The organism is Brevibacterium epidermidis NBRC 14811, assembly GCF_001570805.1.
Lineage (GTDB): Bacteria > Actinomycetota > Actinomycetes > Actinomycetales > Brevibacteriaceae > Brevibacterium > Brevibacterium epidermidis.
Genome location: NZ_BCSJ01000003.1, coordinates 115,344 through 229,222, shown reverse-complemented (window position 1 = coordinate 229,222; position 113,879 = coordinate 115,344). Strand labels below are relative to the sequence as shown.

The following is a 113,879-nucleotide window of genomic DNA, read 5'->3' as shown; positions in this document are numbered from 1 at the left end:
TCGCGACGAGTTCGGCATCACACCAATAGTGCGCGCCCTGTCCGGGACTGTGGCACGGATTGCTGTGAGCTCGTGTATGCGTTCAAGAGCATCAATCAGCAGCCAGAGCTCGACGGGATCAGGCTCTGATGGTGATGATCGAGGATGCCTATGAGGCGAACTATTCCTACTACGGCTACGGGCAGCAGTTGATATGGAAGGCGATCAACCGGGAGTACACTGACCAGTACAGGCATGTTGCTGGCTGCACGGCGAAGCGGTTGATGCGACAGTCGGGCATCGACGGGTTCCAGCGGGAGCGTCCGAAGACGGTCTCAGCTAGGACTGAGGAGTGCCCGGATGATCGCGTCGAACATCAGTTCGCGGCACCGGCACCGAACTGCTTGTGGGTCGCTGACATCACGTATGTGCCAACGCAGGCTGGGTAAGTGCACACGACGTTCATCCTTGATGTTTTCCATCGCGAGATCGTCGGTTGGCAGGTGACGAACCATATGCGGGAGTCGCTGGCCAGGGACGCTCCGCCAATGGCGCTAGTGGCGAAGTATCGGGCTGGCGAAGCTGTGTCCGGGCTAGTCCACCATCGCGATCGTGGCATTCAAATCCGATCGACTCGCTACGTAGAGACCCTGGCGGAATCAGAGATCGTCGCGTCGGTGGGGTCGCGCGGGGACTCGTACGATAACGCTATGGCCGAAGCTCTGATCTCGGCCTACAAAGCCGAGTTCGTCGACCGGAAAGTGCAGTGGAGGTTGATCGAGACGATAGCTGAAACGCCGAAATAGGTGGCTTGATACAACCAGCCACGATTGTATTCAGCGCTGAGCCGCCGCCCGCCGTCCGAGGTCCGTTCGGAGTGGATCAACCAGTCCGTGGATGAGGTTACGTCTGCTTAAGAAACCGAGGTAAGGAGCCCGTACGAAACCCGGGTTTTGACAATAATCCTTGACCTCGACCGAAGCCGATTGGCCAGGTTGAAGTTGTCGCTCTCGGACGATGATCACCCGGGGCGCTCGTTGCATTCGAGGGCCAGGTGCAGTGTGGTGGTTCGGGTCAGGTCACGGCGTTAGTCGTCGTTCCCGGCGATTGGGACCGAGGGCTTGGAGCACTCCAGATCCGATGTTCCCTCTGACGCGGACGACGGGATGCTTGTCTATCGGGGCAGCGTTGGCTTTGAAGGTGATGACTGCGATCCGGCTGCGATCGAGCTCGGAAATGTCGACACCCCAGCTGTCAGGTACAACGATCTTCAGTGTGCCAGTGCGTGCGGAGACGCGGATGTCGATGCTTGTTAGGCCAGTGATGACATCGAGGAAGTTGAGTTCAAGCAGTCTGCCAGCCGGCTTGCAATGCAGGTACGGTGACACCAGCCATCTCCCTCGTCGGATAAGGCCGTTCCACGGTGCGCGGAGGACCTCTCTGTTGTCAGGAGACCAGCCGTAGCCAGAACCCGCCGATCTCTGGGTTCCTGTGGCGCCAGTCAGTATTTGGGTCGAGGGCAACTCGGTGCCAAGCCCCGCTAGCGGGCGATCGAGATCGATAGGGAATCGAGCGGCTTCGACCAGTTCCATGCGTTCTTCGAGTTCGACGATCGTGATACGGCCGTCACCAGCAGCAGCCCGGAGGGTCTCTATTGCGTGATCGCGTTCATTGTCCCCGATTAGAACGGTACGGGATGGGTCATCAGACTGGTCATTTTCGGCCGACATCCTTGTCGCTCCTCTGCTGTGCGGTCTTTTGTTACTGGCCTTGCCAGATTCGACTGGCCACGTTCTTTACGGTACTGGACTGACAGGAAATGATTTCAGTCTAGTTCGTAAAGTTGCGGCTATCGACATTTTGTGTCGTAAACCCGAGAACGAATACGAAGCCCACCCATCATTTGCGGCCCTCAAGTTCCCGAGACGAGTACTCGTAGAATCGCGTCTGCAACTATTGATGAACCCCTGAAAGATGCAATCTCCGATAAAGACCCAGATTGACTGGGGCGAAGACGCTGGGCCGCTGGGGTTTCTTCACGGGCACGTCCTGGTTTTTAGCGGATTTTGTCTTTATGGCACATGCATAAGAGGAGTTCTGTTCTCCGACTTATCGATATAGACGATCAATATACCCGAAGAAATCGGTTGGACGGCATGGTTTACGGGCGACAGAATTGAATTTCAATGCGCCAAGAAAGGTCAGAGTATGAGCACATATGAAGTTCGCGCTATAAGAGCGCAAGTGTGGGTATCGGCCGATGAATCGCAGCGAAACCGGAGGCCAGCGGCCCGTGGCCCAGCTGACAACGTGACGACTGCAGTCTATTTGACCATGCAAGGAGCCAGCTATGAGTGAAATGCCCGTGAAGCGGTCGCCGGATGCAACCAGACCCGCAGACACTTTGACGATGACTCTCTTCCATGCGGCACTGCGCCGAGATCTCGAACGAGCCCGATTCCTGCTAGAGAACCCGCATTGGTTGAGTCCGCGGCGTGCACGCAGGCTCGGTCGGATGCTGTTGTGGGATATGGGTGAGTTGCGCCGGCACCATGAGGGAGAAGACCACTATCTGTGGCCCCTGCTGCTCGAGCGCTCACCGGAAAGCTCTGAACTGCTCAATGCTATGGAAAATGAGCACCTGGCAATCGATGAACCGCTTGCGGAACTTGAGGTTGCTGCCCGCGGTCTTGTCGCCGCACGCAATGGGCCACAGCAGGTTCTTGCCGCCCTCGATGTGCTGGAAGGTCCGTTGCGGACGCACCTCGAGCACGAGGAAGCCGACGGGATGGACATTGTGACCCGTGTGCTCAACCATCAAGAATGGAAGGAGTTCGAACAGCGTGCATGGGCTGCAGGTTATACACCCCTCGAAGCGCTACGGTTCCTCGCCTGGATATGCGATGGAGTCGATTGGAGCCCTTCTGTGTTGCGGCGGACTCGTATGCCCGTTCCGTTCTGGCGTGTACTGTCCGGCCCCCTTTCGTCTATCGCAGCGGTGCCGGGTGCGAGTGTCTGGGCGGGCACTCCGGCTGCTCGGATCAGGAGCCGGGTGACCCCGAGATGAGCAGGAGTCCCGACTCGGCTCAATGGTTTCCAATCCCCTCGATGAGACGGGTGACGAGGATTTCTGTAGCCGGGGCGTGGAGGTCGGGACCGGTGACGAGACCGACGTCGACCTGGGGTTCAATGCCGTGCTCACCCACGAGTGGTACGCCCCGACCTTGTGCGAACGAGTCAGGTAGTACAAGCCAACCAATGCTTCGAGCGTACAGCTCCTCGGCGATGGCAGGGGTCGCGACCTGGGCGACGATGTTCAGTGAGATTCCAGCCCGCCGAGCCTCCGTCTCCAGTGCTTGTCGAACACCGACCCCGCCATCGAGGACGATCAGGCGGGCTTCATGCAGCTTTGAAAAGGAGATCGCGGACTCCCCATTCTGCGGTGGCGAGTCACCGACCACGATAAGTGAATCATGGAGCAGCCGTTCCCATCGCAGGGATGTGGTGCCGAACCGGACCACCAGGGCAATGTCCAAAGAGCCGTCAGCGATGGCGCGTTCGAGGGCATCGCTTGACTGCGAAGTGATGACGAGATCAATGCCGGGGAAGTCACTGGCGAAGTCTGCCAGGATTCTGCTCAGCCCAGGAACTGTGGCCTCGGCGATGATGCCGAGCCGTATCCGTCCATGGCGGACTCCTGCCAAGTCGTCGACGACCTGGCGTATCGCGTCTAATGACGACAGAGCGGTCCGAGCTGCAGGTAGGACGGCAGCTCCCACCGGAGACAGGCTCACCCTCCGCGTGCTGCGCAGGAGAAGACGATGGCCCAGCGCTGTCTCGAGTTCCTTGATGCGCGAACTGATAGTCGATTGGGCCGTACCGATTCTATCGGCGGCGGCGCTGAACGATTCCTCCTCAGCGACGAGGATGAATGCTTCGAGCTTGGACATGTCCATGTGAACGTACCTTTCGTGAAATGAAGGTGACTTTGTGATGCAACTTGGCCCCCGAGCTTCTGACGCCCGCGCGAGCAGGGGCGGATCACCATGGCCAGCCCTCCCACAGTTCGTACCGCGACTGGGAGCTGGGATGTCCGTTCAGCCTTGCAGGAGGAATGGCGGACCATATGATCGCTGGGCCGGCGCGCCGATGGGCCGAGGATCTACTGCCGCACTTGCGGTCTGCGCGCCTTGACCGTGTCGTGTATTCCTTCACCGTTTTCGGTGCGATGGTTGCGGCCCAGTCCGTCGGGGTGTCTTTTGGTGTCCTTATTCCAAATATCTATCCCATGCCCACGCCAAGCCAGCCACCGATGGGAATGGTGTTGTCGCCTTCGCAGACCTTCGTCGGACGGGGAAGGGACCGCCTACTGGGCGAGATCGGCACTCGGATGCTTGCGCACTATGTGATGCCTCGGTTGAATGCCCTGCGCCGGGATCTTGACCTGCCGCAATTGCGCAATGCGTGGCAGCAGGTCCACGGAGCTCGGCGTGAGCTGGTTCTGAGTTCCCATGCATTCGACATTGCGAACAACTGTGATTCTACTGTGCGGTACGTGGATCCGATGCTTGATGACCCGGGCTGGGCACATTCGCACCACTCTGTCGAACCTCGGGGCGAGGGTCCTCTGATCCTGGTCGCGATGTCGTCGGCAGAGCAGGGGCAGTTGGGGGTTCTGCAGAACGTCATCGAAACGTTGTCCATTCTGCCCGTTTGCGCCGTCGTGACGACCGGGCTCAGCATCGACCTCTGCGATCTGAGCGGTGGCGCCCGTGTGGAGATCGTTCGGGCCGCCCCGCACCACGACTTGATGACGCACACCGGTTTGGTCATCACCCACGGCGGGCACGGCACTGTCATGAAATCCCTGACTGCTGGGCTGCCGATGGTGATCCTCCCGCAGGGGCGTGACCAGGCAGACAACGCGGTTCTTGTGTCCTTACGTGGAGCAGGGATCACGCTTCCACGAGATGCACCCGCCGGGCAGATCACCCACGCTGTGGTTGAGGCGCTGAAATTGCCGGGATACTCGAAGGCAGCCCGTATGCTGGGGGAGGCGATTCGGCACGAGGTGGCCGGCAGCAATCTGGTCTCCGAGTTGGAGCCTTCGTATGGTGACACGGTCAACGCCTGAATCTTCATCGATGGCGTGTGCCTTGAGTAGCCCGCAATGCATCAAGCGGCGGCTGCGGTCTGCAGAGGCATGACAGTAGACAACGCAGCAGGTTCGTCTCGTTGAGCCCGGCCGTCAATGAGAAGCCCCAGACGATGGCAAAGTGCAAGAATCCGGTACTCACTCGTTTTCATTGCGAGTCACGACGGATCGGTTGTGATCATGAGCTGGCCGTTGGCTGGTAGGTCATGTGTGTGCGTTTCAATCAGGTCGGTCTCCCCATCTGTAGGTAAGAATTCGGCGTGCTGGAATCCCATGGGAAGTCCGTGGGCCAACCAGAGGGATTGACGGTCCATGAGTTGGGCATGAACATGAGGTTCTGTGCTGTTCCCCGAGTTGCCGCAGTCGGCGATGTGATCTCCAGCCTTGACTCGATCGCCCACCTGTATTCGAAGAGACCCTCTGCGTACGTGGGCTACGACGGCGAACGTCCCGTCGTCTGCACGGATCGTGACGTGGTTGCCGAAGATCCAGTGGGGGCCACCGATTGTTCTCACGCTCTGCTCGATGGCGAGGTAGATATGGGAGAGCGGACTTGTCCGGCTCCGGTGGTCTCTCTGCCAATCGGTCGCATTGGCGACTACCCCATCGACCATGGCGAGTACGGGTAGCCCATGACCCGGGAACTGATGGGCTGGGAGCATGCCGGTCGTCGTGGGGTAGTCTACGGCGACCTGGCTCTCCTCGGGCCACGCGACGAGGTCGATGGCGTGAGACTGTCCGAACATGCGCAGTCCATGGCTGGGAACCTTCGTTGCGGGGCTGTTCGCCGCCAGCCATCGGCCTCTGACAGGTGGGTGCAGAATGCGTAGCTGGGTTGGATGGCGGGGCCGGCCGAAGGCGCAAACAGCCAGAAAGATCGCTGCTAGCGTCAGTGCGGCATACGACGCATCGGTCAGTACGGACAGCAATGGTTGCGGGGTCGGGAGAAATGCTGCCGCGGCTGTGATCAACATAATGGCGACCACGGCGTAGGCGAGTACGATTCGGACTCTGAACATCCAGTCCCGTAGTGCGGTCACAGAAGACTGGGGGCTGTTGTTGACGCTCGTCATGTCGACACTCCTTTCGTCAGGATAGTTCCGATGGCGGTGCCCAGAAGAGTGGGGTCTTCGACGTGAGCCAGGTGTCCCTGCCCGGGTAAAACCGTGACCGATGCCTGTGGGATGCGCTCCGATACACGGTCGAAGACAGGACCATAAGGTTCGACCGCATGTGAACGTTCGCCGACGATCAGCGCCGCAGCCACGCTCTCCCATTTCTTACTGGGCGTGAAATTGTTGAGCGCGGCGAGTTCCGCAGCGAGGGGAATGGCCAGTTTTCGCAGGTGTGACCACTCGGACTGATCCTTCATTGCTTCCACAATCTCGGGTTCTAGCCCGCTGATGTCGCGGTTGATGACGACAACCCGTTCATTGAGATCGGCTTCTTCCAGCATCGACACGGCACCCTTAGCGAACGGAGGAAGCACAGGGTCGTAGGTAACCACTGATCCAACGCGCGTCCTGGGCGGCATTTTCGAGTGAGATCGTCCCTCCCCGTGGCTCCACCCCACGAGGTGCACCGGCTGTTCAAGATGATCGATCCAAGCTCGCAGATCACCGATCTCGGTGTGCAGGCTGTAGTCGGCACCCTGCGCGTCGCTGTGGCCACGGCCTCGACGGACGATGATCCACGCCGGGGCCTGCGTAGTTCATCGCCTGCGCTACCGCAGCGAAATCGTGCGAGTCGGCCATGGCCCCAGGCGCGACCATTTCCGGAGGCCCGGACCCCTGTTGCCATAGGGCGTGCAGTTGTATGTTTTCGCGCTCGATGAGTGCTGATTTGAAGTCATGGTTCGTGATTGTCATATGTAATCCTCATCTGAATCGGCGTCGTCGTTGACCCGAAATCGCTTACCGGTACCTTCATCGAATTGCCCACACCGCGAGTCGATGGCAAAACAAAAGTATAGTAAAAACTGTACTTTACCAAAAGAGAGTTCGACAGCGTCGTCGTCGATGTTGCCGTCCTCCGGTACTGTCACCGCCGTGCATGGGCAGTGAATCCGCGTTGAAGGGCCGACTGGGCAGCAGTTGACACGGCGGCGTCGAGCGGAATAGAGATCGTGGGTCAGTGCTCGAGGAATTGGAACCGAAGCAACCGTCGATGCCCTACTTGCAAAGTTCTGGGACCTGGTCGGCGAGCCTCGTCGAGTTGCGGACTGGAGCCCACAGATCGTTTCGACGGAATTTTGCGACGATGCGGAGGCCGCATCACTTGGCGTCCGCCTCGTCGACAGCAACCACGACTACGGAATGACATAGTCAACATCTGCGAAGATCGTGCGGTTCGTGCCCTGCTGCGAAATGACATTTCAGGTCGACGAAAACTGGCTGGTGTAGTCATTCACTCTGAAGTCGGTGGACGGGGAGAAGGCCCGGGTGGTCCACCGCCGCGATTCTCCAGAAGGAATCTCGGACCGGGCATATGTAATGACCGAAAAGTACAAGGACGGAACCGCCGCGTTCACGCGCAGCATGAGGAACCGGATGGTCCAGACTCTGCTGCGGATCAAGATGGCCACGGAGCAGGAGAGCTTACAAGCGATTCGTCCCTTGTGAGCGGGTCCCCGCTGTCTCCACACATCACGCCTGGTTCTCGAGGTACCTGAGTGTAGAGATGCCGCGGAAGTATTCGCCGTCGTCGGAGACCACCGCGCTGTCACGTACAACCCTACGGACTTCGTCAGTGGCCTTCAGGAGGCGAACAAGCTCATCTAGATGTGGCTTCACCGCTGGGTGGCTCACGATTACGGGTACTGGTGCGTGCGGGAGACGCGGACGGGGCGGATCATGGGCTACTGCGGGATGAATAGAATGCATATCAATGGCTGGCCGGCACGCAGCCTGATAGCTCGGTTCCATCCGGACGTGTGGGGGTTGGAGTATGTGACCGAAGCGGTCATGGCGGCGCTGATATGTGCCGGCACTCACTCAGGGGACGGGTCGGTTGTAGCTCGGACGCGACCAGTGAACCTGGCCTCGCGAACCGTGGCGCTCAAGCTGTGCCTTCGACGCGACCCGGGCAGGGATGAGCGCGGGATCGACGAGTATTCAGTGACCGTTCGACGTGACGATCGCTGCTCGAGGCGGAGAAGCGCGATTGAAGGTGAAATCAAACTTTCGCGTAGATGCTCACTGTTTTCGCGAATGTAACCGAGGGGTCTTGTGCCGGAAGGAGTCAGTCGCTATCGTATGTAAAGTACAAGAAGTACTTTACAACTGAAGGTTTGACAATCATGACTCGCATCGCAATCATCGTCGGCAGCACCCGCGTACACCGTCGTGGCCGAATGGTGGCCGACTGGGTATACGAGCACGGACGAGCGAAAGCGCCGGACGGAGTGCACTTCGACATCGTCGATCTGGTCGACTTCGCCCTCCCGGTCCTAGACGAGCCTGCACCCGCAGCGTGGGGTGTGTACGAACATTCCTATTCGCGGCAGTGGGCTGAGACCATCGATTCATACGATGGGTACGTCTTCGTTCTTTCCGAGTACAACCACGGGGTACCGGGTCCGTTGAAGAATGCCATCGACTATCTGTACAACGAATGGATCAACAAATCGGCCGGATTCGTCAGCTACGGAATGCAAGGTGGCGTGCGCGCAGTTGAACAAATGCGTATGATCGCCGCCGAGCTGGGACTTGCCGATGTTGGCGAACAGGTCGTGCTGTCGACGTCTACGGACTTCGACTACACAGGCTGGGACGAGTCCGACCCTGCGACGACAGGAGCATTCGCCCCGGCGCAACGACAGCTGGCCGACCTGACTGCCACGTTGCATGCGGTGGTGACCTGGGCTGAAGCGATGATCACCGTGCGGCAGAAACTGCTAGCGGCATGAACACGCGAACATCATCTTGGGCCGTGCCTGTTATTCTCCTCGGCGGAGTGCTCCTGCCGTTGGCGATGTCCGGGGCCAGTGTTGCAGTGCCGGCCATCGGTGATGACCTGGAATCCGCAGGTTCTGCGGCGTCATGGGTAGTCACCGGGTACTTTCTCGCAGCTTCATCGCTCATGCTGGTCACAGGTTCCCTGGGGGACAACCTCGGGCGGCGACGAACTTATCGCTTGGGCGTTGTCATCTACGTTCTCGGCGGGGCAATTGCCGCTTTTGCACCGACCATCTCTATTCTCCTCGTGGGGAGAGTGCTGAGTGGAATGGGGGCCGCGGCAGTGATGGCTGGTGGAGCGGCAACTGCTGCAGCGGCATTCAACGGTCCTGCAAGAAGTCGAATGTTCGCCGCGATCGGGACAGCGGCCGCAATCGGACTTGCGGCGGGTCCCGTCGTATCGGGAGGACTGGTCGAAGCCCTCGGATGGCGGGGCGCATTCATGGCGTTCGCTCTGGCGGGGCTGGTCGTGTTCGGCGGATCATTCGCCTTGCCCGAATCTCACGGGGACGAATCGGTACGGATTGATTGGATCGGTGCCGCGTTGGTCGTTGCCGGCCTCTGCTCCTTTATGCTCGCGATAGCGGGGGCTCCGAGTCGCGGCTGGGCGAATCCGATCACTCTTGGAGCCGGCATGCTTGCGCTTGTGTCCTTCGCATTACTTCGTTTTCATGTTCGCAAAGTCCCTTCTCCCATCATCGATTTCTCGCTTCTGCGCGACCCGAACTTTTTGGGCTGGTTGATCGCGTTGGCGACAGTGTCGTTCGGCTACGCCGGGCTGCTCGCCCACTTGCCCAGCTACCTGCAAAGTGTCTTCGCATACTCTCCGTCACAGTCGGGGCTGATGTTGTTGACTCCAGTCGTCCCTATGGTGCTGCTGCCGATGCTGGTGGGGCAGCTGAGCACCAAGGTGCCGGCGAGACTGATGATCGGACCGGCCCTGTTCGCCATCGCTGCCGGTAATGCATGGCTCGGGTTTGCGGTGTCTCTCGATTCCTCCGCATCAGACCTGATCCTTCCTCTGGTGCTCATCGGTCTCGGCCTGGGGACGGCCACAGGCATCGTGGACGCGCAAGCCATGAACCACGCTGAGCCGGAGAAGCACGGGCAAGCAGCCGGCTTGATTAACACAGTTCGAGGAGCTTCGACAACTCTCATTATGGCCCTGTTCGGGTCTGCGATCGTGGGGCTCATCGGGCTGAGTACCGGCGATCCGCAACTTGCGGGCAGGCTCGCGACGGGTGCCGACATCGGCGGCGATACGGTACTCGCGGGTGCAATAAGCTTCGGCTGGACTTTTGCTCAGTGGGGTCTCGCGGTTGTCTGCGCAATGGGCGCAATCATGGTCATGCTCCTTCTCAGGCGGCCAGAACGCAGCGGCTATAAGAGCGTGTCTGAATGGAGCGAGGTAAAATAGGTGCTTTACACTGCATCAAGTGCATCACTAGCAATGAGAGGTAATTGATGATTTCGACATCGAGCACGTCAGGCCCGGCCGGAAAATCAACGAGCCGCCTGCGCCCTGAGAAGCGCGCTGCAATTATGGAAGGCGGTCGGAAAGTGCTGGCCCAGCATGGGATCGAACGAGCAAGTATCGACGCTATCGCCGCTGCGTCCAAGGTGTCCACGAGAACGATCTACAAGCATTTCACGGATAAATCGACGCTGTGCACAGAAATCATTGCCGAATCTGCAGCTCGCGTGGCCGAGGATATTACTGGACTCATTGAGAAGTACTTATTGGGTGTAACCAGTGCTGATGACCGAGAATCGGCATTGACCAACTTCGCAACGGCGTGGCTTCTATCGGACGCACCATCAGAAGATCACCGCATACTTATGGATCAGATGCATGGTATAGCGTTCCATGAGGAGCCTGCCCTCGTCGAAACGTGGTACCGCGCAGGACCCGGGTTGGTCCTCGATACTTTGGCTGCGGCATTCACTACCTGGGGCGAGCGTGGACTTCTTCTCGTCCAGCGATCCGACATTGCTGCAGCGCACTTTGCTCAGCTCGTGTCCGCGCGCCCCAACATTGTCGCCAGTTCGAAAATCAGTGCACGAGAGCGGACAACCTGGGTCAGTGCTGGCGTCGAAGTGTTCCTTCGGGCGTATCGCGCATAGGATTCTCGTTCGCCGCTAGGGGCGGCAGCAACATAGGCACGGCAATTAGCGGCTTCCATGGCTTGCCGTTGGGGACCGTATCGATATGGAACCAGTGATGCCAACTTAGGCCAGACGCATGGCACCGTGGCCCAGACGAATAACTCTACTTCTCCGGTGTTGTTCGGCGTCTTCGGGAAAAGTAGAGAGGTGACGTGATACATGGAAACCAAACGCCGACAAATACTGCGCGTAGGCTTCTTTGCGGACGGGGTATTCAAAGCGATAGTTGCCCTTGCAATGCTAGTGCTATATGAGCCGTTGACAGAAAACCAAGGTGTTCCTGGGTGGCTCTTTCTTTTGACAGTGGTGGCGGTGGTGAGCAGTGCGGTGGCCGAGATCGCGTATGCCGTCAGAAACGGGGCAGGAAGGCTCACAAAACACCTTCTGGCGTACGACGCCGGCTGGATCCTCGTGACCATCGGCGCACTTCTATTGGCACTCAGATTCGGCGTACCAGGCTGGACACTATGGTTTGGTTATCAGCTGGTTGCATCGCCGATTGTCGCCATGGTGTTCTTTCGTGGTGCGCGGTTCGCCTCACATCCCGCTTAGTTGTGCGGGTTTACTCAACTCAGGTGAGACTCTGGCTGTGCAATAGCTCTGAGATAAGTGGTCAGCGGTTGATATCCCAGACGGAGTTGTCGCCGCTTCCTGGGAGCCTTGAAACCTTCTCTTTCAGAGCTTGTGCGGCACGTTCAGTTTCTGTGAAAGACTCGACTTACTTCCACGCACTCAACGCGTCGATCGTACGCGTGGGAACTCCAACTTTTCTGAATCAGTAGAGCGCAAGTCTATGCAGAGCGGGAATTCGTAGATCTGCGACAAGTGGAGTCTCGCCAAGTTTGGGACCACGGGACTGGTGATTGGCCGCAGCTGCGTGTACAGCTCTGCAGCTGGAACCAACACCGAAACGTCGATCGGGCCGGCAACATAAGTTGCCGGCCCGATCAATGCCTATTCGTGGGCTGAGGAACTCTCTCAGTTGTGCACGCGGATGAGGTGCTCGTTGGTGAAGGCCTGGAACGCCCACTGAGCGTTCTCGCGGCCGTAGCCGGAGCGGTTGATGCCGCCGAAGGGGTATTCCGGTCCGGACTCCATGTGGGCGTTGATGAGCGTCATGCCGGCGTTGATCTTCTTGCCGAACTCCTGACCCTTCTCGAGGTCGTCGGTCCACACCGAGGACATGAGACCGTATTCGGTGTCATTGGCCAGACGCAGCGCGTCCTCTTCGTCCTTGGCGCGGTAGATCATCACGGCCGGTCCGAAGAGCTCGTTGCAGCCGAGGTCCGAACGCGGGTCGATGTCGGTGAGCACGGCCGGGGACATGAACCAGCCCGGACGGTCGAGTTTCTTGCCGCCGGTGAGCAGGGTCGCGCCATCGGCGACGGCCTTGTCGATCATCTCGACGATCTCGTCGCGAGCGCCTTCGGAGGATACGGGCCCCATGCCGACCTCGGGGTCGTCGAAGTCCGAGACCTTGATGGCTTCGGTGGCCTTGACGGCCTCGGCGACGAATTCGTCGTAGAGCTCATCGACGACGATCATGCGCTTGGGCGAGGTGCAGACCTGTCCCGCATTCGCCAGGCGCAGGCCGACGAGCTTCTGCGCCACGGACGCTACATCCTTCGAGTCGAGGACGACGGCCGGGTCGTTGCCGCCGAGCTCGAGCACGGCGCGCTTGTAGTACTTCGCGGCGATCGCGGCCACGGAGGCGCCGGCACCCTCGGAGCCGGTGAGCGAGAAGCCCTTGACGCGGAAGTCCTTGAGGACCTCTTCGGCGTGCGAAGAGTCGAGGTAGATGTTCTGGTAGACGCCCTTCGGCAGTCCCGCTTCGGTGAGGAGATCCTCGAAGTACTGCGAGGACTTCGGGCAGATCGAGGCCTGCTTCATGATGATCGAGTTGCCGACCATGAGGTTCGGCAACACAAAGCGGGCGATCTGGTTGTAGGGGAAGTTCCAGGGCATGATGCCCAGCAGCACGCCCAGCGGCTGGTGCTCGACATAGCTGGAAGCCGCACCGGCGGCGGCCAGGTGGGTGGGAGCCAGGTGGGTGGCGGCGTTGTCGGCCATCCAGCGGGCGGTGCGGGCGACCTTGTCGACCTCGCCGAGTCCCTGCTTCTTGATCTTGCCCATCTCACGACCGATGATGTCGGTCATCTCTTCGCCGTTCTCATCGACGAGATCGGCGAACTTGCGCAGGATCGCCGCGCGTTCGCGAAGCGGGGTCTCCTTCCACGCCAGATGTGCCTCATGGGCACGATCGATGTACGCGGGGATCTCTTCTTTCGGAACCGAGGCGAACTCTTCTTCGACCTCGCCGGTGTTGGCATTGGTGACAGCGAACTTGCTCATGGAACGTCCTTTCACGGGTTGACGATCTGTGCCCTGTAACAAACTACAGTCTCCCGACATTCCGCGACACTTGAGTCCATCCCTGGGATTGGGAATCGGGAATAGGATTCGGGCATGGAGAGAGTGACTGGAATCGGCGGATACTTCCTGCGGGCGGCCGACCCCGAGGCGATGACGACGTGGTACCGAGACGTACTCGGGGTCGACTTCGGCGATCACGGACTGTGGCAGCAGCCGGCGGGACCGACCGTGATCGGGCTCTTCGAAGCCGACACCGACTACTTCGGGACGCGGCCGGAAGGCCAGGATCGGCAGCAGACGATGCTGAATTTCCGTGTCGCCGACCTCGACGCGATGATCGCGCAGCTCCGCGTTGCCGGCGCCGAGGTGGATGACCAGACCCAGCAGATGGACGGAATCGGACGCTTCGGCTGGGTGACCGATCCCGAAGGGAATCGGATCGAGCTGTGGGAGCCGGAAGAACAGGGGTGACCATCGGGTGAGCCCGTCCGTGGACGGATTGAACTGGGGTGGCGTGGACGTCGGATGGGCTGGGTTGGGCGGCCGCCTCGGCGGTGGCGGGTTCCCGGCGATCACCGACGAGCCGGCGCGTGACCGCGAACGACAAGACCGCGGCGATGACGCACATGGCCGCCCCGCCCCACCAGGCATAGGTGTACTCACCGAAGGCGTCACGGACGACACCCGCGGCGAAGGCTGCGCCGGCGGCCCCGATCTGATGGGCGGCGAAGACCCACCCGAAGACGATGGTGCCGTTGTCCCCGAAGATCTCCCGACACAGCGCGGCCGTCGGCGGGACCGTCGCCACCCAGTCGAGCCCGTGGACGACGATGAAGAGGATCATACTCGGGTGCACGGTGTCCGAGAGCAGCCAGGGCAGGAGCAGCAGGCCGACTCCGCGATCGTGGCGACCGGAGGCAGGAAGATCAGCTGGCCAGTGGCCGATCCTGCCGTGAGGATGCCCATGACCAGCCCACGGTGGGCGAGGAACCAGCGATCGGCGATCGTGGCAGCGAAGACGAGGGCCATCGAACCGGTGCCCAGCCCGATGAGCACTCCCCAGAAGATGAGCAGCTGCCAGGACGCGGTCATGAGCACGCTCCCGCCCGCGCCGAGGGCGACCAGCGCCAGCGCTGCAGCGACGACCTGGCGGATGCCGAAGCGGTCCATGAGCGCCGCGGCGAAAGGTGCGGTGAGCCCGTAGAGCAGCAGGTTCACGCTCACAGCCAGGGACATGCTGCTCATCGACCACCCGAAGTCCGCATGGAGCGGGACCATGAGGGCACCGGGAGCGGCACGGAACCCGGCGGCGGCGAGCAGGGCGATGAAGGCGACGGCAGCGACCCACCAGGCGGGGTGGATCCGGCGGTGTCTCCGCTGCCCAGTGAAGCGGTCGCTCGATGTGCTCGGCGATCCGTGGGTGCTGCTCATCGCCCGCGACGTCCTCCACGGAAAGGGACGATTCGATCAGCTGCGTGAGAATCTCGGAATCTCCGAAGCCGTCCTCAGCCGTCGGCTGTCAGGAATGCTCGAAGCCGGGCTCTTGACGAAGGTCGACTACGCCGATGGGGCCCGGATCCGCCAAGGCTATGCGGCCACCGAGGCCGCCGCGGATCTGCTTCCGATCCTCCAGCAGCTGTCGCTGTGGGCCGAGAAGCACACGGACCTTTCCGACGGCGGCGGTCACATGAGCCTCATCCACGAAGCCTGCGGACACGAAACGACTCAGGGTGAAGTGTGCAGCGCCTGCGGTGAGCCTCTGGTCCCCGAACAGATGACCTGGGTCAAACCGTGGATCGACAGAAGGGAGCGGCTGAAGGGACTCTCAACTGACCCCTGCCCGGACTGGGTGAAGCGGACGTTCTGCTGGGACTGTACGGGCCGCTGGGACTAGCAGGCCGCCTCGGCGAGGATGGATACTGATTGCGGTGTCCACGAGCGTTCGACGCGGATCGCCACGGCCACCACGACGAGCGCAGCGAGTGCGAGGACGATGGCGGCGACAACCGTGGCGGGGAAGCCGAAGCCGGCGGCGATGACCCAGGCACCGACGGCCGGGCCGAGTGCATTGCCGACGTTGAAGGCCGAGGTGTTGACGCTCGCGGCCAGGGTCGGCGCCTGAGTCGCGATCTGGAAGACGCGGGCATTGAGTGCCCCGGCGATGGAGAAGCCGCTGGCGCCGACGAGGACGATCATGACGCCTGCGAGGATCGCATGGTCGGCGACCAGCCAGAGGGCACCGAGGCTGAGTGCCAGGGCCGTGAGGCTGCCGACGATATTGCCGAAGATGTTCCGATCGGCCAAGCGCCCGCCGATGATGACACCGACGAATGCACCCACGCCGAATGCCGCGAGCACCGCGGGAACGAGGTCCGCGGACAGACCTGCGACCTGCGTGAGCAGGGGTGAGAAATAGGAGAAGGACGCAAACACTGATGCCTGGAACAACGCCGTCGTGCCGAGGGCCAACCAGATTCGGGGACCCTTGAACGCGGCGACCTCGGCACGCAGTAGGGTTCGCAGTCGGGGAGCCGCCTCGGTGGAGGTGTGCGATCCTGCTTCGCCAGGGCCGGTTTCGTCCGGGTCGGTGGGCTTCGCGTCCGACCGTGTCGTCACGGCGATGAGGACGGCGGCCAGTGCGGTGACGAGGGCAACCGCCCAGAAGGTCGAACGCCACCCGAACTGGGTGCCGATCCACGTTCCCATCGGCACCCCGACGAGGTTGGCCACGGTGAGTCCGCCGACGAGGCTCGCGAGTGCTCGGCCCTGCACGGCTGCGGGAGAGATGGCCGAGGTGTGGACGGCGGCGACGGCCCAGAATCCGCCGCAGGCGAAGGCCGACAGCACCCGGGAGGCCATGAGCAGCCCGTAGCTCGGTGACAGTGCTGCAAGGATGTGGAGGGCGGAGAAGCCGATGATCATGACGATCATCGTCGCCCGCCTGGGCAGGGTCAGCGTCAGCAGCGTCATGGCCGGTGCCCCGACGATCATGCCGACGGCGAAACCGGTGATGAGCAGGCCTGCCTGCGGGATCGTCACGTCCAGATCGGCGCTCAGGGGCTCGAGGATTCCGGCGATCATGAACTCGCTGGTGCCGAGGCAGAAGATCACGGCGGCCAGCAGGTAGACCTGACCGGGGACGCGGGGTTTGGGAGCCGCCGAGGTGGCTGACTGGGTCATCGGGCAGTGCTGCCTTCCATGTGGGGACCGAGAGCGTAGACGGAACGGTCCGGTCTCCCGCCTTATTCCGTCAGATCAGGAGTAACAGATCAGGAGCTGAGGATGCAGAACTCATTGCCCTCGGGGTCGGCGAGGACGACCCAGGGTTCGTCCCCGGTCTGACCCACATCGACACGGCGTGCTCCGAGAGCGAGGAGGCGGGCCACCTCGGCGTCCTGATCATCGGGCCGGAAGTCGAGGTGGAGTCTGTTCTTCACGACCTTCTCTTCCCGGTCGATGACGATCTGCTCCCATTCCAATGACATGGCCTCACTTTTCGACGGGAGGGTCGTCAGGCTCCGACGTCGCCGAGGTGGTGCCGGACTTCGTGGAGTCCGTAGAGGGTGAGAGAGGCGACGGTGAAGGCGTGACCGTCGGAGCGGAAACCGCGACGATCCCATTCCTCCCCGCTGAGCTTGGACAGGAGGCCGGCATAGGACTCGGCGGCCGCACGCAGGGCGGGGGCCACCTCGGCGGGATCGGCGTGAGCGTAATCGGATTCGACAGCGACCGCATCGCCGTCGAAGTTGTCCAAGGTCGGTTCGGTCTCGGCAAGCATGCGCTCGGTGCGGCGGCGGAACTCGTCGAGGACATCGCGCATATGGGAGGCGTATTCGACGTCAGACCACCGGTCCGGACTGCGCCGTTCGGTGGCGTCATCCCTGGTCAGAACCGTCTGCCAGGTAGCGGCCGCCTCGGCGAGGGTGGCGGGGACTACGGTCGGGTCCTCGGTGCCGGTGAACCCGCATTCGGAGCAGCCTCCGGCGAGGACATCGGTCCAGTCACGCGTATCCGGGGCGATCTCGCTCATTTGCTGTCCTTGCTGCTCGTCTTGCTGCTTGACTTGGTGCTGGTCTTCTTGCCGCCCGACTTTTTGCCGTCATTGAGGATCTCGGCGAGCACCGTGGCCTGGCTGATGTCATCGCGCTTGGCCGCGGTGAGCAGGGTCAGAGTCCCCTTCTGCGCGAGTTCGCGCAGGTCGTCGAGGGCTTTGGCGGCGTCATCGCCCTTGAGTTCCTCGCGGAAGCGGCGGGCGAACTCGTCGAATTTCTCCGGGTCGTGGGAATACCACTTGCGCAGCTCGGTCGAGGGCGCGACGTCCTTGACCCATTCGTCGAGTTCGGCTTTGTCCTTGCTCACTCCGCGCGGCCAGACCCGATCGACGAGGACTCGGGCCCCATCGGACTTCTGTGCTTCGTCGTAGATGCGGCGGACCTGGACTGTGTGTGCGCTGCTCTTGGCGGAGCTCTTCTTCTCGGACATCGGCTGATGCTCCTTTCGCTCGCTTCTCTTCGAGTCTACGACGCGAACACATCTGCTGTGCCTTTCGACCACCGGCGGAGGCAGCGGTACGCACACCATGGCCAATCGTGCCTGGTGAAGCGTAGACTCCAAGACGTAGGTGACCTTGGCATCCCGAGGTGCACCGCGCCGAATCCGCGAGCGGAGGAGATGATGCAGTGACCGTCTGGCAACGGGCCTTCCCCGATGGGAAGAGTCCGCAGAGGGTGCTGGTTCCGCCATCTCCGTATGCGATCTTCCTCGTCCTCACCGTCCGCCCCGGCTTCGAGAGCACGGCCAAGGACTTCCTGTCCGAAATCGCAGGACTCACCCGAACAGTCGGCTTCCGCTCCCGCGAAGACGATCTCAGCTGTGTCACGGGCATCGGCGCCGATCTCTGGGACCGCATGTTCACCGCGCCCCGCCCCTCGGACCTCCACCCCTTCATCGAACAGCGCGGAGACGTCCACACAGCACCGTCCACCCCGGGTGACCTGCTGTTCCACATCCGCGCTCGCCGCATGGACATGTGCTTCGAACTCGCCCGACTCATCGGCGACGCGCTGGATGGGGCGGTCGACGTCGCCGACGAAGTCCACGGCTTCCGCTACTTCGACGAACGCGACATTCTCGGCTTCGTCGACGGCACGGAGAACCCCGAGGATCAGGGCGCCGTCGATGCAGTGTTCCTCCATCCTGATGATGTGGCCGAGGATTCCGCTCTCGACTCTGCCGAGGCGGGACCCGATGTCGCTGCCGCCGCTGCTGGAGCAGGAGCCGTTCCGGGCAATGGCGCCCCCGGCTATCCGGGCAGCACCTACGTCATCGTTCAGAAATACACGCATGACATGTCCGGCTGGGACGAGCTCAGCGTCGAAGAGCAGGAGGCGGCCTTCGGGCGGCACAAACTCTCCGACGTCGAATTCGCCGAGGAGGACAAGGCCCCGAACTCGCACCTCGTGCTCAATTCGATCGAGGACGAGGACGGCAACGACCGTGAGATCGTGCGTGACAATATGGTCTTCGGATCCGTCGGCGCCGAGGAGTACGGCACCTACTTCATCGCCTACGCCGCCGACGTGACGACGACCGAGCAGATGCTTGAGAACATGTTCATCGGCGACCCGGTGGGCACCTACGACCGGATCCTCGACTTCTCCACTGCGGTCACCGGCGGACTGTTCTTCGTCCCCTCCCAGGACTTCCTCGACGATCCCGACGGGGAACTCACCGAGGCGGGACTCGGGATCGGTGGAGCCGCCTCGGCGAAGGTCGATGGTCCGGACATCGATAACGGATCCGACGTCGATCCGGCCGGCGGCGATGACTCAGCAGACGCAGACCCCTCAGCACCCACGGACGGCAGCCTGGGAATCGGCAGCCTGAACAGGAGACGACAGTGAACAACCTCTATCGCGAACTAGCTCCCATCACCGGCCCGGCCTGGGCGGAGATCGAGGAGGAGGCCAGGCGCACCTTCAAGCGCAATATCGCCGGTCGGCGCATCGTCGACGTCGAGGGACCGAGCGGCTTCGAGACCTCCTCGGTGACCACGGGACATATCCGTCACGTGCAGTCGTATTCCTCGGGTCTGCACATTCGGCAGCGCATCGTGCAGGAATTTGTCGAACTGCGCGCCCCGTTCACGGTCACACGTGAGGCCATCGACGATGTTGCGCGCGGCTCCGGCGATTCGGACTGGCAGCCGGTCAAGGATGCCGCGACGACGATGGCCCTGGCCGAGGACCGGGTCATCCTCCACGGACTCGACTCCGCGGGCATCGGCGGCATCGTCCCGAACTCGTCGAACGTCGCCGTCACCCTGCCCGATTCGGTCGAGGACTATGCGGACGCGGTGGCGCAGGCGCTGTCGAGCCTGCGCACGGCCGGAGTCGACGGGCCCTACAGCCTTCTGCTGTCTGAGGCCGAGTACACGAAGGTCTCCGAATCGACCGACCATGGCTTCCCGGTCCGCGATCACCTCTCCCGTCAGCTCGGCGCTGGGGAGATCGTCTGGGCGCCGGCGCTCGAGGGTGCCCTGCTCGTGTCCACCCGCGGCGGCGACTACGAACTCCACCTGGGCCAGGATCTGTCGATCGGCTACAGAGGCCACGACGGTGAGACCGTCGACCTGTACCTGCAGGAGACCTTCGGCTTCCTCGCACTCACCGACGAATCCAGCGTTCCCCTGCACCCCTGAGCCTGCACCCCTGAGCGGGGTGCGGTGAACTGCTGCGCCCGCGGAGTCGCGGCGCAGCCCCCAGGTCGCGCTGCACAGCAGAGGGCTGTAGTTGCCTAGGCATCGTTGTGTTCGCTGAATCATCGGGTTCTGTACGGATGCACATCGGGTTCTGATCCAGTCATCGAGTCATATTGCGATCACTGGATCAGAAGTCGATGACTCCCCACGAGGTGGCCTACCGGCGGGCCGCCTCGCTGAGGTTGCTCAGCACGAGGGTGCGCACCTGCCGGTCGATGTAGGTGTCGAGGTCGAGCCCGATCCGCTGGAAGTACCAGTGCTTGAGCGCCCACATGTGCGCCGTCGCCATAAGGTCGTGGCCCAAGGTCTGCGCATTGACATCACGCAGGTCTCCCGCTTCGACGGCCGCGGTGACGACGTCGACGAGCGGCTGCAGGGTCTCGAGCTCCTGGTCCTGGATCGATTTCAGCCCGTGCTTCGACAGTGCCCTGGAAACCTGATAGGTGAGCACGACCGCGTGCCTCTGCTCGTCGACGACGCGGCAGAACTCGGAGAACGCAGCGATGACCTTGTCCACGGGGCCACCCGCCTCGGCGATGGCGGAGGGGACCCGCAGCCGGAACTCCTCGAGGACGCGGGTGATCGCGGCGAGCACGATCTGCTCCTTGTCGGAGAAGTACTTGTACAGCAGTCCGACACTGACCCCACAGGACTTCGCAATCGCCTGCATGGACACCGAATGGGTGCCTTTCTCCTGCATCAGGCGCACGGCGGCATCGACGATCTGCCGCTCCCGGAACTCCGCACGGGCGCCCCGGACGATCGCGTTGAGGTCTTCGGATTCAGCTGACATGCTCGGTGGCGACTTCCTCTCTGAGCTTGAACTTCTGAATCTTACCGCTTGGCGTGCGCGGGAACTCGTCGAGGCATTGCAGTGCCTCGGGCCAGTAGTTCTTGGCCACGCCCTTCGTATCGAAGAACTCGCGCAGCTCGTCCATCGACAAGCTGTGGCCCTCGTTGAGGGTGACGACCGCGCACGCGATCTCCTGCAGCCGCGGATGCGGCACCGCGACGACGGCGACCTGGGAGACCGCGGGATGCTCGTAGAGGACGTTCTCGATATAGGCCACGGGGATGTTCTCGCCGCCGCGGATGATGATGTCTTTCGACCGTCCCGCGATCCGGATGAAGCCCTCCTCGTCCTTCTCGGCGAGGTCTCCCGTATCGAGCCACTCACCTTCGAAGGCGTCTGCCGTCTGTTCCGGCTCATCGAGGTAGCCGACGAACAGGAATGGGCCTGTCACCTGGACCTTTCCTTCGACACCTGCGGCCACGGGTTCCCCGAGGGGATCGACGACGCGGACCTTCATCGAGCCCAGGGCGCGCCCGTCGGTGCTGGTGACCTTCTCTTCCGAGTCGCCCGGTGCCGTCATCGTCACCAGTCCGCACTCCGTCTGGCCCCAGCCGCCGAAGACGTTGAGCTCCGGCAGCAGCGTGCGCGCCTCATTGACCATCACGCGTGGAATCGGGGCGCCCATGCAGCAGAAGTGCTTGAGGGAGGACAGGTCGTGCTGCGTCGTTTTCGCCACCTCGAGCAGATCGTGGAGGAACGGAGTCGCCCCCGATGTGTGTTGGATGCCGTGGTCGGCAACGAGTCGGGCGAACTCCTCACCGTTCCACACGTCCTGGAACACGCCCGAGCCGCCGATGAGCAGGGGCAGGCACACTCCGTACATGTAGCCGGTGAGATGGCCGAAGGTCGAGGCCATGTGGATGACCGATTCCTCGTCCAGGCCCAGGTGATCGGGCCACGGCAGCGAGGCCGCGAGCACGTTGTTGTGCGTGTGCATCACGCCCTTGGGATTACCCGTCGTGCCCGAGGTGAAGAGGATGAGTCCGACATCGTTGGGGTCCGGACGTCGTTCGTCCCAATCGATGGATTCGATCGCCGAGGCGGCCGACCGCGAACCGTCGGACGCTGAGTCGCGTTCGCCTCGGCTGAGGAAATCGGCCCACTTCTCGAAGCCGTCCCGACCGGCGAAGGCCTCGTCGCCCGGGGCGTCGAGGACGATCGTGTGCTGCAGCTCCGGCAGGTTCGGCCGCAGCCGATCGACCATGTCCGGATAGTCGAACTTCCGGAAGCGGTTGGGCACGAAGAGCACGGACACTGAGGCCTTCTTCGCCATGTACCCGATCTCGCGGTCCCGGTAGATCGGGATGAGCCCGTTGGTCACGGCCCCGGCCTTGATCGCGCCGAGGTGGATGACCAGCCATTCGTACCAGTTCGGCAGTTGGATGCCCACCACGTCGCCGGGTTCGACTCCGAGGTCGACGAGCGCCCGGGCACAGGTCTCGACATCCGAGCTGAGCTCGGCATAGGTGTGCGCACCGTAGGGATCGCGGGTGACGATCGCGTCGGGCCGCTGTGCGCTCCAGTGCTCGAGGTGGTCGAGCAGGGTCTGGTTCTTCCAGTCCCCGGACGAAGTGAATTTCTCGATGAGGGAGTCGGTCAGGATGGTGTCGAATCGGGTGGGCATAACAGGGCTCCTTTGCTCTGGTGTCGTACCTGTGACTCGGGTGGTGCCGGTGATTGCTGGGACGAGCGAGGTCGTCGTGCTGTGGATCAGGCCATGGTCAGTCCGCCCGAGACGGACAGGGTCTGGCCGGTGACATAGGAGGAATCGGGGCGGGCGAAGAAGGCCACGGCGTTCGCGAGGTCGTCGGGCTGGGCGAGCCGGCGCATCGGAATCGACTTCTCCAGTGCGGTGCGCAGTTTCGGATTGTCCGCGGAGATCTCGGCGAACAGCGGGGTGTCGGCCGGTCCGGGGCATACGCAGTTCGCGGAGATTCCGTGGCGGGCGACCTCGCGGGCGAAGGTCTTCGTGAACGAGATGATTCCGCCCTTGGCCGCCGAATACACGGCCTCGCCGCTCGACCCGACCCTGCCGGCATCCGAGCCGATGCTGATGACGGCACCGGATCCGGCCGCGATCATGTGCTCGGCCGCGGACTGTGTGCAGTTGAGTGTGCCGAGGAGGTTGATCGCGATGATCTGCTGCCACGTCGCAGGCGTCGATTCCATGAATGGTTCGACCTTGTCCCAACCGGCGTTGTTGACGAGCACGTCGATGCGTCCGAAGCGCTCGACCACCTCGGCGACCATGGCGTCCACGGCCGCACGGTCGGTGACATCGGTGGCGAGCCCGATCGAATCATTTCCCAGCGCCGAGGCGGTGTCCGCGGCCTTCTGCGCGTCGAGGTCGGCGACGACGACGGTGGCGCCGTCGGCGGCGAGACGGTTCGCGATGCCCTTGCCGATTCCGGAGGCGGCTCCGGTGACGATGATGACGCGGTCGGTCAGTGGTGCGGTCTGAGTGGGTGCTGACATGGTGTGTCCCTTCTTATATGTGTCTGATGGTGCGTCGTCCGGTGGATGTGTTCTTACGGGTGAGCCGGTGTTCTTCCCGGTCAGGGGGCGAATTTCCGCCCGGCGGAGCTGCGGGCGATGATGAGCTTCATGATCTGGGCAGTGCCGTCGCCGATCTGCATGCCGAGCACGTCGCGCAGCCGTTTCTCCACGTCGCGATTCTTCATGTAGCCGTTCTGCCCGTGCAGAAGCAGGCATTGGTGGACCGCGTGATAAGCCTCGAGCGGAGCCCACCACTTGCACATGGCCGCCTGTGAGGTGTGCGGGAGGCCTTCGTCGCCGAGGCGCAGGGTGTCCAGGCAAAGCAGACGTGCCGCCGCCATCTTCGTCTCCGCCTCGGCCAGAGGGAATGAGACGCCTTGGAACTTCGACAGCGGCTGGTCGAAGGCCTCACGTCCCTTGACGTAAGCCCAGGCGTCCTCGATCGCGCGGGTCGCTGTGCCCGTACACTGCAGTCCGATGAGGGCGCGGGAGAAATCGAACCCCTGCATGACCTGGGTGAATGCTCCGCCGACTTCGCCGAGGAGGTGGTCGGCGGGCACACGGACATCGGTGAAGTCCACGCTGCCGCGGGCGACGGCCGCCTGGCCCATGTCGATGATGGGGTTCCGTGTCACTCCCGGGGCGTCGAGGTCGACGAGGAATGCCGAGATGCCCTTTCCTCGCCCGGCGTCGGGATCGGTGCGGGCGAAGATCACCGTGGCGGTCGAGGTCATGGCCAGCGACATCGACTTCGTGCCGTTGATGATCCAGTCGTCTCCGTCGCGTCGGGCCGTGGTCGAGGGATTGCCGGCGTCCGAACCGGCGTCGGGTTCGGAGAGTCCGATGGCTACCGTTGCGTCACCGGAGGTGATCAGGCGGCAGTAGTGGGCGGCCACTTCGGCGCTGGCATTGCGGGCGATGACCTGTCCGATGAGGGAGCCGACGACCTGGATGTAGGCGACGGTGAGGTCTCCGCGGGCGATGGCCTCGGTGACGAGTCCCGCGGTGACCTTGGTCAGGCCTGCCCCGCCGAGGTGGGTGGGCAGTTCCGGGGCGATGAGCCCGGCGCGGCCCATCTCCCGGGTGATGTCGGCGCCGATGCGGCCGGCGGCTTCGCGTTCGCGGGCTTCATTGATGAGCCGCTCCTCGAATCCGGCCGCCGCATCGAGCAGGGTCTGGGTATCGGGGGTGAGAGTCGTGTCCACGGGAATCCTCTGTGCTGGCAGGGTTTGTGCGGGAAGGGTCTGTGCCGGTGGGAATGCCGGTTGTCAGTACGCGCCGTCGAATTGGCTGAAGTCCGGATCGCGCTTCTCGGCGAAGGCGGTTGCACCTTCGTGCGATTCCGGCGAGTGCGCGTAGAGGTCGAGGGCGCTCATGGCGAGGTTCGTGAAGCCGGTCTGCATCTCGGAATCAGCGTTGAAGGACTGCTTGAGGAATCGCAGCGCTGTCGGTGCCTTGAGACCGAGGGCCCGGGCGCGTTCCTTGGCGCGGGGCATCAGCTCTTCGGCGTCGACGACCTCGTTGGCCAGCCCCCAGGATTCGGCCTTCTGTGCGTCGATGAGTTCGCAGAAGTACCACATCTCACGAGCGCGCTTCTCGCCGATGACGCGGGCGAGGAAGGCCGAACCGTAGCCGGCGTCGAAGGATCCGACCTTGGGGCCGGCTTGGCCGAAGCGTGCGTGGGAGGCCGCGATCGTGATGTCGCAGAGGGTGGTGAGGACGTTTCCGCCGCCGATCGCGACGCCGTTGACCGCGGAGATCACGGGTTTCGGCACCGACCGGATGACCTTGTGGAGTTCGGAGATGCGGAACATGCCGTAGCGGCTGGGGCCGTAGTCGCCGGTCTGGGCCTTCTGCTTGACGTCGCCGCCGGCGCAGAAGGACTTCTGTCCGGAACCGGTGAGGATGATCGAGCGGACGCGATTGTCGCCCCACGCGAGGGTGAAGGCTTCGATGAGTTCGTCGACGGTCTGCGAACGGAAGGAGTTGAAGGCCTCGGGCCGATTGATCGTGATGACCGCGAAGGTCTTTTCGACGTCATAGAGGATGTCGTCGAATTCCGTGGTTGCGGCCTGCTGACTCGTGGGTGTGGCTGTGGGCATCCTTGCCTCCTCGAACGGAAAATGAATCTATGTTCACCACTAGTGAACATGAGTTCACAAGCCAGGTCAAGAGTTGCAGCGCCGGAAGATTCTTGTGAATTCGCCGAGTTTCATCCAACTGCATCGAAGCGGCGGTGCGCGGGTGGAAGAATGTTGCCGGCAAGGGTGCCGACAGAATAAGAGACGGACGATGATGACCGCAGAAACACCCGACTCGAACAGACCGACAATGCCGAACGGCAGGCGGCCGGCCGACGGTGCGGAGATCGGGGCGCTCATCGGCGCCGGCTTCGGTCTGCTTTTCCTCATCATCAACACTGGCCAGTTCTCCACCCTGGGACGCACACTTGTCATCACAGTCGGGGTCCTGGCGTTCGCAGGCATCGCGATCTTCGCGATCCGCGGACTCATGCGGAGCCGTCATACGGGGAGGGATGGTTCGGGGGCCTTCACCGACGACGATGGCGGCGACAATGATTCGGTCAGTGCTCGAGTCGGTGGCGGCCGCCTCGGCGAATCAGGGAAACGTGACCGTCGGGAACCGCCGTTCGGTCGCGCCTACTGGATCATCGTGCTCATCGAGTTGGTCCTCCTGTTCGCGGGAACCCGGCTGCTGGCGAGCCTCGGCCACTCGGAACTCGGAGTGGCATGGGTGGCCGTGGTCGTCGGCACTCATTTCTACGCGCTCGGCCGCGTGTTCGGGCTCGACCGCTTCCATGTGCTCGCCACCGTCGTCACCCTCTGCGGAATCGGCGGGTTCATCGCCTTCTTCGCGGCGGCTCCGGCGTTCATCCCCGTCATCAGCGGCGTCATCTCGGGCTTCGTGCTGCTCGCCTTCGCCATGTGGGCCCTTATCCCGGCCGAACGGTAGAGCCCGGAACGCATCGGGTTTTGTACGGTTGCACATCGAGTTCTGATCCAGTCATCGGGAGAAAACTCGATGACTGGATCAGAACCCGATGACTCCCCACGAGGTGGCTGGGCCCGTGACCACACTGCGTTCCAGCCATCAGGACGCGAACTGATGGCTGGAACGCCGTGTGGTCGTCGGCAGGTGGCGGGGCCAAGCCCTACCGGCAGGTGGAGGGGTTGGTGGGTCAGTCCTCGGCGGGGGCTTCGGGGACGCCGGATCCGTCCTTCTTCAGCGGCTGCACGCGCGGGGGTGGGAACTCCGGTGCCTGAGCGGCGGGACGGTCCTCCAGGCCGGCGAACACCTCGGCGATGGCGCGATCGAGCTGCGGATCGTCGGCGGCGAAGAGCTGACCGGGATCGTGCTCGACCTCGATATCGGGTTCGACGCCGTAGTTCTCCACGTCCCAGCCCTTGCCCTCGATCCAGAAGGAGTAGCGCGGCTGGGTCACACCGGTGCCGTCGACGAGGTCGTAGCGACCGTCGATGCCGACGACTCCGCCCCACGTGCGCACACCGACGACCGGGCCGATGCCCCTGGCCTGCACCCGCGCGTTGATGATGTCGCCGTCGGATCCGGAGAACTCATTGGCCACGAAGACGACGGGGCCGCGCGGAGCATCCTCGGGGTCCCGGTCCATCTGGTCATAGCTGCGAGCCGCACCCCAGGCAACCACTTGGTCGGCGAAGCGTTCGGCCACGAGCGCGCTCGTGTGCCCGCCGCGGTTGAAACGCACATCGGCGATGACACCCTCGCAGCCCATGGCCTGTCGCAGATCCCGGTGCAGCTGCGCCCAACCGTAGGAGGTCATGTCCGGGACATGGACGTAGCCGATGCGGCCGGCGGACTTCTCGGCCACATACTCCCGGCGCGAACGCACCCAATCCTGGTAGCGCAGCTTCTCCTCACTGGCCAGCGGAATGACCGCGACCGTGCGGTCCTTGCGACCGCGGCGCAGAGTGAGCTCGACGATCGTGTCCGCGGCGCCCTGCAGATGAGCGGCGGGACCGGCCGCCTCGTCGACGGGCTGACCATTCACGGCGACGATGACATCGCCGGGCTGGGCCCCGACGCCGGCCTGCCGAAGCGGCGACCTGGCATCCGGTTCACTGCTCTCACCGGGAAGGATGCGCTCAATCGTCCATCCATCCGCCGTCTTGGCGAGATCCGCACCGAGGAAGCCGAGCTTCTTCGACCCATCGCCGAGCCCCGACGGCGGCGTGACATAAGCATGCGAGGTGTTGAGCTCACCCACGGTCTCCCACAGCACGTCCACGAGATCGTCGTGAGTCAGGGCCTTCGCGGCCACGGCACGCCAGCGCAGCGTGACCGACTCCCAATCGACCCCGTTCATGTCTTCGCGCCAATAGTGGTCGCGCATGATCCGCGAGTTCTCCTCGAACATCTGCAGCCACTCGGCCCGACGGTCGAGTTCGAACCGCAGACGCGACAGGTCGACGGAGACGAACTCATCATCGTCGGCCTCGACCTTCCGGTTCGCAGGCACCACGCTGATCGCATCGTCGCTGCGCACGACGAGCAGCTTGCCGTCTCCTGAGATCTCGTACTCGTCGGCCTTGTCGACGACGGTGGTGACCTTCCGCTTGGCGAAGTCGAAGTACTGGACCACCTCGGCGGGTTTGTCACCGGTATCTCCGGCCCTCTGTGTGCCGAGCTCACCGGCCTCGACGTCGCCGGTGCGCAGCCAGACGAGGCCGCCCTCGGCGGAGTCGAGATCACGGAAGACCCCCGAGGCGACGGGGAACGGCACGATGCGTTCCTCCGCGCCCTCGAGTTCGACCTCGACGGTGGCGACGGTCTTGTCCCCGCGTCCACGCTCGGATTTGGCCTCCTCGGTGACCTCGCTGATCGCCCACCCGCCGGCGCTCGGTCCGAACGGTGCGGGCTCATCGGCGGCCAAGGGCAGCAGCCACGGTCGGGTGACGCCGTTGAACGACAGGTCGAAGGAATGCTGGTTGTACGAGGGATCGAAGGTGCGATCGGAGAGGAACGCGACGAACTTTCCATCGCGGGTGAAGGTCGGTGAGAAGTCGTTGAACTTGCCCGTCGTCAGCGGCTGGGCCTGACGATCCGACTTCACCTCGGCGATCATCAGCTGCGCGAGCAGCTCCTCACCCTGCGTCGGCTGCGACCAAATAAGGTACTTCCCATCGGGTGAGAACCGCGGATCCCGCGCCTCGCCATGGCCCGAATGTCCGACCAGCCGCGTCCGCCCGTTGCCCACCTCGACGGTCCGAATCGATCCGTCGTGGGAGATCGTGGCGAGCATCTTCCCCGCCGGATCCGCCTGCAGGTGAAGGACCCGTCCCAGGGCTCCGGCCCCGATTCGCCGAGGCGGCTTGTCCCCGGTCACGGACGCGACCTCGATCGCGTCCTCCCCTTCGACATCCGTGATGTATGCGGCGTAACCCGTGTCCCCGAGGACGAGGGGTTCGCGGGTGCGGATCGACGAATCCGCGCACAGTGCCCGGGCCGGACCTTCGCGGTGGGCGAGCCAGAAGGTCTTGCCGCGCCATTCCACGACCGAGGTATTGCCTGCCTGGTCAGGGCTGATGCTGTTGAGCCCGGTCTTCGGATCGAGGCTCAGCGGCTGCACCTGAGTGCCCGGCAGAGTCACTGCGAGGGTGCGGACGGCCGCATCGAGGCTATCGAGGATCTTGATCTGCCCACGGGAGTGCCAGACGATGCGGGTGCCGTCGGTCGTGGCGTCACGGACGTAGCCGTCGGCCTCGGTCTGGTGAGTGAGCTGGCGCGGTTCGATCGCGGCGTCCGGGTTCGTCGAGGCGGCCCCACCCACATTCGCCGAGGTGGCCAGACCGTCGATGATCCACAGGTTCGCCTGTTCATCGGCATGGTGAGGGAAGGTCGCGGCTCGGTCCGAGGTGAAGACGAGCGAATCGCCGACCCACAGCGGATCCGTCAGCGAGGCCTCGTCCTCGCCCAGCAGGCGCTGCCACCGGGCCCCGGACCCATCGCCGATGCCGGCAGAATTCGCGTTGCCGACCCGATCGAGCCACAGCCTCGGCGCGGTGCCTCCCCGGTAGCGCTTCCAGTGCGCGGGCGGACGGGAGAACGGGGTCGACAGAGCCGTCACTCCCGTATGGTGCCTGGCCAGACCCGAGGCGCGACCGAACGACAGCCGATCGATCTCACCGTTCAGGCTCACGGACTTCACGACATGGTTGCGGACCTCGAACTCCCCGGCGTTCGCACCGACGAGGACATGGGTCGGATCGGCCCAGCCGAGCATCGTCATCGCCGTCGAACCCATCCAGGTGAGCCGGCGCAGGGCCCCGGTGGCCACCTCGGCGACCATGAGCTCCGGCTGGCCGGTGCGGAAGGACACGAACGCGACATGCGCTCCGTCGGGCGAGATCCTCGGTGATCGGACCGGCGCATGATCGGAGGTCAGGCGCCAGGCGCGGCCGCCGGCGGAGGGGACCAGCCAGACATCGTCGTCGGCGGCGAAGGTGATGAGATCGGACTGAATATGGGGATAGCGAAGATAAGTCACGTGACCCACATTACAAGCTCGACTGTGGGGCGGCCGCGGGCCGGAACCGATGCCCAGGCAACTTGCACCCGGCAATAGAATGGGCATATGCCATCACTGACTTCTGTGCTCACGGACCGTTTCGCCGCCGCCCTCACCCAGGCCTTCGGTGAGGACTTCGCCAGGCGCGATCCCGTCATCCGCAGCAGCCAGTTCGCAGACTTCCAGGCGAATGTGGCCCTGCCGCTGGCCAAGGAACTGAAGTCGAAGCCGCGCGATATCGCCGCGCAGATCGTCGAGAACCTCGACCTCGAGGGCGTCTGCGAGACCCCGGAGATCTCGGGACCCGGGTTCATCAACCTCACGTTCACCCCCGAATTCCTCGCCTCCACCCTGACCGCAGGCGGAGTCTCTGCGGCTCCGGAGAACACCGATCCGCAGACCATCGCCATCGACTATTCGGCCCCGAATGTGGCCAAGGAGATGCACGTCGGCCACCTGCGCACCACCGTCGTCGGTGACGCTCTGGCCCGCACCCACGAATTCCTCGGCAACACGGTCATCCGCCAGAACCACATCGGCGACTGGGGCACACCGTTCGGCATGCTCATCGAGCACCTCCTCGACGTCGGCGTCGACTCGGCCGAGGCCTCCGAGGTGTCCGAGAACCCGAACGCCTTCTACCAGGCTGCCCGGGCGAAGTTCGACTCCGACGAGGCCTTCGCCACGCGTTCGCGGGCCCGCGTCGTCAAGCTCCAGGGCGGCGATGAAGAGACCCTGGGTCTGTGGACGACGCTCGTCGGCTACTCCCGCGAATACTTCAACCGCATCTACTCGCTCCTCGACGTCACCCTCACCGACGACGACCTCGCCGGCGAGTCCACTTACAACGACGTGCTGGCCGAGGTCTGCGACGAGCTCGAAGCCAAAGGCCTGGCGACGATCTCCGATGGTGCGCTGTGCGTGTTCCCCGAAGGCTTCACCGGCCGTGAGGGCGAACCCCTGCCGCTCATCATCCGCAAATCCGACGGCGGCTACGGCTACGCCACGACGGACCTCGCCGCCGTGCGCAACCGGGCGGTCAACCTCGGTGTGAACCGTGCCCTCTACGTCGTCGGCACCCCGCAGGCCATGCACTTCGACATGGTCTTCACCGTCGCCCGCGCGGCCGGCTGGCTGCCGGAGACCTTCAGTCCCGAACACGTGAAGATCGGCAATGTGCTCGGTTCCGACGGCAAGATCCTGCGCACCCGCTCCGGCGCCCCGCTGCGCCTGGCCGAGCTCCTCGAAGAGGCCGTGACCCGGGCGAAGGCGACACTGGCGGAGTCGAGTGTGGACTTCGAGCCTGCGGAAGCCGACGAGGTCGCCCGCATCGTCGGCATCGGTGCGGTGAAGTACGCCGATCTGTCCGTCGCGCACGACACCTCCTACACCTTCGACCTCGACCGGATGCTCGCCCCCATCGGCAACACCGCCCCGTACCTCCAGTACGCCGGCGCCCGCATCCGCTCCATCGGCCGCAAAGCCGAAGCCGAAGGCGTCGACGCCTCCCAGGTCGCGAACGCCGCGATCAGCCTCGGCGAGGCTGCCGAACGTGAGCTCGCGCTGTCGATCCTCGGCTTCGCCGATGTGGTCACCGAGGTGGCCGCCGGGTCGATGCCCCACCGACTGTGCACCTACCTGTTCGATCTCGCCCAGGCATTCACCTCGTTCTACGAGCAGTGCCCGGTGCTCATCGCCGAGACCCCTGAGCTGCGCGACTCCCGCCTGCGGCTCTCGGCGATCGTGCTCGAGGTCCTCCAGGCCGGTCTCGGGGTGCTCGGTATCCGCGTGCCCGAGCGGATGTGAGTTCGCCTCAGCGGCCGACCGCAAAGAGGATGCTGCCCTGGATCGTTCTGGGCATCGTCATTCTCGCCCTCAATCTGCGCACCCCGATCATCGGGCCGACCGCGATCCTGCCCGACATCCAGGAGGGCACGGGGTTCAGCGCGGCCGGACTCGGTCTGCTCACCGGCCTGCCGGTCCTGCTGTTCGCTCTGGCCACGCCGCTGGCGGGGAAGTTCATCACCCGCCTCGGGGCCGAAGCCACGGTTCTCGCGTGCCTGTCGGGTGTCCTGCTGGGTACCGTTCTGCGTTCGGTCGGCCCGTCCTGGCTGGTGCTCGCGGGCACCGGCATCATCGGCCTGGCGATCACCTTGGGCAATATCGTCGTCCCCGTCATCATCCGCCGGGAGGTGCCGTGGGAACAGGTGTCGCTGGTCACCGGCCTGTATTCGGCGATGATGAACGTCGGGTCGATGGCCACCCTCATCGGCACCGGCCCCCTGGCCGCGGCCTTCGGTTGGCGCTGGGCCCTGGCCGCCTGGGGCGGTCTCGCCTTCTTGGGCCTCGGTTTCTGGATGGTGCTCATCCGCGTGCGCGTGCGCCGCGAGGGTGAGGCTGCCCGCGCTGCCGCGGCCGAATCCGCCGACGATCCTTCCCTCACCGAGGCGGCCGCCCCCGTCGTGAAGCCCTCGTGGGCCGAGGCTCCCGCTTCCTTCCGGCTGATCATCGCCCTGCTCATCATCACGTTCTCCGGACAGTCGACCGCTTACTACGTGACGACTACCTGGCTGCCGAGCTACCTCGGCGACACGATCGGGCTCGCCCCGACCGCCGCCGGAGGCACGGCGTCCCTGTTCCAGATCGCTGCGATCCTCGGTGCCTTCGGAGTGCCGCTGCTGGCGATGAAGACGAAGCCTTGGGTGCCTGTGGCGATCGTCGCCGTGCTCTGGCTGTCCCTGCCCGTGGGACTGTTGGCGGCCCCCGGCGCCTACTGGTTGTGGGCGACCACCGGCGGCATCGCCCAGGGTGGCGGGTTCACGGCGATCTTCTCGATAATCGCCCGCACCGCCGGAAGCGATGCGCAGACCGCGTCCGCTTCGGCGCGTGTGCAGTTCGGCGGCTACCTCGCAGCGACCCTGGCCCCGCCGTTCGCCGGTTGGCTCAACACCGCCACCGCCGGGTGGACGGCACCGCTGCTGCTCATCCTCGCCGCTACCCTCGCGTTCACGATCACCGGTCTCTTGGCCGCCCGCCGAGCCGGCGGCTTCCCCCGCGGCGGGCGCGAGGTCCTCGACCCCGACTAAGCCCACCCTCCCCAATTACTACCTGACGGCGGCCCAGCAACCTCGCGCGAGGTATCTGGGCCGCCGCCAGGTAGTAATAAGGGTTCTACAGCCACGGGAACAACGAGGCGGCCCACCTCATCGGTGGGCCGCCTCGGTGACGGTCTTGCGAATCCTTGGATTCGCCTGCGCGGCTGTTCAGTGTGACTGATCAGCCCGGAGTGACTCAGTGCTTGGCGTCGGAGTCCTCGGCAGGCTTGACGGCCGGCTTCGGAGCGGGGACCTCGTCCGCGGCGTCTGCCTTGGTCGAGGGCACAGCGGTCTGCGAGACCTGGGTGGCAGCGGCAGCGCCCTGGCGCGAAGCCGGGGTCGAGCCGACCGGACGAGCGTCGGCGGGACGGTTGTTCGGCAGCGGGGTCGACCAGGGATCCTCGACCGGCTGGGCCTTCTTCCACACGTAGTAGCCGATTCCGGCGGCCGAACCGATGACGAGGGTCCACACGAGTGCGGTCTTTCCGCCGCCGGACTTGCGAGCGGTATCCTTCTCGATGCGCTTACCGGCATTGGCGAGAGCCTTGCGGGCCTTCTTCATGGCCTTCTTGTCACCGGTGAGGCGGACAGCCAGATCGTCGATGAGCTTCGGGGTCTCGGCCGCGGACAGCGAAGACGCTGCGTTCGATGCGAACTTGCCGGCGCGCTCGGTTGCTTCGGGGCGGTAGGACTCGAGCTTGTCGGCCCAGGAATGGACCTGACCATTGGCCTTGTCGGCCAGTGCTTCGACCTGCGGACGTGCCTTCTCAGCGAACTCTTCGGCCTTGCCTGCCAGTGCCTCGACCTGCGGGCGAGCCTTGTCGGCGGCCTCACGCAGCTTCGGGGCTGCGTTCTCACTGGCATCTGCCAGGACTCGGAGTGACGTCTGCTTCGCGGAATCGAGCTTGGAAGTGAGCTGATCTCGGGTGGGCTTCTTCGACATAAACTGTTCCCAATCCTTAGATGTCGGTGGTCAAGTTGATCACTGACTAGTCTACGGCCTAGGGGCAAACCTGTGGACAGCGGATGTCATCGAATTGTCTGCGGATCGCCTGACAGGTTGGGCAATGGTCCTGGTTCGGAACTGCATTCGCCGCCTCGGCGTGGAAGAATGAAGTCATGACTACAGCCTCAACGCATACCGCAGTCCTGCACACCAACCACGGTGACATCACCATCAACCTCTTCGGCAACCATGCTCCGAAGACCGTGGCCAACTTCGTCGAACTGGCCCAGGGCGAGCGTGAGTTCACCGATCCTTCGACCGGTGAACCGACCAAGCGTCCCTTCTACGACGGACTCGGCTTCCACCGCATCATCTCGAACTTCATGATCCAGGGCGGCTGCCCGCTGGGCACCGGCACCGGCGGACCCGGCTACACCTTCGACGACGAGATCCACCCCGAACTGCAGTTCGACCGTAAGTACCTGCTGGCCATGGCCAACGCCGGCAAGCAGATGGGCCGCGGCACCAACGGTTCGCAGTTCTTCATCACCACCGCCGAGACCCCGTGGCTCAACGGCAAGCACACCATCTTCGGTGAGGTCGCCGACGAAGCCAGCCAGAAGGTCGTCGACGAGATCGAGGGCGTGCGCACCGCTGCGATGGACAAGCCGGTCGAGCCGGTCGTCATCGAGAAGGTCGACATCACCGCGAAGTGAGTCACCGTCCATAGAGGACCACTGAGTACCATGGTGTGATGGACACACCTCAGGAGGGCTCGGCACGGGAAACCGGCCGGGCCCTTTCTGCATCCCCGCCGCTGATCACCCGCACGCTGCTCATCGTTACCATCGTGGCTTTCCTTGCGGAGCTCATTCCCGGCCTCGACCTGCTGCGGCGGCTGAGCTTCGTTCCCGCTCTCTCGCTCGAACAGCCGTGGCGGGTGCTCTCGGTCGCCCTCGTCCACGAGGAGCCCTCCCCTTTCCACCTGCTGGCGAACATGATCGGGCTGTTCTTCTTCGGATCATTCGTCGAAAGGGCCTTGGGGCACTGGAAGTTCCTGGCCGTCTACATCATCGGCACCGCCGGTGGTTCTGCCATGGTTCTCCTGCTGGCCGACCCGTTCGACGTCGACTGGGTGACGAACCATATCGGCGCTTCAGGTGCGGTGTTCGCGATCGTCGGCGTCCTCTTGGCCCCGACCCGTCGCCTCGACCGGAACATCACCGGGGTCCTCGTCTTCGTCGCGCTCAACTTCGGCTATGGATTCCTCGTGGCAGGAGTGTCCTGGGAGTCCCACCTCGGCGGTCTGATCACCGGCTTCGTGCTCGGCTGTGCGGGGCTGCTGGGTCCACAGCGGTCGCGGACGCTGGTGTTCACAGTGACCTCGGTCGGTCTGGTGGTGCTCATGGCGGCCGCCGGAGCGTGGAAGATGGTCGGCCTCGGCCTCTGAGTTCGGCGCTGTCAGGCTTTTACCCGAAAAAGGTCCATTTGTGTGCACTCTGCGGTGGAAAATTCTTTGTCCACAGGCTCTATCCACAACGTGGATAACTTACACACGTGTATTTACCCTGGTCAGAAGCATAAAATAAGTTATCCACAAGCGACGCACCCGGCTTGGGTATAACTCGACGCTTGTGGATTGTTGATGACGGGCTGCGACTGTTGGGGTCAGTAAAGGTCCTGGTGAATGCAGATTGTCTGGTCGCTCCGCAGTGATTCTGAAGCTTGAGAATCACCGCAGTTCGACCAGACAATCGAAGCGATTGGGGCCTGGGCCGGCTATCGCCAGCGAGTGGACATGATCAGACCCGCCACGAAGAAGGCGAAGCCGATGAGGATGTTCCAGTTGCCCCATGCTTCGACGGGGAAAGCACCCTGAGTGATGTAGAAGGTGACGAGCCAGATCAGACCCACGATCAGCAGGCCGAGGAGGACCGGCAGGAACCAGCTCGGGTTCGGCTTGATCGTCTGCTGACCTGAGGTCGAGGTGTAGCTCGCAGTCTTGCGCCCCTGTGGGCGTTTGGCCGGATTGCCCGAACGGGACGTGCGCTTGGCGGCTGAGCCCTTCGAGCTGGTTGACTTGGACGCCGATCCCTTCGAACCGGAAGTCTTGGAGGACGATGCCTTGGAGTCGGAGGCCTTAGAAGCCGAGGTCTTCGTTGACTTCGCATCCTTCGTTGACTTCTCGTCCTTGGCCGAGTCGGACTTCTCGTCCTTCGACGCCTTGGTCTTCTTCGCGGCAGCCGCGGTGTCTGAGTCCTTCTTTGAGTCCTTCTCAGAAGTCTTGTCGGACGCCTCTTCGTCGGCGTCCTCGTCCGCGGATTCGTCCTTCAGGTCGTCCGCAGCAGACTCGGTCGCATCCGATTCGTCGTTCGCAGCTTCGGCGAGGTCGGTGTCAGCATCGTCGGCGACATCGGTGTCGAGCGTTTCGGTCTCGAGTTCCTCGACTTCGGTCGCCTCGACCGCTTCTGCGGACTCGGCCTGCTTCGCCTTGGCCGCCGACGAAGTGCGAGAAGTGCGCTGGGGGCGTCCTTTGGACTTGGCCACAAGTACTCCTTTGTCGGTCGACCGCCGTGGGGTCGCCGAATGAATGGTTGGGGACGATCGCAGACCAGTCTACTCGGGGCGGGGGTCTCAGTGAAAAACTCCGACTACCCTGAAAGCGGCCCGAGCGCGCCCCGAACGATGATTCTCATAGGATAAAGTGCATAGGGGTATCCCCGCCTGTCATCTTCGACGGCCCCCGACAATGCAGTGACAGTCACGGAGCAGAAGTGGTGAATAGTTCCTCCTCGGGTAACGAACCGGGCGTGAATCCGCCCTCGCGACCCACTATCCGGCCTGCTCAGAGACGGCAGGCTCCATCTGACTCCGCCGGCCAACAGCTCGGTCACGCCGCCGGTCGGTCTGCAGACGCTTCCGCTGCCTCGGGCGATCAGCCGCTGCCCAGTCGACGCGAGATGCGGCGCAGGGAAGCCGAAGCCGCCGCAGCCCAGGGTGAACCGACCGCCGTCTATTCCGATGCCCCGCCCGTCTACCAACAGCCCCAGCAACCTCAGCAGCCTCCGCAGCCCCCACAGGCCGCACCTGGCCAGCAGCATGGCCAGTCCACCCAAGCGATGCCCGCGGTCCCGCAGAACGCCCCCGCCGCGGCACAGCAGGCTCCCGCCGCGGCCGGGACCGGATACGCAGCCAACAACGCATACGCGGCCGCACCCCAGCCGGGCGGACAAGCTGCGCATGGACAAGCAACGCACGGCCACCTCGGCGAGGATCAGCCTCAGGGCCGCCGCGAGACCCGACGCCAGCGGCGACGTCAGCCCGTGGAACGCGAACCGCTCGGCCCGATCCGCGGCACTGTGCGCACCTTCGGCGAACTGTGCATCACGGCTGGTCTCGTCCTCATCCTCTTCGTCGTCTGGCAGCTGTGGTGGACGGACATCCAGGCCAACCGCGACAACGAAGTGCTCGCCGACGAACTCTCTCAGGACTGGGCGAACCAGGACCCGAACGAACTGCCCGACGATCCGGACGAACCCGTGGTCGCCGATCCCGTGGGCAAGAACGAAGCGTTCGGCATCTTCTACATCCCGCGCTTCGGCGATGACTACTACCGCACTGTGGCCGAGGGGGTCGACCTCGAACCCGTGCTCAACCGGATGGGCGTGGGCCGCTACCCGAATTCGGCGATGCCGGGCGAGGTCGGGAACTTCTCCATCGCCGGCCACCGCGTGACCTACGGCAAGCCGCTCAACCAGATCGCGAACCTGCGCCCGGGCGATGAGATCATCGTCCAGACGAAGGACGGCTTCTACACCTACACCTTCCGCAACTTCGACATCATCCTCCCCGATGCCGTCGAAGTGCTCTCACCCGTGCCGGACGCACCCGAGTTCAAGGGCAAGGACCGAATCCTGACGATGACGGCCTGCAACCCGATGTTCTCCGCACGGGAACGCTACGTCGCCTACGCCGAACTCACGGACTGGACGCCGGCCAGCGACGGAGCGCCGGACAATATCAAGGACTCGAAGGCCTACGACAAGGTCAGCAAGAACGGCGGTGCCTGATATGTACGCTTTCATCTGGCGGATCCTCCCGGGCAACTGGGTCGTCAAACTCATCTTGGCCCTCATCCTCATCGCGGCCGTCGTGCTGGTGCTCATGCAGTACGTCTTCCCCGTGATCGCCCCGTACATGCCCTTCAACAACGCCACCGTGACGGAGACCGGACAATCATGACCTCAATCCTCGTCATCGACAACTACGACAGCTTCGTCTACACGCTCGTGTCCTATCTGCGTGAGCTCGGCGCGGACGTCGATGTCGTCCGCAACGACGACATCCCCGCCGCCGAGATCGCCGACACCGTTACCGCCTACGACGGTGTCCTCCTGTCGCCTGGTCCCGGCGTGCCCGCCGAATCCGGAGTCTGCCCGCCCCTGCTGTCCTGGGCGGAGACCTCCGGAATGCCCGTGTTCGGCGTCTGCCTGGGCCATCAGGCCCTCGGCGAGGTGTTCGGCGCCGAGGTGACCCACTCACCCGTGCTCATGCACGGCAAGACCTCGGTCATCACCCACGACGGCGAAGGCATCTTCTTCGGCTGCCCGAGCCCGCTGACCGTCACCCGCTACCATTCGCTGGCGATCGTCGACGAGACCCTCGACCTCGAGAAGTTCACCGTCACCGCCCGCACCGACGACGGCATCGTCATGGCCATCGAACACCGCGAGAAGCCCCTGTTCGGCGTCCAGTTCCACCCCGAATCCGTGCTCACCGAATGCGGATACCTCATGCTCGGCAACTGGCTCGAGGTATGCGGCCTCGAGGGTGCCGCCCAGGCCGCGGCGGGCATGTCGCCTTTGGCGACCGCGATCGCCTGAGAATTCCCGCCGATCCCTGTTCTCAGGGTTCTCGCCGAGGCGGCCGATCGTTATGATCGTGAGCACAGTGATCCCTGTGCTCAGTTGATCCGCATCCGCGCCGGGATCCGTGCACGCCCGCAGTGCCGTGCACGACCGACGAACAGGAGACAGCGACGATGTCAGAACCGACCTATCTGCGCGAAGAACCGTTCACCGAACTCACCGTCATCGAGGTCCCGGCTACTCCGGCGGCGGTCGTCGAAGGCCGCGAAGTGCCCATGTCGGACCTGCCGGAACTCTTCGATTCCACGTTCAACGGGCTCTTCCCCGTGCTCTCCGAGGCGGGAATCGAACCCGCAGGACCGGCCTTCGCCCTCTACACCCGGCAGCCGAGCGAAACGGTGGATCTGCAGGTGGGGATCCCCACCTCGGCAGGACTGACGAACGCGCAGCCGATCGCCGGCGGTCATATCGTCATCCCCGCGGAGCTGCCCGGCGGATCCATGGCCGTGCGCAGCCACCTCGGCGGATATGACGGGCTCGGGGAATCCTGGGCGCAGCTGCTCAAGGACGCGGTGGCGGCCGGGCATCGCCCGGGACTGCCGTTCATCGAACTCTATGTCACCGAGCCCAGCCCCCAGGCGGATCCCGCCGATATGCGCACCGACCTGTTCCTCACCTTGGACTGAGAGACACCGACAGAGAGACATCGTCACAGACGCGCACAGATCATTCCCGGAGACGGCAACGGCCGGGTCAGTCGATGACTGACCCGGCCGCTGTGCGTCCGAGGACTGTGGGCCTCAGTTGCCGATGACTTCGGACCAGTTGTCGAAGAGCCCTCCGCCCATCGAATCCTTGTCCTTCTTATCCTTGTCTTTGTCCTTCTTATCGTCGTCTCCGCCGCCGTCATCGCCGGGAGCGGTCGGAATGCCACCCGGGATCGAGGGAATCGAAGGCGAGGGCTCCGGCGGCTTCTTGGCCACCTTCACGGTGATCTCCGAACCCTGCTTGACCTCGCTGCCGCCAGTCGCGGACTGTTCGAAGACCTTCTTCTCATCGTGTTCGTCGGTCTCGACCTCTTCGGTCTTGCACGTGAGCTGGTACTCATCACCCTCGAGGGTCTTGCAGGCCTCCTCGGCGGTCTGACCGGTGACATCGGGAACCTCGACCATGCCCGAGGACACGACGAGATCGACATTCGAATCGACGTCGACTTCCTGACCGTCACCGGGCTTGGTCTCGATGACCACGCCCTTCTCCACATCTGGCGAATTCTGGGAGATATGGGTGCCGGCCTGCAGCTTCGCGTCGTTGATGACCTTCCGCGCCTCTTCCTCGGTCTTGCCGGAGACATCGGGGACCTTCACGGACTCGGGGCCCGACGAGATGATCAGCTTGACCACGCTGTCCTTCTCCACGCGCTGACCGCCGGGAGGATCGGTCTCGATGGCCTTGCCCTCGTCGACCTCTGCGCTGTACTTCTCGTCGCGGTCGACTCGCAGGCCCTGTTGGATGAGCGCTGCCTCGGCCTCGTCGGCATCCATATCGGCCACATCCGTGACCTCGACCTGGACGATCGGTTCGGGTTTGTTGATCTCGTACACCCACAGCGCCACCGCGGCCAGGGCGAGGAGAACGAAGATCGAACCAATCCAGACCCAGGCGCGCGAACGCTTCTGCGGCTGCCGCTCCTCCTGGTTGGACATGATCGTCGAGACGGGGCCGGTCTCCGGAGCCGGCTCGGCCTCTGCGGCATGAGCCATCGGAGCGGTCATGGGCGGGGCCATCATCGGGTACGCCTGCGTGGCCTCGACGTCGTCCTCGAAGCTCATGGGGCGACCGTCGCGGGCGGCGAGCACGTCCTCACGGAAGGTGTAGGCGTCCTGGTAGCGGGCGTCGCGGTCCTTCAGCAGTGCGTGGAGGAGGAGCCTGTCGACGGCCGGTGGGATGCTCTGGTTGTAGAAGCTCGGCGGCTGCGGAGTCTCACCGACGTGCTGATAGGCCACTGCCAGCTGGGAGTCGCCGACGAACGGGGGACGGCCGGCCAGAAGCTCATAGAGCAGGCAGGCGGTGGAATAGAGGTCGGAACGGGCGTCGACGACCTCACCGCGCGCCTGTTCGGGGGAGAGGTACTGGGCGGTGCCGACCACCGACTGGGTCTGCGTCAGTCCCGAGTTGTCCTTGAGTGCTCGGGCGATCCCGAAGTCCATGACCTTGATGTCACCCTCGGGGGTGAGCATGACGTTCGCAGGCTTGATGTCGCGGTGGACGATGCCGTTGCGATGGGAGTACTCGAGCGGAGCGAGGACTCCGGCGATGACGTTGAGGGCCTCGTCGACGGTGAGTGTGCCGTGTTCATTGAGGACTTCGCGCAGCGTCTGACCCTCGACGTATTCCATGACGATGAAGGGCACGGACACGGACGAGCCACCGGATTCGACGAATTCCTCTTCACCCGAATCGTAGACGGAGACGATTCCGGGGTGATTGAGACCGGCCGCGGACTGCGCCTCGCGCTTGAGGCGGGTGTGGAACGAGGGATCGCGGGCGAGATCGGAGCGCAGAAGTTTGATGGCCACGCGACGCCCGAGACGGTTGTCGACGCCCTCATGCACTTCTGCCATGCCCCCACGGCCGAGGAGCGCACGAACTTCGTAACGCCCCGACAGCACCTTGGGTTCACTCATGTATGTCCTCCGCTTGTCTCACCCGGTCTCTGGGTTCATTCTCACCTGAACCGAGTCGAGTTCCAGTATCTCAAACTCTTCGTTTCTTCTGACCGCTGCTCTGAATCGCTCAATGTCTATTCATTGCCGTTGTTTCCGTTCGGGTTGCCGCTGGCATCCGAGCTGCTCGCCGAGCCCGAATTGCTGCCTGCCCCGTCATTGCCGCTGTTCGGGTTCGAACCGCCCGAGGCGTCGGCCGAATCCCCGGAGCCCGAAGAGTCCGTCTCACCGGACGTGTCCGTCGAACTCGAGGAGTCCGATTCGCTCGACGTCTCGGAGTCCGATGACGAATTCGACGAAGTCTCGGAGTCCGAACCGGTGTCGCTGTTCGCCGAATCAGATCCGGAGTCCGAACCCTGATCCTGCGAATCCGAGGAGGAACCGGAGTCCGAGCTCGACTCCGAGTCGTTGCCCAGACCCGAATCGGAACCGGAGTCAGAAGCAGGTTCCTCGGGCTGTTCGGCGGGACCGGCCGAGATGTAGAGGGTCACGGTGTCGCCTTCTTCGAAGGTGTATCCGTTCTCGCCCTCGCCGACGTCCGCGACGGTCCCGGCTGCCCGATCCGAGTTGATATCGGTCGTATCGACCTCGAGCCCCTTGTTCTCGAGGTTCTGCGTCGCCGAGGATTCCGAGAGTCCGATGTAATCGTTCTTATCGATCTCGATCGTCTTCGCCGCCTCCGAGGTGGGGGCCGAGGTGGACGGGTCCGGTTCGGGTTCGGCATTGCCCCCGCCGAGGAAGAACCACAGCAGGGAGCCCACGGCGATGAGCGCGATGATCGCGAGGATCCAGATGAGGACGCGCCCCTTGTTCGACTGCCTGTCCTTCTCGAGATCCTGATTCTGCGGATCGTTCGGGTCGAGCTGTCCCGTATTCGCAGCTGCGGCACCCGCACCTGCTGCACCGGCGCCGACGATTCCGGCTGCGGCACCGTTCGGGTACACCTGAGTGGCGTCGTTCGAGGAAGTGACGGGCAGGGTCTTCGTCGTGGCTGCCGGCTCCGGGTTGTTGAAGACCTGGGTGAGTGCCTCCGACGCGGCAGCACCGTGACGCATCTGCGGCACGAGCTCCTCGGCTCCGGCGATGTCCCCGGCCGAGAGCGCCTCGGCGGCTTTGGCGACCTTGAATGCATCCGAGGGTCGACGTTCGGGCTTCTTCTCCAGCAGGCAGTCGACGAAGCGGCGCAGCGGTTCGGAGACCGTGTCCGGCAACGGCGGATGCTGCTGATTGACCTGGGCGATGGCGATGGCCACCTGCGAGTCTCCGGTGAAGGGTCGCTGACCGGCCAGAGCCTCATAGGCGATGATGCCCAGGGCGTAGAGGTCGGATCCGGGTCCCGAACCCTTGCCGGTGGCCTGTTCTGGAGCGAGGTACTGGGCGGTGCCCATGACCTGCCCGGTCTTCGTCAGCGGTGCCTGGTCTGTGACTCGGGCGATGCCGAAGTCCGTGATCTTCACGCGGAAGTCCGGCGTCATGAGGATATTGCCGGGCTTGATGTCACGGTGGATGACGCCCACCTTGTGGGCGGCGCCGAGGGCCTGAGCGGCCTGGGTGACGATGCTCAGAGTGTCGGTCTCGGACAGAGGTGCGCTGCGTTCGATGATGGCCGACAGGGCCTCACCGGGCACGTACTCCATGACGAGGTAGGGCGAACCGTCCTCGTCGCCGTAGTCGTAGACGCCGGCGATTCCAGGGTCGGAGACGCGACCCATGTTCTGGGCCTCGGCGCGGAAGCGGGCGAGGAAGGTCGATTCGGAGAGGTACTCGTCCTTGAGGATCTTCGCCGCGACCTCACGGCCGAGCACGGAGTCCACACCCTTCCAGACCTCGCCCATGCCGCCGACGGCGATGCGGGAGGTGAGTTTGTAACGGTTGCCCAACAGGGTGCCTTCGACGGGTCTCATTTCTCGACCACCGCTTCCATCATGTTCTTCGCGATCGGTCCTGCGACCGTCGCACCATAAGCTTCGCTGCCCGCGTTTCCGCCGTTCTCAACCACGACCGCGACCGCGATCTGCGGGTCATCGGCCGGGGCGAAGGAGATGAACCAGGCATGGGGTGCCGCACCCTTCGCGTGCTGGGCGGTTCCGGTCTTCGCAGCGACCTTCGTATCGCCCATCTTCGCCACCGAAGCGGTGCCGTTCTCGACCACACCGGTCATCATGTCGGTGAGTTTGTCGGCCGTGTCTCCGGAAACGGGACGCGACATCTGGTTCGGCCGGGTCTCCGAGATCGGTTCGAGGGTGTTCGCATTGAGCACCCGATCCACGAGCTGGGGTTTCATCATCTTTCCGCCGTTGGCGATTCCCGCGGTCATCATCGCCATCTGCAGCGGAGTCGAACGGACTTCGTACTGACCGAGCGAGGACTGCGCCAGCTGCGGCGGGTTGAGGTCTGAGGGGAACGAGGAGGGGGTGACGTTGAGCGGGATCTCGAGATCCTCGCCGAAGCCGAACTTCTCCGCCTGCTTCGCGATCGCATCCTCGCCGAGGTCCATGCCCAGGGATGCAAACGAGGTGTTGCAGGATTCGGCGAGCGAATCCGCCAGGGTCGGCTTGCCGCCGTTGCGGCAGGCACCCGGATGCGAGTTGCCGATCGTCGCCGTCGTCTGCGGCAGGTCGAGCTTGGCGGGACCGTTGAGCTGAGAATCGGGTTCGTAGTCCCCGGATTCGAGGGCCGCAGCCGCGACGAGGACCTTGAAGGTCGAACCCGGCGGGTACAGATTGCCGCCGATGGCCCGGTTGTAGGCGGGCTTGCCCTCAGCGGCTTCGAGGTTCTTGAACGCCTCACTGGCCTGAGTCGTGTCGTGGCTGGCCAGGTCATTGGGGTTCCAGCCAGGTGTCGAGACCATGGCGAGGATCTTCCCGGTCTTCGGGTCGATGGCCACGGCCGCACCGTTCTGGTTGCCCAGTCCGTCCCAAGCCGCCTGCTGCACCTTCGGGTCGATCGTCAGCTCGACCGCGGCACCGCGCGGCTGCTCACCGGTGAAGAAGCTGCCGACCTTGTCGTAGAACAGAGCATCGGAGTCGCCGGAGAGGTAGTCGCCGACGGCCCGTTCCATGCCCGAGGCGCCGGACACGACCGAGTAGTACCCGGTCAGCGAGGCATAGGCCCGGGGATCGAGGTTGTCCGAACCGTACTTGCGTTGGAACTTGTACTTGTCATCGACCGGTTCCGAATACGCGATCGGGGTGCCGTCGACGAGGATCGGACCCCGATCACGGGCCAGCTGGTCGAGGACCCGCCGGTTGTTGAGCGGATTGTTGTTGAGCGAATCCGCAGTCAGGTACTGCACCCAGCTCGTCGATCCGAACAGGAGCGCGAACATGACGAATCCGACGACGGCGATATGCGTCAATGGCTTCTTCATCGTTCACCTCCGGTGGGTCCTTGGTCGCTGGAATCGGTGTCGTTCGGTGTCCCGCCGCGCTTCCGCGCGCGGACATCCGCGGGCGGAAGGTTCGTCGTCGGGGCTTCGCCGTCGAACTCACGGGAACCGGCCGGCGGCAGGTTCGTCGTGGGGGCATCTTCGTCGACGGTGCGCGCCGAGGATGCCGAGCCCTGGGCACGGACGTCTCCTTCCGCGTCCGCTGAATCCGACTTCGCCGCGGGAGCACCTGCGGGAACGGGCTGCGGATCCTCGGTGATGGTGAGCACTCCGGTGTGGAACTCCTCCACGGGGCGCCTGGCGTTGTCCGAGATGCGCAGCAGCAGGGCGATGATCATCCAGTTCGCGATGAGCGAGGATCCGCCCTGTGCGAGGAACGGGGTGGTCAGACCCGTCAGCGGGATGAGGCGGGTGACGCCGCCGACGACGACGAAGACCTGCAGAGCGATTGTGAACGACAAGCCCGTGGCCAGCAGGGTGCCGAAGCCGTCGCGCAGCTGCTGGGCGGTGCGGATTCCGCGCTGGAAGATGAAGAGGTAGCACAGCAGGATGACGAAGAGCCCGGCAAGGCCGATCTCCTCACCGAAGCTGGCGTAGATGAAGTCGGATTCGGCGTAGGGGACCATATTCGGTCGGCCCTCACCGAAGCCGGTGCCGATGAGCCCGCCGTTGGACATGCCGAACAGGCCCTGCACGAGCTGGTAGGAGCCACCGGGGGTCTTGTTGTATTCCTCGGCGGTGAGCGCATTGAGCCAACCGGACACACGCTGCCCCACGTGGGAGAAGAGGAACGTCGCGGCGACCGCGCCAGCAGAGAAGAATCCGAGGCCGAGGATGATCCATGAGACCTTCGAGGTGGCCACGTAGAGCATGGCGACGAAGAGACCGAAGAAGAGCAGCGAGGTGCCGAGGTCGCGTTCGAACACGAGGACGCCGACGCTGGCGACCCAGGCGACGATGATGGGTCCGAAGTCGCGCAGACGCGGGAAGCGGATGCCGAGGATCTTCGGTCCGGCGGCGACGAGCTGGTCCTTGTAGGTGACGAGGTAGCCGGCGAAGAAGATGGCAAGCAAGATCTTCGCGATCTCACCGGGCTGGAAGGACAGGGGGCCGACGCCGATCCAGATGCGGGCACCGTTGATGGTCTTGCCGATGCCCGGGATGAGCGGAAGCAGGAGGAAGACGAGAGCGGCGAAGCCCGAGACATAGGTGTAGCGGCGCAGCCAGCGGTGGTCGCGCACGACGAAGATCACTGCGATGGCCAGGCCCACGCCGAGAGTCATCCACACCAGCTGGGTCATCGCCGAACCGAGGTATTCGTCGCGGCCGAGGTCGACGCGGTAGATCATGGCCAGGCCGAGCCCGTTGAGCAGCACCGCGATGGGCACGAGTACGGGATCGGCGTACTTCGCCTTGATCCACACGACGATGTGGAGGATGACGCCCAGTGCCGCCAGCCACGCGGCATAGCCGTAGACATTGGCAGGGATGGTGTCTTCGACGCCGAGGCCGACGAGAGCGTAAGCGCTGGTGGCGACGGCGATTGCCAGGATCAGGAGACCGAGCTCGGCCAGACGGTAGGTTCTGGGGCGCGCGGTCTGCGAGGGAGCCTGGTTCATCACTGCGACTCCCGGGTGATGGCGTCACTGGGGTCCGCGGACTTCGAATCCGGAGGTGAGGGGGCCGGATCGCTCGGACTCGTCGAGTCCTCGACGTCGCCGGACATGCCGGAGGAGCGATCGGATTCCTTGCGCAGATTGTCGATGATGCGATCGGCCTCATCGCGTGAACCGGCGGGAATCGATCCGCGCAGCCGATCCTGGGAGTAGCTGTTGAGGCTGCCGACCTCGATGTCCGTGGTGTCGACGAGGCGGCTGAGCTCGATGGGCCCGAGCGTGGTGTCGAGGCCGCGGTAGAGGGAGACTTTTCCCTCGTCGTTGGCGACGTAGTACTGGTGGCTGACGTAGTTATAGGCGAAGAATCCGCCGACGGCCAGCGCGACGATCACAATGGCGGTGATGATCCAGCCGAGATAGGACCTTTTCTCGACCTCTTCGTCGAGGTCGTCCTCCTCGTCTGCGGCGGTGTCGGTCCGCAGCTGCTGAGTAGTGCCGTCCCGGGCTTCGACGTCTTCGCCGTCCACGGTCTGGATCGGTGCGGTGTCGGCGGACACGTCGTTGTCGGCGAAGGTCTCGTGGGCTTCGGTGTCGACTGCCGCGTCGGGGTTCGCGCCGATCGCGGCGTAGCGGGGGTTGAGGTGGACGGAGCCGACGGAGATGCCTTCGGCGGTTTCGACTTCGCCCTCGAGGACATCGCCGATGACGACGGTGACGTTGTCGGCTCCGCCGCCGGCCAGGGCCAGGTCGATGAGCTGACGGCAGGCCTCGTCGGGGTCGGACACCTCTTTGAGCACGCGGGAGATGTCGTCGAGATCGGCGAAGCCGGTCAGGCCGTCCGAGCACAGCATCCAACGATCGCCGACCTGAGCTTCGCGCAGGGACAGGTCGAGGTCGGGGGAGGCCCCGACGTCGCCGAGGACCTTCATCACGACCGAGCGCTGCGGGTGGGTCTCGGCCTCCTCGGGGGTGATCCGGCCTTCGTCGACGAGCATCTGCACGAATGTGTGGTCGTGGGTGATCGGCTGGAGTTTGTCGTCGCGCAGCACATAGCCGCGGGAGTCTCCGATGTGGGCGAGAGCGAAGCGGTTGCCGGGGGCGCGCAGTACCGCGGTGACGGTGGTGCCCATTCCGGCGAGTTCGGGCTGTTCGCCGACGCCGCGGCAGATGCGGTCATTGGCTTCGAGGATCGAGGTGCGCAGCAGTTCGAGGGCGTCCTCGCCTCCGGGGGCTTGGTCGAGTTCGGCGAGGCGGGAGACCGTGATCGCCGAGGCGACGTCTCCGCCGGCGTGACCGCCCATTCCGTCGGCGATGAGTAGGAAATTGGGTCCCGCGTAGCCGGAGTCCTGGTTGTTCTTACGCACCAGCCCGGTGTGAGACCGGGCTGCCGAACGGAGAGTGATGGTACCGCCGGTCGTCACGATTGGGTCTCCAGGGTCGTATGTCCGATGGTGATCCGGGTGCCGATGGCCAGCCGAATGGGCCCGGTCATGCGTGAACCGTCGACGATGGTGCCGTTGGTCGAACCGAGGTCTTCGAGCATCCAGGCGCCGTTCTTCGCAGAGATCCGAGCGTGATGGCTGGAGGCGAAGTCGTCATTGATGATGATCGTGTTGTCGGGAGCCCGACCGAAGGTCACGGGTGCCCCCGAGAGCATGAGCGTCTGCCCGGCCAAGGGGCCATCGGTGATGCGGATGGTGCCCGGATGGGCGTGGGCGACCGGGGCGGCCGCCGGACGAGGTGCGGGAGCCGGACGGGACGGTGGCGTCGGGGCGGACTTGGAGCCGCCTCGGCGAGATTTTCTTCCGGCGCGAGCCTTCCGCGGGCCGAAGATGTCGCGACGGAGGACTCCGGCGACTCCGAGGACGAAGAGCCAGAGGATGATGAAGAATGCCAACCGGAAGACGGTGACGGTGAATTCGCTCACTGGGCGTCCCGCTCGTTGTAGTGGACCTCGGCCTCTCCGGCCAGGAGGATATCGCCGTCGGACAGGGTCGCCGATGTCAGTTTGCGGCCGTGCAACAACGTGCCGTTCGTCGAACCGAGGTCATTGGCCACGGCACGGTCGCCCTCGACGACGATCTCGAAGTGACGACGTGAGACGCCGGGGTCGTCGATGACGAAGTCTGAGCTCGACGAAGAGCGGCCGAAGGTGTTCGTGCCCTGCCGCAGCATCTGCGTGCGACCGTCGATGGTCACGCTGGCTTCGATGGAGCGAGCGGGTGCAGGTGCCGGTGCGGGACGGGCGGCGGGGTTCGCGCGCGGTGCCGCGGCCGAGGCCGAACGGGCGGGTTCGGGGGTGCGGCGTGGGGTCACGGGCCGGGAACCGGAGTTCGGGGATTCGCCGACGATCGGATTCGCACGCGAGATCGGGTCGTAGCCGCCGCGGTTGGCGGGCTGAGCGGCAGGAGATCCGTCGGGACGCTGTGTCGAGGACACGACGCGGTACATTCCCGTGTCGAGGTCGTCGGCGAGAGCGAATTCGACGGAGACGGGGCCGACGAAGCTGTAGGCCTGTTCGACGGCGTGGTCGCCGACGACCTGGCGCAGATCGGAGCGCAGCTCGGTCTCGAGGCCGGCAAGCCGGTCATGATCGGTCTGCGAGAGTTCGATGACGTAGTGGTTGGCCGTCAGAGTGCGGCCGCGGGAGACCACGGCAGCTTTGTTGTCGGCCTCACGGCGCAGGGCTCCGGCGAGTTCGACGGGTTCGACCTGGGATCGGAAAGCCTTGGCGAAGGCGCCGTTGACAACGTTCTCCAGCCCCTTCTCGAAGCGATCGAGTAACCCCATGGCACCTCCTCATCAGGTGTTGCCGTTGCCGGACGAACTCTTCGCCAAGCGTCTTTGAGTGCTCTGACCAGGTGGTCCTGATCACGTGCACTCTGGGCACATCAACACCCAATCCTAACGCGGTGAGGCTCTCAACTCACGTCACGCGTGTTCGCGGGGCGAAGCTGTGCCGGGATTCCCTGCGCGCGTCCAGGGAAGTTCGAGGGAATGCAGACGGTGCGGGCGGGCGGCGGTGCGGGGCAGAAATGTGAGGGTGGACACGTTTGAGCCGATTCGGCATTCTCGGTTTTATGTTTCGCCATCTCCGATGCTAGAGTTTTACCTTGTTCGCGCGAGTGGCGGAATTGGTAGACGCGCTGGCTTCAGGTGCCAGTGGCCGCAAGGTCGTGGGGGTTCAAGTCCCCCCTCGCGCACAGCGAATGAGAAGCCCCTCACCGGGATCTGCAGAAGGTCCGGTGAGGGGCTTCTTCGTGTCTGTAGCACGTGTCTGTAGCAGTGGGTGCGAGTGCCGCTCAGCGGCTGGCGCGGGTAGCCAGCGCCAACGGCACTGTTTGAGGTGAGCAGCCCTAGTTTGAAACAGGGCTGCTCACCCTAAACCGTGCAGAACGCGAAATGGTGCTGGTTGGCGGCCTTCCACGTGGGGTCGGCGTCAGGAGCCGGGGAGCAGGCTCAGGCGCGCTCGTAAAGGCGGGCGCGGCCTTTGATTCCGGCGAAGCGGAACGGTCCCGCGGTCACCTTCGGAGTCGAGACGTCCTCGGCGCTGGAGAGTTCAGCGGCGTGAAGGGCGCGATACTCATCAATGGACAGCGGCACGCGGGCGTCGAGGGCCTCCGTTACGGCCTGACGGCGCGAATGCTGCTCGTAGCCGGGGACGACGCGAGCGGTGAAGAATTCACCGACGCTGCCCGAGCCGTAGCTGAAGAGTCCGATGCGCTTGCCCGCGAGATCCTCATCGTGATCGAGCAGCGAACACAGTCCCGCGTAGAGAGAAGCTGTATAGGAGTTGCCGAGGCGACGGTTGTACAAGGTGCTCGTGGCCAGTCCCGTATCGCGCGGGCCGGCAGCAGCGACGTTCGAAACGTCAGTACCGGCAGCGCCGGAACCCCCCGCGACGATCTCCGTGTCGAGATCCTCACCGGTGAGGCCGGCGAGGTGGACCTGCGCCTTCTTCGCCATCTTCGTGAACGGCTGGTGGTAGAGCACACGGTCGATCTCGGCCATCTCCGGTCCGCCCTGAGCGGCCAGATCGGTCCAGGCTCCCGTGAGCGCATCGAGGTAGGCGGTCACCGACAGAGCACCGTCGACGATCGCGGTCGTCGAATCGTTCGGGCGCCAGAAGTCATCGACATCGGCCGAGTTGAGACCGGAGACCGGCTCGATCTCGAGCAGCTTCGGATTCGCAGAGACGAGCATCGCCACGGCACCGGCGCCCTGAGTGGGTTCACCGGGGGTGTCGAGCTCATAGCGGGCGACATCCGAGGCGATGACGAGCACCCGCTGACCCGGAGAGCGCGTGATGATGCCGACGGCGGCCTGCAGGGCCGCAGTCGCCGAATAGCAGGCCTCTTTGACCTCGACGACCCGCATCTGCGACGGCAGCTCGAGCAGCGAATGCACGGCCATGCCCGCAGCCTTCGACTGGTCGATTCCCGATTCGGTGGCGAACAGCAGGGTGCGGATGCCCTCGGTTCCGCTGCGCGCGATGATCGGCGCGGCGGCCGCGGCAGCCATGGTCACGACGTCCTCGTCGGGAGCCGGGAAGCTGAACTCGTCCTGGCCGAGTCCGAGGTGGAACTTCGCAGGATCGGTGCCGTTCGCCTCGGCGAAGTCATCGAGCTTGACGACATGATGGCTGGTGGCCAGTTCGATGTCGTCGATGCCGATCGGTGCAGTGCCTGAAGTCATGCGGCCTCGCCGTCCTCTCGCTGAGTCTCGGCAGCGCGCTGCTCATCAGCCTTGCGTTCCATCTGACGGTGAGTGTCCATCAGCTCACCCGGGTTCGTCTGCGCGGCCAGCAGGGACAGCTCACCGCAGAGCACGGTGGCGGCCATGAGCGCTGCCAGGCGACGTGAATTCGCTCCCGGCTCGCGATCTTCGCGGCAGCCGAGACGCTCCAGCGCCTCATCGACATGAGGCAGATCCTTGCCGTTGCCCACGGTGCCGACGATGAGGTGCGGCAGAGTCGTCGAGAAGTACAGGCCTTCGGGGCGGTTCTCCGCGTACGTGATTCCCTGCGAGCCTTCGACGATGTTCGCGGCATCCTGACCCGTGGCCAGGTAGAACGCGAGCAGCATATTCGCATAGTGGGCGTTCGCCGAGCGCAGGGCGCCCGCGATCGTCGAACCGACGAGGTCCTTGCGGATGACGATCTCCGTCATCTTCTCCGCGGTCGAGCGCAGGCGGCGCTCGACGACCTCATGGGGCAGGAGGATCTCGGCGACGACATTGCGTCCGCGTCCGAGGATTCCGTTGACCGCGGTGGCCTTCTTGTCCGAGCAGAAGTTGCCGGAGACCGACCCGTAGTCGAGTCCGAGATTCCACGACAGGATGCGCTCCATGAGCGAATCCGAAGCCTGGGTGACCATGTTGTGGCCCGAGGCGTCATTCGTGCGGAAGGCGAAACGGACGAAGAGCAGGTTGCCGACGATCTCGGGATGGATCTCGATGAGCCGGCAGTGATTGGAACCGGCTTCGACGACCGCTTCGAGTTCGGGAGTCCGGTGGCGGATGGCGCGCGAGGCCGCCTCGGCGCCGATGGCGGATTCGGCCACGAACAGCACGGACCGGGTCATCCGCTCATCGACGATGACGGTGCGGATCCCGCCCTCGATCTCACGCGAGATCGACGCCCCGCGACCCACGGAGGGCCACAGCGGGGTCTCATACGTTGCCAGGGGCACAGCCACCTCGGTGTGGGTGCCGTTCGGAGCCAGCGCTTCGCCGCTGACCCGCAGGGGACCGACCCACGTGGTCGGGATCCCGGTGATCGTGGTCTGCTGATTCACAGCTGATTCCTCCTCGAAAGAGCGTCGGTGCGGTGCGAGAGCGCGGTGGCGTCGATTCCGCGCAGACGGACGAACTCGCCGAGGCGGCCCCGAGTGAGCAGGTCCGTGCCGGTGAGATCCGTGGATCGTTCGGCCCCGAGCAGGGCGAACAGAGCCGAGGTCTGAGTCTGCCAGGTGCGCACGAGGTCGACGAGCCCGTCCGGACCGTGGTCGAGCACGGTCTGCAGGAACGTGCCGGCGACGCCGACGGCGCGAGCACCGCAGGCCAGTGCCTTCACGACATCATAGGGGTTGCGCACTCCGCCGGAGGCCAGGAGCACGCGGTTCGAGACTCCGTCGTCCATCGTCGTTTCCGTCGTCCACTCGGGTGGGGCGTCGAGCAGGCAGGCGAGTGCCGACTGGCCGAAGCCGGTGAGCATGGAGAAGTCAGCGGCCGGTGAGCGATCGTTTTCGATGCGCAGGAAGTCCGTGCCTCCGGCGCCGGAGACATCGGCGAACTGGACTCCGATCTCGGCGAGCAGCGTGAGGGTGCGGCGGCTGAGGCCGAATCCGACCTCTTTGACGACGACGGGCACGGGACAGGCGGCGACGATGTCCTCGAGCCCGGACAGCCACGTGGAGAAGTCGCGGGTGCCTTCGGGCATCGCGGTCTCCTGCACGGGGTTGATGTGCAGCTGGAGGGCATCGGCGCCCAGCAGTTCGACGGCGCGGCGGGCATCATCGGCGCTGCGACCGGCACCGAGGTTGCCCATGACGAAGCCGTCCGGGTTCTCCTCACGGATGACGGTGAAGCCCTTCGCAGCTTCGGCATCGTCGAGCGCCACGCTCATCGATCCGCAGGCCATGGGCAGACCGGTCTCGGCGGCGGCGATGGCCAGGTCCCGGTTGATCTTCGCCGTGGTCTCCGTGCCGCCGGTCATGCCATTGACATAGAAGGGAGTCGGCCAGGTCCACTCGCCCAGTTCGACGCTGAGGTCGACGCGTTCGGGGCTCGTGCCCGAGAGCGCATGGTGGACGAACTCGAGGTCGTCGAAGTCGGTGCGGCGGGGGCCTTCGGTCTGCTGCGCCGAGGCGAGGCGAACGTGGTCGTCTTTGCGGGAGGCCCGGGAGGCCTTGGCCTCCGGTGTCTCAACCGATGCCGGGGTCTCAGAACTCATCGATCTCGCCTTCCTCTCGGTGGGCACCGAGGTCTAGTGGTCGGATTCCGGCGGCTTCCCAGCCGCTGAGAATGGTCTGCGCTTCGGTGTGGGAGTGGGCGAGGGCGATTCCGCAGTCACCGCCGCCGGCGCCCGACGGCTTCGCGGCGGCACCGTGGGTCTCGGCGATCTCGCACAGATCGTGCAGGGCTTCGGTTTCGATGAGGCTGCCCGTCGAGTCGCTCAAACGCTGCAGCAGGGCGCGCACTGAGCGGATCGTGGTCATACCGGCCTCGGCGTCGTCGGCATCGAAGGCAGCCACGAGATCGTCGACGAGAGTATGGGACTCCGCGGCGAAGGACACGAGCGGGCGGGGCTTCTCCGGTGCAGGGGTCGACTCGGAGTACTCGGCAGAGGATTCGTCCGTTCGCTCACTCGGGGTGTGCACGCGTTTGACGAGATGTTCGGTCGAGGCAGGTGACCCGGTCCAGCCGACGAGGAGGTCGACCGAGCTCGGCGGGGTGACGCGCCTGGCCGAGCAGCCGGCCCATTCTGCGCAGGTCATGGCGGAGACGACCCCGTGGGCTTCGCGGTGAGCGTGCAGGGCAGCACGGTCCGGGGAGGAGTAGCGGATCCAACCGCCGAAGGTGCTGGCGGCAAGATCGCCGCCGGAGGCCTTCGTGGAGATCGCGATGGTCGCGAGGACCGCGAGTTTGAAGCGTTCGGTGAGGGTGAGGCCGAGTTCGTAGAACTCATCGAGAGCGGCGATCGTCGCCACGGTCACCGCCGCTGAGGAACCGAGACCGAACTTCCGCCCGTCGGCGTCATTGAGTTCGCTGGAGATCTCGAGATCGAAGTAGCGGGGGCGGGCACCGCGGCCGGAGCGCAGCTCTTCGACGGTGGAGATCGCCGAGAGCACATAGTCGAAGGGACGCTCATCGACGATGATGTGCTCACCATCGTCTTCGCGCCGCCAGATGACGGGAGCCTGGCCGTATTCGCTCGAATGGATGCGGCCGGCGCCTTCGCTCTCGGTCAGCCGCACGGTGATGCACCGGTCGACGGCGATGAGGACGGCGGGTTGTCCGGGTTCGACGACGGCGTACTCGCCGGCGATGAACAGCTTGCCGGGGGCCCGGGTCTCGATCATGCCCGGCTGCCTTCACCCGCAGCCGTGGTTGCTGCGTCTGCGGGCGGGACTTCGTCATCGGCGGTGAGCAGGTGGGCTCCCGGTCCGGGGCCCACGACGCGGACGTCGCCGAAGCCGGAGAGCTTCTCGGCCAGCGCCTCGGCGTCATGGGGGCGGACGATGACGGCGACGTTCGGGCCGGCATCGGCTGTGGAATAGGCTTCGATCCCGTTCTCGCGGGCCTCGGCCACGGCGTCGAAGATCGCGTGGCTGGTCGGGTTGAGGAAGCGGATCGGCGGCACGGTGGACTGGATGAGGCCGTGCATGCGCAGGGCGTGGGATTCGGTGATCTCACCGATGCGGGTGAAGTCCCCGGCGGCGCAGGCGGCGACCATCTGCTCCAGATAGTCCTCGGTCGAGGACACCCAGCCGGAGTAGAAGGGAGAGGTGGCGGCGGTCAGGCGCATGGCCTCGCGGGAGGACACGGCCTTCCGGGCCCGGTTGACGGTGACGATGATCATCCGCATATCCGGGGCGGGCACCGTCTCGGCGAAGGAGGAGGCATCGTCGCCGGCATGCCAGACGGCGATTCCGTCGGGAATCGAGCGGCAGGCCGAGCCTGAACCGCGGCGTGCCAGACGGCTGAGGTCCTTCGGATCGAGATCGAGGTCGAACGCCGCGGCGGCCGCTGTGGCCAGAGCCGCGAATCCCGACGCCGAGGAGGCCAGGCCGGCACCCGTGGGCACTGAGTTGCGGGACCGGACGAGGACCCGGTCATCTCGTCCGGCCAGAGCGCGGACATGGTCGAGGAAGGTGGAGATCCGGTCCGTCTGACCGGCATCGGCGAGGGTGCCGTCGAGTTCGAGGACATCGGAGGACGCGTCCGGAGCGGGCACCACGGTGGTTGTGGTCTCGAAGTGGTCGAGGGTCAGCGACAGGCTGCCCGCAGCGGGCAGGATGAGCTCCTCATCGGCCTTGCCCCAGTACTTGACCAGGGCGATGTTCGGATAGGCCCGCGCCGTCGTCGTTCTCATGTCGGTCTGACCTCCGTCGTCCAGGTGCGGGGTGCTCCCGCCTTGCGCAGGGCTTCGGCGAGTTCTTCGGCCGAAACATCGTCATCGGCCAGGGCCAGAACGCAGCCGCCGAGCCCGCCGCCGGTGAGCTTGGCTCCCCGGGCTCCGGCCGCGGTGGCGGCGTCGACGAGAGAATCCAGGGTCGGGGTCGAGACCCCGATCTCGCCGAGGAGGCTGTGCGCTTCGATCATGCGTGCACCGATCGTCGCCCGATCACCGGAGCGGATGTCGTCGACGGCGGCATCCGTGAGTGCGGCCAGACGGTCGATCATTCCGCCGATGCGCGTGGGATCGGCGTCACGGCGGGCACGGACCCCTCCGACCGCCTCGGCGGTGGAACCGTGATGACCGGAGTCCGCGAGGACGAAGACGAGGCGCTGACCGACGTCGATGGTCTGTGCGCACCCGGTCTGGAAGCGGATGGGGGCGGGTTTCGCCACGGCCCAGGCGTCGATTCCGCTGGGGCGGCCATGGGCGACGGTTTCGGCCGCCTGCACGATCTCGTGGAGGGTCTCCTCGTCGAAGGCCGTTGAATGCAGGTTCGCAACGGCGCGGGCCACGGAGGTGGCCACGGCGGCGCTCGACCCCAAGCCGCGGCTGTGGGGGATCGCCGAACGGATGAGCAGCTCCACCTCGGCGTCGGGATCGCCGACGGCCTTGAGCGCGGCGTTCAGTCCGGCGACGACGGGACCCATCGGCTCCGGAGCGGTCTGCGCGGTGCCGGAGAACAGCTGACTCTCGATCCGGGTCTCCTGATGCGGGGACCGGCGGATATCGGCCTGGACTCCGAGGCCGTGCAGCGGCACGGCGACGGCAGGGGAGCCGTAGACGACCGCGTGTTCGCCGAAGAGGATCGCCTTCGCATGGGCGAAGCCCTGAGAGGTGCCCTGGGGCGCCGGCGACGGTTCGGTCTGAGAGGAATTGTGCATGCAGAAGGGTTTCGGAGTCTGTGGATTGATTTCACCATCATATGCCGTACCCCCGCCCATCCCGAAGACGAGGTGACCTCCGTCTCAGGTGAGCCCTACTGAGAGGTAGGCGCGTTCGGCAGGGTCGGTGGTCAGGTCGAGGGCGCGCCGACGGGCGGCGGCCGCCTCTTCGGTGCGGCCGAGGCGGGTCAGCAGATGAGCCCGCAGCACCCAGGCCGGTTGGAAGGCCGAGAGACGTTTCGAGTCGGCGTCGAGCGCGTCGAGTGCCGACAGTCCCGCCTCGGGGCCGTCGACCTCCGCGAGGACGGCCGCGCGGGAGACCGAGCCGCCGAGGCTCGGGGCGATGGCCTCGAGGTCGTCGTGGAGGCGCAGGAGCATCGGCCAGTCCGTGGATCCGGTGCGGATCCCTGCCATATGGAGGAGCTGGATGGCCGCCTCGAGTCCGAAGCGACCGACGTGTCCGCAGCGGTGGACCTCGACGAGGTGGCGCTCGCCCGCCTCTGTGAGTGTGCGGTCCCAGAGGTCGGGGTTCTGATCGGAGAGGGGAACGAATTCTCCGGCCTTGCTGCGGCGAGCGGGGAAGCGGGCGGCGGAGAGGTGGATGAGGGCGGCCAGTCCGTGGGATTCGCCGTCGCCGGGGCACAGCTGCGCGACGAGGCGTGAGAGGTAGAGGGCTTCGCCGATCATTCCGTCTCGGGGCTGGGTCGCCGCATGAGCCCATTCGCTGGCGAAGGCTCCGTAGATCGTCTCGTGCACATCGGGAAGACGGGATTCGAAGTCGAGGCGGTCGGGACTGCCGAAGGCGACGCCGAGACCGGCCACACGCTTCTTCGCCCTGGTCAGGCGAGCGGAGACGGTGGCAGCGGGCAGGGCCATGGCAGAGGCGATCTGCTTCGCCGTCATCCCCATTACAGCCGAGAGCATGAGCAGCGGCCGTGCCGGCGGGTCGATGTCCGGATGAGCGCACGCGGCGAGGAGTTCGAGTCGACGGTCGGGCAGGGCGTCGGGGTCGCCGTGATCGGTCCCGAGTTCGGAGGCACCGGCGCCGAGGCGGTCGATCGTCTCCTCGTCGAGGGCGGTCGAGGTCCGCGCCGCCGCCGATTTCCACACGTCTCGGCGGGCATTGAGCGCCACACGGTAGAGCCAGCCTTCCGGATTGGCGGGCGGTCCCTGGTCCCGCCACGCTGTGACGGCACGTTCGAGCGCAGTGGACAGGGCATCCTCGGCGCCGGAGATATCACCGTCGGCGGCCGCGATGAGCGCGATGATCCTGCCCCAGCCGTCCTGGGACAGGATCATCGCGCGTTCGGCAGGATCCGTGATCTCTGCGGGCTCGGTCATCTCGGTGAGGCGGTCAGGAGGACTGGCCCGGTCGGGTCCAGGCCCCGTCGACAAACGAGGTTGCGGCGGGGCGGACCTCGATCGTGCCGTAGTCCGTGCCGGGGAACTTCTCGGCCCAGGCCAGTGCCGCCTCGGTGTCGGGCACGTCGATGACGACGACCCCGGCCAGGGCCTCCTTCGCCGCGGCGAAGGGCCCGTCCTCGATGACGACCTCGCCCGTCCGCCGGGTCACGGTCTTCGTTTCGGTGTGGGGTGCGAGCATCTCCCAGGCGACGAAGACTCCGGCCGAGGTCAGGGCCTGGCCGAAGTCGTCCATGAGGCGCATCATCTCCTGGATGTCCTCTGCGGAGGGGGCGGGGCCGTCGGCTCCGGGCTCGGGTGCGTGGAAGATCAGTGAGTAGCGCATGGTTCGCTCCGTTCCTTCTGTGCGGCCGCGTTTCGGCCGCTCATCGTGAAGACGATCGAATCAACGTCGATTCGACACCATGCTTGAGATTCTTCCACGTAATCCCTCCGCCGAGGCGGCAATGCCCTAACCGGGGCGGCACTGACCTCGCCCGGCAGGGTCCTCACACGAGCCCGGTGTAGACCGATCCCGGGTTGAAGATGTTGTCCGGATCGAGGGCCTGCTTGATCTTGTGGTTGAGATCCATGACGTCCTCGCCGAGGTAGGGCGCGAGCCACGGGGCCTTGAGCCGGCCGACGCCGTGCTCGCCGGTGATCGTGCCGCCGAGGCCGGTGGCCAGGTCCATGACCTCGCCGTAGGCGATCTGCGCGCGCTTCTGCTGTTCCTCATCCTTCGGGTCGAGGACGAGCAGCGGGTGCGTGTTGCCGTCGCCGGCGTGGGCGATGACGGCGATCGTCACGTCGCGGTCGGCCGAGATCTTCTCGATGCCGAGCACCAGATCGCCGAGCTTCGGCAGCGGAACGCCGACGTCCTCGAGCAGCAGCGCACCTTTCTTCTCCACGGCCGGGATCGCGATCCGGCGGGCCGTGACGAAGGCTTCGCTCTCCTCGGGGTCGGTGGTGAGGTAGCACTCGGAGGCTGCGTTGCTGTTGCAGATCTCTTCGATGATCGCCGCCTGCGCGCCCGCGTGCTCGCCGGGTTCGTCGGACTGGATGACGAGCATGCCCTCGGCCTCACGGTCGAGGCCCATCTTCAGCTCGTCCTCGACAGCGTTGATCGAGGGCTTGTCCATGAATTCGAGCATCGAGGGCCGCATGGCCTTTGCGATGTCGAGGACGGCGTTCGTGGCGTCGGCGAGCTTCGGGAACATCGCGACGACGGTCGTCGGGGGCAGCTGGGCGGGGATGAGACGCAGGGTCACCTCGGTGATCACGCCCAAGGTTCCCTCCGAGCCGACGAACAGCTTCGTCAGGGGCAGACCGGCGACGTCCTTGAGCCGGGGTCCGCCGAGCTTCACAGCCCGACCGTCGGCGAGGACGACGGTCATTCCGAGGACGTAGTCCGTGGTCACGCCGTACTTCACGCAGCACAGTCCGCCGGCGTTCGTGGCGATGTTGCCGCCGATGGAGCAGAACTCGAAAGATGAGGGGTCCGGCGGGTACCACAGGCCGTGCTCGGCCGCGGCGGCCTTGACCTCGGCGTTGAAGGCGCCCGGTTGGACGGTGGCCATACGGGTGATCGGGTCGATGCTGATCTCGCGCATCTTGTCCAGGGACAGTACGATTCCGTCGTCGATCGCGGAGCTGCCTCCCGACAGGCCGGATCCGGCACCGCGGGGCACGATCGGGATCTTCGCCTCGGCGGCGATGCGCACCACCGTCTGCACCTCTTCGGTGGAGGTCGCCCGGACCACGGCGACGGGCACCCCGGCGTCGGGATCGTTCGCCCGGTCCCAACGATAGGCGTCCATCGAATCGGGATCGGTGATGACGGCGTCGGCCGGCAGGGCGGAGGTGAGAGAGGAGACAACGTCCATGTCGTGGTTCATGCCTTTCGAGCGGAGTTCGGCACCCGGAATTCGCTCTTGACGTTACCAGGATCACGTTCGCCGCAGACGGCCAGGGTCAGGGTGCGGACAGGCGAGCAGGCACGGTGCGGGCGGGCTTGCAGGAGGCGGTCGAAGAGGGCCCGCGGCGTAGGCTGGATCCATGACCTCCGCCCCCGATCAGCCGCCCGCCGCCTGCGTGCTCGGTACGCTGCCCGGCCCCGGGTTCGAGGGCCGTCGGATCGGGATCGTCGACCTCGACCGTGAAGGTCGGGAGATCGGTCGGATCGACCTCGCCGAGGATGCCCTGCCCGACCATGTCCGTGACCGTGAGACCGGGGCCGGGGGAGGGCGGAACGGGACTGAGGGAGAACAGAACTGGGTCCGCCCGCGGTGGATCTTCAGCGACACCCCGAAGTGGTATCCGCCCCTATTGGCTGCCGGAGTGAGCATCGAGCGCTGCCACGATCTGCGGCTGACACACGCAATACTCGCCCGCTCCGAACTCGTCACCGCGCCCGAGGCGCTGCGCGCTGCCTCCGATTGGGACGCCGCGCCCGCCGATGCCGCCGCACCCGAACAGGCGGCCGCTCTCTTCGACGTCGATGCCGGGCGCGGTTTCATCCCCCAGGTTCCGCACGATCTCGAGGCGGCCCTGGCCGAATATGCCCGGCAGACAACCGCGATCGAGACCGCGAGCGATTCCGGACGGCTGCGGCTGCTGCTGGCCGCGGAATCGGCAGGAGGACTCGTCGCCGCAGAGATGCGCGCGGCCGGAGTGCCCTGGGACGAAGCCGAACACGACCGGATACTGACCGAACTGCTCGGACCCCGGCCGATCCGCGACGGGAAGCCGTCGAAAATGCTGGCCAAGGTCGAGGAGGTGCGGGCCGCCCTCGACGATCCGCGGGTCAACCTCGATTCGCCGAACCGGCTGCTTGCGGCCCTGCGGAATGCGGGAATCAACGTCGCTTCGACCTCGAAATGGGAGCTGCGGACGAGCGAGCATCCCGCGATCGAACCCCTCCTCGAGTACAAGAAGATGGCGCGTCTGCTGTCGGCCAACGGCTGGCACTGGCTCGACGAGTGGGTCGATGAGGGCCGCTACCGGCCCGTTTATGTGCCCGGTGGAGTCGTCACGGGGCGGTGGGCCGCCAGCGGGGGAGGAGCCCTGCAGATTCCGCGGCAGCTGCGGCCGGCTCTCCGCGCCGACGAAGGGTGGCGGCTCGTCTCCGCCGATGTCGCTCAGCTCGAACCCCGCGCGCTCGCCGCAATGTCCGGTGACCGGGCGATGGCCGAGGCCGGTTTCGGACGCGACCTCTACTCCGGGCTCGTCGACGCCGGTGTCGTGGCCACCAGGCAGGAGGCGAAGATCGCCGTCCTCGGTGCGATGTACGGGTCCACGACCGGTGAGGCCGGGGCCCTGGTGCCGCGGCTGCGGCAGAATTTCCCCGCGGCGATGCACCTCGTCGATTCCGCCGCCGAGGCGGGACGACAGGGAGGAGTCGTGTCCACCTGGTTGGGTCGGACCTCCCCACCTCCGAGCGAGGGGTGGCAGAGACTGCAGAGGGCAGCGAACCGCTTCGACGCCACCGGCGCCGATGAGCAGAGAGCACGGCGGGCCGCCGGAGACCACGGAAGATTCACCCGGAACTTCGTCGTGCAGGGCACCGCTGCCGAATGGGCACTGGCCTGGCTGGCGGACCTGCGGCTGCGCCTGGAACGGCTGCCGGAGATCGATGGGGCACCGGAAAGTCGGGTGGCTGCTCACCCGGCGGCCGCCTCGGGGCCGGTCTTCTCCCGCCGAGCCCACCTCGTCTTCTTCCTCCATGACGAGGTCATCGTCCATGCCCCGGCCGAACAGGCCGATCAGGCGGCGGAGGCGATCAGGGCGGCGGCCGCCTCGGCGGGTCGATTGCTGTTCGGGGACGCCCCCGTCGATTTCCCCCTCGACCTGAGCATCGGCGAGCGGGCGATCAAGGACTGAGCCGAACGATGGGGCGGCGTGACGAACTGACGAGTGAAGAATAAGTCCACGTGCATGGAATAGACTGCGAGCCGCAAGCGCTGGACGTTGTGGCCCAGCAACGGACATGGAATCCAAGGAGATCACATGAGCATCAGCGTCAAGGCACTGCAGAAGACGGGACCGGACGAGCCGTTCCGCGTGGCCACGATCGAACGCCGGGATCCCCGACCCGATGACGTCGTCATCGACATCAAGGCCGCAGGCATCTGCCACAGCGACATCCACACCATCCGCAACGAATGGGGCGAAGCGCACTTCCCGCTCACCGTCGGCCACGAGATCGCCGGCATCGTCGAGGCCGTGGGCTCAGACGTCACCGATTGGAAGGTCGGCGACCGCGTGGGCGTGGGCTGCATGGTCAATTCCTGCGGAGAGTGCGAGGAATGCGTCGCCGGTCAGGAGCAGAACTGCCTGAACGGACAGGTCGGCACGTACAACGTCGAAGACGTCGACGGCACGATCACTCAGGGCGGATACGCGCAGAAGGTCGTCGTCAACGAACGCTTCGTCTGCCGCATCCCCGACGCTCTCGATTTCGACGTCGCGGCGCCGCTGCTGTGCGCGGGCATCACCACCTATGCGCCGCTCAACCGCTGGGGCGCCGGTGAGAAGAAGAACGGCGCACCCAAGCAGGTCGCCGTGCTCGGACTCGGCGGACTCGGCCATATGGGCGTGCAGATCGCCGCGGCCATGGGCGCCGAGGTAACAGTGCTCTCGCGCACGCTGAAGAAGGAAGCCGCGGCACTGGAACTCGGTGCGAAGCGGATGCTCGCGACCACCGAGGAGAACTTCTTCGGTGATCACGCCGGCGAATTCGACCTCATCCTCAACACGATCAGCGCCGACATCCCCGTCAACCGCTACCTCCGCCTGCTCAAGCCTCGCGGAGTCATGGCCGTCGTCGGACTGCCGCCCGAGAAGCAGCAGTTCTCCTTCGGTGCGGTCATCGGCGGGGCCAAGGCGATCGCCGGATCGAACATCGGCGGCATCGCCGAGACCCAGGAGATGCTCGACTTCTGCGCCGAGCACGGCATCGCCGCGAAGATCGAGACGATCCCCGTCACCGAGGCGGACGCCGCCTACGACCGGGTCGTGGCCGGAGACGTGCAGTTCCGCGTCGTCATCGACACCGCGAGCTTCGACACGGTCGAAGCCGTCTAGTCGGTCAAGGGGGAGCGATGACGGGGTCGACGCGGAGGCTGCGGACAGTGCCATTGGCGCTGCTCATCCTCTACACGGTCTTCATCGGCCTCGTCACGCTCACACCCAACCAGATGGACACGGGCCCAGGCTCGTTCATCATGGGGCTGCTCGATTTTCTCGCCTCCCACCGGGTGACCGCGTGGATCGACTACGACATCCTCGAGAAGCTCGCGAACGTCGGAATGTTCATCCCGTTCGGCCTGCTCGTGGCCCTCCAATTCGGCCGCAGCCGCTGGTGGGTCGGCTGGGTCGCGGGGATCGCGTTCACGTGCCTCATCGAGGGCACTCAGGCGACCCTGCTCTCACCCACGCGCTTCGCCACGGTCAGCGACCTCGTGACGAACAGCCTCGGTGCCGGGATCGGTGCGGTGCTCGGGCTCATCGTCATGATCATCTGGCCGCCGAGGATGGACCGGGTTCCCGTCGACCACGAGGTCCGGTGAGGGCCGGGTCGCGGGTTTCGGTGAGAGCAGGGGCATGGTCTCCAATGAGAGCAGGGTCATATCCGGATCTGAGGATGCGCCAAGGATTCGGCCGTAAGTTAGTCGGTGATGACTGCTCGTGATCAGCGCACAGTCGGTGCGCCGCTGGCCCTTCTCGTTCTCTACACACTCTTCATCGCCGCCATCACGCTGACCCCGCAGCAGATGGGCACCGGCCCGGACACGCTCATCGGGCATCTGCTCGACCTCTTCGCCGCTCATCGCGAGACGGCTTGGCTGACCTATGAACGGGTCGAGAAGCTCGGCAATGTGGCGATGTTCATTCCCTTCGGCTTCCTCGCGGCCCTGCACTTCGGGCGCCGGCGCTGGTGGCTCGGATTCCTCTTCGGCGCGAGCTTCAGCGCCGCCATCGAGATCTTCCAAGGCACCGTGCTCACGCAGACTCGGTTCGCCACGCTCAGCGACCTCGTGACGAACACTCTCGGCGCCGGCATCGGCGCACTCCTCGGCCTGTGCTGCATGGCCGTCTGGCCAGCGCGGACGGCTCGGGCAGGAGCGGACCGGGAGCTCGCGGCCGTTTAGGTGGCCTCAGCCTTCTTCGGCTTCTTCCGGCTATTCGAGGGCCGCGATGCATCGGCCGAGCGCCTCGGTGACCATCGTCCGAGTCTCTTCGTCGAGCGGTGAGACCATGCGAGCAGTGACCGCCTCGACGCGGGAGACCGCCTGATCGAGCGCCTCAACGCCTGTCGAGGTGAGGCGAGTGGGCAGGGCGCGGCCGGATTCCGCCTTGGCCGGTCTCGTGATCAGCCCCCGTTCCTGGAGTCCGCGCAGCAGCGTATTCATCGTCTGCCGGGTGACGAACGCGCCGCGCGCGAGCTCGGAATTCGATGCCCCCGGCCGCCGCCGCAGCTGCTCGAGGCAGTTGTACTGCGGCGTGGTCAGCTCCAGCGGTCTCAGCGTCTCGTCCATCCGGGAGCGCAGCGCTGTCTGCAGATGCTTGAGCTGATAGCCCAGCAGAGATTCGAGCTTCACGGCTTCCTCGCGCATTGTTCTCCCTCTTTTCCCATGCTTTCACTCTTGCCCTATGTAAGCATACTGACATATATTTATCTATGTCAGGACACTGACATTCAAATCATGAGAGGGCCTCCACGAGACGGCGGGCCGTCAGGAAAAGAGGAGACAGTCATGAGCGAGACAGTCGACACTGAAAAGACCGAAACCGCGACAACCAGCACGGGAAGCACCGCCGCAACGTCGGCCGGCTCTGTGAGCGGCCCGGATTTCATCGCCCTGCAGGTGCGGAATGTGGAAGCGGCCGCACAGTTCTATGAATCGCGGCTCGGGTTGACCCGAGCTCCGGCCGCCCCTCCCGGAGCAGTCGTGTTCACGACCTCGCCGATCCCCTTCGCCGTGCGCGAACCGCTGTCCGGCGTCGACCTCGACTCCGGCGATCGTCCGGGGAACGGGGTGGCGCTGTGGCTGAGGTGCGATGATGCGCAGGCGCTGCATGATTCCCTCGCCGAGGCGGGGGTGGAGATCCTCCGTGCGCCGGCTCCTAGCCCCTTCGGGCTGACCTTCACGATCGCCGATCCCGACGGCTATGCAGTGACCCTGCACGACGCCGGGTGATCAGTGACGCTGGGTGATCAGCTCAGCGAATGAGGCGTCAGCTCAGCGAATCGAGGGTCTCACCACCGGCGACGCCGATCTTCTCCCGGTGTTCCTTGGCCAGCGGGAGCAGGTACTTCCCGCCCATCACCGCGGTCGTCGATGGATAGGAATAGCCTTCGATCGTGACGATGACAGGGACCCGCTTGCCCACGCCGAAGCCGAGGACGATGTCCTCGGGAACCTCGATGCCGACATTGTTGCCCAGGGCGAGAAGTTCGGTGGTGAACGTGACCATGGGGCCTCCTCGGTGAGTGGTCGTTGTCAGCTGAGCGTAGGCCGATCAGTCCTCGTCGACAAGGTCGGTATCGGATTCGGCGGTCGAGAAGGTCGGCCACCAGCAGCGCACCCGCTTGGCGTAGTCGCGGTATTCGTCACCGAAGCGCTCGATCAGATCGGTTTCCTCGTGGGGGCGGATGAGCCAATTCCACAGCAGCGAGCCGATGAGCGCGTACACGACGACGAGCCACGAGCCGATGAGCAGACCCATCGCCATGCCTTGGATGACGCCGGCGATAGCCATCGGGTTGCGGACGAAGGCATAGGGTCCGCGGGAGACGAGATGGTGGGCCATCTGCGAGGGCAGCGGAGTGCCGGAGCCGAAGTTCGCGATCGCTCGGGCCGACCAGACGCCGATGACGCTGGAGAAGGCGAGCAGGGCGAAGCCGACGACGACAATGAGGATCGGGAACTTGTAGGCGAGGTTCCACCGGTCTTCGAAGGCATTGATGATGACCGGGATGATGACGAGGAAGACGCCCCAGAAGACGACGATCTGAATCGTCGTGTGCACGAGCACGCGAGAACGCACTCGAGTATGCGAACTGTGGAACGCGAAGGGCCCGATGAGGAGCTTCTCGGACGGGATGCGGCCGAAGATCATGAGCACACCGGCAAGGAGGCTGCCGAGCGCGGCGAGGATCATAAGTACGGCACCGAGGCCCGCCTCGGTGGTGGCGGTGGCATAGATGACCATGCCCAGGGCCACGATCACGGTCCATGCGGTGGCGATCCACACCGCCCAGCGGAAGTTGAGCGCGGCCAGGGCGGAGGCGATGACGAAGAGGGGGATGTCGACGAACGCGATGAGCAGCGGGTTGATGCCGCCGAGCGTCGCGGACGCCACACCGGGAATCATCGCGGTGCCCAGCCACCATGCCGCTCCGGCGAGGGCCTGGAGGGCGAAGTACATGCGGCCGTGGAAGATGCGCAGCCGCTTCTTCGGTTTGTTTGCTTCTGTCAGATGTCGATTCATGTGTGCACCGTCCCGCGGACGCAGATGGACGTGGCTCCGCCGATCCAGATCTCGTCGTGCTCGGCGGAGATGGAGATGACTCCGGAGCGGCCGAGCGCGGTTCCCTGAGTCGCGGTGTAGCTGTTCGGGGCCAGGTTCTCACCGATGAGCCATTGGGCGACGGAGGCGTTGAGGCTGCCGGTCACCGGATCCTCGGCGACGCCGACTCCGGGCACGAAGGCGCGGATCTCATACTCGTGGTCCGTTCCTTCCGGGTGGGCGCCGAGGACGCCGAGCTTCGCATCGGGGATCGCCGAGAAGTCGGGGTTGAGAGCGAGCACCTGTTCGGCGCTTGCCAGTCGCACGGCCGCCCAGCCGGGTCCGTTGTCGGCCCACTGGTGATCGAGGATCTCGGAGCGATCGACGCCGAGGGCGGTCGCGATCTGGTCGACGTACACGTCGTCGAGCGGCCCCGAGCGCAGGCGATCGGGGGCGGCGAAGGCGAGGGTCTCGGAGGGTTCGACGGTCGGGTCGGTCTGGTTGGTCAGGTCGATTGTTTGGGTCGGGCCGCCTCGGCGAGGGGATCTGCGGATGTCGACGAGGCCGGCACCGCATTCCTGGACGATGCGGTCCTCGTGCTTCGGGGCGCCGCCGGCGTCGAGCCAGGCCGCGGCCGAGCCGAGCGTGGGGTGGCCGGCGAAGGGCAGCTCCCGGTGCGGGGTGAAGATGCGCAGGCGGTAGTCGGCCCCGGGATCGTCGGGTGGGAGGACGAAGGTGGTCTCGGACAGGTTCGTCCAGTTCGCAATGCGGGCCATCTGCGTCTCATCGAGGCCATCGGCGTCGACGATGACCGCGACGGGGTTGCCCTGGAAGGGCACGGCAGAGAAGACATCGACCTGGGCGAAACGACGGTGCTGTGACAATGACACTCCTTCGCATGATGCGGACCACGCTGCGAGCGGGGGATTGCGCGGGCGCTTCTCACAGTGTAAAGGCCCAGGCCGGAGCGTCGGTGGATTGGCCCGCGGCGACGCGGGGGTGTCAGGTGTGGAGGGCGGCGGATATCCGCTCGGGTGACAGCGCCGCATCAATGGCCAGACGGGCCGCGCCGAGGATTGCGGCGTCTCCGGCTGCACGCGAAGGGGCGATCGTGAGGTGCTCGGTCGACAGCGGGATCGACCGTGCGTAGACGACTTCCCTGACCCCTGCGACCAAGTGTTCTGCGGCCTGTGCCATGGTCCCGCCGATGAGGATGAGCGCCGGATTCATCAGGCTCACGCACGTGGTCAGCACCTCACCGAGATCGCGACCGGCTTGGCGGACGGCCTGAATGGCCTGCAGGTCCCCGTCTTTGGCGAGACGGACGACATCGCCGGGCGTAGCAGCGGGTATTCCGGAATTGGTCAGGTCCCGTGCAATCGCTCGTCCGGAGGCGACTGCTTCCAGACACCCGCGATTGCCGCATGCGCAGGGGATGTCCGCAGCACGGGAGAGTGCGACATGGCCGATATCGCCTGCTGCGCCGTGGGAGCCGCGGCGCAGGGAACCGCCGGAGATGATTCCGGCCCCGATGCCCGTGGCGACCTTGACGAAGATCAGGTCGGATGCTTCGGGCCAGGCCGCAGTCTGTTCGCCCAGTGCCATGATGTTGACATCATTGTCGACGAGGACCGGCGCCGAGAATGTCTTCTTCAGTGCTCCGGGGAGGTCGAACCGGTCCCAGCCGGGCATGATCGGAGGGTTGATCGGTCTGCCCGTTGAGAATTCGACGGGACCGGGCAGCCCGATTCCGATGCCGACGACCTCTCCGATGCTGCGCCCGGTCTGTTCGAGCAGTTGGAGGGCGGCAGTAGTCATCCAGTCGACGGCATCGTCGGGACCTGTGGAGATGGCGCGTTTGGCGCGATGATCGGCAAGCAGCTCGCCGGCCAGGTTCGTCACCGCGATCCGCGCATGTGAGGCCCCGAAATCGGCAGCGACGACGACGCGGGCCCGAGGATTGAAGGCGAACTGCGAGCTCGGTCGACCTCCAGTGGATACCGCATCATCGACCGGGGCGATGAGTCCCAGTCCCAGCAGCTGTTCGATCCGGTGCGCCACTGTCGGGCGAGACAGGCCTGTCGAGCGAACCAGTTCCGCTCGCGTCCGCGGTCGACTGTCACGCAGCAGCTGAAACAGGCCACCGGCATGGGACAGGTCGAAAGTGTGCGGATCGGTCGACAACGTCATCCATTCAGTAAACCACATTGCGACTTCTGAGCGATCGACTAAATACTTTTGAAAAAACATTGACAAAAGAGATGATGCAGACAACATAATGGTTCATGGTCAATGTTGCTCAAGCGGTTCCGCAGGTCCCTCGAATCGGCCTCCTCGGCGGCGGTTTCATGGGTCGTGTCCACAGTCGAGCCGCACGTTCAGCCGGAGCCGTGCTCGACAGCGTCTCCGCCTCCAGCCCAACGCGAAGCGCCGAGGTCGCCGATGAATTGGGGATCGGACGGCCGGCGTCGGGAACTGAGTTGTTTGAGCGATCGCTCGACGTAATCCACATCTGCACTCCCAACGACGTCCACGCTGCGCAATCCCTGCAGGCACTGGACGCAGGGGCGAACATCATCTGCGAGAAGCCGTTGGCCACGAATTCGTCGGACGCGCGTGCCGTGTTGGCCCGCGCCGAGGAGGCCGGGCTGCTCGGGACGGTTCCCTTCGTCTACCGCTACCACCCGATGGTGCGTGAAGCCCGCGCCCGATTCCGCGAGGGCCGGGCCGGGACGCTGCTGACCGTCGACGCCGGATATCTGCAGGATTGGCTGCTTGGCTCGGGCGATGAGAACTGGCGCGTCGACTCCGAACGCGGCGGCCCCTCGCGGGCGTTCGCCGACATCGGCTCCCACCTCGTCGACCTCATCGAGTTCATCGTCGGCGACCGGATATCGTCACTGGTGGCGACGAGGAGAACCGTTCACCCGCGCCGAGGCGGCAGCGCAGTGACCACGGAGGACACCGTGGCGGTGACCGTCGAGTTCTCCGGCGGCGCCATCGGCTCGCTGCTCGTATCCCAGCTGGCGCCCGGCCGCAAGAACGGGCTGACCGTGGAGATCGCCGGCACCGAGGCGAGCATGCGCTTCGAGCAGGAGCGGCCCGAGCAGCTGTGGTTCGGTCAGCGTGCCGACAGTCGCCTCCTCGTCCGCGACCCCGACTCCCTGTCCGCCGACGCCGCCCGCCTGTGCAAGGTTCCGGCCGGGCACCCGCAGGGCTATCAGGATGCCTTCAATGCCTTCGTCGCCGACTCCTATGCGCTCTTCGCCGGCGAACAGAGAGAAGGGGTGCCGGTGTTGGCCGATGGTCTGCGCGCCCTGCTGATCACCGAAGCTGTTCTGAAGTCTGCCGACCATCGTTCTTGGGTCGAGGTCGAGTCGCTGTGATCACCGCAGGAGCACAGACATGAGTACTGCAGAATCGGTTTGTCCGGTCCTCTCGGCCGCCGGAATCACGAAGGGCTTCTTCGGAGTCGAAGTTCTCCACGGAGTATCGCTTGACGTTCGCTCCGGAACCGTCCACGGGCTCGTCGGTGAGAACGGGGCAGGAAAGTCCACTCTGATGAAGATCATCGCCGGAGTCCATCAGCGAGATTCCGGCGAGCTGCGGATCAACGGCGAACTGGTCGACTTCACTCATCCTGTCGAGGCCGAACGAGCCGGAGTCGCCACCGTGTTCCAGGAGTTCAATCTGCTGCCGGACCGTACGGTCGCACAGAATGTCTTCCTCGGACGCGAACCGCACAAATGGGGAATCGTCGACGCCGCCGCGATGAAGCGGCGGACCCAGGAGCTCCTCGACGAACTCGACGTCACCGGAATCACCCCAGAAGCGAAGGTCGGCTGGCTGACGGTAGCCGAGCAGCAGATCGTCGAGATCATCAAAGCACTGTCCGTCGATGCGAAGGTCATCTCGATGGACGAACCCACGGCGGCACTGTCGGACAACGAGGTGACCGTTCTCTATCGCGTAATCGACACGCTCAAGGCCAAAGGCGTCGCGATCATCTATGTGTCACACAGGCTGCAGGAGATCTTCGACCTTTGCGATGAGATCACCGTGCTGAAGGACGGATCCCTGGCGGCCTGCAGACCACGAGTCGAGTTCGACCATGCGAGCCTCGTGCGAGCGATGGTCGGCCGTCCCATCAGTGCATTCTTCCCGGAACCCGAACCTGGGACGACCATCGGAGAGCCTCTGTTGGAAGTGAACGACGGAGGGAATGAGCAGCTCGACAGCATCGAACTCGAACTGCGTGCCGGGGAGATCCTCGGCGTCTCCGGCCTCCAGGGCTCCGGGCGGACAGAACTGCTCGAAGCCCTCTTCGGAACTCAGCCGTTCACACGAGGTGCGGTTCGCCTGTCCGGGCAGTCGGTGAGCATCGGCACCGCTCGGCAGGGCGTGCGACACGGACTGGCTCTGGTGACGGAAGATCGCAAAGGCACTGGTCTGGCACTGTCGCAATCCATTTCGGACAATGCGCTGCTGGCTGTCAGAGCCGTGTTCCCGTCGAGAACTGCCCTGGTGAAGACGGAGATCCCGTCGATTCTCGAATCGCTCGAAATCATCAGCCGGGGACTCGATCAGGAAGTGCGAGCGCTGTCCGGAGGGAATCAGCAGAAGGTCGTCCTTGCGAAATGGCTGGCGATCTCGCCCCGGATCGTGCTGCTCGACGAACCTACCCGCGGGATCGACGTCGGAGCAAAGGTCGCGGTCTACCGACTGGTCCGGAGCCTGGCGCGCCGAGGCGTGGGGATCATCTTCGTTTCGAGTGAGCTTCCGGAGGTCCTGGGATTGGCCGACAGAATCCTGGTGATGGCCGATGGGCGGATCGCTGGAGAGCTGCCTCCCGGTTCGAGTGAAGAGGAGGTCCTGTCGATGGCGACCGGAACCGAAGCCCAGGTGGTGACAGAACGGTGAGAACTCGATTGCGCCGTCTCGATACGACGGCTCTGGTATACATCGCCTTGGTGATCGTGCTCATCATCGCCGCGATTCTCGTCTCCACAACGGGTCGCAACCTCTTCAGCCCCGGAAACATCCGAGACATCCTCACCGGTATGAGTGTGCTCGGCTTCGTTGCGATCGGACAGACACTCGTCATCCTCGGTGCATCCCTCGATCTGTCGGTTCCCTACGTCATGAGCCTGGCGAGCCTGATCGCGGCCCAGACGATGGACGGCAGAGACGGGATGGTGATCCCGGCAGTGCTGCTCACCGTGGCGATCACGGCTCTCATCGGGCTGGCCAACGGACTGTTCGTCACGGTGCTCAAAGTCCACGGCTTCGTCGCGACTCTCGGAGTCGGCCTGATGCTCAAGGGATACCTGGATACGAACTATCAGGGCACTGAAGGCGAAGTCCCCTGGTCATTCCAGCTCTTCGGAGCTTCGGGAATCGGGCCGGTTCCGATCTCGACGGTCGTCATGCTGGCCTTGGCTGCTCTTGTCGCCTTCATCCTCGTACGCACCACCTTCGGTCACCACCTCTTCGCCGCGGGAGGCAACGCAGAGGTCGCTCGCCTCTCAGGAGTCCGCGAACGCCTGCCGATCATCGGTGCGCATATCGGCAGTTCGGTCTGCGCGGGATTCGCAGGGCTGCTGCTGGCGAGTCGACTGGGAGTCGGAAGTCCGACCGTCGGCTCACAAGGCACTTACGATCTGCTGTCCATCGCGGCAGTCGTTCTCGGCGGCACAGTCCTCATGGGTGGGCGAGGATCGATCTGGGGAACCATCGGCGGAGTCGCGATCTTCGCGGTCCTCGACAACCTCATGAGTGTCATGCAGTTCAATCCCTTCCTCAAGGACGTCATCCGCGGGCTCGTCATCATCGTCGCCGTCGCGCTCTACGCGCGGCGCCGGATCATCGCCCGCCGGATCAGGTTCGCCCAAGCACCGCAGGGTCCGAACATCGCAACCGACAACCGCGCCGGCAGTGAGACTCCGCAGACTGAGAACCTCGGCGGGCGGGCGGCCGTCACCGGAGAGGGGAGCAGGTCATGATCTCCTCAACCGCGAACCCACGGTCGGGGCAGGCACAATCCGCGTCTTCACGGTCGGGGCAGGGCCGCCTCGGTGTCGGGGAACGGTTTGCCGAGCTCGGCCGGCGGGCACTCGATCCGAAGGGGATCGTCGTGGTCCTCCTCATCATCATCCTCCTGGCCATCGTCGTGCTCAATCCGAGCTTCGCTGAGCCCGGGTCACTGATGCGCTTCATCCAAAGGGTCGCACCCATCGCGATCGTGGCGATCGGACAGTATTTCGTCATCGTCAGCGGTGAGTTCGACCTGTCGATGGGAGCAGTCGTCACAGCTCAGGTGATGACGGTCGGGCATCTCGTCGGAGCCGATGAGTCGAAGACCGTTCCAGTGCTCTTCATCCTCGTCGGAATCGGCATCCTCGTCGGTCTGGTCAACGGATTGGCCACGACGCTGCTGCGCGTGCCCTCCTTCATCGTCACGCTGGGCACGATGCTCGTCATCCACGGTGCAATCATGTGGTGGACCGGAGGCGTGGCGACGAGCAACCCCGCCCAGAATTTCCGGCAGATCGGACGGGGCGGGTTCGCGGACATCCCGCTCATCGATTTCATTCCCTATGCCGTGCTCATTCTGGCGGCAGTGATCCTTCTGGCAGTGTGGCTGTCGCGTCGGCCCTTCGGTCGGACACTGGTTGCGATCGGAGACAATTCGGCGGCAGCGACCTTCGCGGGCACTCGGGTGTGGTGGACCAAGACCTCGGCCTTCGTGATCTCGTCACTGTCGGCCACAGTCGCCGGCGTACTGCTGGTCGGTTTCGCAGGGGTGCATCCCTCGGTGGGGCAGGGGTACGAATTCACGGCGATCACCGCCGTCGTCCTCGGCGGAGTGGTCCTCGGCGGAGGACGAGGCACTGTCCTCGGCGCTCTCACCGGAGCATTCACCTTGGAAGCCCTGTTCACCCTGCTCAACTTCACCGCGGTTCCGGCAACCATGCGCGATGCGATCCAAGGCGCGATCATCATCGCTGCGGTCGCCTATTCGGGAGTGGTCTTCGCCCGCCGACGCAGACGCGGCCGGACTCCAACCTCGACGGATTCACTGACCACCTCGGCGGAGACCACTCCGTCGACCACACCGGCCGGCGGCGATGATGCCGTACGGCAATGACAGAGGAGAAACCATCATGAGAACAGGACTGAGACCAGTGCTGAGGACAGCGGTCGCGCTGATCGGTGCCTCCGCGCTCATCGCTGTGGCCGGGTGCACAACCGACCCGACGGTGGAACCCGGCGGAGGTGAGGGCGGCGGCGAGGACTCCTCCGAGGAGTGGTTCGATCAGAAGGTCTATGATCGCCAGTTCGAAGAACGCGACGCCGTCCCCGAAGGGCCCGAGGACAAACCGTACCTGCAGATGATCAATCCCGAAATGGGAGACACCTCGGAGTTCAAGTCCGAGGGCGGGAAGAAGATGTGCTTCGCCAATGCTTCGATCTCGAACCCCTGGCGGCAGACCGGCTGGATCACCATGAACGAACAGCTGAAGGATCTCAAGAAGAACGGTGTCATCACCGAGATGGAGACCCGCGACGCGCAGGACAACGACGACACCCAGATCGCCGACATCGACTACTTCATCTCGGAAGGCGATTGCGACGGCTTCATCATCTCGCCGAACTCGACCTCGGCGATCACTCCAGCCGTTGAGCGCGCCTGCAAGACCGACAAGCCCGTCATCGTCTTCGACCGGGGTGTGGAGACCGATTGCGCTGTCACCTTCATCCATCCGATCGGCGGCTTCGCATGGGGCATCGACACCTCACAGTTCCTCATCGACAACCTGGAGAAGGGAGACAAGGTCGTCGCACTCCGGATTCTGCCCGGCGTCGATGTGCTCGAACAGCGGTGGGCGGCAGCCGAGAAGCTCTTCGCTGAGGCCGATATCGAGGTCGTGGACTACTTCACAGAGGGAGACCCGGCCGAGATCAAGAAGGTCGTCTCCGATGAACTCGCCAAGGGCGACGTTCAGGGTGTGTGGATGGACGCCGGCGATGGTGCAGTGTCTGCCGTCGAAGCCTTCGAGGATGCTGGAAAGGACTACCCGGTGATGACCGGCGAGGACGAGCTCAGCTTCCTGCGCAAATGGAAGGACACGGACATGACGGCTCTGGCCCCTGTGTACTCGAACTTCCAGTGGCGGACGCCGCTGCTCGCTGCGGAGATGATCTTCAAGGGTGAAGAGGTCCCGACCGAATGGGTGCTGCCGCAGAGCCCGATCACAGCCGAGGACCTCGATGAATACCTCGATCGGAACAAGGGAATGCCCGACGGGCACTATGCGAAGTTCGGCGGCGAGGACCTGTCCGGATTCCCTGAGGTGTGGCAGGACAGGGTCATTCCCTGAACCGTGAGAGTCGAGGCGGACCATGACACGTGAGATCGGAATCAACACCTGGGTGTGGTTGTCACCGCTGACGACCGACCGCCTCGGTGAGTTCGCCGGGCGTGCCCGTGAGTTCGGGTTCGATCTGCTCGAACTGCCGGTGGAGGCACCGGGGGACTGGGATCCCGGTGCCGCCGCCGAGGCGGTGGCCGATGTGGGCCTGAGCGCGCGGATCGTCGGGGCGATGGGTCCTGGCCGGGATCTCATCGACCCGAGGTTCCGGGCGGATACACAGGAGTACCTCCGTCATTGCGTCGAGGTGGCTGTCCAGGTCGGTTCGTCCACTGTGGCCGGTCCGTTCACGGCATCGACCGGCCGCGTGTGGCGGATGGACGCCGGGGAACGGACCGCCGTGGTTCGGACACTTCGAGAAGCTCTGCGTCCCGTTGCCGAATTTGCGGCTGCAAGAGGCGTGACTCTCGCCGTGGAGCCTCTCAACCGCTACGAGACGAGCATCATCAACACCGTCGAACAGGGGCTCGACGCGCTGGACCCCCTGCTGGGCGAAGGTATCGGCTTGGCACTGGACAGCTACCACCTCAATATCGAGGAACGGTCACCGGCCGCTGCGATCAGAGCCGCTGGGGAACACTGCCGGGTCGTGCAGGTCTGCGGCAACGATCGTGGGCCGGTGGGAGGCGATCACACGGATTGGGAGGCGTTCTTCGACGCGCTCGACGACATCGGCTACCTCGGTCCGCTCACTGTGGAGAGCTTCACCGGCGACAATGACACGATCGCCGTGGCTGCTTCGATCTGGCGACCGTTGGCAGAGACTCAGGACGCACTGGCGCGTTCGAGCGCTGAGTTCCTCACCGCGCTTCAGTCGGCGCGGGCCGGTGCAAACAAACACGATCACTCATCTAGTACTGCAGAGGAGCAGCCATGAGCGACAGTTCTCATCCCGTCACTCTTTTCACCGGCCAATGGGCCGATCTGCCGTTCGAGGAGGTGGCTCGGTTAGCTGCCTCTTGGGGTTACGACGGTTTGGAGATCGCTTGTTCCGGCGACCATCTCGATTTGGTCAGGGCCGATGAGGACCCTGCCTATCTGCGGTCGAGGCTCGAAGTCCTCGACCGGTATGGACTCAAGGTGTGGGCGATATCGAATCATCTCGCCGGTCAGGCCGTCTGCGACGATCCGATCGACTTCCGGCATCAGGCGATCGTCCGAGACTATGTGTGGGGCGACGGTGAGGCGGAAGGAGTGAGGCAGAGAGCCGCCGACGATATGAAGCGCGCAGCCCGGGTGGCGCGGGGCCTCGGGGTCGACACAGTCGTCGGATTCACCGGCTCGAAGATTTGGCCCTATGTCGCGATGTTCCCGCCTGTACCGGCGGCGGTCATCGACGAGGGGTATGAAGACTTTGCGAAGCGATGGAACCCGATTCTCGATGTCTTCGACGGTGAAGGGGTCAGATTCGCGCACGAGGTTCATCCCTCGGAGATCGCGTACGACTATTGGACCACCGTACGGGCGCTGGAGGCGATCGACCATCGCGAAGCGTTCGGTCTCAACTGGGACCCCAGCCATCTGCTGTGGCAGGGAATCGACACAATCGGCTTCATCACGGACTTCGCAGATCGCATCTATCACGTCGATTGCAAGGACACCCGGCTGCGGCCCCCGACCGGCAGAAGCGGAATCCTCGGGTCTCATCTGGCCTGGGGCGATCCTCGGCGAGGGTGGGACTTCGTCTCGACTGGTCATGGCGATATGCACTGGGAGGACGCGTTCCGGGCGCTCGCTTCGATCGGATACAGCGGGCCGATCTCCATCGAATGGGAAGATGCCGGGATGGATCGGCTCCACGGCGCGGCCGAGGCCGTCGGTCGGATCCGCGAATTGCTGTGGAAACGACCGGAGACCTCCTTCGACGCAGCGTTTTCGAATCAGTGAGGCGACAAGAGCATCAGCCCAGGTGATGCTTGTCGCGGGGTCGCGGCGCACCGACCTCCCGAATCGCTCAGGCGCACTGAACTCCCAAAGCGCGCTGAGGCGCCTTGACCCCGCGGTCTGTCTGGCCGCCCCTCCTCCTGAATCGCTGCGCCCATACCTCCCGAATCGCTGAGGAGGTCCTGAGGGTCCCGCTCAGGAGCGGTTCGTACACTGGGCCGCTATGGACTTCAAGCAGGCAACGGCGACGTGGTGGGACGCCATCACCTCGGGCTTCGGGCGACAGGACGGACTCGAGCTCGACGTCCTCGGGCTCGTGCTCGTCATCGGAATTCCCCTGGTCGTGACCGTGACTCCGGGGATCTGGAGGTTCTTCGGACTGTTCGTGACCTTCGTCCACGAGCTCGGTCACGCTTTCGCCGCCCTGATGACGGGGCGCGTGGTCAAAGGGATCTCGCTGAACTTCGACCATTCGGGGCAGATGAACTCCTTCGGCCGAGTCGGATTCTCAGCCACCTGGGCGGGTTTCTGGGGATATCCGGCACCGGGCGTGCTCGGACTCGTTCTGGCCACCTCGGCGGTCTTCGGTTGGGCCCCCTTGGCCCTGTCGGTGGGTGCGCTGATCCTGTTGGTCGCACTCATCTTCATCCGGAACCTCGCCGGTGCGATCATCGCCGTGATCACGGCGATCGCGGCGCAGCTCGTCGTCGTGTTCCTGCCGTTGGAATGGATCTCGGTCTTCGTCGCAGCACTCGGCACGGCGCTGACGATGGGATCGCTCAAGGACCTCGTCAAGGTCATCCGCGTCCACACCCGCAGACGCCACGTGCAGCAGTCCGATGCCTATATCCTCGCCCAGGGCTCGTCGTTGCCCGCCGGTGGCTGGCTGACGCTGTTCGCGCTGGTCATCATCGTCTGCGCGCTCGCCACAGCGCGGGTGCTGTACACGGCGGTGTCGGTCGGCGCGGTGTGATCGCGGGGTTCCCGGGGGTTATGGGGTTCCCGGGGTCCTGAGCTGGTGGGGCGAAGGAACCGTGAACCAGCGGGCCGTGATTCCGTGTCAGTGGCGGATGGCAGGATCGGAGCATGGCCCCACATCCGAAATTCTCCGCTGTCCTCTTCGATTGTGACGGGGTCCTCGTCGACTCCGAAAGCATCACGAACGGCGTGCTCCACCAGATGCTGCAGGAGCTCGGCTGGCAGCTGACCGCCGAGGAGTGCATTGCGCGATTTGTCGGCAAGATGCTCCGCGACGAGGCCGATGTCATCGAGGAGCACACCGGATTCCGCATCGACATGGAGTGGATGGAAGAGTTCCGCCGGCGGCGCAATGCCCAGCTCGAGGCCTCCCTCAAGGCGATTCCGGGCGTCGTCGACGCGGTTCACCGCATCGCCGCGATCTACCCGGGCAGGATCGCCTGCGCCTCGGGAGCGGATCGCCCGAAGATCGAGTTGCAGCTGCGCAAGATCGGCCTCTTCGATGCCTTCGACGGCCGGATCTTCTCCGGCCTGGAGCAGCCGAATTCGAAGCCCGCCCCCGACGTCTACTTGGCTGCCGCCGAATCATTGCAGATCAACCCCGCCGAGGCGGCCGTGATCGAAGATTCCCCCACCGGCGTGATCGCCGGTGCTGCGACCGGATCCCATGTGCTCGGGTTCTGCCCGGATTCTCCCGTGCATCAGAGTGCGGAGACGCTGTTGGCTGCGGGTGCTGCCGAGACCTTCAGCGCGATGGAGCAGCTGCCTGCCCTGTTGACCGAGTAGGTGTCTGGTCCGGAGGGATGCCATTTCGGGCTTCAAGAGGACCGAGTGGCTGATGCGCGACTGGGGATCGAGCTGACTCAACAAACTCCATCAAACAGAAGTGAAAGCGTATGGGATTCTGTTTGTAATCGAACTGTGACATTTATTTATTCTGTTTGAGGGTAAAATAGAACTAAGGCATTCACATCGACGTGAAAGGCGGTGAGACCGATGAAGGATCCTCAGGATCCAGGAGACAGCGGTCTCGAGCCTGCCTCGAATGAATCCGTTTCGGGCTCCCCTGCGTCTTCAACGGAACCCGCTTCCACGCCGCAGGTGTCTCTGATCGGCCCCGACTCGCCCCGTCGTCTCGACGTCGATCCTGATTCGCCTATGGCCGTTGTCGTCAGCCTGGCTCACTTGAGCACGGGCGTTCGTCTCGCCGAGTTCCAGGCCGTCGCCGGTCTGTTTCTGTCCGATGCGATCGAGAAGCTCCGCTACGCCGCGGGTGACAAGATCTACTACCACGCCACGTTCACCCAGACGGCCAATCGTTTCATCACGGCACGTGACGGCCTGCTCCCCGAAAAGGACGATTTCGTGGACCCCTGGGAGTGCACTGGCTTCGTTTTCGATGACAGCGCCCTCGATGAGCCTGATGACGCCGACCCAATCGCTGACGATTCCGCTGAAGCGGGAGCCGAAACAGACGACGCCGATGCCGCACCTGTCCCTTCGGCGTCAGCTGAGGTTGTTGCCGACGAAGACGGCAATGATGTTGCCGAAACTGGCGATGCTGCTGACGCGAGCACCGATGGCGGCGCCGACGATGACACCAGCGCTGATGCAAGTGCGGACTCCTGCGCCGCGGATAGCGTTGCTGAGCAGTCGCCGGCTCCGACGGCGAGTTTGCTTCCGAATTTCCCCAAGTTCGGGCTGCACAAGTCCTTCAACAGCTGGGTCCACGACCTTGCCACGCGCGAAGAGATCGCCGAACTGACCACGGTCCTCGGCTCGACGAGCGACGGGGCCTACAGCGAGATCACGAACGCCGTCACGCTGTCATTCGGACTGCCTAAGTTCCTGCAGCGCTGCCTCGCCGGTGAGTTCACGCTCGAGCATGTGCTTGCCGCGACCCGTGCCATCAAAGACGTCGCTTTCGAGTACCTGCCTCGCCTCGATTCCTACCTGGGTGACCGCCGTGCTGATATCACGCTTGAGACCTTCAGGAAGTCGCTCAATCTCAAGATTGCGGCGCTCGTGCCCGTCGATGACCGGACCGAACTGGCAGCCAAGCGCCGCCGGGTCGACATCATGACCTATCCCGATGGCACCGCCTCGGTGACTCTGTCCGGACCCGCCGTAGAACTCAACGCCTTCTACCTGCGCATCGAGGCTTTTGCACGAGCGATCCGCAACGGCAACATCTCGGCGCTCACCGACGAGAACACCGCTGGTTTCGAGGTTGCCGATCAGAACAGCATCGCCGCCCTCATGTTTGATATCGCCACGCGGGCAACGCCACAGATGGCCATTGTCGTGACAACGCACGACACGTCGACCGGTGAGACGACAACCAAGGAGATCGCCCTCGAGGCTGCAGACGAATCGGACCCTACAGCTCCGATCACTGCGGCCGAGGTCGACCGCACCGCGCAGGCTGCGCAACGTGAAGCCGAAGCGGCCGCCGGCACCGGCCTCGACGTGAAGACCACCATCAAGCTCGTCATGCCCACCCACGGACAGTGGGTGCGTGAACAGGCGAAGATGATGGTGACGGTTCCGTATCTCACTGCGGTGGGAAAGTCGGAGCTGCCGGGAACGTTCTCGGACGGCACTCCGGTGCCGCCGGATGCGGCTCGGGCCCTCGCGGGTGAGTGCCCCACTTGGCACCGGATACTCACTGATCCCGCTACCGGGACACCGATCGATGCTCGCTCACGCAGCTATCACATCCCAGCAGACGTGCGTGCGCCCTTGACCGGAAAATGGCAGACCTGCACTGCTCCGGGGTGCAACCGACGGGCAGAGACCTCGGAAGTTGACCACATCATCCCCTTCGACCACGCAGATCCGGCCCGGGGCGGTCAGACGACGTTCGAGAATCTCCACCCACTGTGCAAACCCGACCACCAGGCAAAGACCGACCGCAAGTTCTCGATCCGAATGACCGAGGGCGGGGCGGTGGAGTATTCCTTCACCCGTGGGGTTGTCGCACGAATGTATCCGCCGGACAATCCGATCAATTCCGAGCACGCTCGACAGGTGGAGAACTATGCCCAACTGCCGAACCTGCTTGACCGAAGGAACTTCGGCAATACGGAAAAGCGTTGCGACGACGGAGATTCGAGCCCAGTTGGACGACTGGAGACCACGGATCCATCCCGCAGTTCCGGACGAGGGGACGAGTGTGTCCGAATCGTCGTGGCTGACGGCGGGAAAGCCCGTGCATCACAGAAGTCCAAGCCCGGCCAGGGGGCGGCGTGGAACGACTATTGGGACTCCGGAGATCCGCCACCGTTCTGACGGCGAGCCTGATCTGACGGCGAGCCTGTTCTGACAGCGGTCCTGATGCGAACGATGCCCCGGCCGCGCCTTCACAGGCTGCGACCGGGGCACGGGCGTTGCTTCTTGGACTAGTTCCCTTCATCCTCGGCGATGAGGCGGCGAACGTCCTCTTGGCTGCGGACCTCACCCTTCTGTGCGGCGTCGATGACCTTCTCGTGCTGCTTCTCGGTGACGACTGGGACCTCTTCACCGTTGCAATCGACGATCTTGCCGTTCTTGATGGTGTCACCCTCGTAGAGGATGGCCTCGTTGTCGAGCAGCCTCTGCATCTCCTCCTTGCGGATGACGCGTCCGGTGCCGGCCACGAAGACCGATCGGTCCGTGCGGTCCTTCGCTTTCACTCCGATGTGGTTGAAGACGAGGTTGAGCAGTACCGCCATGAGAGTGGCCGAAGAGATGCCCGAGTGGAGGATGATGCCGACCCATTCCGGGAAGGAGTTGTAGAAGTCGGGCTCAACAACCGGGATGATGCCGAAGGCCAGTGAGACCGCCACGATGATCATATTGAGGTTGCCCTCGTACTCGACTTTCGACAGCGTGCGGATGCCAGACGCGGCGACGGTGCCGAAGAGGACGATTCCCGCGCCGCCGAGGACCGGAGTCGGCACCGCGGCAACGACCCCGCCCATCACGGGCAGCAGGCCGAGAACCACGAGGATCGCACCACCGGCGGTGACGACGAACCGCGACTTCACGCCGGTGATCGCCACCAAGCCGACGTTCTGAGCAAAAGCCGACTGAGTGAAGGAGTTGAAGATCGGCGAAACTGCCGACGACAGCATGTCGGCCCGCAGGCCCGAAGCGATGCGCTTGGAATCGACCTTCGTGTCGACGATCTCTCCGACGGCGATGATGTCCGCAGTCGTCTCGGCAAAGGTGACGATGATGACGATGAACATCGAAATGATCGCCGCAGCCGAGAACGTCGGCATACCAAACGCGAATGGCTCTGGGAACGCGAAGATGCCACGATCGAGCACATGTGAGAAATCGGCCCAACCGAAGATGAGGCAGCCGATGGTGCCGATGACGATGGCCAGCAGAATCGACAGGCGGGAGATCACAGCGACGGGAATCCGGCTGAGGATGAGCACGATGGCCAAGGTGGCCACAGCGATGAGGATATTGCGCATGCTGCCGTAATCGGCAGCCTCGGCGTCCCCGCCCATGGCCCAGCCTGCGGCCACGGGCATGAGTGACAGGCCGATCGTAGTGATGACCGTGCCGGTGACCACCGGCGGGAAGAACTTCACGATGAGTGCGAAGGCCGGGGCGACGATGAGGCCGATCACCGAGGCGACCAGTACCGATCCGAAGACCGCAGGCAGGCCGCCACCGCCAGCCAGAATCGACGTCATCGTAGCGACGCCGGCGAACGAGACGCCCTGAACCAGCGGCAGCTGTGAACCGAAGAACGGCACGCCGACCGACTGCAGGATCGTCGCCAGACCGCCCATGAACAGACAGGAGGCGATGAGGAGGCTGATGCCGTTGCCGTCGAGGCCAGCGGCGTTGCCGATGATCAGGGGAACCGCGATGATTCCGCCGTACATGGTGAGCACGTGCTGCAACCCGTAGGCGAACGAGCTGCCGATGGGGAGACGTTCGTCCTCCGGTCGGGCCGGCCGGCCCTTGACTGCTGACTTCCGGTCGTTGCTGGGTGACTGATGGGATACCGACATCTATCTCTCCATTGAGTACGTCCTCGGGCGAAGACCTCACTGTGACTGACCGACCTCAGAGGCCGGTTTGGCGTGCGAGCGGGCATCGATTCGACCGAGGGATCGGTTGCATAATTCCGTTATGCGAAAGGAAAATTCCTTATCGCAAAACTCTAAAGGAATACCATTTGGCCCGCAAGCCAGTTTTGTGACCCGCGGCACATGTTAGAGTTCACGAATGTCGTGTACTCATCCCTCGGCAATCTACTGATCGTTCGCTCAGTTCGATGGTTCCCGATCATCGTACCGTCTCGCCGACCAGTGGGTACAGTCGGGGATACCAGATGGGATACCGACCGGCGGAGCAGCAGACGCCGGAAAACCTGAGCTGGTGGCGTCGGCCCCAGTTCTGTCGCCATTGACCAATAGTGCGCGCTCGACGCGCACGGTTCAAGAGTCGAAAGGCGACACGATGATCGGCAATAACGAAACCGAGACACCGACCGCAGGGAGCTCCTCGGCACCGGGGAGCTCCCCGACATCGGGGAACTCCCAAATGCCGGGCACCTCTCCCTCAGACCGCGTCTGGCTGCGCGATCCGCTGGCCGTCCACCTCGGTGCCGGTGTCGACCCGAACCGGGCGGCGCGGGGAATCGTCATCGATCGGACCACCGGGACCATCGTGGAACTCGTTCCCGCCGGTGGCGAGCCCAGATCCGGGGGTGTACCCACGTCCGGTGGCGAACCCACGTCCGCAGGGGCCGTAGGGGCTCTCGACGCCGGCGGGACTCTCGAGATCATCGACGCCTCGGAACACGTCATCACTCCCGGGCTGATCAACACGCATCATCACTTCTATCAGACGTTGACTCGTGCGTGGGCGCCCGTTGCGGACCTGCCGCTGTTCGGGTGGCTGCAGAACCTCTATCCGATCTGGGCCAGACTGACTCCGCGCGCGCTCGAACTCGCCACGACCGTGGCTATGGCCGAACTCCTGGAATCCGGGTGCACGACCGCCGCCGATCACCACTACCTGTTCCCGACCGGCATGGACGAGGCCATCGACATCCAGGTCGACGTCGTCCGGAAACTCGGCATGCGCGCGATGCTCACCCGCGGGTCGATGTCCTTGGGTGAGGCGGACGGCGGACTGCCGCCGCAGCAGACCGTCCAGAAATCGGATGTCATCCTCGCCGACTCACGCCGCCTCGTCGAGACCTACCACCAGCGAGGACCCGGCGTGCAGATCCAGATCGGCTTCGCCCCGTGCTCCCCGTTCTCCGTAACCACCGAGCTCATGCGCGACAGCGCAGCACTCGCCGCCGACCTCGATGTCCGTCTCCACACCCACTTGGCCGAGACCATCGACGAAGAGGACTTCTGCCGCGAGACCTTCGGACTGCGCACCGTCGACTACCTCGAATCTGTCGGCTGGCTGGGGGAGCGGACCTGGTTGGCACACGGCGTGCACTTCGACGATTCGGAGATAGGTCGTCTCGGCGCCGCCGGGGTCTCCGTCGCACACTGCCCGACGTCGAACATGCGCCTGGCCTCGGGCATTGCCCGCGCTGTCGAACTCGAGGACGCCGGAGTCAATGTCGGGCTCGGCGTCGACGGATCCGCGTCGAACGATGCCTCGAACCTCATCCGCGAGGTCCGCCAGGCCCTCTACATCCAACGTCTGCGCTACGGCGCCGAGGCGGTCACCTGCGACCGCGTCCTCGACTGGGCGACGAAGGGATCGGCGGCGGCACTCGGTCGTGATGATATCGGCACCATCGAGGTCGGCAAGCAGGCCGACCTTGCGATGTTCCGTCTCGACGGCCTCGCATTCTCCGGATCCCACGACCCGATTCCCGCGCTCGTCCTCTGCGGTGCGGAGAAAGCCGATCGGGTGATGGTCGGCGGTCAGTGGCGGGTCGTCGACGGCCACGCCATCGGCGCGGACGGACACGCACTCGATAAGGAATCGCTCATCGCCGCGCATCAGGAGGAGGCGCGCCGCCTCGTCGCCGGGTGAGAGATAGGGCGCCGTCGGCCCCACGCGCCTGTGTGATGGAACATCAATCGAAAGTTGGGGATGCAATTCAATCCTGTGGGTCAGGAAACCGCGCCCGCGTGCTGATGAAGTGGAAGCATGAAGAAGATATTCAATGCAGCTTTCACGTACATGATCATCGGCGTCCTCTCGGGACTGTTCTACCGCGAGTTCACCAAAGCCAACGACTTCCCCTCCGGTGAGTTCACGCAGCTCGGCCTCGTCCACACCCACCTGCTCACACTCGGCTTCATCGTCCTCCTCATCGTCCTCGCCCTCGACAAGGTGTTCGGACTCTCGGGCACGAAGCTGTTCTCGTGGTTCTTCTGGCTCTACAACGTCGGCGTGATCCTCACGGGCGGAATGATGGTCTGGCACGGCTCGCTCACCGTCCTCGGCGAAGAGTCGAACGCCATGATCGCCGGAATCGCCGGCCTCGGCCACATCGCCCTGTCCGTCAGCCTCGTCCTGTTCTTCCTCGCCCTGCGCAAGAAGGTCGTCACCGCCTCAGAAAATTCGACCGGGTGGGCCACAATGGTGCCATGAGCAGTGATTCCCAGCGCGCCGTGCGCATCCTCGTGATCGAACACGAACGTGGTACCGGACCGCAGCGGTTCGGTGAATGGCTGGTCGAAGCCGGCGCCGAGGTGGTGGTGACCCGTCCGTATCTCGGAGACGTGATCCCGGCGCTGGGGTCGGCCGATCGGCCGGAGGCCGAGGGGACGACTTCCGAGGGGACGGGCACAGAAGGCAACAACCCGTTTGATGCGCTCATCGTCCTCGGCGGGTCCGCAGGGCCCCTCGACGACACCGAGAATCCGTGGTTCCCCGAAGTCAGGGACCTGCTTCGGCGGTCGATCGGCGGGGAGTTCCCCAGTCTCAACATCTGCCTCGGCGGGGAGATGCTCGCCCTTGCAGGCAATGCCCCGATCTCCCGGCGGGCGCACCCGCAGATCGGGATCTACGAACTGAGCGCCACCTCGGCGGGGGAGTCCGACCCTGTGTTCGGGGCGCTGGCCGGAACGAGGCTGCCGTCCGTGCTCTTCCACCAGGAGGAGATGGCGCTGCCGACCGAAGCCGAGCTCCTCATCACCGGATCCGATGCCCCGGTGCAGGCCTTCCGCCTCGGCGAGTTCGCGTGGGGCACTCAGTTCCATCCGGAAACCGATGTCACGCAGATCTCGCGTTGGCTGGACGGCAACGACCTGGCCCTGCCGGCCGGCAAGACCGACGACTCGATCATCGCCGAGGTCGAGGCTCACGATTCCGCTCTCGTCGACAACGGGAAGCGGCTGGCTCGGTCGTTCCTCGCATTTCTCGAAGGCCGACGTGCGGCCGAGACGTCCAGGCCAGATGCGCCCTTCAGCATGTGAGAAGCATGTGAACAAGAGGTTTTATCTGAGCGACAGCTGAAAATCAGCGTGGCGATTGTTACGTTGATCACGGGTGCCGGTCCCGGACCAATCCTCCGGACGAAACGCAACTTCGCGCCCGCAGATATGACTTCACTAACCGAACATCTCGCCCAGGCCGCCACCGGGGTCGACATTGCCGCCGCCGGGACTGACATTGCCGCCGCCGGCGTCGACGAGGCCATCGAATCCTTCCTCGGTCCCGCGGCACAGGCCTTCAGCAGCATCGTCTTCTTCGAGCTCCAGATCGGCTCGATCGGCATCCCGCTCATCGTCGTCTGGCTCATGGCCGCGGCCGTCTTCCTCACCGTCTACCTCCGCTTCCAACCGATCACCGGACTCCGCTACTCCGTCGGCATCATCCGCGGTCGCTTCACGCGCAAGACCGACCCGGGCCAGGTCTCGAGCTTCCAAGCGCTCGCCACCGAGCTCTCGGGTACCGTCGGGTTGGGCAATATCGCAGGCGTGGCCGTGGCGATCACCATCGGCGGCCCCGGTGCCGCCCTGTGGATCATCATCTTCGGCTTCTTCGCCATGACCGTGAAGATGGCCGAGGCGACCCTCGGCGTGAAATACCGGCAGATCAACGAGGACGGCACCGTCTCCGGCGGTCCCATGTACTACCTGCGGGCCGGGCTGGCCGAGGTCGGTCGGCCCAAGCTCGGGAAGTTCCTCGCCGGGTTCTATGCTCTCACTGCCGTGCTCGGCGTCATCGGCGCCGGCAACCTGTTCCAGGCGAACCAGGCGGCCGCGATCATCGTTCAGGCCACCGGCAGCGACGACAGCTTCTTCGCTGACAAACTCTGGCTCATCGGTGCGATCATCGCTGCGCTCACCGCCCTGGTCATCCTCGGCGGGATCAAGAAGATCGGACAGTGGACGTCGAGGCTGACTCCGCTCATGGCGATCCTCTATTTCGTCTCGATCATCGTCATCCTCATCCTCAACGCCGGGCAGATCCCACACGCCTTCGCACTCATGTTCACCGGAGCCTTCAGCTCCAGCGGAGTCGCCGGTGGCGCCGTGGGTGTGGCGATCGTCGGTATCCAGCGTGCGCTGTTCTCCAACGCCGCCGGAATCGGCTCGGCAGGCATGGCCCACGCCGCCTCGAAGACGACGAAGCCGGCCACCGAAGGATTCGTGGCGATGTGGGAGCCGCTCATCGACTCCGTCATCATCTGCACCCTGACCTCGCTGGCCATCATCACCACCGGTCTCTACACCGAAAGCACCGAGGACGGAATCGGCTTGACCGCGCAGGCCTTCGGTGAGGTATCGAGCTGGTTCCCCTATCTGCTCACGATCGCCGTCGTGCTCTTCGCCTTCTCGACGATCCTCGCCTACGGCTACTACGGGCAGCAGGCGCTGGGTTACCTGACGAAGAACTCGAAGGCCGCTGACAAGGCCTACCAGATCTTCTGGATCCTCGCCGTCATCGTCGGCGCCTCGATGTCGCTGGACTCGGTCATCGCCTTCTCCGACGCGATCTTCTTCCTCATGGCCTTCCCGAACCTGCTCGGCATCTACTTCCTTGCCCGCATCCTCCGCCTCGAGATCCTGCGGCTGCGTAAGAAGATCGACGCCGGTGTGATGAAGGAGATCACCCCTGTCGAACTCCAAGTCGGAATGGGCGATCACGAACCCACACCGGAGCAGATCAGGGCCGCCGAGGCGGGACGCAGGCGCAAACGCGACAAGCTGCGCGACGTCCGTGACACCCTGCGTCGGAAGAAGCAGGAACGCAAGAAGGCCGCGGACTGAGTCCGCGGCCTTCGGGCCTTTCCGTCTAACTCAAGGTCAGTCTTCGGCCTTCTTGAGCTTCTGATCGGTGTTGGAGTAGGAGATCGAATCAGCGGTGGAGCCGACGAGCCCCATCGTGACTCGCAGAAGTCCGGGTTCGACGTCGTCCATGGGCGGAGGGGTCTCCGGCCCGATGGTCAGCGACTTCCCGTCCTTCGTCTGGGCGGTGATCGAACCGATGTAAGTAGTGACATTGCCACTGAGCGTCATCGTGTCGGCCGTGGTCACCAATCCCTCGTGCTCCTCGGGCGGCTTCACCGTCAGCGAGAATCCCTCGATCGAGATCTCGTCGGCCTGGATCTTCAGCACCACGATGGACCCGCCGTCGGCCGTGGGCACCGAGACGAACCCGATGCTCTTCAGTCCCTTGAATGACATCCCTTCCGAACCCATCGCAGCCGGATGCTCCGTGAAGATCGGCGCGTTGTCATCCTTCTGCGCATCGGTCGGGAACTCGACGGTGCCCTCTTCCTCCGAGTCCTCATCAGAGTCCTCGTCCTCGGTCGGGTCGTCGCTGGGCTCATCGAGTCCCAGACCGCCCGGGTCCGTGGGTTCTTCGGAAGGTTCCTCCGTCGGCTCCTCGCTCGGTTCATCCGTGGGGCCCGGCGCGGGCAGCGAGGGATCCGACGTCGGCGGATCGCTGGGTTTCACCGGCATTCCGGGCGACACGCTTCCCGCGGGCGCGGGGTCCTTGGCTTTGGCGGAATCGTCGTCATCGCATGTGCCCACGAGTGAGCACAGCGGTGACGAGTGGGCGGCTGTAACCGAACCCGCCCCGAGAGTCGTCGGGAGGATCAGGACAGCTGCCGCCAGGATTGAGGCCGTGCGGCGGCTGGGTGCCCTCATGCAGTCTCCCCCTCAGCGGCTTCGGACTCCTTCGGCCCGCGCGGTCCCATCCAGGCGACGATGAGGATCGCGCCGATGGAGGACAGCAGCATGCCGATGATGAACCCGCCGAGGTTCACTCCGATGAGTGAATAGACTGCGAGGACGAGGGCGATGATCCCGTAGAACACGTGATGCGTGGGGCGGAAGATCGACAGCAGAGCGAGGACGACGATGGCGATCGGCAGGACCGTCGCCTGCAGTCCCTCGATGCCGAACTGGATCTGCATATTGCCGAGGTCCAACTGTCCGGAGAAGAACAGCTCGATTCCTCCGAGGACGGCAAGCACTCCTCCGATGAAGGGGCGCTGCCGACGCCAGTGCTTGAACCCCTGGCGTTTCTCGGCGCGTTCGCTCATCTCGGCTCCCTCGCTGCTGTCGGCATCCCCGGCCTCCGGCGTCGCGACGGCGAACTCCGCCGTCTCGACGCCGGAATCGGAGGGGTCGCTCTGCTCATCGGCGCGTCGACTCCGCCGGGACAGCGCAAGCAGGCTCGTCTTCTGCACGGTTGCCTCCTGATCGGCGGCCTCCCGTTCATCGGTCGGCTGCCCGTTGGCTGCTGAGTCCTTCATCAGTCGCACTGCTCAGATCCGTCGGTGAGTTTCAGCGACATGTCCTTGAGGGTGAAGACCGAGGCCGTGGTCGACCAGGAATCCTGCTTGAGGTCCTTGATGGAGATGGTGTCGGCGTCCTGCGAGAAGTCGCCCTTGCTGCCCTTTTCCTTCGTGTTGACGTCGGAGGCATCGACGCCGATCCGGATGTTCTTGAATTCCGCATCGCCCTTGAGCCCGGTCATGCCGATCTGCAGGTTCTTCGCCGAGGCGGGGGTGCCCTTTCCGCCGGCCTTGATGAGGATGCCGACCTTGCCCAGGGGAGTCTCCTGGACGGCTGACTGGCAGAGGTTCTCCAGGGTCGCGTCCTTGATGTTCGCGGTGACAACGGCGTGCTTGCCACCTTCAGCGTCCTTGGCGACTCCGCTGTACTGGGAGAAGCCGGTTCCCTCGAGCTGCGACGAGGCGATCTTGAACTGAGTGCCGGAGATGGCGAACGAGACCGGGACTGCACCCTGAGCGACCCCGCCCATGAGCATGGCCGAGACGACGCCGGTGGGAATTGCGACCATGGCGATGCGACCGGCGTGCGATGAGACGAGCCTGCGGATGAGGCTGGGATTGCGGAACTTCATTGATCCTCCTTGACCACCGACGGTACAGCCGGCAGCAACGTGTGACGTAAGTTACTACGGGGTGTTACCCGACGGTATCGCGGCTGAAGTTTGAGCGTCAACATCTTTTGTTGCCGGTGCTCTCAAGGGGGAGAGTTCGGGCGGCCGTATGACCGCGTGGAAAGCCTACCTGCCAGATCGGGCGTGGCGACATCATTCCAGATCAGATGCTGTATTCGTGGTCTTCGAATCAAGGGTCGGGCCCGCGTCCAGGGCCCGGAGGTTCGGACTCGGTGACGAGGAGCGGGCCGGGAAGAGCCGTGAACAAAACTTTCAAAACTCAGCTTTCAGAACTCGTTTCAGAAGTCAGCCACCCTTGCCGCGCACATCGTCCTGTTCGGCATGGAATCGGCCTTGCCCGGCCTGGCGTTGACCAGGTATCGGTGGCTGCGGCGAATACCGGAGCGGGCGCGGTCAGCGCATCTCAGCGCACCTCAGCGCACCTCAGCGCACCGGGGCATCGGGACCGAGCGGAATGCCCAGACCCCACCACAGGAAGAACAGCAGACTCCAGGTGATCGTCATGCACACGGCCAGCGGCAGGGTGTGCGAGGCGAGGGTGCCGATGCCGGCGCTCTTCTGATACTTCTGCATGAAGCCGAGCGCGAGGATGAAGTACGGGCTCATCGGGGTGATGGCCGTCGATCCGGAATCGGCGATGCGGAAGATTGCCTGTGAGGTCTCCGGCGGTACCTCGAGCAGCATGAGCAGCGGCACGATGACCGGAGCCATGATCGCCCACATCGCCGAACCGGAGGTGATGAGCACGTTGACGACGGAGAGCACGAGCAGGACGAGGATGAACACGACCCAGGTCGGCAGGCCGAGACCGGTGAAGAGTTCGGACACGGAGACCGAGACGAGCATGCCGATGTTCGTCCACTCGAAGTACTCGAGGAACTGGGCGATGGCGAAGAAGAGGACGAGGACGCCGGAGATCGACGCCAGTCCCTGACCCATGAGCTTCGGAACATCGGACCAGGTCTCGATCGTGCCTTCGCGGAAGCCGTAGACGATGCCGCCGATGCCGAAGAGCATTGCGATGATGAAGGCGATTCCGGTGAGGAACGGGGACTCGCCGAAGGGACCGTCTCCGCGCAGGGGCGCACCCTCGGGGACGACGAGGACGACGATGGCGATGACCGCGGCGATGACGGCGAACATCGCCAGACGCAGGGCCGACCGCTCCTTGTCGGAGATGACGAGATCTTCGTGCTCGGCATCCTCGTCGGCTTCGAGGTTGTCGCGCTTCATCAGCACGAGCTCGGTGACGATCGTGATGACGATGGCCAGAAGGATGGAGCTGGCGATGTTGAAGTACCAGTTGCCGATAGGAGTGACAATGTAGTCGGGATCGATGATGTTCGCGGCAGCCGTCGTGATGCCCGCGAAGATCGCATCGTTCGGCGTCGGGATCGGGCTCGCGTCGTAGCCGGAGGCGATCGAGGTGTAGGCGACGATGACGCCGAGGACGGGGGAGCGGCCCACGGCCTTGAACACCATTCCGCCGAGCGGGACGAGGATGACATAGGCCGCAGCCGAGGCGACGTGTGAGACAGTGCCCATGAACGCGACCGTGAAGACGATGAGTCCGGCCGGGACGCGGGCGATCGAGACCTTCATCGCCGTCGACAGCAGTCCCGTGCGTTCAGCCAGGGCCACGCCCATGATGACGACCATGATCGTGATCAGCGGCGGGAAGGTTTCATAGGCGTCGAGCGCGGTGCTCACGGCCATGGCGATGCCCTTGCCGCTGAGCAGATTGTTCACCGGGGTCCATTCCCCTGTTCCGGGATCCTCGACTCCCGCTCCGGCCAGGGGGAGGGCGAGGCTGAACACGGCGAGGATCGCCGCAAGGATCCAGAACAGCCAGAAGGGGTTCGGCAGTTTGTTGCCGACGACTTCGATGACGTTGAGGGCGCGGATGACCAGCGGCAGCTTCTCCTGCTCGTCGGTCTGCGCGATGTCGGTGGTCTGGGTCGGTTTCATGAGAGCTCCTGAGAGTCCAGGCTGGAATTTCGGGCAGGGTCCACCAGGGCACGGTGATTACGGCACTGGAATCGGGTGATCTGTGGTGGAGGTTCGGCCGGGCGGCCGGTCAGTGAGAAGCGGCTGTCACAGTCTCTGCAGCTCCTGACAGTAGGCGACGAGTCGGTCGACGACCTCGCCGAGGATGCCCTCACCGGCCGTGGCCGTGGCGGTCCGTGGATCGCCGAGGACGCCGTTGTCGGCGTAGCGGTCGAACGTCACCGCGGTTGACGGTGATTTCGTTCGCGAGAGTCGGGCGCGCGGGTCGAGATCGTCGAGCCGGGTGGCGCCGGGGTTGAGATGGTCGGTGTCGACGAGGGATTCGTCGATGGCGAGCATCTGCGAGGTCTCGGACTCACCGCAATGGCCGCTGATCTCGGTGCGGGGAAGGGCGGCGGTCGCCTCGGTGGCCAGAGCGGAGACCGGGGCATAGGCGAAGACGAAGTCGGGGTGGGTGGCGAGCAGCGACTGCTGGATCACGCCGAGTGCGGCGAGGTTGCCGCCGTGGCCGGTGATGACGAGGAGTCTGTCGAACCCGGCATCGGCGAGCTGGTGCACGATCGAGGTGACGAGGTCGATGAACAGCTGCGGACCGATGTTGATCGTGCCGGGCAGGAAGCGGTGATGCGGGGAGACACCGTAGTCGACGCTGGGAAGGACGAAGGCTCGACCCTGATCTCCAGCGTCCAACTTGTCGATGGCCGCGAGCTTGTCGACGACGGCGTGGGCGACGTGGGCGGCACGGATGTTGTCGGTGCCCAGAGGAAGTCCGTCACCGTGCTGCTCGCAGGCGCCGACAGGGAGGACGAGCAGGCTGGACCGGTCCTTCGCGAGCTCGACCTCGAGAGAGGTGAGCTCGGCATAGTTGCGGACGTGCGGGCGGATCTCGGTGATCGTAGGGCGCGTCATCACTGGGGTCCTTCGGTTGTGCCCGCTTCGTCGGCTTGGTCCGTGTCATCAGTCCAGTCGGCGAGGACGGCGGCCTTGATCGCCTCGAGGTGCTTGCGGGTGCGGTGGGAGGCTTCGAAGCTGTCGCCGCGGCGGATCGCATCGAGGATGTCTGCGTGTTCGTCGTGGTCGCGCAGGCGGTCGTAGCTCGTGCGTGCCGCCTGCTGGGTGCGGGAGTGGATGGCCAGCAGGGACACGAGCATCTCGTGCAGAGCGCGATTTCCCGAAGCTCGAGCGAGTTCGACGTGGAAGTGGCCGGCCGGGACTGCGGTCTCGACCTGCAGCGCATTGTCGAGCGCGGATTCCATCGAGGCTACGGCATCGGCCGCCTGCACGGTTGCCGCGAGCTCGGCGATGCCGGGCTCAATGGCGATGCGGGCGTCGAGGAGTTCGATCGCTGCGGCGAGGTCGACGGGCACGTAGTGCGGGTTGTCGAGGATGCGGCGGTTGATCGCTTCGCGGACGTAGGTGCCCGAGCCGTGCTTGAGCTCGACCGAACCCGTAGCTTCGAGCCGGCGCAGTGCCTCCCGGACGGTGGGCACGGTGACCTCGAAGCGGGAAGCGAGGACCTTGGCCGAGGGCAGGGTCTGCCCGGGCTGGAGGTTCTCGGTGCGGATGGTTTCGACGATTTCGCGAGTGAGGCGTTCGACGAGTCCGACGGTGGACGTCATGGTGCTCTCCTTCAAGTGTTTAAGTCATCTAATCACTTTGGAACTAATGTGTCAACGGTCACTTCTGGGTGGACGTCTGTGTCGGTCCGTCTGTGGTGCCAGGGTGGCTCGTGAAGAAGTCCCAGATCGTATCCGTGGCCGAGAAGCCCTTCGTGGCGTATCCGCCGCCGCTGTAGACGACCTCACCTGGCCAGACGTGGCCGCCGTCGGCTACGGAATAGAGCTCAACCTCGGCGGATCCGCCGGATTTGCCGGGCGAGTGGCTTTGCGTGTCGCCTTCTTTTCCTGCACTGCACTGCGTCCATTGGGTGCGCACGACGTCTTCGCCTTTGCGTCCGACCTGGCGTTCCTTGGTCTTCTCGCAGCCGGAGGCTTCCGCCCAGGGCTGAATCCATTCGCGCACGCCCGGGTAGTCCTCGCCCTGGCGGTGGCCTCCCTCGTAGTGCATCGTGGCGTCGCCCGTGCCGTGGATGGCGAGCATCGGAGTCGGCGTCGAATAGTCGCAGCCCTCCGTCGACTGCGGATAGTACGCGCCGGCGACGGGAGCGAACGCGGAGAAGCGATCGCGCAGGTTGCAGGCGAGCACGGAGACCATGCCGCCGCCGTTCGACTTGCCGGTGGCATAGACCCGATTGAGGTCGATGCAGTGCTCGGATTCGATCGAATCGAGGAGGTCGGCGACGAAGGCGACGTCGTCGGCACCGCTGGCGTACGGGGCGCCCTGCCAGGAGCGCTTGCCGTCGTTGAGGTCACCGTCGGGGAATACAGTGATCGCCGGCAGGGTCGGCAGTCCCGTGTAGTTCTGGAACTCGGCGCCGTCGGACCCGTTGCCATGGAAGCCGATGACCAGCGGCAGCGGAGTCGAGATCTCATAGTCGCGCGGGATGTTGATCCGATAGCTGCGCTCGCCGTCTGCCGTGGTCAGAGTCTTCTCGTCGTTGCCCGGCTTCTGCTCGGTGCCACAGCCGGCCGATGGTGCAGCCGGCACTGCGCCTGCTGAAGACTGTGCGCCTGCTGATGCCTCTGCGCCTGCCGGTGACTGTGCGGCAGAGGATTGCGCGGCGGCTGGGCTCGTCATTGCGGTTCCGGTGGCCCCGGTCAGCAGGGCAAGGCTCGCAGCGGTCGCGAGCAGGGTGGTCGTGATGCGTTTCGTCATTGATGACATCGTCAGTCCTTTGATCGTCGGTGATCGTGGTGAGGACTCTAGCACAAGTCATCAGATGACTAAATGAATTGGCTATGACGGTGGCGTCGTCGAGGAGGCAGTGGTGTTGCCGATTCGGAATCCGCAGTCGGAAGGTGTCCGACTCAGGCCGTCTGCGGCGAATCCCCTTCGATGGTTGACCAGTTCGCCTTCGTCAGCGTGACGGCCTGCGCATGTTCACCGGCACGGACGGCGGCGATGATCTCGGTGTGCTGCTCCGGCGAAGCCGAGCCCTTCACGGATCCGAAGTGCAGGAACTCCGCGCGGCGCAGTGTGGCGGTGACGACCTCGAGGTGATCGGGAATGAGTGGGTTGCCGGATCGGGTGAGGGCCACCTCGTGGAAGTCGTCATCAGCCGCGATCGCCGCCTCGGCGTCGCCGGCCCCGAGCGCCGCACTCAGGCGGTCGTTCGCTTTCTCCATCTCGTCCAGCGCCGCCTCGTCGAGGGTCGGGAAGGCGAGGTCGATGGCCAGGCCGTGGAGCTCTGCCGCGATCTGGCGGGCGGCGAGAATGAGCGCGGGGTCCTCGGGGGCCACGCGCGTCATCCGGCCCGGCTCCGCGACGACGAGTCCGGCTTGGGCGAGGCGCTGCAAGGCCTCGCGGACGGGGGTCCTGGACACCTGCAGCCAGGCGCCGAGCTCTTGATCACGCAGCTGTTCGCCGGGGGCGAGCTGGCCGCGGACGATGGCGTCGCGGATCGACCGATAGACGTCATCGCGCAGCAGGCTGCGCTGCGGGGTGGGGGAATCCGTGGGGATCGGCACGCTCGGTCACCTTGTCTCTGTGTGGGTAGGTCTCGTCCCGCGGGATGGGACTCGAACTCTGACCTATTGTAGCCATCTGCAGAATGCAATATATTGCATATTGCCGGATGCGATTCAGGACACACTGCGTGGCGAACGATCGCCCGGAGAGCACCAGCCGTCCCAGAGACAAACCCCAGATAACTCAGACCGCTGAGAACAGCCCCAGAGAAACAGAGGACACCATGGCCATCACCGACTTCGATCGCTACCCACTCACCTTCGGACCGAGCCACGTGCACGAGCTTCCCCGACTGAGCGACCACCTCGGCGGGGCCCGCGTCTGGGCCAAGCGCGAAGACGTCAACTCCGGACTCGCCTTCGGCGGCAACAAGACCCGCAAGCTCGAGTACATCGTTCCCGACATTCTCGCCTCGGGGGCGGACACCCTCGTCTCGATCGGCGGCTACCAGTCCAACCACACCCGCCAAGTCGCCGCCGTCGCCGCTCACCTGGGACTGAAGGCGCGCCTCGTGCAGGAACGTTGGGTGGACTGGGAGGACCCGGTCAACGACAAGGTCGGCAATATCGAGCTCTCGCGCATCATGGGTGCCGACGTCCGCCTCGACGCGGCCGGATTCGACATCGGCATCCGCTCGAGCTGGGAGAACGCCCTGGCCGAGGTCGAAGAATCAGGCGGCAAGCCCTACCCGATCCCGGCCGGTGCCTCCGAGCACAAGTTCGGCGGACTCGGCTTCGCGAACTGGGCGTATGAGGTCGTCGAACAGGAGAAGGAACTCGGCGTCTTCTTCGACACCATCGTCGTGTGCACCGTGACCGGCTCGACCCTTGCCGGAATGATCGCCGGATTCGCGGCTCTCGAAGCCGCCGGCGGGCGCCCTCGCAAGGTCATCGGAATCGATGCATCGGCCACGATCGAGAAGACCCGCGACCAGGTGAAGAGGATCGCGAACACCACTGCCGAACTCATCGGCCTCGGGCGTGAGATCACAGACGACGACGTCGATATCCGCACCGGTTGGGAAGGCCCGGCCTACGGCATCCCCGACGAGACGACCGTGAACGCGATCCGCACGACCGCGCAACTCGAAGGCGTCATCCTCGACCCCGTCTACGAGGGCAAGTCGATGGCCGGACTCCTCGACCTCGTCGGGGACGGCACGATCGGCAAGGACTCGACCGTCCTCTACGCCCACCTCGGCGGACAGCTCGCCCTCAACGCCTACTCCGAGATCTTCTGATGACGAGCACTGCACAGGAACCGAGCGCACAGGACACGGACCGCCACCAATTCGAGACCTCCTTACAGGTCAGCCCGCCCGGGACGAACGACCGACCGCTGCGGGCCTCGGCCTCGGGCGACGATCAGATCCTCGACGAGATCGCCCAGCGCGTGCTGTGGCTGGCGACCTCGATCATCGACCGCGCCAACCGCGGCCGAGCGAACTCGGACGGCGTCAAAGTCGGCGGACACCAGTCCTCATCAGCATCGATGACGGGGATCATGACGGCGCTGTGGTTCACTCAGCTGCGCGCGATCGACCGGGTGTCGGTCAAACCCCATGCCTCACCGGTCCTCCACGCGATCAACTATCTGCTCGGCGACCTCGGCGAGGAATATCTAGACACCCTGCGCAGCCGCGGCGGGCTCCAGCCCTATCCGTCCCGGACGAAGGACCCGGACACCGTGGACTTCTCCACGGGATCCGTGGGCATCGGCGCGACCGCCCCGATCTGGGCTGCCCTGTCCCACCGCTACGTCTCCGACCGGTTCCCCGAGACCCCGGAAGCCGGCCGATTCTACTCCCTCCTCGGCGATGCGGAGATGGACGAAGGGGCCGTGTGGGAAGCGATCATCGACCCCGAGGTGCGCAGCCTCGGCGAGATCGTGTGGATCGTCGACCTCAACCGGCAGTCGCTCGACCGGGTCATCCCCGATGTGCAGATCCGCCGGCTGCAAGGCATGTTCGATGCCGCCGGCTGGCAGGTGCTCACCTGCCCGTGGGGACGCCGCCTCGAAGCCGTGTTCGCCGCCCCGGGCGGGCAAGCGCTCAAAGACCGGCTCGTGCAGATGCCGAACCCCGAATACCAGCGGCTGCTGCGGGCTCATCCGTCCGAGATCCACGAGCGGCTGGTCTCGGGTCTCACCGACACCGAGGCGGCCGCCCTGTCCGCGGTCATCGACGAATTCGATGCGGACGATCTCGCCTCCCTCATCCGTGACCTGGGCGGACATGATCTCGGCCAGCTCGTGTCCACGTTCGAGGCCATCGATGATGGCCGACCGACCGTGATCTTCGCCTATACGATCAAGGGCAAGGGTCTGGCCACGGAGGGCCACCCCGGCAACCATGCCGCACAGCTGACCGAAACGCAGATGCGCGAGTTGGCGGCCGCCTCGGGGATGGACCTCGACGATCCGTGGGTCGCGTTCGACCCGGACACCCCCGCCGGTCGATTCTGCGCCGAGACCGCGCTGCGGCTGCAGCGCGAACCCGTCGTCGATCACCCTGTTGCGCAGGTGCCCGCCGAACTCGGCTTCACCCCGCGACCGCAGATCTCCACGCAGGCGGCGCTGGGACGGTTCCTCTCCGATCTCAAGCACGTCGCCCCCGAGGTGGCCCACCGGGTCGTGACCCTGTCCCCGGACGTCGCGACCTCGACGAACCTCGGCGGGTGGATCAATAAGACCGGGATCTGGTCCCCGGCGGGACGGCATGACTGGTTCGCCGACGACCGGGAGCGGGTGCTGCGCTGGCAGGAGGGCACGCGCGGACAGCACATCGAGCTCGGCATCGCCGAGGTCAACCTCGTGTCCTTGGCCGGCGAACTCGGCTCGACCGGGCAACGGTGGGGCCAACCCCTGCTGCCGATCGCCACGATCTACGATCCCTTTATCAACCGAGCTCTGGAGCCGTGGACCTTCGGCCTCTATGCCGGCGGCCGCTCGATCATGGTCGGCACCCCCTCAGGGGTGAGCCTGGCACCCGAAGGCGGAGCGCATCAGTCGTTCAACACTCCCTCGGTGACCTTGGAGATCCCGGGCCTGACGAGCTGGGAACCGGCCTTCGCCCAGGACCTCGAGTGGACGATGCTCGAGGCTCTGCGCGAACTCGCCGATCCGAACGGCGGTTCCGCCTACTTCCGGCTGACCACTCGTCCCGTGGAGCAGGCACTGGCAGGAATGCCCGAGGATCCGCTGCTGCGACAGCGGCGCCGTGATGAGGTCATCGCCGGCGGCTACCGGCTCTCGGCCAGACCGGCCGCCGAGGATGAGGTCACGCTCGTCGGGGCCGGGGCCATCATGACCGAGGTGATCGAGGCGGCGGCGAAACTGGAGTCCTTCGGAGTCCGGACCGGAATCGTGTGCCTGAGCTCTGCGTCGAAGGTCTTCCGTTCGGTGCAGGAGCGGTCGCAGATCCGCTCGAGTGCCCGTTCCGCGATCGCCGACGAGCTCTTCCCCGCCGAACATCCCGCACCGCTGGTCACCGTCCTCGACGGTCACCCGCACACTCTGGCGTTCCTGTCAGGGGTGCGCGGGGATCGCACACGGAACCTCGGTGTCACGGATTACGGGCAGGCATCCTCGGTGGGGGAGGCCTACGCGATCCACGGAATCGACATGGACTCGATCGTGCGCGCCGGGCTCGACCTCGTCGGTCGGTGAGTTCTCGCGACGGGGGCGGAACCGTTTCGGTCCCCTGATCCGATCGGCAGGGATCGAAACGGTTCCCCTCGCCGAGGCGGGTTTATCCCCGGCCGGGGTCGGCGTTTCCTCGTCTTGGGAGGCCTTGGGGGTGATTCGGTTTTCGTCGTGAATGATTCGGAATCCGCACCGCCTCGGCGATGGTGGTCTCGGGCGTTCGGAACTGATGAATCCCCCAGGTTTCGGCACTTGTTGCGCGGGTCACGTATTGATAGCGTGGGTGGCAGGCATACGCATTCCGTCGATTCGGGCGGCAAAGAGGTATGCAATTGCTTCAGCGGCGCCAACAGGCGCGCACAAAGTCAAAGGAGTCTGGAATGAGCAACGTAGGCAGTTCTGCAGGCGGCTACCGTGTCGAGAACCCGGCCACCGGTGAAGTCGTCGAGAAGTTCGACAATGCCACCGACGAAGAGGTCCAGCAGGTCCTCGAATCCGCACACAAGGGCTACCTGAGCTGGCGCGAGAAGACGATCGAGGAACGCGCAGCGATCGTCAACAAGGTCGCCGCTCTCTTCGGCGAGCACAAAGAAGAGCTCGCGAAGATCATCGCTGAGGAGATGGGCAAGCCCACCGCGGAAGGAGAGGAAGAGGCCGAATTCTGCGAGGAGATCTTCAACTACTACGCCGACAACGGACCGAAGTTCGCCGCCGATGAGCCGATCGAATCGATGTCGGGCGGCAAGGCCTTCATCCAGCGTCGCCCGGTCGGTGCGCTGCTGGGCATCATGCCCTGGAACTTCCCGTACTACCAGGTCGCCCGCTTCGCCGCGCCGAACCTCGTGCTCGGCAACACGATCATCCTCAAGCATGCGGAGATCTGCCCGCGCTCCTCGGCGAAGATCGCCGAACTCATGAAGGAAGCCGGCATTCCCGAGGGTGTGTACAACAACATCTACGCCACTCATGAGCAGATCGAGACGATCATCGCTGATGACCGCGTCGAAGGTGTGTCCCTGACCGGTTCCGAGCGCGCCGGATCGGCCGTGGCCGCAACCGCCGGCAAGCACCTGAAGAAGGCCGTGCTCGAGCTCGGCGGCTCCGACCCGTACATCGTCCTCGACACCGATGATATGAACGAGGCCGTCGACACCGCATGGGGCACCCGCCTGTACAACACCGGCCAGGTCTGCAACGCGAACAAGCGGATGATCGTCATGGACGACATCTACGACGACTTCGTGTCCGGACTGACCGAACGTGCCCAGTCCTGGGAGAAGGGCACCCCCGCCGAGGCGGGCGACGGCAAGTACTCGCCGCTGTCCTCGCGCTCGGCCGCAGAGAATCTGCGCAAGCAGCTCGACCGCGCCGTCGAGCAGGGTGCGACTCTCGTCGGCGGCGAACTCGCCGCCGACGGTTCGGCCTATGTCTCGCCGGCCGTGCTCACCGGAGTCACCTCGGAGATGGACGCCTACCGCGAGGAGCTCTTCGGCCCCGTGGCCACCGTCTACAAGGTCAGCAGCGATGACGAGGCACTGGCCCTGGCCAATGATTCGCGCTTCGGCCTCGGCGGCGCGGTGTTCGCCAAGGACGAGGAGCGTGCCGCGAAGCTCGCTCAGCGCCTCGATGTCGGCATGTCGAACGTCAACACCCCGGCCGGTGAGGGCGCGGAGATTCCGTTCGGCGGCACCAAGCGCTCGGGCTTCGGTCGCGAGCTCGGGCCCTACGGCATGGATGAGTTCGTCAACAAGCGCATGTACTACGTGGCTGACTGAGGCTGATTGGGCTGCGGCCCTCGCCGAGAAACGGGCTGAGCGTCGAGACACGCGTGTGCGCACGCGTGCCTCGGCGCTCAGCCCGTTCTTCGCTGTTTTCGTTGATCGCAGGGAGATTCAGGCGAGGAAACCACCTCGGATCGACCAGGTAATCGATGGGGAAGCAGCACGCGGGGCGGGATTCGCGCTCTCCGGGCGGCTCAGTCCGCACTTTTCGCGCTGATTCAGCTCTCGAAGTCCCAGCTCGTCTCGGCGGGCAGGTCCGGCATCGGCCAGGCGGGATCCGGCCGGAAGTCCGGATAGTCCGAGTCGAAGGGGAAGGCCCAGGCGCGGATGTCCTCGATGGCTGAGTCTGCGGCCGAGCGGATGCGCTCGACCTTCTCGTCGGAGAACATTCCGACCTCACGCGCGAACTCGAGTTCGTCCTCGTCCTTGAGGTGGAAGGTGCCGTCTGCATCGACGACGATGTCGAGGACGTGGTCGGAAGTGAGGATTCCGCCTTCGAAGCGGGTGAACGGTTCCTCGAGGTTGACGTAGAAGGAGTCGCGACGAACAGAGTTCGGGTTCGCGAAGAACCACACCGAATAGTCGGTTCCCGGTTGGAAGACGGCGACGATGCCCGGTCCCTGCCACCGTTTGAGGCCCTGGGCCCGAGGGGCGCCGAACCGGGCGGGACCGTCGGCCGTGCGGATTCCCGAACCGTCCGCGAGCACATGGTGGAGCATCCTCGTTCCCGACTCCAGCCAGACGGCCAAGTGCCTCTCGTCATCGGCGATGACCGTGACGGGGCGTTGGTCGTACAGGCCGGGGTGTGCCGGATTCGTGTAGGTCCACAGGATATGGTCGCCGCTCCGCCAGCTGTGCTGTCCTCGTTCGTTCCGTTCGTTCTGGCTCCCCGCTTCGCTCATGCTCTCATCGTCCCGGAACAGGGTGGGCGCGAGCCGTGAGCGGGGATTAACTGTGCGGTGGAAGCGGATTTTCGCGGTCACCGCGAGTGAGGGTCGTCGGAACCTCGACACTCGTCGACAGCCCTCACTAGCGTGTGTGGCGTCCCAGACTGCTGAGTGAACCGAAGAATGAGGCGAGGCGGATGCCGAGAGTGCTCGTCCTCGGGCTGTGCGCCGGCTACTTCCTCGTCCTCCTCGATGTGACAGTGGTCAATGTCGCCCTGCCTCAGATCAATTCGGACCTTCAGGCAGGGCAGTCGGGAATGGCTGGGGTCGTCAACGCCTACACCATCGTTCTCGCGGCGCTGCTGCTGCCGTTCGGAGCGATCGGGGATAAGTGGGGTCATCGCAGGGTCGTCGTCTTCGGGTTCCTGTGCTTCTTCGTCGGCTCACTGTCCTGCTCGCTGTCGCCGACGATCACGCTGCTGGTCGCCTCGCGAGCGATCCAGGGCGCAGGAGCTGCTGCGACGATGGCCGGGACCCTCGCGATGCTCTCCGAATCGGCTGCGGACGACCGCGAGCGGAGCAAGCTCGTGGGACTCTGGGCCGCACTGGGCGGAATCGCTCTCCCGCTGGGTCCTCTGCTGGGCGGGCTGCTCGTCGACGTCGGCAACTGGAGAGCCGTCTTCTGGCTCAATCTGCCGGTCATCCTCCTGGCGCTCGTGCCGATCATCGTCCATTCCTCTCGGTCGACGGCACCCGGACCACGAGACGACCAACTGCCCGCAGCCGGTGGAGTGTCCGAGTCCTCGAACCCATCGCGAGTACGACTCACCATTGCCTGCATCATCGCCGGACTGCTCAACTTCTGCGTCCTCGGGTCCCTGTTCTTCCTCACCCAGAACTTCCAGGACGTTCGCGGGCTGAGCCCGTTCCAGGCCGGGCTGGCCACACTGCCGGCGCTGCTGCCGCTGCCGTTCTTCGGGGCACTGTCCGGAACGATCAGCAGCCGCCTCGGGGTCTGGGCGACGAGTGCGCTGGGCCTCATCGTGGGCGGTGTGGGCCTCGGGCTGATGGGGCTGACCGTCTCAGCACCGAGCCTGTGGGCGCTGTGGACCGCCCTTGTGGTCTGGGCGATCGGTGTCGGGGTCCTCATGCCGGCGATCGTGGCGGCGGGGATGCACGCGCTGCCGCAGAGGCCGGGATTCGCTTCGGGAGCGGGAAGCACCGCCCGCAATGTCGGAGGCGCCGCCGGCGTGGCGGTGTTCGCGGCTCTGCACGACGTCGAGACCGGAGTGCTCATGGCTGCGGCCGGCGCCGCCATGGTCGCTGCCGCAGTCGTCTGCATCCAGGGGCAGCGGCACAGGGTTCAGTCCTCGACTGCGCCCCTCACCTCGAAGAAGCCGAACGGTCCGGTCCCACGCTCGCGATCACCTCACTCGGGCTGAGCCCGGAGTCTGTGAACCAACGGGCGGCCGCCTTCTCGGCGATGCCCTCGGCCTGATCGATGAGGTGGCGTCCGCTGTCGGTGAGGATGAACTCTCCGGACTCTGCGCGGGAGAGCCAGCCGAGCTTGACGAGAGGGCCGCTGGAGCGGATGGCCTGCGACCGAGTCTCCCCCATCGCCTCGGCGAGGTCCTCCCTGGTCAGCCCCTGCGGCTGTGCTCCGATGATGCGAAGACGGCGGAGGTCTGTGAAGCTGAGTCCCACACGCGAGAGTGCGGTGCCGATCGCGGTTTCCAGGGAACCCGTTGCCGAGGCCAGAGCCAGTGCGGCCTCGAGGTTCGGTTCGGAAGCGGAGTCTGCAGTCCCATCCGGATTCATGACCGTGCCCTCGGGCGCACCTTGAAGTCTTCGACGCAGACGGCAGAGACGCTCGTGATCCTGCCGCCCAGGCTGCGTGCGGCGAGGTCGGCGACGGAGAGCTCCTCGGCTCGGATGTTCGCCAGCGTCTCGGCGTCATCGCGGTCCGCCTCATCGCTGGTGACGAGGAATCGGTGTTGATAGTTCACGAGCTCAGGAGTGTAGAGGAACGTCCCCTCGGGGGAGAAGCTCGCGGAGAGCATATCGTGATCGGCCTGTGCCGCACGGAGGCTGCGGCGCTGTTCCTCGGCGAGTCCGGCGAAGCGGCCGCGAACGGTGATGCGGAAATTCCAGGTCATTGTGGAGTCTCCTCGGCTCGGGTGGCGTGGTCGAACAGGGCGATGATCTCGCCTGCCTCGATGCGGGGGTGGGCGGGAACTGCCGTGTCGAGGACGGAGCGCAGCGACAGGGCCATCGTGATCGGGTCGAAGTCGCGCATCTCGCCGCGACGCTGACCGTCCTCGAAGAGGGCTACGAGATCGGCCACCGATTCGATGGCGCGCTCGCCATAGGACGGTGCCGCCGCGGCGGCCCTGCTGAGGTAGCCCACAGCCGCGATGATGGCCGCGGCCCGTACCGGTTCGCGACGACAGTAATCGATGTGAGCGGAGATATAGGCAGCGAGCCGGTCATTGGCCGACCCCGGCGAGTTGAGCGTCCCTTCGAGTTCGGGACCGAGATCCTCGACGACGAACTGCACGACCGCGGCGGCGAGCTCGTCCTTGTCGGAGAAGTTCCCATGGACCGCGCCGCGGCTGAATCCGGCGTTCTCCGCGACCGCGATGAGAGAGGTGGCGCGGACTCCCTGGCCGGCGAAGAGCATCGCCGCCGATTCGATGAGGCGCTGCCGGGTGAGTTCCTGGCTCTCTCGACGCGTCAGTCGAGGTGTGGGTGAGTCGGTCATGGAATCAGAATACAAGACAGTATCCGAATACTGCAAAGTATCTCAAAGGCAGGTCGTGGTGAGGCGACGTCGACCACGTTGTACTGTGGGAACGGCCGGTGCGGTGCGTCGATGTGCCGACTCGGTGCTTCGGCCCCGACAGAGCGGCTACGGTGCTTCGGTGCCGATGGCCCGAAGGAATGCCGAGAACCTGGGAGGTCCGATTTGCCGATCACTGCGACGATCCTCGAGGTGGCGCTCGAACGCCCCGATCAGCCCGCGGTCGTCGGGGCCGAGGCTCGGCTCACCTATGCCCAGCTCATCGCAGATTCGCGCACGATGTTCGCCGCCGCCTCCGCCATCCATGCCGAACAGACCGAGCCGCCGGCGCCTGCTCCCGAAACCCAGGACATCCCGATCACGGCAGTGAGCCTCACCTCGGCGTTCGAGACCTCCCGCATCATCGCGGGTCTCGCCGGCTTCCGCGCGGTCTCGGCCACCATCGACCCCCGCTGGCCGCTCGAGCACCAGGTGGGAGTCATCACGACCACCGGAATCGGCCTCGTCATCAGCGATTCGACCGACCTCGCCGAGGCGCTCGCCGCCGCCGGCTGGACCGGAACCGTCATCACCGCAGCCGACTTCCGTGCCCGCGAAGCCGCCATCGACCCAGCAGACACCGCACCGCCGAGCGACCGCGAGGCGTCCGAGCCTTTCCTCATGCTCTTCTCCTCCGGCACGACGAGTAACCCGAAGGCCTTCATCAAGACCCGCCGGCAGTACCGCGACAACGTGGCCGTGTCCTCGGCCCACCTCGAACCCTCCGCCGGAGTGGCCACCCTCGCCCCCGGCCCCGTGTCCTACAGCCTCACCCTCTACGCCGTGATCGAGTGCCTCGCCACCGGCGGCAGCGTCCACGTCGCCGACGACTTCGACCCCTTCACCATGGGCTCGCGCATCGCCGACGAAGCCATCACCCGCCTCGTCGCCGTGCCCGCCGTCGTCAAGGCCCTCGCCGAGGCGGCCCGCCGAACACCGGAGAACTTCCTCGGTCTCGACCTCGTCGTCACCGGAGGAGCGAACCTGCCCGCATCGATCCGTTCGGCACTCGCCGATGTCCTCCCCGGCGCGCGGCTGATCAGCTACTACGGTGCCGCCGAAATCGGGTTCATCGGCGACAGCCGCGACGGTGACGGCACCTGGATCTCGATCTACGACACCATCGGCGTCGAGGTCCGCGACGACGCGGGGACCCGCCTGCCCGATGGAGAGATCGGCACGGTCTGGATCAGGGCTGCCGCCTGCTCTGACGGCTATGTCACCGGCACCACCGACGCTCAGCTCCGGCGCCCCGACGGCTGGGCCACGGTCGGCGACCAGGGACGAATCGACAACGGACTCCTCCAACTCGCAGGACGGGCCGGTGACATCGCGATCACCGGGGGACACAAGGTCTCCCTGCCCGAGGTGGAGCGGGCGTTCGAGAACTTCGACGGTGGACTCGGCGACGGGCCCGACGGTGGAGCTGTGCGTGTCGGCCGGCGCCGCCTCGGCGAAGTGTGCGCGGTCGCACTGCCGGATGACAGCCTCGGCAGCGTCGTTGCCCTCGTTGTCGAACCAGACTCCGCGGGCCACGGCTTCGAGGACGGGACCCCCGATTCGGGAACACCCGCCAAAGCCACGCTGCTCGCCCATGCCCGCTCGCGGCTGGCCCCGCAGTTCGTGCCGAGACGGTTCTACTTACTCGACCGGCTGCCGCGGACCGTCGGCGGGAAGATTCGACGCCACGAAACCGTTGACTTGGTCATGAGTGGAAAGGCACAGCGACTGTGAACGCCTCCTCGAGCAGCCGGCACGGGACGGATGGCATGCGCGACGTCGTCATCACCGGACTCGGCGCCATCACTCCGAGCGGTCAGAATCCCGAAGCCCTCTGGCAGTCAGTGCGGGACGGCATCAGCGCCATCGACGTCCTCGCAGGGGAGCGGTTCGACGACCTTGCAGTGCGGATCGGCGGGCAGATCACGGACTTCGACGCCGAGGCGGTCCTGCCCCGGGCGCTCGCCCGCCGTCTCAGCCCCGTCCAACACTGGGCCATCGCCGCCGCCGACCAAGCTCTGCGCGCAGGCGGAATCGAAGCCGCGGCCGAAGAACTGCCCTGGGACCGCGACCGCACTGCGGTCATATCGGCCACCGGTTCCGGGCCCGTCGACGCCATGCAGGAGGCCACCCGTGCCCTCGATGCAGACGGCCCCAGATCCGTTCCGCTGACCCTGTCCATCCACGGGGCGCCGGACTCCGCGGCCGCGCTCATCAGCCAGCGCTTCGACCTGCGCGGACCTGGACAGGGAGTCTCGGCGACGTGCGCCTCCGGGGCGATCGGCCTCGGCGAGGCGATGCGCCGCATCCGCCACGGCTACGCCGACGCCGTGCTCGTCGTCGGCATGGAGGACTGCCTCGGTCCGGTCAATCTCGCCTCGAACGCGAACATGCGCGCGCTCGCCGCCGGATACGAGGACGATCCGGCCGCTGCCAGCCGTCCCTTCGACCGGGTCCGCAACGGCTTCGTCATGAGCCAAGGTGCGGCCGCGATCCTCCTCGAATCCGCCGACTCCGCGGCCTCACGTGGGACGACGCCGTTGGCCGAGCTCGCCGGATTCGGTGCCGCCAGCGATGCCCACCACCCGACGAACCCGCATCCGCAGGGACGGGGAGCCGCCTCGGCGGTGGTCCAGGCTGTGAGCGATGCTGGGCTGGAACCCGGCGATATCGACCACATCAACGCCCACGCCACGGGCACACCGGCCGGCGACCGAGCCGAACTCGCAGCCTTCGACGCCGCCCTGGGGGTGGTCGGACGGACGATTCCGATCTCGGCGACGAAATCGACGACGGGGCACCTCCTCGGCGCATCGGGGGTCGTCGAGGCGATCATCGCGATCATGTCGATGCGTGATCAGACGCTGCCCCCGACGCTCAACCTCGACGACAACGAATTCCCCGACTGGGACATCGTCGCGGGTCACCCCCGTGAGATGGGTGGTGAACCGAACCTCGCCGAGGCGGCCGTCGACACTGTGCTGTCCACGTCGTTCGGCTTCGGCGGGCACAACGGCGCGATCATCCTGCGCCGCACCGCGCAGACCGCGACACCCTCAGCAGAAGCGACCGACCCCTCGACGAAGGAGAGAAGATGACCGACCGTGAGACACGTGTGAGTGAGCTCGCCGCGCGATACCTGCCTGCTGATGTGCTCGAACGATTCCGCGAGCGAGCCGACGTCTATGACCGGGAGAACCGATTCTTCGACGAGGATCTCGCCGAACTGGGGGACCTCGGCTATCTCACCCTCTTCGTGCCCGAATCCCACGGCGGACCCGGGCTGAGCCTGTTCGAGGTCACCCGACTGCAGCAGCGGTTGGCCTCGGCGGCCCCGGCGACGGCTCTCGCGATCAACATGCACCTCATGACCACCGGTGTGGTCAAGGCGATGGCCGACCGCGGCGACGACTCGCTGAACTGGGTGTTCGACGAGGTCATGGCCGGTGAGATCTTCGCCTTCGGCATCTCCGAGCCGTCGAACGACTGGGTCCTGCAGGGTTCGAACACCGAGGCGGTGCCGACGCCCGATGGCGGATACGAACTGACCGGGGTGAAGATCTTCACCTCGCTGTCTCCCGTGTGGACCAGGCTCATCGTCCATGGTGCAGTGGCCTCCGATGACGACGGGATCGCCGGTCCCGATGCGGACGAGCCCGCCGAGGGGCGGCTCGTCTACGGCTTCATCGAACGCGATGCACCCGGGATCACGGTCTCCGACGAGTGGGATGTGCTGGGAATGCGGGCCTCGCAGTCGCGGGCGACGATCCTCGACCACGTGCCGATGAAACCCGAACGGGTCTCTCGGGTCATTCCTGCCGGTAAGCATCCTGACCTGCTCACTTTCGCGATCACGAGCAACTTCCAGCTGCTCATCGCCGCCGTCTACGCCGGAGTCGCGGCCCGTGCGCTCGAGCTGGGCGCCGCCGGACTGCACAAGCGGAAGTCCGCAAAGGCCGGCGTCACCTTCGCCGAGGTGCCCGAGGCCCGGGCACGCCTGGCCGATGCCCACCTCGACTTCATGCCCGTGACGGCGATGATCGACGCCTACGCTCGGGACTTCGACGACCTCATCGACCACGGCGCCGGCTGGCCGCTGCGTCTGGTGGGGGCGAGGATCAAATCCGCAGAGGCTGCCCGCCGCAGCGCCGAGACCGCGCTGATGTGCACGAGCGGAAGCGGGTTCGGCAACAAGCACGAACTCTCCCGCCTCTTCCGCGATGCCACGGCCGGGCTCTTCCACCCGCCGAGCGCGGATGCGGCCCGTCCGATGTACGCGGCTGCGCTGCTCGACGGGTAGGGAGTTCGGTCCGCCGCTCGTTCAAGGCGAAGCGCACTTGTCGAAAGGTGTACCCCACGAAAAGTGCGCTGACGCTTGAACGACACCGAGGCGACCCTCGCCGGATGGCCTCAGAGCTCGGGGAGCAACGAGATCGGGTTCTCGATGCAGTCGGCGACGAAGGTGAGGAACTCGCTCGGTTCCTGACCGTCGCACGCCCGGTGGTCGAAGACGAACGACAAGTACATCACCTTGCGCACAGTCAGCTCGCCGTCGACGACCCACGGCCGGTCCTTGATCCGGCCGAGGCCGAGCATGGCCACCTCGGGGAGGTTGATGATCGGGGCCGAACCGTCGACGCCGAACACCCCGTAGTTGTTCAAGGTGAACGTGCCGCCGGAGAGCTCGGACGGATCGAACTTCCCCGAGGCGGCCTTCCCGACGGTCTCGGACACGGAGTCGCGCAGCTGCCGCAGGCTCATCTCGCTGGCCCCGTGGACGACGGGAACCATGAGCCCGCGCGGGGTCTGTGCGGCCAGGCCGAGGTTGACGTCACCGTGGGTGACGATCTCGCCGGCGGCCGTATCGATCGAGGAATTGATGATCGGATACTTCTTCAGCCCGGCCACGACGAAGCGAGCGACGAGGGACAGCAGCGAATACTTCTCACCCGTGCGCGCCTCGAGCGCGCGCTTCGTGTTCAGCAGCTCGGTGGCGTCGACGTCGAGCCAGATCGTCGCCTCGGGGATCTCCTGCCGCGACTTCGTGAGGCGTTCGGACACGACCTTCCGCAGCCCCGTGATCGGGGTCCGAGTATCGCGGTCGGTCTGGCCGACAGGTGAAGGTGCCCCCGCCGAGGCGGCTCCCCGTTCCGTGCCCACGTGTGGTTGGTCTGCCGGTGACGTCCCCGAGGGGACGTGGACAGCGGCACCTGACCCGGATTCGACCGCGGCAAGCACATCGGCTCTCGTCACGACCCCGCCGGGACCCGAGCCGGCCAGGTGCTTGGCGCTGATGCCGTGGTCCTTCGCGAGCTTGCGCACAAGCGGGGACGACACAGGGGAGACCTGCTCGGCTGGCGGCTGTGGAGGAGCGTCTGGGACGACGGCCGGAACAGCGGGTGCTGCGGCGGCGCGCTTGCCGCCGAACGAGCGCTTCTTCGCCGATCGGGTCTTCGGCTCCGATGTACCGTAGCCGATGAGGTTCGCGCCGCTCGACTCGTCGGAGCTGCCGTCTGCGGACTCGGCTCCCGCGCTCGCGCTCGCCTCGGCGACGGAGAGCAGGGCCTGACCTGCGCTGACGGTGTCTCCGGCGTTCGCGTGGAGGCTGACGATCCGTCCAGCGTAGGGGCAGGGGAGTTCGACGACGGACTTCGCGGATTCGACCTCGACGACCATCTGATCGACGTGGACCTCGTCCCCGATCTCGACCTTCCAGGAGATCAGCTCCGCCTCGGTGAGGCCTTCGCCGAGGTCGGGAAGGATGAACTCGCGCGTGCCCGTATTCAGATCAGCACTCATCACAGCTCCCAATCCCAGGACTCGAGCGCATCGAGCACGCGTTCGACGGTGGGCAAATAGAACTCCTCAAGCTTCGGCGACGGATACGGCACATCGAATCCAGCGACCCTCAGGATCGGGGCCGACAGGTGGGTGAAGTTGCGTTCGGTGAGGCGGGCGGCCACCTCGGCGCCGTATCCGCCGAACTGCGCGGCCTCGTGGATGATCGCCGCGCGCGAGGTCTTGCGCACGGACTCGGACACCGTCTCATCATCGAACGGCGACAGCGTGCGCAGGTCGATGACCTCGATGGACAGTCCGTGCTCGGCCCCGGCCTCGGCGGAATCGAGCGCCGTCCGCACCGTCGGACCATAGGCGAGCAGGGTGACGTCGGTGCCCTCGCGGATGACCTGGGCCCGATTCATCGGCGCCGTCGTCACCGGCAGAGACAGGGTCTCCTTCATCCAGTACCGCGACTTCGGCTCCATGAACACGACCGGATCATCGGAGGCGATCGACTCGCGCAGCAGCGAATACGCATCGGCCGGATTCGACGGCGTGACGACGGTCAGACCCGGCGTCGACGTCCAATAGGCCTCGGACGAGTCCGAGTGGTGTTCGACTCCGCCGATGTCGCCGGCATAGGGAATCCGGATCGTGATCGGCAGGCTGACCCGGCCTTTCGTCCGGTTCCGCATCTTCGCCACATGCGACACGATCTGCTCGAACGCGGGGTAGGCATAGGCGTCGAACTGCATCTCGACCACCGGGCGCATGCCGTTCATCGCCATGCCGATTGCGGTGCCGATGATGCCCGACTCCGCAAGCGGGGAATCCCAGACCCGGTTCGACCCGAATTCGGCCCTCAGTCCTTCGGTGACGCGGAAGACCCCGCCGAGGCGGCCGACATCCTCACCGAAGACGAGCACAGTGTCGTCGTCGGCCAGAGAATCGCGCAGCGCCTGGTTGAGGGCCTTCGTCATCGTCACCGATGATGGGGCAACCGCGTCATCCCTCGCCGAGGCGGCTGTGGCCGTTTCGCCGTTCACCGCGGTCTGATCGGTGGTGGGGTCGGTTCCCGTTTCGACGCTCATGCGTGGCCTGCCGCTGCGAGTTCGGCCTCGAGGACCTGCTGCTGTTCGGCCAGGGCCGTGCGCGGGTTCGCATAGACGTGGGCGAAGAGCTCACGTGGGTCGATCTCGGCCTCGGTGTTCATGGCATCGCGCACGGACGCGGCCAGGGTCTCAGCCGCCTCGGCGATCTCTGCGACCGTCGAATCGTCGAGGGCACCGGTCGTTCGCAGATACTTCTCGAGACGGTCGATGGGATCGAACTGTTTCCAGTGCTCGACCTCCTCGGAGTCGCGGTACTTCGTCGGATCGTCGGAGTTCGTGTGCGACTCCATCCGGTAGGTGAGGCACTCGATGAGGGTCGGACCGTCCCCGTTCCGACCGCGCTCGAGTGCCGCGGCGACGGCGGCGAACACGGCGGCGACGTCATTGCCGTCGACGCGCAGGCCCGGCATTCCGTAGCCGGCGGCCCGGTCGGCGAGCATCGTCGCATTCGTCTGCTCCCGCAGGGGAGTGGAGATCGCATACTGGTTGTTCTGCAGGACGAATACCGTCGGGGTCTGCCACACGGAGGCGAAGTTGAACGCCTCGTGGGTGTCGCCTTCGCTGCTGGCGCCATCGCCGAGGAAAGTCAGAGTCGCGGCATCCTCGCCTTTGAGCTTCGCGGCCATCGCGAATCCCGTGGCATGCAGGGTCTGCGTCGCCAGCGGTGTCGCCGCAGGTGAGGTGTGATATTCGTGCGGATCGAAACCGCAGTGCCAGTCCCCACGGAAGGCGGCGAGGATCTCGGCGACGGGCACCCCGCGGGTCAGCAGCGCTGCCGAGTCACGGTAGGTGGGGAAGAGCCAGTCGTTCGGCGCCAGTGCGGTGGTGGCCCCCACCTCGGCGGCTTCCTGACCTGCTGCGGAGGGGTAGGTCGCGAGCCGACCCTGCCGGGTCAGGTGCGTGACCTGCGCTTCGAACCGGCGGACGAGGACCATCTGCCGGTAGAGACCGGTGAGGGTGGCATCGCTGGGGATCCGCAGCCCTTCGGTCGGAGTGTCGGTGAGCCGGCCATCTGCGCCGATGAAGCTGATCGGCTGCAGCTGGGGCAGTGAGCGGCCTGTGGTGGGAACGTCAATGGTCATGGCCCCATGGTGGCGTGAGCGGGGTCACGATTCCATGGCTTGTGTGCAGGTGAGGACGGGCGGCCAAACGTGTCGCGAACTCGGGACGAAGGGGCCTGTTCCGGCAGGCCGAGTGGACGTTTGGCTGGACTAGAGAAGGGGTGCCGTTCGAAGGGGAAGTGTCGTGGTCCTCAGATCTCGCCCCACCGGTAGCCACGGGAGGTGAAGGCCTCGGCGATCGCGGCCTTCTTGCCTTCGACATCACCTTTGAAGGCCTGATGCCCGCCTTCGGTGACGACGACGAGTTTGCCGTCGGCGAAGTATGCGGTCGAGAACGAAGCGCGGGAGATGTGCAGCGGGTGGTTGTCGTCTCGTCCGATGGTGATTCTGTGCTCGTCAATACGCAGGGGTGTCGTTGAGGATGCGATGAAGAAGGCGGCGATGAGCCCGAGCGCACCGCCGATGATCGGTCGGGCGATGACGACCCAGGCCTGGTCGAACCGGCTGAGTTTCTCGATGACGTCGCCGAAGGGGATCGGGAACTTCGCGGCAATCGATCCGAGAGCCGGGAGGAAGAATCCGAGCGCCACACC

Annotated in this window: 104 protein-coding genes, 1 tRNA gene and 1 pseudogene (1 of these 106 only partly in view); 50 read left to right on the top strand and 56 right to left on the bottom strand. The window is 64.9% G+C overall.

Features of this window, described 5'->3' with window-relative positions:
* Positions 1–134: 134 nt before the first annotated feature.
* Positions 135–428: a hypothetical protein gene (locus BEP01S_RS16490; protein WP_157070492.1), complete on the top strand. Its 294-nt coding sequence runs from the start codon at positions 135–137 to the stop codon at positions 426–428.
* Positions 429–785, top strand: coding sequence for a DDE-type integrase/transposase/recombinase (locus tag BEP01S_RS16485; RefSeq protein ID WP_083532471.1), 357 nt, complete (start codon positions 429–431; stop codon positions 783–785). It begins immediately after the preceding gene.
* 273 nt (positions 786–1,058) lie between these two features.
* On the opposite strand, the gene BEP01S_RS02720 is transcribed toward BEP01S_RS16485, so the two are convergent.
* Entirely contained in the window at positions 1,059–1,709 is a 651-nt protein-coding gene (locus BEP01S_RS02720; protein WP_062240339.1) for a DUF1707 SHOCT-like domain-containing protein, read from the bottom strand.
* Positions 1,710–2,329: 620 nt separating this feature from the next.
* Between BEP01S_RS02720 and BEP01S_RS16480 the strand changes: the two genes are divergently transcribed.
* A complete protein-coding gene (locus BEP01S_RS16480; protein ID WP_083532470.1) occupies positions 2,330–3,046 on the top strand; it encodes a hemerythrin domain-containing protein in 717 nt (238 codons plus the stop codon).
* Positions 3,047–3,065: 19 nt separating this feature from the next.
* Here BEP01S_RS16480 and BEP01S_RS02710 read toward each other — a convergent pair whose 3' ends face one another.
* On the bottom strand, positions 3,066–3,935 hold the full coding sequence (locus tag BEP01S_RS02710; RefSeq protein WP_062240333.1) for a LysR family transcriptional regulator: 870 nt from the start codon (positions 3,933–3,935) through the stop codon (positions 3,066–3,068).
* 158 nt (positions 3,936–4,093) lie between these two features.
* On the opposite strand from BEP01S_RS02710, the gene BEP01S_RS02705 reads away from it, so the two are divergent.
* Positions 4,094–5,113, top strand: a complete 1,020-nt coding sequence (locus BEP01S_RS02705) for a glycosyltransferase (protein ID WP_062240330.1) — start codon at positions 4,094–4,096, stop codon at positions 5,111–5,113.
* 179 nt (positions 5,114–5,292) lie between these two features.
* Here BEP01S_RS02705 and BEP01S_RS17195 read toward each other — a convergent pair whose 3' ends face one another.
* Together BEP01S_RS17195 and BEP01S_RS02695 are read right to left on the bottom strand one after the other, a co-directional pair.
* Positions 5,293–6,207: a M23 family metallopeptidase gene (locus BEP01S_RS17195; RefSeq protein WP_062240327.1), complete on the bottom strand. Its 915-nt coding sequence runs from the start codon at positions 6,205–6,207 to the stop codon at positions 5,293–5,295.
* The gene (locus BEP01S_RS02695; protein WP_280512726.1) at positions 6,204–6,821 is read right to left on the bottom strand and encodes an alpha/beta fold hydrolase; all 618 of its coding nucleotides are present in this window, start codon (positions 6,819–6,821) and stop codon (positions 6,204–6,206) included. Before BEP01S_RS02695 ends, BEP01S_RS17195 begins: the two co-directional genes overlap by 4 nt.
* 805 nt (positions 6,822–7,626) lie before the next feature.
* Between BEP01S_RS02695 and BEP01S_RS17190 the strand changes: the two genes are divergently transcribed.
* The 6 genes from BEP01S_RS17190 to BEP01S_RS02675 all read left to right on the top strand — a co-directional run bounded on the left by BEP01S_RS17190 (position 7,627) and on the right by BEP01S_RS02675 (position 11,808).
* Positions 7,627–7,755, top strand: a complete 129-nt coding sequence (locus tag BEP01S_RS17190; RefSeq protein ID WP_276606419.1) for a hypothetical protein — start codon at positions 7,627–7,629, stop codon at positions 7,753–7,755.
* 159 nt (positions 7,756–7,914) lie between these two features.
* Positions 7,915–8,349 (top strand): GNAT family N-acetyltransferase, encoded by a 435-nt coding sequence (locus BEP01S_RS17300; protein ID WP_083532468.1) that lies wholly within the window; start codon positions 7,915–7,917, stop codon positions 8,347–8,349.
* A gap of 83 nt (positions 8,350–8,432) precedes the next feature.
* Positions 8,433–9,041 (top strand): NADPH-dependent FMN reductase, encoded by a 609-nt coding sequence (locus tag BEP01S_RS02690; protein WP_062240321.1) that lies wholly within the window; start codon positions 8,433–8,435, stop codon positions 9,039–9,041.
* Positions 9,038–10,507 (top strand): MFS transporter, encoded by a 1,470-nt coding sequence (locus tag BEP01S_RS02685; RefSeq protein WP_083532467.1) that lies wholly within the window; start codon positions 9,038–9,040, stop codon positions 10,505–10,507. The genes BEP01S_RS02690 and BEP01S_RS02685 overlap by 4 nt, the downstream gene beginning before the upstream one ends.
* A 47-nt stretch (positions 10,508–10,554) precedes the next feature.
* Positions 10,555–11,214 (top strand): TetR/AcrR family transcriptional regulator, encoded by a 660-nt coding sequence (locus BEP01S_RS02680; RefSeq protein WP_083532466.1) that lies wholly within the window; start codon positions 10,555–10,557, stop codon positions 11,212–11,214.
* 201 nt (positions 11,215–11,415) lie between these two features.
* The gene (locus BEP01S_RS02675; protein WP_062240313.1) at positions 11,416–11,808 is read left to right on the top strand and encodes a hypothetical protein; all 393 of its coding nucleotides are present in this window, start codon (positions 11,416–11,418) and stop codon (positions 11,806–11,808) included.
* Positions 11,809–12,234: 426 nt separating this feature from the next.
* On the opposite strand, the gene BEP01S_RS02670 is transcribed toward BEP01S_RS02675, so the two are convergent.
* The gene (locus BEP01S_RS02670; protein ID WP_062240310.1) at positions 12,235–13,608 is read right to left on the bottom strand and encodes an NAD-dependent succinate-semialdehyde dehydrogenase; all 1,374 of its coding nucleotides are present in this window, start codon (positions 13,606–13,608) and stop codon (positions 12,235–12,237) included.
* Between the two features lie 114 nt (positions 13,609–13,722).
* Between BEP01S_RS02670 and BEP01S_RS02665 the strand changes: the two genes are divergently transcribed.
* On the top strand, positions 13,723–14,100 hold the full coding sequence (locus tag BEP01S_RS02665) for a VOC family protein (RefSeq protein WP_062240306.1): 378 nt from the start codon (positions 13,723–13,725) through the stop codon (positions 14,098–14,100).
* A 76-nt stretch (positions 14,101–14,176) separates the two neighbouring features.
* On the opposite strand, the pseudogene BEP01S_RS02660 reads toward BEP01S_RS02665, so the two are convergent.
* Positions 14,177–15,060: pseudogene (locus BEP01S_RS02660) on the bottom strand (MFS transporter); the annotation flags it as partial.
* On the opposite strand from BEP01S_RS02660, the gene BEP01S_RS02655 reads away from it, so the two are divergent.
* Complete coding sequence (locus tag BEP01S_RS02655; protein ID WP_244882046.1) at positions 15,014–15,523, top strand: winged helix-turn-helix transcriptional regulator; 510 nt, start codon at positions 15,014–15,016, stop codon at positions 15,521–15,523. The pseudogene BEP01S_RS02660 and the gene BEP01S_RS02655 sit on opposite strands and share 47 nt — an antisense overlap.
* Here BEP01S_RS02655 and BEP01S_RS02650 read toward each other — a convergent pair.
* From BEP01S_RS02650 to BEP01S_RS02635, 4 genes are all read right to left on the bottom strand, one after another.
* Positions 15,520–16,809, bottom strand: coding sequence for an MFS transporter (locus tag BEP01S_RS02650; protein ID WP_062240303.1), 1,290 nt, complete (start codon positions 16,807–16,809; stop codon positions 15,520–15,522). The genes BEP01S_RS02655 and BEP01S_RS02650 overlap by 4 nt on opposite strands.
* A gap of 89 nt (positions 16,810–16,898) precedes the next feature.
* The gene (locus BEP01S_RS02645; RefSeq protein ID WP_083532465.1) at positions 16,899–17,114 is read right to left on the bottom strand and encodes a VOC family protein; all 216 of its coding nucleotides are present in this window, start codon (positions 17,112–17,114) and stop codon (positions 16,899–16,901) included.
* Positions 17,115–17,140: 26 nt separating this feature from the next.
* Positions 17,141–17,659 carry a DinB family protein gene (locus BEP01S_RS02640; protein ID WP_062240297.1) on the bottom strand — a complete coding sequence of 173 codons (519 nt, stop codon included), beginning with the start codon at positions 17,657–17,659 and terminating at the stop codon, positions 17,141–17,143.
* Positions 17,656–18,111 (bottom strand): DUF488 domain-containing protein, encoded by a 456-nt coding sequence (locus BEP01S_RS02635; protein WP_062240296.1) that lies wholly within the window; start codon positions 18,109–18,111, stop codon positions 17,656–17,658. The genes BEP01S_RS02640 and BEP01S_RS02635 overlap by 4 nt, the downstream gene beginning before the upstream one ends.
* A 197-nt stretch (positions 18,112–18,308) precedes the next feature.
* Here BEP01S_RS02635 and BEP01S_RS02630 point away from each other — a divergent pair, with 197 nt between their 5' ends.
* Positions 18,309–19,532, top strand: a complete 1,224-nt coding sequence (locus tag BEP01S_RS02630; RefSeq protein ID WP_062240293.1) for a Dyp-type peroxidase — start codon at positions 18,309–18,311, stop codon at positions 19,530–19,532.
* Positions 19,529–20,329, top strand: a complete 801-nt coding sequence (locus tag BEP01S_RS02625) for a family 1 encapsulin nanocompartment shell protein (RefSeq protein WP_062240290.1) — start codon at positions 19,529–19,531, stop codon at positions 20,327–20,329. Before BEP01S_RS02630 ends, BEP01S_RS02625 begins: the two co-directional genes overlap by 4 nt.
* Positions 20,330–20,546: 217 nt before the next feature.
* On the opposite strand, the gene BEP01S_RS02620 is transcribed toward BEP01S_RS02625, so the two are convergent.
* From BEP01S_RS02620 to BEP01S_RS02600, 5 genes are all read right to left on the bottom strand, one after another.
* Positions 20,547–21,182 (bottom strand): TetR/AcrR family transcriptional regulator, encoded by a 636-nt coding sequence (locus BEP01S_RS02620; protein WP_062240287.1) that lies wholly within the window; start codon positions 21,180–21,182, stop codon positions 20,547–20,549.
* Positions 21,172–22,866, bottom strand: coding sequence for an AMP-binding protein (locus BEP01S_RS02615; RefSeq protein WP_062240284.1), 1,695 nt, complete (start codon positions 22,864–22,866; stop codon positions 21,172–21,174). Before BEP01S_RS02615 ends, BEP01S_RS02620 begins: the two co-directional genes overlap by 11 nt.
* A gap of 86 nt (positions 22,867–22,952) precedes the next feature.
* Entirely contained in the window at positions 22,953–23,717 is a 765-nt protein-coding gene (locus BEP01S_RS02610) for an SDR family NAD(P)-dependent oxidoreductase (protein WP_062240281.1), read from the bottom strand.
* Positions 23,718–23,797: 80 nt separating this feature from the next.
* On the bottom strand, positions 23,798–24,943 hold the full coding sequence (locus tag BEP01S_RS02605) for an acyl-CoA dehydrogenase family protein (RefSeq protein WP_062240278.1): 1,146 nt from the start codon (positions 24,941–24,943) through the stop codon (positions 23,798–23,800).
* A gap of 63 nt (positions 24,944–25,006) precedes the next feature.
* The gene (locus BEP01S_RS02600; RefSeq protein WP_062240276.1) at positions 25,007–25,840 is read right to left on the bottom strand and encodes an enoyl-CoA hydratase-related protein; all 834 of its coding nucleotides are present in this window, start codon (positions 25,838–25,840) and stop codon (positions 25,007–25,009) included.
* 193 nt (positions 25,841–26,033) lie between these two features.
* Here BEP01S_RS02600 and BEP01S_RS02595 point away from each other — a divergent pair, with 193 nt between their 5' ends.
* On the top strand, positions 26,034–26,711 hold the full coding sequence (locus tag BEP01S_RS02595) for a hypothetical protein (RefSeq protein ID WP_244882026.1): 678 nt from the start codon (positions 26,034–26,036) through the stop codon (positions 26,709–26,711).
* Between the two features lie 226 nt (positions 26,712–26,937).
* On the opposite strand, the gene BEP01S_RS02590 is transcribed toward BEP01S_RS02595, so the two are convergent.
* A complete protein-coding gene (locus BEP01S_RS02590; RefSeq protein WP_062240273.1) occupies positions 26,938–30,285 on the bottom strand; it encodes a S41 family peptidase in 3,348 nt (1,115 codons plus the stop codon).
* 87 nt (positions 30,286–30,372) lie between these two features.
* Between BEP01S_RS02590 and argS the strand changes: the two genes are divergently transcribed.
* Complete coding sequence (argS, locus tag BEP01S_RS02585; protein WP_062240270.1) at positions 30,373–32,112, top strand: arginine--tRNA ligase; 1,740 nt, start codon at positions 30,373–30,375, stop codon at positions 32,110–32,112.
* Between the two features lie 29 nt (positions 32,113–32,141).
* A complete protein-coding gene (locus BEP01S_RS02580; protein ID WP_062240269.1) occupies positions 32,142–33,392 on the top strand; it encodes an MFS transporter in 1,251 nt (416 codons plus the stop codon).
* A 205-nt stretch (positions 33,393–33,597) separates the two neighbouring features.
* On the opposite strand, the gene BEP01S_RS02575 is transcribed toward BEP01S_RS02580, so the two are convergent.
* Positions 33,598–34,344 (bottom strand): hypothetical protein, encoded by a 747-nt coding sequence (locus tag BEP01S_RS02575; protein WP_052240147.1) that lies wholly within the window; start codon positions 34,342–34,344, stop codon positions 33,598–33,600.
* Between the two features lie 176 nt (positions 34,345–34,520).
* On the opposite strand from BEP01S_RS02575, the gene BEP01S_RS02570 reads away from it, so the two are divergent.
* Together BEP01S_RS02570 and BEP01S_RS02565 are read left to right on the top strand one after the other, a co-directional pair.
* A complete protein-coding gene (locus BEP01S_RS02570) occupies positions 34,521–35,063 on the top strand; it encodes a peptidylprolyl isomerase (RefSeq protein WP_039211675.1) in 543 nt (180 codons plus the stop codon).
* Positions 35,064–35,101: 38 nt separating this feature from the next.
* On the top strand, positions 35,102–35,797 hold the full coding sequence (locus BEP01S_RS02565; protein WP_039211674.1) for a rhomboid family intramembrane serine protease: 696 nt from the start codon (positions 35,102–35,104) through the stop codon (positions 35,795–35,797).
* A gap of 329 nt (positions 35,798–36,126) precedes the next feature.
* On the opposite strand, the gene BEP01S_RS02560 is transcribed toward BEP01S_RS02565, so the two are convergent.
* A complete protein-coding gene (locus BEP01S_RS02560) occupies positions 36,127–36,894 on the bottom strand; it encodes a cell division protein CrgA (protein WP_039211672.1) in 768 nt (255 codons plus the stop codon).
* A gap of 413 nt (positions 36,895–37,307) precedes the next feature.
* Here BEP01S_RS02560 and BEP01S_RS02555 point away from each other — a divergent pair, with 413 nt between their 5' ends.
* From BEP01S_RS02555 to BEP01S_RS02545, 4 genes are all read left to right on the top strand, one after another.
* Entirely contained in the window at positions 37,308–38,417 is a 1,110-nt protein-coding gene (locus BEP01S_RS02555) for a class E sortase (RefSeq protein WP_082019063.1), read from the top strand.
* Between the two features lies 1 nt (position 38,418).
* Entirely contained in the window at positions 38,419–38,589 is a 171-nt protein-coding gene (locus BEP01S_RS16905; RefSeq protein ID WP_039211671.1) for a hypothetical protein, read from the top strand.
* Positions 38,586–39,230: an anthranilate synthase component II gene (locus tag BEP01S_RS02550; protein WP_062240266.1), complete on the top strand. Its 645-nt coding sequence runs from the start codon at positions 38,586–38,588 to the stop codon at positions 39,228–39,230. The genes BEP01S_RS16905 and BEP01S_RS02550 overlap by 4 nt, the downstream gene beginning before the upstream one ends.
* A 158-nt stretch (positions 39,231–39,388) precedes the next feature.
* Positions 39,389–39,901 carry a GyrI-like domain-containing protein gene (locus BEP01S_RS02545; protein ID WP_062240856.1) on the top strand — a complete coding sequence of 171 codons (513 nt, stop codon included), beginning with the start codon at positions 39,389–39,391 and terminating at the stop codon, positions 39,899–39,901.
* Between the two features lie 114 nt (positions 39,902–40,015).
* On the opposite strand, the gene pknB is transcribed toward BEP01S_RS02545, so the two are convergent.
* The 7 genes from pknB to BEP01S_RS02510 all read right to left on the bottom strand — a co-directional run bounded on the left by pknB (position 40,016) and on the right by BEP01S_RS02510 (position 49,735).
* Positions 40,016–41,902 (bottom strand): Stk1 family PASTA domain-containing Ser/Thr kinase, encoded by a 1,887-nt coding sequence (gene pknB / locus BEP01S_RS02540; protein ID WP_062240263.1) that lies wholly within the window; start codon positions 41,900–41,902, stop codon positions 40,016–40,018.
* Positions 41,903–42,018: 116 nt separating this feature from the next.
* Positions 42,019–43,845: a protein kinase domain-containing protein gene (locus tag BEP01S_RS02535; protein ID WP_083532463.1), complete on the bottom strand. Its 1,827-nt coding sequence runs from the start codon at positions 43,843–43,845 to the stop codon at positions 42,019–42,021.
* A complete protein-coding gene (locus BEP01S_RS02530) occupies positions 43,842–45,311 on the bottom strand; it encodes a peptidoglycan D,D-transpeptidase FtsI family protein (RefSeq protein WP_062240260.1) in 1,470 nt (489 codons plus the stop codon). The genes BEP01S_RS02535 and BEP01S_RS02530 overlap by 4 nt, the downstream gene beginning before the upstream one ends.
* Positions 45,308–46,948 carry an FtsW/RodA/SpoVE family cell cycle protein gene (locus BEP01S_RS02525; RefSeq protein ID WP_083532462.1) on the bottom strand — a complete coding sequence of 547 codons (1,641 nt, stop codon included), beginning with the start codon at positions 46,946–46,948 and terminating at the stop codon, positions 45,308–45,310. The genes BEP01S_RS02530 and BEP01S_RS02525 overlap by 4 nt, the downstream gene beginning before the upstream one ends.
* A complete protein-coding gene (locus tag BEP01S_RS02520; protein WP_235355255.1) occupies positions 46,948–48,309 on the bottom strand; it encodes a PP2C family protein-serine/threonine phosphatase in 1,362 nt (453 codons plus the stop codon). Before BEP01S_RS02520 ends, BEP01S_RS02525 begins: the two co-directional genes overlap by 1 nt.
* Positions 48,310–48,362: 53 nt before the next feature.
* The gene (locus BEP01S_RS02515; RefSeq protein WP_039211660.1) at positions 48,363–48,872 is read right to left on the bottom strand and encodes an FHA domain-containing protein FhaB/FipA; all 510 of its coding nucleotides are present in this window, start codon (positions 48,870–48,872) and stop codon (positions 48,363–48,365) included.
* Positions 48,869–49,735 (bottom strand): DUF3662 and FHA domain-containing protein, encoded by an 867-nt coding sequence (locus BEP01S_RS02510; RefSeq protein ID WP_039211658.1) that lies wholly within the window; start codon positions 49,733–49,735, stop codon positions 48,869–48,871. The genes BEP01S_RS02515 and BEP01S_RS02510 overlap by 4 nt, the downstream gene beginning before the upstream one ends.
* 329 nt (positions 49,736–50,064) lie before the next feature.
* Between BEP01S_RS02510 and BEP01S_RS02505 the strand changes: the two genes are divergently transcribed.
* A tRNA-Leu gene (locus tag BEP01S_RS02505) sits at positions 50,065–50,148 on the top strand.
* A 256-nt stretch (positions 50,149–50,404) separates the two neighbouring features.
* Here BEP01S_RS02505 and BEP01S_RS02500 read toward each other — a convergent pair.
* From BEP01S_RS02500 to BEP01S_RS02460, 9 genes are all read right to left on the bottom strand, one after another.
* Positions 50,405–51,640: a hydroxymethylglutaryl-CoA synthase gene (locus BEP01S_RS02500; RefSeq protein ID WP_062240258.1), complete on the bottom strand. Its 1,236-nt coding sequence runs from the start codon at positions 51,638–51,640 to the stop codon at positions 50,405–50,407.
* The gene (locus BEP01S_RS02495) at positions 51,637–52,740 is read right to left on the bottom strand and encodes a hydroxymethylglutaryl-coenzyme A reductase family protein (protein ID WP_062240256.1); all 1,104 of its coding nucleotides are present in this window, start codon (positions 52,738–52,740) and stop codon (positions 51,637–51,639) included. Before BEP01S_RS02495 ends, BEP01S_RS02500 begins: the two co-directional genes overlap by 4 nt.
* On the bottom strand, positions 52,737–53,897 hold the full coding sequence (fni, locus tag BEP01S_RS02490) for a type 2 isopentenyl-diphosphate Delta-isomerase (RefSeq protein ID WP_062240255.1): 1,161 nt from the start codon (positions 53,895–53,897) through the stop codon (positions 52,737–52,739). Before fni ends, BEP01S_RS02495 begins: the two co-directional genes overlap by 4 nt.
* Positions 53,887–55,026, bottom strand: a complete 1,140-nt coding sequence (locus tag BEP01S_RS02485) for a phosphomevalonate kinase (protein ID WP_062240253.1) — start codon at positions 55,024–55,026, stop codon at positions 53,887–53,889. Before BEP01S_RS02485 ends, fni begins: the two co-directional genes overlap by 11 nt.
* Entirely contained in the window at positions 55,023–56,039 is a 1,017-nt protein-coding gene (mvaD, locus tag BEP01S_RS02480) for a diphosphomevalonate decarboxylase (RefSeq protein WP_062240251.1), read from the bottom strand. Before mvaD ends, BEP01S_RS02485 begins: the two co-directional genes overlap by 4 nt.
* Entirely contained in the window at positions 56,036–57,007 is a 972-nt protein-coding gene (gene mvk, locus BEP01S_RS02475) for a mevalonate kinase (RefSeq protein WP_167348247.1), read from the bottom strand. The genes mvaD and mvk overlap by 4 nt, the downstream gene beginning before the upstream one ends.
* A gap of 84 nt (positions 57,008–57,091) precedes the next feature.
* The gene (locus tag BEP01S_RS02470; RefSeq protein ID WP_062240247.1) at positions 57,092–58,348 is read right to left on the bottom strand and encodes an RNA polymerase sigma factor; all 1,257 of its coding nucleotides are present in this window, start codon (positions 58,346–58,348) and stop codon (positions 57,092–57,094) included.
* A gap of 13 nt (positions 58,349–58,361) precedes the next feature.
* Positions 58,362–58,754, bottom strand: coding sequence for a YciI family protein (locus BEP01S_RS02465; protein WP_062240244.1), 393 nt, complete (start codon positions 58,752–58,754; stop codon positions 58,362–58,364).
* 163 nt (positions 58,755–58,917) lie between these two features.
* The gene (locus tag BEP01S_RS02460) at positions 58,918–60,303 is read right to left on the bottom strand and encodes an FAD-binding oxidoreductase (protein ID WP_241896956.1); all 1,386 of its coding nucleotides are present in this window, start codon (positions 60,301–60,303) and stop codon (positions 58,918–58,920) included.
* A gap of 160 nt (positions 60,304–60,463) precedes the next feature.
* Here BEP01S_RS02460 and BEP01S_RS02455 point away from each other — a divergent pair, with 160 nt between their 5' ends.
* The 4 genes from BEP01S_RS02455 (at position 60,464) to BEP01S_RS02440 (ending at position 64,557) form a co-directional block, all read left to right on the top strand.
* Positions 60,464–62,287, top strand: a complete 1,824-nt coding sequence (locus tag BEP01S_RS02455; protein ID WP_062240241.1) for a bifunctional 3'-5' exonuclease/DNA polymerase — start codon at positions 60,464–60,466, stop codon at positions 62,285–62,287.
* A 126-nt stretch (positions 62,288–62,413) separates the two neighbouring features.
* The gene (locus tag BEP01S_RS02450; RefSeq protein ID WP_062240238.1) at positions 62,414–63,490 is read left to right on the top strand and encodes an NAD(P)-dependent alcohol dehydrogenase; all 1,077 of its coding nucleotides are present in this window, start codon (positions 62,414–62,416) and stop codon (positions 63,488–63,490) included.
* A gap of 17 nt (positions 63,491–63,507) precedes the next feature.
* Entirely contained in the window at positions 63,508–63,975 is a 468-nt protein-coding gene (locus BEP01S_RS02445) for a VanZ family protein (RefSeq protein ID WP_244882025.1), read from the top strand.
* A 108-nt stretch (positions 63,976–64,083) separates the two neighbouring features.
* Entirely contained in the window at positions 64,084–64,557 is a 474-nt protein-coding gene (locus BEP01S_RS02440) for a VanZ family protein (protein WP_062240235.1), read from the top strand.
* A gap of 30 nt (positions 64,558–64,587) precedes the next feature.
* Here BEP01S_RS02440 and BEP01S_RS02435 read toward each other — a convergent pair whose 3' ends face one another.
* Positions 64,588–65,022, bottom strand: a complete 435-nt coding sequence (locus BEP01S_RS02435) for a MarR family winged helix-turn-helix transcriptional regulator (protein WP_062240233.1) — start codon at positions 65,020–65,022, stop codon at positions 64,588–64,590.
* A 141-nt stretch (positions 65,023–65,163) separates the two neighbouring features.
* Between BEP01S_RS02435 and BEP01S_RS02430 the strand changes: the two genes are divergently transcribed.
* Positions 65,164–65,607 (top strand): VOC family protein, encoded by a 444-nt coding sequence (locus BEP01S_RS02430; RefSeq protein ID WP_083532461.1) that lies wholly within the window; start codon positions 65,164–65,166, stop codon positions 65,605–65,607.
* A 37-nt stretch (positions 65,608–65,644) separates the two neighbouring features.
* Here BEP01S_RS02430 and BEP01S_RS02425 read toward each other — a convergent pair whose 3' ends face one another.
* The 4 genes from BEP01S_RS02425 to BEP01S_RS02410 all read right to left on the bottom strand — a co-directional run bounded on the left by BEP01S_RS02425 (position 65,645) and on the right by BEP01S_RS02410 (position 69,109).
* The gene (locus BEP01S_RS02425) at positions 65,645–65,884 is read right to left on the bottom strand and encodes a DUF1905 domain-containing protein (RefSeq protein ID WP_244882024.1); all 240 of its coding nucleotides are present in this window, start codon (positions 65,882–65,884) and stop codon (positions 65,645–65,647) included.
* A 45-nt stretch (positions 65,885–65,929) separates the two neighbouring features.
* Complete coding sequence (locus BEP01S_RS02420) at positions 65,930–66,901, bottom strand: methyltransferase family protein (protein WP_062240229.1); 972 nt, start codon at positions 66,899–66,901, stop codon at positions 65,930–65,932.
* Positions 66,898–67,803, bottom strand: coding sequence for a PhzF family phenazine biosynthesis protein (locus BEP01S_RS02415; RefSeq protein WP_062240226.1), 906 nt, complete (start codon positions 67,801–67,803; stop codon positions 66,898–66,900). Before BEP01S_RS02415 ends, BEP01S_RS02420 begins: the two co-directional genes overlap by 4 nt.
* A gap of 118 nt (positions 67,804–67,921) precedes the next feature.
* Positions 67,922–69,109, bottom strand: coding sequence for an ROK family transcriptional regulator (locus BEP01S_RS02410; protein WP_062240223.1), 1,188 nt, complete (start codon positions 69,107–69,109; stop codon positions 67,922–67,924).
* 95 nt (positions 69,110–69,204) lie between these two features.
* Here BEP01S_RS02410 and BEP01S_RS02405 point away from each other — a divergent pair, with 95 nt between their 5' ends.
* The 10 genes from BEP01S_RS02405 (at position 69,205) to BEP01S_RS02360 (ending at position 81,504) form a co-directional block, all read left to right on the top strand.
* A complete protein-coding gene (locus tag BEP01S_RS02405) occupies positions 69,205–70,305 on the top strand; it encodes a Gfo/Idh/MocA family protein (RefSeq protein WP_062240220.1) in 1,101 nt (366 codons plus the stop codon).
* A gap of 19 nt (positions 70,306–70,324) precedes the next feature.
* Positions 70,325–71,839: a sugar ABC transporter ATP-binding protein gene (locus BEP01S_RS02400; RefSeq protein ID WP_062240217.1), complete on the top strand. Its 1,515-nt coding sequence runs from the start codon at positions 70,325–70,327 to the stop codon at positions 71,837–71,839.
* A complete protein-coding gene (locus BEP01S_RS02395; RefSeq protein ID WP_062240215.1) occupies positions 71,836–72,921 on the top strand; it encodes an ABC transporter permease in 1,086 nt (361 codons plus the stop codon). The genes BEP01S_RS02400 and BEP01S_RS02395 overlap by 4 nt, the downstream gene beginning before the upstream one ends.
* A complete protein-coding gene (locus BEP01S_RS02390) occupies positions 72,918–74,066 on the top strand; it encodes an ABC transporter permease (protein ID WP_062240212.1) in 1,149 nt (382 codons plus the stop codon). The genes BEP01S_RS02395 and BEP01S_RS02390 overlap by 4 nt, the downstream gene beginning before the upstream one ends.
* 16 nt (positions 74,067–74,082) lie before the next feature.
* Positions 74,083–75,300: a substrate-binding domain-containing protein gene (locus tag BEP01S_RS02385; RefSeq protein WP_174521209.1), complete on the top strand. Its 1,218-nt coding sequence runs from the start codon at positions 74,083–74,085 to the stop codon at positions 75,298–75,300.
* A gap of 22 nt (positions 75,301–75,322) precedes the next feature.
* Positions 75,323–76,228, top strand: coding sequence for a sugar phosphate isomerase/epimerase family protein (locus BEP01S_RS02380; RefSeq protein ID WP_062240209.1), 906 nt, complete (start codon positions 75,323–75,325; stop codon positions 76,226–76,228).
* Positions 76,225–77,238 carry a sugar phosphate isomerase/epimerase family protein gene (locus tag BEP01S_RS02375; RefSeq protein WP_062240205.1) on the top strand — a complete coding sequence of 338 codons (1,014 nt, stop codon included), beginning with the start codon at positions 76,225–76,227 and terminating at the stop codon, positions 77,236–77,238. The genes BEP01S_RS02380 and BEP01S_RS02375 overlap by 4 nt, the downstream gene beginning before the upstream one ends.
* Positions 77,239–77,458: 220 nt before the next feature.
* The gene (locus BEP01S_RS02370; RefSeq protein WP_062240201.1) at positions 77,459–78,208 is read left to right on the top strand and encodes a M50 family metallopeptidase; all 750 of its coding nucleotides are present in this window, start codon (positions 77,459–77,461) and stop codon (positions 78,206–78,208) included.
* Between the two features lie 113 nt (positions 78,209–78,321).
* Positions 78,322–78,999, top strand: coding sequence for an HAD family hydrolase (locus BEP01S_RS02365; RefSeq protein WP_062240198.1), 678 nt, complete (start codon positions 78,322–78,324; stop codon positions 78,997–78,999).
* A gap of 372 nt (positions 79,000–79,371) precedes the next feature.
* Entirely contained in the window at positions 79,372–81,504 is a 2,133-nt protein-coding gene (locus tag BEP01S_RS02360) for an HNH endonuclease (protein WP_167348246.1), read from the top strand.
* Between the two features lie 110 nt (positions 81,505–81,614).
* Here the strand turns inward: BEP01S_RS02360 and BEP01S_RS02355 are convergent, their stop codons facing one another.
* Positions 81,615–83,228: a nucleobase:cation symporter-2 family protein gene (locus tag BEP01S_RS02355; RefSeq protein WP_062240193.1), complete on the bottom strand. Its 1,614-nt coding sequence runs from the start codon at positions 83,226–83,228 to the stop codon at positions 81,615–81,617.
* Between the two features lie 535 nt (positions 83,229–83,763).
* On the opposite strand from BEP01S_RS02355, the gene BEP01S_RS02350 reads away from it, so the two are divergent.
* From BEP01S_RS02350 to BEP01S_RS02335, 4 genes are all read left to right on the top strand, one after another.
* Complete coding sequence (locus BEP01S_RS02350; protein WP_062240190.1) at positions 83,764–85,227, top strand: 8-oxoguanine deaminase; 1,464 nt, start codon at positions 83,764–83,766, stop codon at positions 85,225–85,227.
* Between the two features lie 117 nt (positions 85,228–85,344).
* A complete protein-coding gene (locus BEP01S_RS02345) occupies positions 85,345–85,791 on the top strand; it encodes a DUF2871 domain-containing protein (protein ID WP_062240187.1) in 447 nt (148 codons plus the stop codon).
* Entirely contained in the window at positions 85,788–86,618 is an 831-nt protein-coding gene (locus tag BEP01S_RS02340) for a type 1 glutamine amidotransferase (RefSeq protein WP_062240185.1), read from the top strand. Before BEP01S_RS02345 ends, BEP01S_RS02340 begins: the two co-directional genes overlap by 4 nt.
* A 126-nt stretch (positions 86,619–86,744) precedes the next feature.
* The gene (locus BEP01S_RS02335; protein WP_062240848.1) at positions 86,745–88,418 is read left to right on the top strand and encodes an alanine/glycine:cation symporter family protein; all 1,674 of its coding nucleotides are present in this window, start codon (positions 86,745–86,747) and stop codon (positions 88,416–88,418) included.
* Positions 88,419–88,454: 36 nt separating this feature from the next.
* On the opposite strand, the gene BEP01S_RS02330 is transcribed toward BEP01S_RS02335, so the two are convergent.
* The 8 genes from BEP01S_RS02330 to BEP01S_RS02295 form a co-directional block, all read right to left on the bottom strand.
* Positions 88,455–89,303 (bottom strand): hypothetical protein, encoded by an 849-nt coding sequence (locus tag BEP01S_RS02330; protein WP_062240183.1) that lies wholly within the window; start codon positions 89,301–89,303, stop codon positions 88,455–88,457.
* Positions 89,300–89,914, bottom strand: coding sequence for a DUF6114 domain-containing protein (locus tag BEP01S_RS16970; RefSeq protein ID WP_174521208.1), 615 nt, complete (start codon positions 89,912–89,914; stop codon positions 89,300–89,302). The genes BEP01S_RS02330 and BEP01S_RS16970 overlap by 4 nt, the downstream gene beginning before the upstream one ends.
* Positions 89,914–90,528 (bottom strand): DUF6230 family protein, encoded by a 615-nt coding sequence (locus BEP01S_RS02320; RefSeq protein ID WP_062240177.1) that lies wholly within the window; start codon positions 90,526–90,528, stop codon positions 89,914–89,916. The genes BEP01S_RS16970 and BEP01S_RS02320 overlap by 1 nt, the downstream gene beginning before the upstream one ends.
* Positions 90,529–91,011: 483 nt before the next feature.
* Complete coding sequence (locus tag BEP01S_RS02315; RefSeq protein ID WP_062240175.1) at positions 91,012–92,556, bottom strand: AbgT family transporter; 1,545 nt, start codon at positions 92,554–92,556, stop codon at positions 91,012–91,014.
* A 126-nt stretch (positions 92,557–92,682) separates the two neighbouring features.
* Positions 92,683–93,504, bottom strand: coding sequence for a creatininase family protein (locus BEP01S_RS02310; protein ID WP_062240173.1), 822 nt, complete (start codon positions 93,502–93,504; stop codon positions 92,683–92,685).
* Entirely contained in the window at positions 93,504–94,214 is a 711-nt protein-coding gene (locus BEP01S_RS02305; protein WP_064485746.1) for a FadR/GntR family transcriptional regulator, read from the bottom strand. Before BEP01S_RS02305 ends, BEP01S_RS02310 begins: the two co-directional genes overlap by 1 nt.
* 58 nt (positions 94,215–94,272) lie before the next feature.
* Complete coding sequence (locus BEP01S_RS02300; protein WP_062240170.1) at positions 94,273–95,370, bottom strand: CE1 family esterase; 1,098 nt, start codon at positions 95,368–95,370, stop codon at positions 94,273–94,275.
* 152 nt (positions 95,371–95,522) lie between these two features.
* Complete coding sequence (locus BEP01S_RS02295; RefSeq protein ID WP_062240167.1) at positions 95,523–96,182, bottom strand: GntR family transcriptional regulator; 660 nt, start codon at positions 96,180–96,182, stop codon at positions 95,523–95,525.
* A 224-nt stretch (positions 96,183–96,406) separates the two neighbouring features.
* Here BEP01S_RS02295 and BEP01S_RS02290 point away from each other — a divergent pair, with 224 nt between their 5' ends.
* From BEP01S_RS02290 to BEP01S_RS02280, 3 genes are all read left to right on the top strand, one after another.
* Complete coding sequence (locus BEP01S_RS02290; protein WP_062240165.1) at positions 96,407–97,423, top strand: 1-aminocyclopropane-1-carboxylate deaminase; 1,017 nt, start codon at positions 96,407–96,409, stop codon at positions 97,421–97,423.
* On the top strand, positions 97,423–99,849 hold the full coding sequence (locus tag BEP01S_RS02285) for a thiamine pyrophosphate-binding protein (protein ID WP_083532458.1): 2,427 nt from the start codon (positions 97,423–97,425) through the stop codon (positions 99,847–99,849). Before BEP01S_RS02290 ends, BEP01S_RS02285 begins: the two co-directional genes overlap by 1 nt.
* A 356-nt stretch (positions 99,850–100,205) precedes the next feature.
* A complete protein-coding gene (locus tag BEP01S_RS02280) occupies positions 100,206–101,600 on the top strand; it encodes an NAD-dependent succinate-semialdehyde dehydrogenase (protein WP_062240161.1) in 1,395 nt (464 codons plus the stop codon).
* Between the two features lie 224 nt (positions 101,601–101,824).
* Here the strand turns inward: BEP01S_RS02280 and BEP01S_RS02275 are convergent, their stop codons facing one another.
* A complete protein-coding gene (locus BEP01S_RS02275; RefSeq protein ID WP_062240159.1) occupies positions 101,825–102,508 on the bottom strand; it encodes a ribonuclease FAU-1 family protein in 684 nt (227 codons plus the stop codon).
* 182 nt (positions 102,509–102,690) lie between these two features.
* Here BEP01S_RS02275 and BEP01S_RS02270 point away from each other — a divergent pair, with 182 nt between their 5' ends.
* Complete coding sequence (locus BEP01S_RS02270) at positions 102,691–103,935, top strand: MFS transporter (RefSeq protein ID WP_062240156.1); 1,245 nt, start codon at positions 102,691–102,693, stop codon at positions 103,933–103,935.
* Here BEP01S_RS02270 and BEP01S_RS02265 read toward each other — a convergent pair.
* From BEP01S_RS02265 to BEP01S_RS02255, 3 genes are read right to left on the bottom strand one after another with little or no spacing between them, the layout of a single operon-like run.
* Positions 103,877–104,311: a winged helix DNA-binding protein gene (locus BEP01S_RS02265; protein ID WP_062240153.1), complete on the bottom strand. Its 435-nt coding sequence runs from the start codon at positions 104,309–104,311 to the stop codon at positions 103,877–103,879. The genes BEP01S_RS02270 and BEP01S_RS02265 overlap by 59 nt on opposite strands.
* The gene (locus BEP01S_RS02260; RefSeq protein ID WP_062240150.1) at positions 104,308–104,649 is read right to left on the bottom strand and encodes a DUF6204 family protein; all 342 of its coding nucleotides are present in this window, start codon (positions 104,647–104,649) and stop codon (positions 104,308–104,310) included. Before BEP01S_RS02260 ends, BEP01S_RS02265 begins: the two co-directional genes overlap by 4 nt.
* A complete protein-coding gene (locus tag BEP01S_RS02255; RefSeq protein WP_062240148.1) occupies positions 104,646–105,254 on the bottom strand; it encodes a TetR/AcrR family transcriptional regulator in 609 nt (202 codons plus the stop codon). The genes BEP01S_RS02260 and BEP01S_RS02255 overlap by 4 nt, the downstream gene beginning before the upstream one ends.
* Positions 105,255–105,458: 204 nt before the next feature.
* Between BEP01S_RS02255 and BEP01S_RS02250 the strand changes: the two genes are divergently transcribed.
* Genes BEP01S_RS02250 through BEP01S_RS02240 form a run of 3 tightly spaced genes read left to right on the top strand, consistent with a single transcriptional unit; the run spans position 105,459 to position 109,632 of the window.
* Entirely contained in the window at positions 105,459–107,066 is a 1,608-nt protein-coding gene (locus BEP01S_RS02250) for a class I adenylate-forming enzyme family protein (RefSeq protein ID WP_062240145.1), read from the top strand.
* Between the two features lie 35 nt (positions 107,067–107,101).
* Entirely contained in the window at positions 107,102–108,430 is a 1,329-nt protein-coding gene (locus tag BEP01S_RS02245; RefSeq protein ID WP_062240143.1) for a beta-ketoacyl-[acyl-carrier-protein] synthase family protein, read from the top strand.
* Positions 108,427–109,632 carry an acyl-CoA dehydrogenase family protein gene (locus BEP01S_RS02240; protein WP_062240141.1) on the top strand — a complete coding sequence of 402 codons (1,206 nt, stop codon included), beginning with the start codon at positions 108,427–108,429 and terminating at the stop codon, positions 109,630–109,632. The genes BEP01S_RS02245 and BEP01S_RS02240 overlap by 4 nt, the downstream gene beginning before the upstream one ends.
* A 110-nt stretch (positions 109,633–109,742) precedes the next feature.
* On the opposite strand, the gene BEP01S_RS02235 is transcribed toward BEP01S_RS02240, so the two are convergent.
* The 4 genes from BEP01S_RS02235 to BEP01S_RS02220 all read right to left on the bottom strand — a co-directional run.
* On the bottom strand, positions 109,743–111,131 hold the full coding sequence (locus BEP01S_RS02235; protein WP_062240138.1) for a dihydrolipoamide acetyltransferase family protein: 1,389 nt from the start codon (positions 111,129–111,131) through the stop codon (positions 109,743–109,745).
* Positions 111,131–112,204, bottom strand: a complete 1,074-nt coding sequence (locus BEP01S_RS02230; protein WP_157070489.1) for an alpha-ketoacid dehydrogenase subunit beta — start codon at positions 112,202–112,204, stop codon at positions 111,131–111,133. The genes BEP01S_RS02235 and BEP01S_RS02230 overlap by 1 nt, the downstream gene beginning before the upstream one ends.
* Positions 112,201–113,307, bottom strand: coding sequence for a pyruvate dehydrogenase (acetyl-transferring) E1 component subunit alpha (gene pdhA, locus BEP01S_RS02225; RefSeq protein WP_062240135.1), 1,107 nt, complete (start codon positions 113,305–113,307; stop codon positions 112,201–112,203). The genes BEP01S_RS02230 and pdhA overlap by 4 nt, the downstream gene beginning before the upstream one ends.
* A 170-nt stretch (positions 113,308–113,477) precedes the next feature.
* Positions 113,478–113,879, bottom strand: partial view of a YqeB family protein gene (locus tag BEP01S_RS02220; RefSeq protein WP_244882023.1) — the 3' portion only. Its footprint extends 117 nt past the window's final position; the window shows 402 of its 519 coding nt (coding positions 118–519); its start codon lies beyond the right edge, outside the window; the stop codon is at positions 113,478–113,480.

Bases quoted from the DNA above. Each gene is read 5' to 3' on its own strand.
- pknB (WP_062240263.1), bottom strand. From the start codon at position 41,902: ATGAGTGAACCCAAGGTGCTGTCGGGGCGTTACGAAGTTCGTGCGCTC.
- BEP01S_RS02420 (WP_062240229.1), bottom strand. From the start codon at position 66,901: ATGAATCGACATCTGACAGAAGCAAACAAACCGAAGAAGCGGCTGCGC.
- BEP01S_RS02555 (WP_082019063.1), top strand. From the start codon at position 37,308: ATGCGGCGCAGGGAAGCCGAAGCCGCCGCAGCCCAGGGTGAACCGACC.
- BEP01S_RS02710 (WP_062240333.1), bottom strand. From the start codon at position 3,935: ATGGACATGTCCAAGCTCGAAGCATTCATCCTCGTCGCTGAGGAGGAA.
- BEP01S_RS02275 (WP_062240159.1), bottom strand. From the start codon at position 102,508: ATGAGCGAAGCGGGGAGCCAGAACGAACGGAACGAACGAGGACAGCAC.
- BEP01S_RS02245 (WP_062240143.1), top strand. From the start codon at position 107,102: ATGCGCGACGTCGTCATCACCGGACTCGGCGCCATCACTCCGAGCGGT.
- BEP01S_RS17195 (WP_062240327.1), bottom strand. From the start codon at position 6,207: ATGACGAGCGTCAACAACAGCCCCCAGTCTTCTGTGACCGCACTACGG.
- BEP01S_RS02510 (WP_039211658.1), bottom strand. From the start codon at position 49,735: ATGGGGTTACTCGATCGCTTCGAGAAGGGGCTGGAGAACGTTGTCAAC.
- BEP01S_RS02690 (WP_062240321.1), top strand. From the start codon at position 8,433: ATGACTCGCATCGCAATCATCGTCGGCAGCACCCGCGTACACCGTCGT.
- BEP01S_RS02255 (WP_062240148.1), bottom strand. From the start codon at position 105,254: ATGACCGACTCACCCACACCTCGACTGACGCGTCGAGAGAGCCAGGAA.
- BEP01S_RS02280 (WP_062240161.1), top strand. From the start codon at position 100,206: ATGAGCAACGTAGGCAGTTCTGCAGGCGGCTACCGTGTCGAGAACCCG.
- BEP01S_RS16970 (WP_174521208.1), bottom strand. From the start codon at position 89,914: ATGAAGGACTCAGCAGCCAACGGGCAGCCGACCGATGAACGGGAGGCC.
- BEP01S_RS02350 (WP_062240190.1), top strand. From the start codon at position 83,764: ATGCCGGGCACCTCTCCCTCAGACCGCGTCTGGCTGCGCGATCCGCTG.
- BEP01S_RS02650 (WP_062240303.1), bottom strand. From the start codon at position 16,809: ATGACCCAGTCAGCCACCTCGGCGGCTCCCAAACCCCGCGTCCCCGGT.
- BEP01S_RS02405 (WP_062240220.1), top strand. From the start codon at position 69,205: ATGGTCAATGTTGCTCAAGCGGTTCCGCAGGTCCCTCGAATCGGCCTC.
- BEP01S_RS02595 (WP_244882026.1), top strand. From the start codon at position 26,034: ATGACCGCAGAAACACCCGACTCGAACAGACCGACAATGCCGAACGGC.
- BEP01S_RS02385 (WP_174521209.1), top strand. From the start codon at position 74,083: ATGAGAACAGGACTGAGACCAGTGCTGAGGACAGCGGTCGCGCTGATC.
- BEP01S_RS02500 (WP_062240258.1), bottom strand. From the start codon at position 51,640: ATGACTTCAGGCACTGCACCGATCGGCATCGACGACATCGAACTGGCC.
- BEP01S_RS02610 (WP_062240281.1), bottom strand. From the start codon at position 23,717: ATGTCAGCACCCACTCAGACCGCACCACTGACCGACCGCGTCATCATC.
- BEP01S_RS02645 (WP_083532465.1), bottom strand. From the start codon at position 17,114: ATGTCATTGGAATGGGAGCAGATCGTCATCGACCGGGAAGAGAAGGTC.
- BEP01S_RS02685 (WP_083532467.1), top strand. From the start codon at position 9,038: ATGAACACGCGAACATCATCTTGGGCCGTGCCTGTTATTCTCCTCGGC.
- BEP01S_RS02370 (WP_062240201.1), top strand. From the start codon at position 77,459: ATGGACTTCAAGCAGGCAACGGCGACGTGGTGGGACGCCATCACCTCG.
- BEP01S_RS02705 (WP_062240330.1), top strand. From the start codon at position 4,094: ATGGCGGACCATATGATCGCTGGGCCGGCGCGCCGATGGGCCGAGGAT.
- BEP01S_RS02450 (WP_062240238.1), top strand. From the start codon at position 62,414: ATGAGCATCAGCGTCAAGGCACTGCAGAAGACGGGACCGGACGAGCCG.
- fni (WP_062240255.1), bottom strand. From the start codon at position 53,897: ATGAGTTCTGAGACCCCGGCATCGGTTGAGACACCGGAGGCCAAGGCC.
- BEP01S_RS02380 (WP_062240209.1), top strand. From the start codon at position 75,323: ATGACACGTGAGATCGGAATCAACACCTGGGTGTGGTTGTCACCGCTG.
- BEP01S_RS02665 (WP_062240306.1), top strand. From the start codon at position 13,723: ATGGAGAGAGTGACTGGAATCGGCGGATACTTCCTGCGGGCGGCCGAC.
- mvaD (WP_062240251.1), bottom strand. From the start codon at position 56,039: ATGAGAACGACGACGGCGCGGGCCTATCCGAACATCGCCCTGGTCAAG.
- BEP01S_RS02230 (WP_157070489.1), bottom strand. From the start codon at position 112,204: ATGAGCGTCGAAACGGGAACCGACCCCACCACCGATCAGACCGCGGTG.
- BEP01S_RS02270 (WP_062240156.1), top strand. From the start codon at position 102,691: ATGCCGAGAGTGCTCGTCCTCGGGCTGTGCGCCGGCTACTTCCTCGTC.
- BEP01S_RS02445 (WP_244882025.1), top strand. From the start codon at position 63,508: ATGACGGGGTCGACGCGGAGGCTGCGGACAGTGCCATTGGCGCTGCTC.
- BEP01S_RS02315 (WP_062240175.1), bottom strand. From the start codon at position 92,556: ATGAAACCGACCCAGACCACCGACATCGCGCAGACCGACGAGCAGGAG.
- BEP01S_RS02425 (WP_244882024.1), bottom strand. From the start codon at position 65,884: ATGGTCACGTTCACCACCGAACTTCTCGCCCTGGGCAACAATGTCGGC.
- BEP01S_RS02525 (WP_083532462.1), bottom strand. From the start codon at position 46,948: ATGAACCAGGCTCCCTCGCAGACCGCGCGCCCCAGAACCTACCGTCTG.
- BEP01S_RS02675 (WP_062240313.1), top strand. From the start codon at position 11,416: ATGGAAACCAAACGCCGACAAATACTGCGCGTAGGCTTCTTTGCGGAC.
- BEP01S_RS02360 (WP_167348246.1), top strand. From the start codon at position 79,372: ATGGCCGTTGTCGTCAGCCTGGCTCACTTGAGCACGGGCGTTCGTCTC.
- BEP01S_RS02545 (WP_062240856.1), top strand. From the start codon at position 39,389: ATGTCAGAACCGACCTATCTGCGCGAAGAACCGTTCACCGAACTCACC.
- BEP01S_RS02680 (WP_083532466.1), top strand. From the start codon at position 10,555: ATGATTTCGACATCGAGCACGTCAGGCCCGGCCGGAAAATCAACGAGC.
- BEP01S_RS02530 (WP_062240260.1), bottom strand. From the start codon at position 45,311: ATGAAGAAGCCATTGACGCATATCGCCGTCGTCGGATTCGTCATGTTC.
- BEP01S_RS02460 (WP_241896956.1), bottom strand. From the start codon at position 60,303: ATGAACCACGACATGGACGTTGTCTCCTCTCTCACCTCCGCCCTGCCG.
- BEP01S_RS02720 (WP_062240339.1), bottom strand. From the start codon at position 1,709: ATGTCGGCCGAAAATGACCAGTCTGATGACCCATCCCGTACCGTTCTA.
- mvk (WP_167348247.1), bottom strand. From the start codon at position 57,007: ATGCACAATTCCTCTCAGACCGAACCGTCGCCGGCGCCCCAGGGCACC.
- BEP01S_RS02600 (WP_062240276.1), bottom strand. From the start codon at position 25,840: ATGCCCACAGCCACACCCACGAGTCAGCAGGCCGCAACCACGGAATTC.
- BEP01S_RS17190 (WP_276606419.1), top strand. From the start codon at position 7,627: ATGACCGAAAAGTACAAGGACGGAACCGCCGCGTTCACGCGCAGCATG.
- BEP01S_RS02355 (WP_062240193.1), bottom strand. From the start codon at position 83,228: ATGTCGGTATCCCATCAGTCACCCAGCAACGACCGGAAGTCAGCAGTC.
- BEP01S_RS02290 (WP_062240165.1), top strand. From the start codon at position 96,407: ATGGCCATCACCGACTTCGATCGCTACCCACTCACCTTCGGACCGAGC.
- BEP01S_RS16490 (WP_157070492.1), top strand. From the start codon at position 135: ATGATCGAGGATGCCTATGAGGCGAACTATTCCTACTACGGCTACGGG.
- BEP01S_RS02310 (WP_062240173.1), bottom strand. From the start codon at position 93,504: ATGACGCGCCCTACGATCACCGAGATCCGCCCGCACGTCCGCAACTAT.
- BEP01S_RS02575 (WP_052240147.1), bottom strand. From the start codon at position 34,344: ATGTCGAAGAAGCCCACCCGAGATCAGCTCACTTCCAAGCTCGATTCC.
- BEP01S_RS02455 (WP_062240241.1), top strand. From the start codon at position 60,464: ATGACCTCCGCCCCCGATCAGCCGCCCGCCGCCTGCGTGCTCGGTACG.
- BEP01S_RS02305 (WP_064485746.1), bottom strand. From the start codon at position 94,214: ATGACGTCCACCGTCGGACTCGTCGAACGCCTCACTCGCGAAATCGTC.
- BEP01S_RS02345 (WP_062240187.1), top strand. From the start codon at position 85,345: ATGAAGAAGATATTCAATGCAGCTTTCACGTACATGATCATCGGCGTC.
- BEP01S_RS02435 (WP_062240233.1), bottom strand. From the start codon at position 65,022: ATGCGCGAGGAAGCCGTGAAGCTCGAATCTCTGCTGGGCTATCAGCTC.
- BEP01S_RS02535 (WP_083532463.1), bottom strand. From the start codon at position 43,845: ATGAGACCCGTCGAAGGCACCCTGTTGGGCAACCGTTACAAACTCACC.
- BEP01S_RS02635 (WP_062240296.1), bottom strand. From the start codon at position 18,111: ATGTCCGAGAAGAAGAGCTCCGCCAAGAGCAGCGCACACACAGTCCAG.
- BEP01S_RS02390 (WP_062240212.1), top strand. From the start codon at position 72,918: ATGATCTCCTCAACCGCGAACCCACGGTCGGGGCAGGCACAATCCGCG.
- BEP01S_RS02265 (WP_062240153.1), bottom strand. From the start codon at position 104,311: ATGAATCCGGATGGGACTGCAGACTCCGCTTCCGAACCGAACCTCGAG.
- BEP01S_RS02615 (WP_062240284.1), bottom strand. From the start codon at position 22,866: ATGCCCACCCGATTCGACACCATCCTGACCGACTCCCTCATCGAGAAA.
- BEP01S_RS02375 (WP_062240205.1), top strand. From the start codon at position 76,225: ATGAGCGACAGTTCTCATCCCGTCACTCTTTTCACCGGCCAATGGGCC.
- BEP01S_RS02640 (WP_062240297.1), bottom strand. From the start codon at position 17,659: ATGAGCGAGATCGCCCCGGATACGCGTGACTGGACCGATGTCCTCGCC.
- BEP01S_RS02410 (WP_062240223.1), bottom strand. From the start codon at position 69,109: ATGACGTTGTCGACCGATCCGCACACTTTCGACCTGTCCCATGCCGGT.
- BEP01S_RS02430 (WP_083532461.1), top strand. From the start codon at position 65,164: ATGAGCGAGACAGTCGACACTGAAAAGACCGAAACCGCGACAACCAGC.
- pdhA (WP_062240135.1), bottom strand. From the start codon at position 113,307: ATGACCATTGACGTTCCCACCACAGGCCGCTCACTGCCCCAGCTGCAG.
- BEP01S_RS02285 (WP_083532458.1), top strand. From the start codon at position 97,423: ATGACGAGCACTGCACAGGAACCGAGCGCACAGGACACGGACCGCCAC.
- BEP01S_RS02340 (WP_062240185.1), top strand. From the start codon at position 85,788: ATGAGCAGTGATTCCCAGCGCGCCGTGCGCATCCTCGTGATCGAACAC.
- BEP01S_RS02580 (WP_062240269.1), top strand. From the start codon at position 32,142: ATGCTGCCCTGGATCGTTCTGGGCATCGTCATTCTCGCCCTCAATCTG.
- BEP01S_RS02670 (WP_062240310.1), bottom strand. From the start codon at position 13,608: ATGAGCAAGTTCGCTGTCACCAATGCCAACACCGGCGAGGTCGAAGAA.
- BEP01S_RS02565 (WP_039211674.1), top strand. From the start codon at position 35,102: ATGGACACACCTCAGGAGGGCTCGGCACGGGAAACCGGCCGGGCCCTT.
- BEP01S_RS02470 (WP_062240247.1), bottom strand. From the start codon at position 58,348: ATGACCGAGCCCGCAGAGATCACGGATCCTGCCGAACGCGCGATGATC.
- BEP01S_RS02400 (WP_062240217.1), top strand. From the start codon at position 70,325: ATGAGTACTGCAGAATCGGTTTGTCCGGTCCTCTCGGCCGCCGGAATC.
- BEP01S_RS02620 (WP_062240287.1), bottom strand. From the start codon at position 21,182: ATGTCAGCTGAATCCGAAGACCTCAACGCGATCGTCCGGGGCGCCCGT.
- BEP01S_RS02465 (WP_062240244.1), bottom strand. From the start codon at position 58,754: ATGCGCTACTCACTGATCTTCCACGCACCCGAGCCCGGAGCCGACGGC.
- BEP01S_RS02335 (WP_062240848.1), top strand. From the start codon at position 86,745: ATGACTTCACTAACCGAACATCTCGCCCAGGCCGCCACCGGGGTCGAC.
- BEP01S_RS02485 (WP_062240253.1), bottom strand. From the start codon at position 55,026: ATGATCGAGACCCGGGCCCCCGGCAAGCTGTTCATCGCCGGCGAGTAC.
- BEP01S_RS02300 (WP_062240170.1), bottom strand. From the start codon at position 95,370: ATGACGAAACGCATCACGACCACCCTGCTCGCGACCGCTGCGAGCCTT.
- BEP01S_RS02330 (WP_062240183.1), bottom strand. From the start codon at position 89,303: ATGAGGGCACCCAGCCGCCGCACGGCCTCAATCCTGGCGGCAGCTGTC.
- BEP01S_RS17300 (WP_083532468.1), top strand. From the start codon at position 7,915: ATGTGGCTTCACCGCTGGGTGGCTCACGATTACGGGTACTGGTGCGTG.
- BEP01S_RS02240 (WP_062240141.1), top strand. From the start codon at position 108,427: ATGACCGACCGTGAGACACGTGTGAGTGAGCTCGCCGCGCGATACCTG.
- BEP01S_RS02440 (WP_062240235.1), top strand. From the start codon at position 64,084: ATGACTGCTCGTGATCAGCGCACAGTCGGTGCGCCGCTGGCCCTTCTC.
- BEP01S_RS02320 (WP_062240177.1), bottom strand. From the start codon at position 90,528: ATGAAGTTCCGCAATCCCAGCCTCATCCGCAGGCTCGTCTCATCGCAC.
- argS (WP_062240270.1), top strand. From the start codon at position 30,373: ATGCCATCACTGACTTCTGTGCTCACGGACCGTTTCGCCGCCGCCCTC.
- BEP01S_RS02260 (WP_062240150.1), bottom strand. From the start codon at position 104,649: ATGACCTGGAATTTCCGCATCACCGTTCGCGGCCGCTTCGCCGGACTC.
- BEP01S_RS02570 (WP_039211675.1), top strand. From the start codon at position 34,521: ATGACTACAGCCTCAACGCATACCGCAGTCCTGCACACCAACCACGGT.
- BEP01S_RS16905 (WP_039211671.1), top strand. From the start codon at position 38,419: ATGTACGCTTTCATCTGGCGGATCCTCCCGGGCAACTGGGTCGTCAAA.
- BEP01S_RS02365 (WP_062240198.1), top strand. From the start codon at position 78,322: ATGGCCCCACATCCGAAATTCTCCGCTGTCCTCTTCGATTGTGACGGG.
- BEP01S_RS02550 (WP_062240266.1), top strand. From the start codon at position 38,586: ATGACCTCAATCCTCGTCATCGACAACTACGACAGCTTCGTCTACACG.
- BEP01S_RS16480 (WP_083532470.1), top strand. From the start codon at position 2,330: ATGAGTGAAATGCCCGTGAAGCGGTCGCCGGATGCAACCAGACCCGCA.
- BEP01S_RS02235 (WP_062240138.1), bottom strand. From the start codon at position 111,131: ATGAGTGCTGATCTGAATACGGGCACGCGCGAGTTCATCCTTCCCGAC.